We start from the raw sequence: 115,343 nt of genomic DNA on the forward strand, positions 1-115,343 counted from the left end.
CCAATGTAGCCGCCGCCAACGACGCAGACGCGGTCGGCTACTGCCATTTCAGAACGAATTCGATCCACGTCGGTCACCGTACGCAGGTAGTGAATACCGGCAAGCTCCGAACCTGGCGTCTGCATACGGCGCGGCCGCGAGCCCGTGCAAAGCAACAGCTGGTCGTAGCCAATGTGTTCCTGCGCGACCGACAGCGTTTTCTTTGCCGTATCAATCTCATCTACACGAACGCCAGTGCGCACTTCAATGCCCTGCTTCTCGTAGAAGGCCGGTTGTCGCACGTACAGGTGCTGCAGTTCCTCTTTACCCGACAAATAAGCCTTTGACAGCGGCGGGCGCTGATAAGGGATGTAAGGTTCATCTGCGACAATCAGTAGTCGGCCATCATGACCTTTCTGCCGAAGACTGGCCGCTGCTTGCCCGGCGGCATGACCTCCGCCAACAATAACAATTGTTGCCATAAACTCGAATCCTTGCCGCGAAGTGGGCGAATTGCGCCCTTGGGTTACACCAACTGCTTGTCCATCTCGCTCTCTATCGCCGAGCGTATTGAAGACTCCATGAAGCTCAGCGCGAGTCCCAGCTTCAAATCCAGATTGACCCGGTCGTCGCTCACGCACAAGGACCCGTTTAGCCCGCGACCGGATACCCGGAGTTCATCACCCTCCCAGCGAGATTCGAGGTCGAATTGTCCTTTCAAATTGGACGCCAGGCGCTCCACGCGCTTGCGCGCCTCGTCGCGACCGAGTGTGTGTTGACGCTCTATCTGCATCTGACTGTCTGTCCTGTTGCTTTCAGGCAAACCACTTGCCCGTATCGAACTGCAATTGTACCTGTGCATTCGCCCCCTTGCGCCGTCTCACGGCGCTCTGTAGTCGCCCGACTTCAACAAGCGTCCAGGCCGCGCACTGGTCATTGAGCCATCTCGCAGCACCGCGGTTCCTGCCACAAAAACGTATTGCATACCTTCGGCATACTGGTGCGGATCCGAGAATGTGGAATGGTCGATGATCATGGCGGGGTCGAAAACGGCGATATCCGCGATCGCGCCGGCGCTGATACGCCCGCGATCATCAAGCCCCAGCCGATTGGCCGGCAGTCGGGTGATCTTGTGCACAGCGGTATGCAAGGGCAACACGCCCTGATCACGCACGTAATGCCCGAGCACCCGCGCGAAACTGCCGTAGTTCCGTGGATGTGGCACTCGCTCGGACGGACCCTCAACGCCGCCGTCCGAGGCGATCATCGTACGTGAGTGGCGCATGATGTTGCGCACATCAGTTTCGTCTATCGCATGAAAAACTGCGCTGCAGTTGCCCGCCGCAACCAGCTCCATCAGCAATTCAGCCGCCGCATCATTCGATACCGTTATCTCTCTACTTTCCAGAATCTGCGACAAGTTCATGCCATTGAGTGAGCGGTCGAACGAGCAATTGGCAAGCACGACATTGGCCGGGTCGTTGCCGCCACGATCAACCTCGATCCGATAGACAATTTCCTTACGCAGTTCTTCGTGTTGCGCCGGATCGCGAATTCGCTGCAACAAAGCATCACGACCACCGTCAAGACTCCAGCCCGGAAACAGGATCGTGAGGCTGGTTGACGAAGCCGTGTACGGGTACTGATCGATACTCACATCGACTCCCCGTGCAACCGCTTCATCCACAAGTCGCAAGGTCTCAATCGACTTACCCCACATCGGAGCACCCACGATCTTGTGATGCGAGATCTGGGTAGGCAGTTCGCCCTCTTCACCTATGCGTATAGTCTCGGCAACGCTCTTCAGCACATCGAGACCTTCTTCCCGCATGTGGCTGATGTAGATTCCACCGTAGTCAGCCGCAACTTTGGCAAGCTCAACCACTTCTTCAGTCGCCGCAAATCGGCCGGGCGCGTAAATCAGGCCCGAGGAGAGCCCGAACGCGCCATCTTGCATCGCCGTAGCTACCTCTTGCCGCATGGCCTCCAGTTCCTGCGCGGTTGGCGCACGGTCATCCTCACCGACGATCAACTCCCGAACAGAACCATGGCCAACGAAGGTGCCGAAATTGACCGTCGCCGGTCGCGCCCGTAATGCATCAAAAGTTGCGGTGATTGGCAATGGCGAACTGCCGTCGGGGCCACCGATGACTGTCGTAACCCCTTGCCGTATCAAATTTTCCGCATCGGGCCAGCGAAAAACACCGTCATTCGAAGCGCTGCGGACGGCGTGACTGTGTATATCGATAAAACCGGGTGCCACGGCCAAGCCACCAACGTCGATGCGCTGTGTTGCGTTTCGTTCACGAAGATCACCGATAGCAACAATGCGATCCCCCGAAATACCAATATCGGCCAGGACCGGCTCGCTGTCTTCGCCAGTGAATACGAGCCCGCCAGCCAGCACCGTGTCCAGGTCGGGGGCCGCGGCAGGCAGAGGCGCTTTGCTGCACGCCAGCAGAGTACACAGACCCAGAGCAGCCACACTCATCAACGCGCGCATGGCCAGAATCCGACATTGCTTTGCACACTTCACTGATCCAGCTCCGTCGGATACGGCGGTACCTGAAAGGAGTACGGTAAGAAGTCACCGCCCGATCCGGCATTTTGATCAATAAGCATTACCTTAGGCCCGTGTATGGCACCGGCCGGCGTATTGAATACCATGCCGTCGCGGTATTTCCAGCCAACCCCCACCGGAGAAAGGCCGCTGTAACCTGAACCAAAAGCGATATAGGCGAGCTGCGTATCATCGGCATTCAGGACCCCACGGAATACCCGTGCCCCCATTTTCTCTTGACGTAAACCGCCGTCCATTGATGCGTTGCCTGAAACCTCATGCAGTCACCCCAGATCAGGACTGGTACCACTGAAAGTGGCCCGTCGATTGTTGTTCTATATTTGGCCTCGAGTACAAATAGCGAGTCCGGTCCGGCAAGTGCAGCGCCTCCGCGACCCTGTTCACAGGAAGCAAAGCTCTGTCACCTTAAGTAGCTTGACTGGAAACGAATCGGCCCTGCGCGTCATCGGAGTTCACAGACTTGCTGCTAGCCGGCGCAGGCCTCGATCGCATTAGAACAACGTTCAATTGCCGCTAACTCCCGTTCAAGGAGTGCCTACCACCTTGCCTGGATTCAATATATTTCGCGGATCGAGCGTGCGCTTCAGAGCACGCATCGTCGCGATCTCATTACTGGTTCGCGACAATGGCAACCAGCTACGCTTCTCAAGACCTATACCGTGTTCCGCTGAAATTGCACCCGCGTAAGGCTTCAGCAAGTGATAGACGTAGTGCTCGACCACGTCTCGCTCACTGCTGCTGTAGTCACCCACTACTGATATGTGCAGATTGTTGTCTCCCAGATGCCCAAATGCGGCGACGTGCGCAGTAGGCAGCGCGTCACCCAACTCTTGAGTCAGCGATTCAACATAAGGGCCAACATCGGCAATGCGCAAACTAATATCAAAATTTTGCGCCCCACTCACAATCCATTCCACATCGTGACGTACTGCCCATATGGCATCGCGCTCCTGGCCTGATTTCGCCAACACACCGTCGCTGATACAGCCATCGGTCAACAAGGCTTCCATCGTTGCGGCAAAAACATCGCCGTCGAAATCGGGGTTACTTCCCATTGCCTCGATCAGGACGTAGCAATACTGGCCGGGCGCAATCATCGCCGGTTGACGCCCGGCTGGCTGAACGACCTGCTCGTAGAAACTGTTCCACATCACTTCGAAGCCACACAAAGCGGCTCCGAGTCGGGTCCGCACTTCATTTAATACCCGCACAGTATCGTTGTAGTTGTCACAGGCCACCAAGGCGACATTGTGGGTCTGTGGTTTGTTGGCAAGGCGCATAATCACGCGCGTAACGACGCCAAGGACGCCCTCCGTGCCGATAAACAGCTGCTTGAGGTCAAATCCTGAGTTGTTCTTGATATACCGGTTCATCGACGACAGCACCGTCCCGTCCGCGAGCACAGCTTCGATGCCCAGCACCGAGTCGCGCGTCATACCAAAGCGGATAACCTTGGTGCCACCCGCATTGGTTGAAACGTTGCCGCCCAGCGTACAGTTGTCTCGAGCGCCAATATCGATGGGAAAAAAGAGGTCTTCATCAAGGGCTGCTTGCTGCGCGTCGCGCAGGACAAGCCCCGCCTGAGCAGTCATCGTGAGCGCCGTTGTATCGACTTCCTCGATGGCATTCATTCGCGCCAGATCCAGAACAACGTCTTCCGGCGTTGTTGCGCAGCCCTGCACCAGGTTGGTCACGCCGCCGTAGGTCACAACGGACTGGCGGGCGCTGTAGCAAGCTGTCAGGACATCAGCGACTTCGCCGGTACTCGCTGGCAACACAACGGCATGTGCCAGGCACGGCTGGTGCGTATCCCATGCCGGTGTGCGGGCGCGAACGACCTCGCCCGGCAGCAGGTTTTCTGCACCTACAATCGACACAAGTTTATCGCGGAGCTCCTGATCCATCAGGCTGACCACCCTCGGCTAGCCGCGACCGTACCGAATGCCTTTGACCGGTGCCGGGCAGAAAAGGCCCGAGCGGCTGCCTCTGTTGGCTCCAAAGTCTGTCGTGTTGCGCGATGGACGTTCGTCGTACTCATTCCTGGTGCATCTCCGCCGACCCGGCGACCCTAGCGCCGCCCGCGCCCATGCTATAGCTACCTGCCCGCAGTGGCCATGATTTCGGAAAAATCATCGCCTGCGATGAAACCAGCGCAGGTATTGCGATATGATCCGCGGCCTAGAGACTGGAGGTCATTCATGCGCGAAATGCTGCAATTCTATATTGATGGACAATGGGTTGATCCTGTGACTCCGTCGACACTTGACGTAATCAACCCTGCGACCGAAGAAGTATGCGGTCGAATCAGCATGGGCAGCGAGGCCGACGTCGACAAAGCCGTCCAGGCAGCCGTAGCGGCCAGTGCCAGTTTTGCTGCCAGCAGCCGACAAGAACGGCTGGATTTGTTGCAATCAATTCTCGACGTTTTCGCCAAACGGCACGACGAAGTCGCGGAAGCGATCATGGACGAAATGGGCGCGCCCTGGAAACTGGCCAAATACGCTCAGGCTGCCAGCGGCCCGCAACACATCGGCGCCGCACTGAAAGTCTTGCGCGACTACCCGTTTGAGGAAATTCGAGGCACAACGGCTGTGGTGAAAGAAGCCATTGGCCCCTGCGCGCTGATCACGCCGTGGAACTGGCCTATCAACCAGATTGCGGTCAAGGTCGCGCCAGCACTGGCTGCCGGCTGCACCATGGTATTGAAACCCAGCGAGATCGCTCCTTTTGACGCCATCCTGTTTGCCGAAGTCCTGCATGAAGCCGGCGTTCCAGCGGGTGTTTTCAACCTGATCAACGGCGACGGACCGACGGTCGGGGCGCGCATGAGCAGTCACCCCGATATAGCAATGGTCTCCTTCACAGGCTCCACTCGCGCCGGCGTCGCTGTCGCGCAGAATGCCGCGCCCACGGTCAAACGGGTTGCGCAGGAACTGGGCGGCAAATCCGCCAATATCATTCTCGACGACGCCGATTTTGAGCGCGCAGTGAACGGCGGTGTCAGTGACTGTTTCGAAAACACCGGCCAGTCGTGCAACGCCCCAACTCGAATGCTCGTACCGCGCAGCCGGCTCGACGACGTCAACCGAATAGCGGCAGCCAGAGCGGCCGGCGTCGTTGTAGGCAATCCTCGCGAGAAAGGCGTACATGTAGGTCCCGTGGTTTCTGCGGTGCAGTGGCAGAAAATTCAAGACCTGATTCAGGTCGGTATTGACGAAGGTGCCACCCTGTTGTGCGGCGGCACGGGCCGGCCTGACCATTTGGAGCGCGGTTTCTACGTCAAACCAACGATTTTCACCAATGTCAGCAATGACATGACCGTGGCCCGCGAAGAGATCTTCGGTCCCGTATTGTGCATTATCCCGTACGACGATGAGGCAGAAGCAATCAGGGTCGCCAACGATACGCCGTATGGCTTATCCGGGTACGTGAGTTCCGGCAACCTTGATCGAGCACGCAAGGTAGCGGCACAACTGCGTACGGGCATGGTCCACATCAACGGTGCTTCACTCGATGCATTTGCGCCCTTTGGCGGATTCAAGCATTCCGGCAATGGACGGGAATGGGGTTCGCACGGCATCGACGAGTTTCTTGAAGTGAAATCGGTGTTCGGCTACGAGGCCAAGAAGGCCAGCTAGGCCCGATCCCTGGCGCAAATTTACCGGCATGGCAGCAAGTAAATGAAACTCGCTTGCCCATGCCGGGTCCCTTATCAAGCCTACAAAACGAGCATCTGATTCATGACCCCAAGTTACAAGATTGCTGCCCTGATCAGCATCGTCACTCTGACTCTCGCCGGCTGCGCCGAAAGCGCTCGCGAAGAAGCGACCGGTAAAGCGAATATCCGCGGTGTGAATGCAATCGTTGACGCCCCTGCGGTGGTTTTCAAAGTCGAAGAACGCAGCTTGGGTTCGCTGGAGTTTGGTGACGTCACACCACTTCAGAACTACGACGACCTGTCCTACAACTTCAATTTTGACATCACCGAAATCGGGACAGGTGACAGCAGAAGACTCGCCAGCCAGTTTCTTGATGTTATTGCTGACGACGACTACTTGTTCGTGCTCAGCGGCAGCATCAGCAATCCACAAATCACTTTGTGGACTGATGAAGCTCGGCAATGGGAAGGCAATGAAACCGTTTTTGAAATGGGCTTTATGCATCTCGCCCGTAATCTTGGTGCTCTGGATGTTTATTTCGCCATAGCAGGTACCGCGCCAACGGCCGGTGCGGCAATCGGCACGCTGGCCGTCGGTGAGCGACTCGACCCGGCCGAATATGCCACTGGCAGCTATGTCGTAACCTTAACAGCAGCCAATGATCCGCAAGCGATAGTCTATCAATCAGCCAGCCGCACCATGACCGGCGCCACGACCGATAGCATCCTTATATTCGATCAAAACCCATCACGCAATTCGCCTGCTCACGTACGCCACATTACGCAGGCGGGATCAGCTTCAGACCTGGTCGATGCACGGGTAACTCCCACTGCACAATTCCTGCACGCGGCGCCGGCGATCGGCAATGTTGATATTGTAGAAGCCGACGACTTCGCCTCACCGCTGCTAGTGAACCAGCCTTTTGGCAACCTGAGCGACGACGTCACTCTGAGTTCCGGCACGAATGACTACACGTGGACTGACGCCGGCAACATGGGTGCTGTACTGGTTGAGAGCGAGGAAATAATTGCCGCCGATTTCAAGAGAACCCTTGTACTTGCAGGACCTGCCGCTGACCACACGATATTGAATGTGCAGGCAAATAGACGCCCGTTTTCAACCAGCGCGCGCTTGAATATTGTCAATGCTGTTGATAATGCCGAGACCGTTGATATCTATTTTCTGCGTGACGGTGCCGCGATCGCAGACTTCACACCAATATCTGCCGGCATTCCGTTTACCTTCTCGATAGGCATGACCCCGATCATCGCTGGTGACTACGAGATAACGATTACAGAAGCAGGCTCGCAAACGGTTCTGGCTGGACCGCTGGATATCGCGCTGGCGAACAATGACGTCGTCGAAGTCTTTATCATGGATACGACCGATCCGAATGTCATGAGTCTGTTGGTCAATCGAATCGCGCCGTAGCATGTCGCCTCAGGATGCGATGGCGGCATCCACGTAGCTGGCCCGATCGTTTGCCGCGCCTGATCGCAACATGGATTTAACGTTGTACATGGCCTGATCAGCCACGCTCACCAGATGCCAGAGCTCGTCGCCGTGTTTCGGCATCAGAGCAATGCCTACACTAGCTTCGCAATTGATTTCGCGTCCCTGGATAATGTATGCCTCGGACGCGGTTTCAACGAGGCGACTGGCGACGTGCTTCGCATCGTCAACACCCACTCCAGGCAAAACGATGGCGAACTCATCACCGCCGAGCCTCGCCAGAATATCCTCAGGGCGCAAGCAATATTCCAGTCGATGACCAAACGCCTTCAACAGAGCATCACCGGCCTGGTGCCCGAATCGGTCGTTGATTGATTTGAACTGGTCCAGATCGAGGTACAGGACCGCCGCGGTTTCATTCGCCGCGATGCACGCAGTCGCTTCTTTCTCAAAACCTCGTCTGTTCAATATCCCGGTCAAGGGGTCGCGCAGCGCATCCTGAAGAATCTTGTTCTCCGCGTATTTTCGCTGGGTAATGTCAATCAGCGTCACCGAAAAGTCGCGACCAACGGGCTCACCAACAACGCGCAGCCACGCTTCTTTCTCTTCCAGCTCCACCAGCGTTTCGAAGCTAATGCCAGAAGCGCTACGTACTTCGTCGCCGAAGCGTTCCAGTAGTTTGTGTGGTTCAAGGAGGTCCAGCTTTTCCAGTGGCATCCCGACTAACGCAGCACCGCCGGTGCGCAGGAATCGCTCGGCCGCCCGGTTGGCAAAAGTACAACGGAATTTGCGGTCAATATCCCGATCATCACGCGCAAAGCGCAATATCCCATTGGATGAATTTTCGACCAGGGAGCGAATAAGGTGTTCGCTGTCCGAAAGTGCCCGCAAAGCGCGTTTTCGTTGTGTCACATCACGGCACACCAATACCGTACCCTGATCCTGGCCAGACGGTCCTTTCAAAGGGGCGCTATACACTTCGTAGTAGCGATCACGCCGCATACGTACGGTTTGTGCCATATCCGAACCGGTCGCATGCTCGGCCAGCAGGTTCGCTTCAGGCAAATCTTTCCAAAGATTGCGACCAATCAACTCCCGTTCGCTGGCTTCCAGCAGTACTTGTGCCGGCTTGTTGGCGCTAACGATACACTGGTTATCGTCCAGCACTATGATCGGGTCACGAATATGATCCAGCAATGTCTGGTAAGCGACGGGGCTAAAGTCATAAACCCGCAAATGCAGACTGAGCCACCAGTAAACCGGCAATAGCAATGTCACGGTCAGCGACGTGAACGGAAATTCGTAGGGTCCGATTCTCAGGTATGTATTGCCAAAACTGACCGCAAGCGGTAACACCGCACAAACGAGGAAGAGCTTTACTTTTTTCCGGTGAGCGAGTGCGATGTTCGGTAAACGGCTGGTCAGCGCGATGACCGAGTAGGCAAACAACCCGTATCCGAACGGTGCGTGGACTCGACTGAACCAAGTCCCTTCTCTGGCGATAGTGAATTGCAGTCCGTCCGCTGTTGTCGTGTACGTCCAGATCAACTCATGCAACGGGTTGGTTATCGCCAGCAACGTCGTTATTGTCGGAATTGCGCAAAGCAAACCGAACAACCAACGAGGCGGAGGTCCGATGGTGTAATCGCGATACTGATAATAGATCGCGACCGGTATGAAGCCAGCACTGAAATAGGTCAATGCTCGCCCGATTCCGTCGATATCCGGATCCTGCGTATTCAACGAGAACGCCGTACCCAGAACCATCGTGCCAACCAGGAACAGGAAGTAACTGATGGTATTGCTACTCGAATCGCTCGCCGCGCGTTGCACTCGCATCGCCAGCCACAAGTAAATGACACCCGCGAACCCGAAAGTCGTAGGCAACAAGGTCAGCAGGGTGTCTAACACGCTGGCGCTCCCGCAGTTGTAACTGAAGTCGAGACGTACATAACGCAATTCTAAGGAGAAGCGACCATATATGATGCGACTTGTGCCGCATTCCGACACGGCGTTTTGCGCAGCAGATCACTGTCTATGGAGCAGCTGGCCAATTTGCCCTGCTTTGCCGAACGCCGGTCCGCGCCGTTTAGCCGCGTCGGTCGGGCATTCGCGGGACAGATGAAGGCGGTCCGCCCCGGCAGATGCCGGCGGAGCGACAGGACTTAGGCTCAGCTCCGGCGAGGTCTAGAGCCCGCTTCGGGTGTCCTCGATCAGGGCGTCGACAACCGCTCGCAAGCACTCGTCCTGGTCCTTGCCGTCCGCGACTGCCTCCGCATGCACCTGTAGTTGTCGGTGCGCACTGGTTCCGCGCCTGACGATATCTCTCACGTTCGCCACTTCGCTGGTACAGCCCAACGCGTCGGCATCCTCGGCTGTTAGTTCCAGAATTTCCTCAAGCAAATCGTTAAAAGCTACCAATTCCCCTTTTGCGAAATCGATCATGCCTTCATCGTAGCTGTAGCGCATGGCTCGCCAGCGGTTTTCCCGAATCAACATGGGTGTGTACTGACGCCAGCGCTGATTGCCGATACGCAAGCGGTACAACATGCGCAACAGACACAACAACAGTGCGGCCAGGGCAACGGCGTCGTCCAGACGTGTACACACATCCATGATGCGCGTCTCGAGAGTCGGATACCGGCCGCTGGGTCGAAGGTCCCACCAGATTTTGGTCGAGTCTTCGATCATCCCTGCGTTTATCAGGATGTCCACGTGCCGCTGATACTCGGCATAGCTTTGAAAGCGTTCGGGTAAACCCGTTCGCGGTAACGCGTCGAAAATCGTGAGTCGGTAACTCTTTAAGCCGGTATCACGGCCTTCCCAAAACGGTGATGAGCAGGACAAGGCGAGCAGGTGTGGAAGGAAATAGCTCATCTGGTTCATCAGATCAATTCGCTGATCATTGGCGCCGATTCCTACGTGCACATGCATACCGCAGATCACCATGCGCCGTGCGGCGCCCGCCATCTCGTTGGTCAATGCTTCGTAGCGGTCTTTCTCAGTGTGCTTCTGGTCAACCCAGCGGCTGAATGGGTGGGTTGACGCGGCGATCGGCGCCAGACCATATTGATCAGACACGTCAATGATGATCCGACGGAGGCGAGCGAGGTCCTCGCGCGCTTCTTGCACATTGCTGCAGACTTTCGTGCCTACTTCGACCTGCGAACGCAACAATTCGGTCGTTACCTGATCACCGCATTCGGCTTCGCAGTCACTAAGAAAGGAGTCCGGCGGATCTACGACCAGACCACGCGTTTCTTTGTCCACAAGCAGGTATTCTTCTTCTACCCCGATCGTGAACTCCGGTTCTCGCTGAATCATTCCCACCCCCGTGACAGATTCCCGTCGAGCATTTCGTTTAGATGATTGCCGCCGACGTGCCGTTGATCTCGATCTGCTCCGGCAGCTTTTCCAGCAAGCCTTGCAATAGAGCCGCTATACGCTCAACACCAGCCTGGTCATGAATTAAATCCTGACGTATTTCGACGCCGGCGTGCGGTAAGCCGCGCGACTCAGCGTGATGGTCGATCGTAAAGTCCTGCGGGCCTCTGCCTGAATACGGCTCGTTATCACCTACATTGATGCCGGCGCGACGCAGTTCAGCGATGAGGATATCGGGTACCCGCGGGTCTTTGTCCCACAGAATGCCAATTTCCCAAGGTCGCGGCACACTGTCCATGACCGGCGTAAAACTGTGCATTGCCAATATGATCGGCTGACATCCTCCGTCCCGAAGTCGATCCAGTTGCTGGCTGATTGCGCCGTGATACGGCCAGTAAATCTCGCTGGCTCGAGCTTGCCTGTCTGCTTCGCTGAGACCGCGGTTGCCATTGATAACGACGCCATCACCGAACTCGAGAAATGCCTGAGCGTCGAGCAGTTTCCGGTTGCAATCCACAACCAGCCGAGAATAACCCGCGAGCACTGCGGTGGCGCCAAGCGCATCAGCAAGGTATTCCGTTGTAGCGGCCGCGCCGATGTCCCAGGCCAGATGGCTGCGCAAGGCGACAGGATCTAGACCCAGATTGTTCAGCGATGACGGAATGTAGCGGCTGGCGTGATCGCACAGCAGCAAGATTGGACTGACGGCGTTTTCGTTCAGAATCCGGTACGGATGCGGCTCGCCGGGAGCCAATAGTGGTGTTTCAGGCTTTGCAGCCGGTTTACTTTCGTTGCCCATTAAATATCTGTGACGAGAAAAATTCCCGCCCAGTGTACAGGAGGAACCCGGGTACCGGAATCAGGCCATCAATGGAGTCGCAAGGGCCACCGTAGACCACGGCGCAAAAGAGTCCACCGAGGTCGGCCTGGCAATGTAGTAACCCTGTGCGTAAGAAATGCCAAGTTCGGCCAGCTTGTCCAGTACGGCCACGTTCTCAACCCGCTCGGCGATGGTCTTTATACCCATCGCCTGTCCTACCTGATTAATCGCGCGAACCATGCTTTCGTCTACGCTGTTATCTACCACGTTACGAATAAACTGACCGTCGATCTTGATGTAATCAACCGGCAGGTTCTTGAGGTAAGTGAACGACGACAGCCCGCTGCCAAAATCATCCAGCGAAAACATGCAACCCAAAGCTTTTAACGCCTGCATGAAATGCACAACGCGTGACAGGTTCGAGATTGCCGCTGTTTCCGTAATCTCAAAACAAATTGCGCCCTTGGGCAGCTTGTGTTTCTTGAGCTCTTCAACAACGAACTCCAAAAAGCGGTCTTCACTTAGAGAAGTGCCCGACAGGTTGATTGCCAATGTGAACCGCGCAACACCGTTGTCGGTGTTACGATCTGCCAGCGTCTCCAATGACTGCCGAACCACCCACCGGTCAAGTGTCGACATCATGTTGTAGCGTTCAGCGGCCGGAATGAACTGGTCAGGCTGAACCAGCTCGCCATTTTCATCCCGCATACGCAACAAGAGTTCATAGTGACCCGGCGCGTCATCCTGCTGCCCGCCGATCGAGATGATGGGCTGATAAAACAACTCAAGCCGATCATCCTCAACTGCGCTGGTAATTCGAGAAACCCACTTCATCTCTTCATGACGCACCGAAGCGTCACTATCACGATATAAGTGAATCTGGTTGCGACCCATGTCCTTTGCCGTATAACACGCGACATCCGCAGAGCTCATTACGCTGGCAACACTCGGACTTTCGTGCGTAACAACGACAGCCCCAATAGAACAACGAACATTGGTAAATGCTTCTTGCCAGGTGAAGCGATGCTCCTCAATCGCCGAACGAATTGCCTCTGCGACATCCATTGCCCGATCTTCATCACAGCGCTCTAGCAAGACGCCAAACTCATCACCACCCAGTCGAGCGAGAATGTCTGTGGACCGAATGTTGGACTGAATTATTTCTGTTACTTGCGACAACAACTCGTCGCCGGCCGTATGACCGAACGTATCATTGACCACCTTGAACTGATCAAGGTCCACATAGAGTACGCCGTGTGTCAGCTGCGCGTTGCTGGACGTACTCTCGAGGGCCGCGACCAGTTGATTCTCGAACTCTCTGCGGTTGATGAGCCCGGTAATTGCATCGTGCGAGGCCTGGTAGGACAACTGGCGGAATAATCGGGTCTCACGACTGACATCGTGGAACACCATGACCGCGCCGATAATATTACCGATTCGGTCCCGAATAGGGGCAGCCGAATCCTGAATAGGTATCTCCAAACCCTGCTTCGCGATTAGCACCGAATTCTCAGCCAGCGCTATAACACGACCATCTTTCAGGCAACGGGTTACCGGGTTTTCAACCGTTGACCGGGTATGTTCGTTGATAATCGTCAGGATCTTCTCGATAGGCTGACCGCGCGCGGAACGTATATCCCAGCCGCTGAGATCTTGAGCAACGGGGTTGATGTAATCTATGCAACCCGCCGCATCGGTCGTTATAACGCCGTCACCAATCGATTGCAGCGTAACCTGTGCACGCTCTTTCTCTTCGAAGACCCGTGTCTCGGCAACCTTGCGGTCGGTGATATCGGTGATCGTGCCTTCGTGAGCAACAATGACCCCATCCTTGTTATAAACGGCACGTGAATTTTCGAGAACAACAATTTCACGTCCGTCCTTGCGGCGCAGACGGGCCTCGAAGTTCTTGACGAAACCCTGTGCCTCAAGTCGGGCGAAGACCCGTTCCCGATCAATTGGGTTTACGTACAGTTTGGTTGTACGGCCGGCGCCCTTGAGATCATCAGCGTCCTCGTAGCCCAGCATGTCGACCAAGGCCGGGTTAACGGTGACAACTTCGCCTTCCCGCGTGGAGATGTACACGCCGTCGACAACGTTCTCGAACAAACCGCGATACCGACTCTCGCTGCTGCGAAGTTTTTCTTCATCGATTTCGCGCTTGATGGCTATACCAGCGAGTTTCGCCATACGTCCGAGTTTATCCAGCTCGTCGGTTGTCGGTTCACGCGGCTCATCAACGTACGCATCGAGCGTTCCGATTATGTGACCAGCCGTCGCAAATAAGGGGAATGACCAGCAGGCCCGGATTTTGTGTTCCTCGGCACTTGCGTGCAGTCCCTTCCATGCAATCTCGGTGCTGATGTTTCTAACGACTGTTTCTCGACTGCGATGCACGGCCAGACCACAGGCGATAGCGGTTTCGCTAACCCGGGTATGATCGAGCTGAACGCGAAAAGCGTCCGGTAGGCTGGGAGCCTCCTCCACGCTCAACGTCGTCTGCGAAGAGTCCAGTAACATGACTGCTGTGCGCAAGCCGCTGCTGATTTTTTCCGTGCACCGACAGATCGAGCGCATTGTTCGGTCGAATGGCGTGCTGGCAGCTATCATTTCCAGAATCTTGTTCTGTGCGTACGAAATTTCTTCGTTGCGTTTACGCTCGGAGATATCCGTAATACTCACACGCACGAGTCGCTTGTCGCCGGAGGGGAGTCGGCTGAAACGAACTTCGCACGGAAATTCTTTGCCATTGGCGTCTTTGTGCAGCCACTCAAACGTCGGGTGCTCGCCATTCAATGCGCGATCAATATAGCCGCGGCGTACGCCAAATGACGGCGTGCCATCCGGCTGCATTTTCGGGCTGATCGCTTCCGGGCCGGCACTCAACAAACGGCGGCGCGACAAATTGAACAACAAGCACGCATTGTCGTTAGCGTCACTGAACCGATTTTGGTCCACGTCCAGAACCAGGATCGCTTCCGGAGCATTTTCGACCAATGCACGATAACGTTCTTCGTTGTCCCGCAGAACTCGCTCCGCTTCTCGTCGGTCAGTAACGTCCCGCAGACTGATTACATAAATGTCTTCGTCAACCCCGGTCAGCCTGCTGGCGTTAATCTCTGCAACAAACTTCCGGCCGGACCCGGAAACAGCGCCGACTTCGCCACTGTTGAACTCGATGTGGGTATCGTCCAGATCGGACATAAACGGTTCAAGACAACTGGTGAGTGTCTTACCTGCAGCGAATGGAAGTATTCGACCCAGCTCGGAACCAATCAGGTCTTCCTTCGGAAGATCGAAATAGCGACTACACACTCTGTTGCAATTTCGAATAATTCCGGAGGCGCTTACCGACAGCAGCGCATCAGTAACGCTGTCAAAAATAATTTCGATAGGTGTCGACGCAGGCAATGACTGTGCTATCGACCGGCTAACAGTCGTCTGCATTTTGTCATAATGCTGGTTCAGTAGCTCGACCAAGGTATTGAGGTCCAGTTGCCCGGAGTGCCCCTTGTTATTGTCTGGCCGCTGCTCGTTGCTTTCCATTTGCATCTGAGCGTCGTTTCCCCGCAATCTTCCGTGCGCTTTGGCCTGACCTGTCTTCAATGCCAGGAATCAAGGCTTCTCTTTTGACCGGCAGACCGCATTCCGTGGCTGATCTGTGGCAATGTGCCAAGCCAATCTAGACAAAGGAGAGAATGGCGACTGTGATGCGTCTCTCGAATCCGAAACTAAAATGGGAATAAATTCCCGGAAGGCGGCAACCCTTATGGACAAAGGGCCGGGGCGGCGATTCTAGCCTGTTCTGGCGGCCGCGCTGGGCACTACCGGCCGTGCATGACAGTCAATATTTACATAATGGCGCGGTGCGCGGCGGAAACGGCGACCGACTTCCTAATTTTCGCGGGCCGGCATCGATATGACCGTTTCGCCATCGGCGGTCTCCCGCAGTTCACCGTTGAGCACGGGTTCCACAATGCCCTGCCCCACGGCAATGGGTACAGCCATCGTCTTTAGCATCCTGCCTGCTGTCGTTTCCACTTCCGCGGTAACGTTAAGGTACAAACGACCTTCACGTAACGGAATTACCGTGACCTGGCGGGCGGCAAAGCCATCGTCGGCCGGTGCGCTCAACTCTATCGTTTTTGATTGCGAATCCGGGAACCGCATGCTTTCAGCATCGTTAACGTAATAGCTAACCTGTACAGGTGCCTCACTCAACGACGATGATACGAGCACTTCGATCGCCACGGGCTGACCAACCACCGGTGTGCCGAGCACTTTGTAAGCAATAGTAATTGGGGCACCAGGCTTGCCCGGCGACCTGACGGGCAGTTCATTGTTCACTTTGCCAGCCGCACTTGATGTGGTTGCGTCCTTGCCGACAGCTGCTTGATCCGCACTGTTACAACCTGCAATGACAAGCGTTAGCAGCAGTGATAAATACAGTGGTTTGTTGGTCATTCAATTCACCTTGGTCGAAGTGTCGACAGGGTCAGGTTGTAGGCTGAACGGTAACATCAAAACAAACCCGGTTGGGGTAGCCGACGGCCGTTTCCTCATCGGCATAGCGCCAGTCCGTCAGGTCCATCACATAGTTACCCACTGCCAGCACGCCGAAGGAGTCAAAGTCTTCGACGTTCGCGGTTCCGCTGAACCCCTGAGCTACGAGCTGGCCATTCAGAAACACTTCCGAATCCGGGTCGCTTTGATCTGATTCGTTGGCTGGATCATCGGCCGGCAAACTGGCCGCCGTCGCCGCATCGACCTCTACACGGAAAGCGTAGCGGGATGGCGACGCCACCGAGAAACGCAGGAACCGGTGTTGCGACAACTTATTGCCATTCGCTTGCGAATTATCATGCTCGTTGTTGACACAAATATTGAGCGGGATACCTGTCGGGTTTATTGCTGTATAGACCGGCAGCGCGTCTTGAGGAGTAGCACTGTTGGCATCGTTGCTTTCGCCATCGCCGTACACTCCGCTCCCGTTGATATTGTGGTAGCCAAGCAGTTCATCAACGAGTGTTGCACTGGCAGGTAACTCGTCTTTAAGTTCAGTTACGAAGGAAAATATACTGGTATGTGCTGCAGTTACGGATTGACGATTCACCATCGTATCGTAGATGGGTGTGAAGCCTATGCTGCCGCTGTCACCGCGACCCACTTCCACGCTGTCATCCCACAAGTCATAGACCAGCTCCATGACCGAGAACTCGTTGAACCAGCCACGGCGACTTTGCGAAGAGTTTTCTATGTTGATCGAGAAACCGTTCGATTGCGCCGCTGCTGATGTATCACAGTACAATGAGCTGTCGAGCGCCATGCCGGACAATGCCGTAGCCCAGCCTTCGCCGAACGCCAACCGCATATCCAGTTGGTCACCCGGACCATGCGCGCCGCCGATGCTGTCGGACCGCGAAAATGCGTCTTCGAAGTAATGCCCCCATTCATGGACGATGACGTGACTGTCAAACTCCTCAGTATCACTGTCGGCCGCTCCCAGCAGGAACATCTTGTTATCGGAACTGTAATACGAAGTGCCGATACGGCCCGCGGCGACATCCTCGGCTTCACTCGTAGTGCCGTCACCAACTTCCGGGACGTTGTTGACGCTCCAGAATACGTCCAGCGGCTCGAAGGTTGCAGCGTTGTCCGCCTGCATGACGAGTCGCATGCCATCGTAAATGGCGTCGAGCACCGCAAACGGCGCGGCCGCCCGCAGACCCGAATACGCTGTTCCGTTCCAGCCAGTCGTCGCCGTCAAATTGCGCGTCTGGTCAATGCTGCCGGTATTGAAGTCACCCGAATCCAGCGCGTAGATCAATCGTTGCTCCAAAGGCGCGGTCGTGTTGCTGGTGTTGTCGCGCACCTCCACATCCCACGACGGCGTGCCGCTGCGCTTGAGCTCTGCGCGTACACTCAGGAATACGCTAGTCCCAGCCGTCACCGATACTGCATAGTCGCCATTGTCGTCTGTCACCGCGCTGCCCAGCACGGCACTCGTGGACGCATTGACTACTTGCACGGTTGCGGCGCGAATCGGCCGGCTTTCTGTTGCGGTGTAGTTCAGTCCGATGCACGCCGGATTGGCTGGCACGAATTCATAACGCATCGTTCCGGAAATAGTGACGACCGAACCCGCTGGCAATACCGTAACGGTTACGGAATCGATGGCAGACAATCCGGCGTTGTCCGTTACCGTTAGTTGAAAGGTAAGAACACCGGATCCGCCGACGGCAACCGCGGGCGCGGCAAAGCTCGCTCGGGCATTATTCGCGTCGTTTATAGTGACCGCCGTGCCAGCCGTTTGGCTCCACGCGAACGTCAGTGCGTCACCTGAATCGGGGTCTGTGCCCTCGCCGACCAACTGCACCGTCGATAATTCCGGCGCCGTCTGATCAACCCCCGCATTACTGACCGGAGCCCGATTGACCGCGGGTGGAGCCGCACTACCGCCACCCCCACCGCCACCGCAGGCGGCCAGCGCCAGGCAGCACAGTGCCGTTACCAGAGTTCGGTCTGCCCCCCATTTGTAAAACGTACTGGTCATAGTCCCGCAGGCCCTTGTTGGTGGTCGTGCAATGGAATTACAAACGATAGCGCCGATCAGGATACTATAGGCCGCACTTCCGCCAATAGCGCATGGATTGCCGCTCTCCGGTCGGGCAGGACTGGTTTTAGTGCTTTAGTGCGACTCAGGTCCTGCCAATAAATTCAGTATTGTTAGAATTTCAATCTGGAAATAGTTCCTGGTTCACAGTTCAACGCCCTGCTTCAAGGCGGGCTGTGACCACCCCACAATCAGTGCACAGCAGGAAACAGCGCATGAGCCACAAGAGCATACTCGTGACTGGCGGAGCCGGTTATATCGGCAGCCACGTCGTCCGGCAACTCGGCGAACAAGGTGAAGACATCCTCGTACTGGACAATCTGTCGACCGGTTTCAAAGAGGCAGTAACCAGCGGTAAGTTGATAATCGGCGATACCGGTGACGACGCATTGCTCGAAAAAATATTCGCCAACAACGACATTGACACTGTGATGCATTTCGCCGCGCACACGGTTGTGCCTGAGTCGGTCAGCGATCCGCTGAAATATTACCGTAACAATACGGCCAGCAGCCGCACCCTGCTCGAGCACGCCACCAAGGCCGGTGTGAAGCACGTGGTGTTCTCATCAACCGCCGCGGTATACGGCGTGCCGGAGACGGGCAAGGCGTCTGAATCGACTCCAACCCGCCCCATCAATCCGTACGGTACGTCCAAGCTGATGACCGAATGGATGTTGCGAGACCTCGCGCACGCGGGCGGCCCGAGCTACGTCGCTTTGCGTTACTTCAATGTCGCGGGTTGCGAGCCCGGCGGTCGAATCGGTCAATCAACCCCGAAAGCTACTTTGCTGGTTAAAGTTGCCTGCGAAGCTGCGGTTGGTCGCCGACCGCAGGTGTACGTTTACGGCACGGATTACCCAACGCCCGACGGCACCGGATTGCGCGATTACATTCACGTCGAAGACCTTGCGTCAGCCCACGTCGATTCATTGACCTACCTGCGCAGTGGCGGCAAACCCGCAACGCTCAATTGTGGTTACGGCCATGGCTACAGTGTGCGTGAAGTGCTGGAAGCCGTCGCACGGGTCAATGGCAAGCCGCTCAACATCGTCGAAGAGGCTCGACGCCCGGGCGATCCACCAGAACTCGTTGCCGAAGTTACCAAGATTCACAAGGTCCTCGGCTGGCAGCCCAAGTTCGACGACCTCGACACGATTGTGCGCACCAGCCTGGAATGGGAACGAAAAATTGCGGCGGGCGACAAGTCTGCCTATTGGGCGGCGTAAGATGCCCGGCCGGCCCGCAGCCCCTGCGGTTCCGGCCAGGCTCGCCCTGTAACGCCTGACCCAGTCCGCTGGCGTGGCTGCAATTCTCGCTGACAGGCCCTAAACTCCGCCCATGAAATTTCGTCGCCCTCGTTCGCTTAACGGCCTGATCCTTGTTGGATTCGGGCTCGTTGCAGCGCCTTTGCTTCTTGCCATCATCTGGGCGCTCTTCAGCCTGGACCGTCTTGCCGAGCAGAGTGAACAGCTCGTAATGACGGGCGTTTCGGCGGCCGAACAAAACCGACTGCTTTTTGAACAAGTGGGCTCTCTGGAACGCGTCGCACGGCAGCACGTCGTGCTGCAAAGTGACGACAGTCGGGAACTCTTGCGTCAGGATTTCGCCTCGCTGCAAGCTCGTTTGGAAATAATGTCACCCATGATCGCACTGGCGGCTGCTGAGGAACCGGCGGCCAACGTCGGCGCAAGAGCCGAGAGTATAGTGGCCGCCTTGTTGCAGCCTGTTGCTAATCCGGAGCTTAACGTGCAGGCACTGTCTGACTTCGCACCGTTACGCCAGAACGTTACCCGACTCACCGCGCAACTGAGCGACCACACTGAACGTCAGGTTGAGGAGTTGCAGGACAATATCCGCAATGCGCAGCAAATTTCGGCGTGGCAAACCGCTGCCCTTGTACCGGGAACCATCGTTGTTGTGCTTTTTTTCACGTTGTTGGTTGCACGGCCAATTCGCCAGATCGATCAGGCGATCAATCAACTGGGCCAAAGTGGATTCTCCAAGTCCATTCGTATCAATGGTCCGACCGATCTGGAAAAACTCGGTCACCAGCTCGATTGGTTGCGACTGCGTCTCCTCGAACTGGCGCAGGAAAAAAACCGCTTCCTGCGACACATGTCGCACGAGTTGAAGACCCCCCTTGCCAACATTCGCGAGGGCACCGAGTTATTGCTGGATGGCACCGTTGGCGATCTGCAGCCGGCGCAGCGCGAGGTCACGGATATCCTCCGCCTGAACGGCCTCAAGTTGCAGCAGTTGATCGAAAACCTCCTTAGCTTCAGTGCATGGCAGACCAAGAACGAAGTATTGACGCGCAGCGACTTCCCGATACGCGCACTTGCCGTTACTGTTGCCAAAGCACAGCGCCTCGCACTGAAAGCAGGTCAGATTCAACTGAGGCTTGAGGTACAGGATGAAGTTATCAATGCGGACCGCGACAAGATTCGCACCGTCTTGGACAACCTGCTTTCGAACGCTATTAAGTTCACACCGAAAGGCGGTTTGATTACTATTCGAGGCCTACGTGAGGAGCGACATTTTGTGCTTGAGTTTGGTGACACAGGTCCCGGCATTCCAGCGGACGAACAACCACGGATATTTGATGCATTTTTTCAAGGGAAACGCGAGCAAGGCGGCCAGGTAGCTGGAACAGGCATCGGTTTGTCAGTTGTACTTGAATGTATTCAGGCTCATGATGGCACCGTTGAGCTAATCGACTCCGATGAATTTTCCGGTGCGTATTTCCGCATACACATTCCGCAAAGTCAGGCGGCTGCACAACCCAGGATTGCTGCGAATGCCTAGACCACAATTTCGTCCATTGTTAATGCCCGTACTGTCAGTCTGCATGCTGGCAGTCGCGCTGAGTGGCTGTGCGCAGATGGATGAACTTATACGCGGCCAGCGTGCGAGCATCAGTGATGACCCGGCCGCAGTATCCGGTGCACCGGATACCGACAGTTACGTGCAGGAATTGTACGCACTGGCCAACGGTGACCCGGCAACCCAGACCGAGATACTTGCCGATGCTGAAACAACGGCCTCGCTCACTCCGAACCCCTCAAGCCGACTGCGCCTTGCACTGGCTTTAGCCACGCCCGGGCATGTCGAGGCAGACCCGGATCGTGCACAGGACATATTGCGGGATTTGCTCTCGCAAACCGAACTGCTGACGACAGGCGAAATAGCCCTAGCGACAGTACACCTGCGCAGCGTGGAACAACGCCTGATGCTCAGCCAGGAAACGGCACGACTACGAGAGCAATCGTCACGCACCGCTGATACCGAACAACGCGCCGTGGAACAGCAATTGGCCAGGGTCGAAGCCGAGAACCGTGCGCTGCGCAAGTCGCTGGCAGAAGCAGAACAAAAACTCGAGGCCATCACGACCATCGAACGTTCCATTCGTGAACAGACAGAAAACGGCAGCAATCAGCAATAGCGTTACTGTTCGCGAAGCCCGGCAACTGTCACCTATCGGCGACAGTGCAAACCCGGCAGGACAATTCATCGTACACGCGCCATAATAGCGGCCCGGATGTCACACAAAGTAAGTCCATGGCGAGCAAAAACAGCACAACGAAAGGCCGAATTCTTCTGGTTGATGATGACCCAGGACTGCTGCGCTTATTGAGCATTCGACTTCGCGCTGAAGAATACGACGTTGAAGCCGTCGAGAGCGCGGAAAAAGCATTGGCGGTCGTCAATCGCTTCCAGCCGGATCTTGTCATCACCGATCTGCGCATGGACAAGATGGACGGCATAGGCTTGCTAAAAGAATTGCAAAGCCGGTCGCCAGGACTTCGGGTTGTAATCGTAACCGCGCACGGCACTATTCCCGACGCCGTGACTGCTACCCAGAGCGGTGCATTCGGTTTCCTGACCAAACCAATCGATAAAGATGAACTCATGAGCGCGGTAGAACGCGCGATGAAAATATCCGGCTCACCAATGGCGGATATAGAAGACAACTGGTGCGAGGAGATCATTACCCGCAACCCGAAGCTGAAGGAAATACTGGCACAGGCAAAAATGGTTGCCGCAACCGATGCGCGAGTACTCATCAATGGCGAATCGGGTACGGGCAAGGAACTGCTGGCACAGGCAATTCATCGCGCAAGCCCGCGACGCAACAAACCTTTTGTCGCGATTAATTGCAGTGCGATGGCCGAGAACCTGCTCGAATCTGAATTGTTTGGCCACGAGAAAGGTGCTTTCACTGGGGCCACGCGCAGCCACAAGGGCCTGTTTCAATCCGCCGAGGGCGGCACATTGTTGCTGGATGAAATTGGCGACATGCCGATGCGCTTGCAGGTCAAGCTGCTGCGCGTGCTGCAGGAAAATCAGGTTCGCCCCGTCGGCAGCACCGAAGCAATTCAGGTCGATGTACGCATAGTCTCTGCAACCCATCGCGACCTGCAGGACATGATGCGCGAAGGCCGGTTTCGTGAAGACCTTTACTATCGTCTGAATGTAGTCAACATCAACCTTCCTGAACTGGATGCGCGGCGCGAAGATATACCATTACTGGTGTCGCACTTTCTGCAGCAGCTCGCCGCCGACGACGACACTGACCGCAAGGTCTACGCGCCAGAAGCTGTCGAATTACTGGTTACAGCGGAGTGGCCGGGCAACATACGCCAGCTCTACAATGTCGTGCGGCAGAATGTTGCCTTGTCGCGCTCACCCGTGATCAGTGGCGAACTGGTACAGACCTCATTGGGAGAGCACGCTGGCAAACTTGCCTCGTTCAGCGAAGCCCGTGATGAATTTACCCGCAACTACCTGTCGCAGATTCTGCAGATAACCGGTGGCAACGTGAGCCAGGCGGCACGCCTGGCGAAACGAAATCGCACGGATTTCTACAAACTGCTGGCACGGCACGAACTGAATCCGGATGCGTTCAAGGTTCGCTAGTTAGCCCGCGCCGCTATAACCCAGCGGGTCTGTACAACGCCGCACTCAGCGACTGCGGCTACTGAAGACAAGCCATTGCCGTTGTTACTCTTTTGTTTCGTTCGCGCGCTTCGAGTACGCCTCGGCGGACAAGCCGTACTTGCTTAGCAGGTCATACAACGTCGGTCGCGTGACACCCAGCAGTTCCGCCGTGCGCGAAATATTGCCAAAATTTTTCATCAGCGCTTTGCGTATAGCTTTGGATTCCGCGTGCTGTCGCACCTCGCGAAGATTAAGTGTCTCTTCTTCGGCGTCAACGCCCGCCAAGCCAAGATCGGCGGCGGTGACCTGCTTGCCGTCAGCCATAATTACGGCGCTCTTGATTTTGTTCTCCAGCTCCCGAACGTTGCCGGGCCAGGAATACGCTTCTATCGCTTCCGCCGCATCATCCGAGAAACCGCTTATCGCCCGCTTCTGCTGTTCAGCGTATTTGTTCAACAACACCCGGGCCAGAATCAATCGACCCTCTTCGCGGTCACGGAACGGCGGAATGTCGATCGTGATTTCGCACACCCGGTAGTAAAGGTCCTCGCGGAACAGGTCCTGCTTAATCAGTTCGACCGGATTCTGATTGGTAGCGCAGACGACCCGTACATCAACTGGTATTTCTTCGCGGCCACCGACCCTCTCGACTACCCGTTCTTGCAGGAAGCGGAGCATCTTGGCCTGCAGTGACATCGGCATATCACCGATCTCGTCGAGGAACAGCGTGCCGCCATCCGCCATTTCGACCTTGCCTGGTGTTTGCCGGGCGGCTCCCGTGAACGCACCTTTTTCGTAGCCAAACAATTCCGACTCGAGCAGGTTCTCCGGGATGGCCGCGCAGTTAATGGCGACGAATCGCTTATCCCGTCGCGGGCTCAGCCGATGAATTGCACGGGACAACAATTCCTTGCCCGTACCTGACTCGCCCAGCAACAAGGTTGTGACATTGGCTGGCGCGACCTTCTCGATCATCCGGCAAACCTGCAGCATCGCGTCACTGGCTGCAACGATACCTTCCAGCGGCGACTGGGTGTCAACAGCCTGTAATCGCCGGTTTTCGCTTTCCAGTTCCGCAATGTTGAAGGCCCTATCAACGATTAGTTGCAGCGTGTCAGTATCGACCGGCTTCTGGTAGAAGTCGTAGGCGCCAAGCGCGATAGCGCGTAGCGCATTCTGCTGATCACCGTGGCCGGTAACGACAATGACTTTGGTGAACGGCGAAAGCTTCACCGTCTCCTGGAGCGTCGCCAGACCTTCCTCCACACCGTCAGGCTTGGGAGGCAGCCCCAGGTCCTGGAGTACGACCAACGGCTCGTGGCGGCGGAGCTCCGCGATCGCTGAGGTACGGTCACTGGCTGTCACTACGTCGTAGCTTTCGAAGCACCACTTAAGCTGATTCAACAGACCCGGATCATCTTCGACGATCAAAAGCTTGCGGCTCGATTCGCTCAATTTCTCCCCTTCTTTGTTTGGTCTTTCGGCATAGCGACCAGCAATGTTGCCACGTTAACGCCAGCGATGGCATGGCTTACGTCACATCAGTTACTGCCTACCCGGTCCGGCGAAATTCGCATGCCCGAATACGAGCCTCGACTGACCCCAGGAACCGGTTGGTAAGGACGCACGCAAGTCGCAGCATCGGGCAACGACTTAGTACCTGCCACAAGGCAAAGTATGCGCTCGTCGATAGCAGGCAAACCACACAGACATCAGGTCCGGCAACACTGCCGGCCGTCCGGCAGACGTGTCCTGCCTTACCCCCTGCATAACGAAATTGGGCCCGGGACCAAAGACAGAAAGGCGGTAGTTATCACGCCCCACAATAATAAATCACATTACTAAAACCCCTTAACTCATTGTTTTAACTAACACTACATGTCGATGCCACCCATTCAGTAATCTGATTGACAATCATTCTCATTAGCGTTTAAATAAGGCCACGTTGATTGATTGGGAAACCGCGCATGTACGTCTGTATCTGCAACGCCGTAACCGACAAGGAAATTCGTCGCGCTGCCAAGTCCGGTGCCGGCAACCTGTACGAGTTACAAGAGCAGCTCGGCGTTGCTACCCGTTGCGGCAGCTGCGCGGATCAGGCGCGCGAAATACTCAACGAAGTTCATGGACAGCAGCACCGGGCCGCGCCAACTCTTTACGTACCCGTTCACGCTTAGCTCACCAATGACCGGCCTCGCTACGGCTCACGTAGCAGGGATTCCATCTCGTCAACCAGCAGCTCCGGCTGCGTGCCGCGAATCAAAGTCATTCTCACTTTGATTGCCAGTATGGCAACTTGCAGTTGCCCGGGCTGGCACTATCATTGGCCTTCTCTACCTAGCACACGGAGTGCCACATGAAAGGCGACCGCACCGTCATCGAACACCTCAACCGCGTTCTCAAGAACGAACTCACCGCTATTAACCAGTACTTTCTCCATTCGCGAATACTGAAAGACTGGGGCTTCGACAAACTTGGCGACAAGGAGTACGAGGAATCGATCGATGAAATGAAGCACGCGGACCAACTCATCGCGCGCATTCTGTTCCTCGAAGGCCTGCCGAATCTTCAGGAACTGGGCAAACTCAACATAGGCGAAGATGTGCCGGAGATCCTGCACGCGGACCTGAAACTGGAAATGGATGCCCTCCCCGACTTACAGGTAGCCATAGCGTATTGCGAAGCCAATAAGGACTACGTTAGCCGCGAAGTATTCGCCAGCATTCTCGAATCAGAAGAAGAACATGTCGACTGGCTGGAAACCCAGATCAGTCTGCTGGAAAAGATGGGCACGGAAAACTACCTGCAATCACAGGCCTAAAGCGAAGCGCCAGTACACCCGGCCGCCTTTCTATCTAACGGGCAGTTTGGGGAAGCGAAAACCCTCAATGCCCAACGAAAAAGCCCCGTCGATTACGGGGCTTTTTTTGTGCGCTGATCCTGACAATGTTCGGGCATCGCATCCTTTCGCGGCGTCAAGCGTGGCCGCATCAGGCTAACCGGCGCAATGTGACTGATTCTCCCCGAGTGGCTTAAGAGTACCGGTCAGCCAGGAACGGCTGACCGGTACATATCAGAACACTGCCGCGACCTGGCTAGAGCTACGCCAACGCCATGCCACGTGGGCGAATCCCGTCGCTCGTTGATCAGCCAGCAACGGGATTTGCGTGCAGATCGTCATTCGAAATCGAACGACACTCCCTGGGCCAACGGCAGTTCCGTCGAGTAGTTTATGGTGTTGGTCGCGCGACGCATGTACGCCTTCCAGGAGTCCGATCCTGATTCACGGCCACCGCCGGTCTCCTTCTCCCCACCGAACGCACCGCCAATCTCTGCGCCCGACGTACCGATATTGACGTTGGCAATACCGCAATCCGAACCGGATGCGCCGAGGAACAATTCAGACTCGCGTACGCTCAACGTGAAAATTGCAGACGACAAGCCAGCTCCGACCGCATTGTGTGTCTGCAAGGCATCAGCCAGATTGGTGTAACGCACGGCATAGAGTATGGGTGCGAACGTCTCTTCCAACATCGGGCCTGCTTGTTCCTGCATTTCGACGAGCGCGGGTCGGACGTAATAGGCACCCGGAAATTCGTCTTCCAGTACCCGCTCACCGCCCGTCACAGTAGCACCCAGTGCACGCGCATCAGCCAGTGCCTTCTGTATCTGCTCGTAGGCAAACTTGTCGATCAGCGGGCCGACCAGAGAGTCGCTGGTCAACGGATTGCCGACTGTAACCGTCGCGTAGGCTTTCTTGACTTTTGCCACGAACTCATCGTAAATCGTATCGTGTGCCAGCAACCGACGCATTGAAGTACAACGCTGGCCGGTCGTGCCGACCGCGCTGAACACAACTGCTCTCAGCGTTATATCCAAATCCGCTTGCTCGCTGACGATGCCGGCGTTATTGCCGCCCAGCTCAAGTATGGTGCGTCCAAACCGCTCCGCAACACGCGGCCCAACCTGCCGCCCCATCGCTGTTGAACCAGTGGCCGAAACGAGCGGCACCTTGGGGTTCTCAACCAAGGCGGCTCCACCAACCCGGTCCGCCAGAGCAAGTTGGTGCAAGCCCTCAGGAGCATCACCGAATCGTTTCAATGCCCGATCCAGAACGGCGGTACATGCCAATGCCGTGAGAGGCGTCTTTTCTGACGGCTTCCATAACACGCTGTTGCCGCAGACCAGCGCCAACGCCGTGTTCCAGGACCATACAGCGACCGGAAAGTTGAAAGCACTGATGACACCGGTAACACCCAGCGGATGCCAGACCTCAGTCATCTTGTGACCAGGTCGTTCGCTGGCAATCGTCAGTCCGTAGAGCTGCCGGGACAGGCCGACGGCAAAGTCGCAGATATCGATCATTTCCTGAACTTCGCCCAATCCTTCCGAAGGGATCTTTCCAACCTCGATACTGACGAGCCGGCCAAGGTCGTCTTTGGATTTACGAAGTTCTTCGCCCAAAAGGCGAACCAGTTCGCCTCTTCGAGGTGCGGGCACCAGTCGCCACTGCAGAAACGCATCATGCGCTTGCTCAACCTGAGCATTTACCTCTTCGACAGTCGCTTTTCTTACGGAACCAATCTCTTCGCCGGTCAACGGAGTGGTGACTCTTAGTGTGCCGGTATCGCTTTGGAACGCCGGAACACCCAATCGTCCAAGTATCTCTGCTACTTCAGTCTTCATCGTCATCTTACAATCCGCCGTTCGCTTTCAAGTGTCTGAATCCGGCAAGAGCTGTCTCGCAAAGCTGGTCAATTTCCGCCTGCCCCATTGCCGTCGACAACATTCCTGTACCAGTACCAATCAATAGAATTCCATTCGCTGTTATGTAGTCCAGAAAGACCTGCAAGCTCTGATTCTCGGCAGCACTCGCGTACGCACTCCGATAGTTCGATGGAGCCTCGGGCTTCAATAAAATCCTGAACATCGAACCACTTCCCGTTACGCACGCGGAGATCCCGGATACCGCAATAGCTTCAGCAAGTTGCTTGCGGGCAATACTCCCAAGCCGATTGAGCCCGTCAACTGCGTTCTGATCGAACAATCGCATAGCCGTACGGCCGGCGGTCATAGTGACCGGGTTAGCAGAGAACGTGCCGGAGTGAGGGAATAAAACAGGTGACTTCAATGGATCCATTACATCCATTACTTTGGACGAGCCTGCAATAGCACCTACTGGAAAGCCGCCGCCAATCATCTTGCCCATAGCGGTCAAATCAGGACTTACGCCCAATGCTTCCTGCGCGCCACCGAATCCACAGCGAAAGGTAATGACTTCGTCGCAGACCAGGAGGATGTTGTTCTTCTTCGTCCACTGCCTCAGCGCCTGCACACACTCTTTCTGTGCCGGAACTAAACCAATCCGATGTGGGATCAGATCCAGTAAAACGCACGCGAGCTCACCGACGTGCTCTTCGAGAATCTCGATGGACTTGATGGCATCATTGAACGGAATAACCACCACATCATTCAGGGCCGATTGAGGCGTGCCATGTGCAACCGGCACGCTCGCCGGCCTTTCTGCGTCACCCCAGTTGCCAGGGTTCGACGTTTGGCTGACTTCCGCAAAGTCGTACAGGCCATGATAGGCGCCCTCGACTTTCGCAATCTTAGGCCGCCCTGTGTACGCTCGAGCTGCTTTCAGGCAACTCATTACCGCTTCAGTTCCCGAATTTACAAACCGTATCTTTTCGAAAGAGGTGCCACGATCAACCATCTCTTCGGCGTACAGCACTTCCTGTTCTGTCGCTAGTGTAAAAGCCGTCCCGCGTCGCAGCTGCGCACTAACTGCAGCGACGATTTCCTCGTTGGCATGGCCATGAATCAGCGATGCCATATTATTGGCAAAGTCGATTCTTCGATTTCCATCAAGGTCTGTGACATAGCAGCCGCTGCCATAGTCAACGTAGAATGGATGTGGCTTTCGTAAAACGGTGTTTCTGCTACAACCGCCCGGCATGACTTTTTGGGCGCGTTCGTAGAGCAACTCACTCCGAGAGCGTTCGCCACCGGCAACTGACTTGTTATCCGCGATCATCGGGACACTCCCTTTTCAACGTTGTAGTCGGCCGGAATAACAATTGGCGCCCCTGTCTTTTGCTGCAACGTGTCGAGATCAATACCCGGCGCGAGTTCTATGAGTTCAAAGGCGTTATTTCTGATACCGAGTATGGCCAGATCGGTATATACCCGAGAGACCACCCCGCGACCTGTTGCCGGAAGCGTTATCGCGTCCACAAGTTTTGGTACGCCGGATTTCGTGCAATGCTGAGTAGCTATGATGACTTGCCTGGCTCCGGCAACTAAATCCATGGCACCACCAACGGCTGGCGCTGCATCCGATTCGCCCATTGACCAGTTTGCAAGATCACCCGATCGTGAGACCTGCATAGCGCCGAGTATGCATATATCGATATGCCCGCCTCTGATCATTGCGAAGCTATCGGCGTGGTGAAAGTAGGCAGCTCCGGCAATAGCAGTTACGAGCTTCTTACCTGCATTTATCAGCTCAGGATCCTCTTCGCCAGGCGCTGGCGCCGGACCCATGCCGAGCAATCCGTTCTCAGTATGAAAAATGACCTCTCGATCTTCCGGTATGTGATCAACGACACTTTCCGGCATACCGATACCCAGGTTGACGTACGAACCGTCCGGGATATCGAAGGCAATCTTTCGGGCTATGTCCTGCCGACTCCAACCCGTACCGCTCTCAGCACCAGTACTCATGGGTAGTGCACCTGTCTGGCCACCAGCTCAGACTCCTGAAGTGGCGACCTGATCTCGACAACTCTGTCTACATAAATTGCGGGAGTAACGATGGATTCAGGATCCAGCTCGCCTACCCCTACGGTTTCATTGGCCTGGACGATAGTCGTCTTCGCCGCCGTTGCCATGACGGGTGAAAAGTTTCTCGCTGTCTTGCTGTACACGAGATTGCCAAAGCGGTCAGCGCGTCGGCATTTGATCAGTGCGAAATCCGCTTTCAGTGCAGGCTCCAGAACGAACTCGCGCCCGTCGAATTGCCTGACTTCTTTGCCTTTCGCTAGCAAAGTTCCGGCAGATGTCGCCGTGTAGAAGGCAGGGATACCTGCGCCACCCGCACGAATCCTCTCTGCCAGTGTTCCCTGTGGAACCAGCTCAAGTTCAATTTCATTCCTCGAGTACAGATCCGGAAACACTGTCGAATTCGTTGTTCTCGGAAAGGAACAAATCATTTTCGCCACGCGACCGTTCTCAATGAGGGCGGCCAGTCCGACGTGGCCGCTGCCGGTGTTGTTATTCACTACGGTCAGGCCGCGAGCACCTTGATCGATCAGCGCGTGAATAAGCTCGATGGGACTGCCGGCCTCGCCAAAACCACCGATCAATACGGTCGCACCGTCGTGAATATCGGCAACTGCCAAAGCGGCAGATTCTCGGAATTTATTGATCATAAGAGTGAACCGACGTTACTACTCTAGCGCTCGAGGTACTTGAGCTTATCGGAAACCCCACTCCACTTATCGGCATCTGGAAGCCGTTCTTTTTTCTCGGAAATGTTCGGCCAAATATCGGCGAGCTCCGCATTGAGTTCAATGAACGCCTTCTGATCTTCGGGTACATCATCCTCTGCATAAATTGCATCCTCCGGGCAGGCCGGAACGCAATCTTCACAATCGATGCATTCATCTGGATTGATGACCAGAAAGTTCGGGCCTTCATAAAAGCAATCGACAGGGCAAACTTCGACACAATCCGTGTCCTTGCATTGAATGCAGTTTTGACCAACAACAAACGTCATCGCAGTACACCTTTTCCGATCAAGCTTGCTGCAACAGAGGCTTTTGCACCACCTGCTCTTCTGCCTGGGTAAACAGCCCGGCTTCGTCGTAAATCACACGATCTTCGTAGCCACTGAACCAGATCGCCTCTGGGTTCCGGCCAACTATCGCGACTTTGCCTCGATCCGGAGCATCGGCAGCACCACGCAAGAGCTTCAGGATTACAACGCCGTTTTCGGTGCCAGGGACGCCGGCGAGCGGCTCGTTGGTTACCGCAACAACTTCGGTCTTGCCTCTGTAGTGCGTAATCGACAGGCGAGCATGACTTTCAACACCGGACAGTCCCTTCTGAGACTCGTTCAGAATATTCCACACCTCTTCAATCGGAAGGTTGAATGCTCTGTGCCCAATGATGTCCCGCCCACAGAAGAAGTAGTGGTTTTCCACCCTGTTTCGGCGCAGTTCGCGCTGCATGATGCGCAATGCGTCAGCATCACCGTTTATGCCTTTGATAATAGGAGCCTGGTTATCAATACTTAACCATTCGCGCTTACCCAGCTCTTTGATGCTGCGTTTGGTGCTCGGAACCCACTCCAGGCCGCCATCAGGGTCATCGATGTAGTTGCCATCGGCGTCTTTGGCCAGGAACTCATCGGGATGGTTAAAGTGAACCATGAAGCGGATCTGAGTGGACGGGTACGCTGCATGGAACTTGTCGACCATGTCGAAGAACGTCTCGTCGAATCGGTCCGGATAGAAAGCCAGCTCTTTGGTGCCTAGCCGGATGGATTCTATTCCAGCGTCTGCAAGCGCCGACCACCATTCGGCAATATTGTTGTTGCCAAGAACCATAGGATCACCGCCAGACATGAGAATCTCGCGAAGTTTTTCTCTACCAGTCTTTGGGTGACGGCCGCCATTCGCGGCAACCTGTTTGTTGTGCTCTTCAATATACGCCACGATTTCGGGAATCTGCGCGAGTCCTTTCGGAGCAATCGTGCCGTCCGGACGTGCGACTTCTTTCTTGGCTATCAGCTCTTCGCGGTAGCAAAATCGGCAATGCGCAGAGCACGTTGATGCGACATAAATCAAACCAAGCTCATATTTGTGAATCAAGCCTTCAACCGGGCTGTAATCCATCTGTTTGCCTGGGTCTGGTGCGCCCTCAAGGTCGTAAGTTTCTTTTGGACTGGCTTTGACCAGCGTCTGTATAGCCTCACTGTTCTTCGCCAAATCGAAGTAATGCCGGGTAATTTTTACCGGCATACGCGACTCAACGTCGGAACTGGTCCCACGAAGATCTACGAGGGTCTGTAACTCGTTCTTCGAATAGAAACCCTGCATGTCTTCCGGCACTTTCTTGTCAAGGAACTTCGCAAGGCCGGTAATAATCTCGCGCTTGTACTTGCCTTTTTGAACCGTATCCAGGAATGCTTGTGCTTTTTCAGAGGGTTGGAACTTCGCTTGATTAGCCATGACAGTCGCCGATTGGGAATCCGTTAGAGAGACGGTGCCATGCTGCCGCCCGCGAGACTGAACGACAAACGATGATTCGTCACGACTATATGAGCTAATGTAATGCGCAGAAAAGTACCAGCGGATTGCAGAATCGCTCGGCAGAAACACGCGCTCCGATTTTGCACGAGTACCCAACGACTCTACAATGTGGCCGCAAAGTCATACAGGTGAATTTGTGGCTTGGTATACAGGTGTTGGGATATCCATTATCCAGCACAACTAAAAAACGGACTTGACACCTTACTATCAGCGGAAACAGTGATTTGATGCTCTCAACTTCCGCTGCTCGGAGTCTAAGAAACGACAAGGACCCGCAATATTTTGAATAAGAAAAACTTGGTCAACCCTGTATCTATCAAGCTTGGCATTCTTTTGGCTGCGTTATCGTTCGGAAGCACGACCGAGACACTCGCAGATGAGCCACCCTTCCCTGCTACCGGTCAAATTGCAGGCCAATGGGACGGCGTTTTTCAATGTGACGGCTATACCACGAGCTTTGCCGTGCGCTTGCAACTTCCGGCCGGTGATACCGTATCGGGTTCAATCGAACGGCAAATTCTCGGGCCAAACTTCAAAGCCCACAGACAACCCTACGAGAAAACACTGGCCATCAACGGCCAGTACGATGCCCAAACCGGCGCAATAGCTTTTGGCACGGGTACAGGCCGTCAACAAGAGCTCGTCATTCGAGGGATAGTCTCGCCGAACGGTGATCGCATGACCGGGACAGCCCAGTGGGCACTTGGCCGAGGCTGCAGCCCGGTAGTCATGGGCAGGAATTTTGGCGGTGAAGTGAAAAACATACTGTCGCGCGCCAATACAAAGGCCTATCGACCGAAAGTTGATCCGCGCGCTTCATGTGAGGCCAAGGTCGAGAATTGGGTGAGTCAGCCATTGAGCTATGAGCAATACACCTACCAAATGCGCAATGCCGGTGATTATGCCGCTCTGGCACTCTTTGAAGACAGTCGCTTCAAACCATTTTTCGGAAAGTCGTTCTCCAAAATGTCCAGCCGCGATTTGATTGGCCTCGAAAATCAGGTTGCGCGGGCATGTTGGGCGAAAGTGGACTCCATCGGCGGAGACGCCAAAACGGCCAATAGTGTTTTGAGCATTCTGCGACTGCAACGTGGCGGCACGGTTAGTGCACAGATATATCCGTACGCCGCTGCGATTGCCCGCTCGTGGCAAGAACAGGCCGTCGCCAGCACCGGAACGAATAATCCGCAGCAACTCCAACGACTGACCCAGGTCGCTCAGTTATTTACCCAAGTGCTCTGGCCCGAAGGCGGGTTCAATTTCACGGCGCAGGTGGCCAACAGAAAATCCGCCGTTGGTGCAGACCGCATGGTCGCCGCGCTGGCAACGCTGCTTCAGAACGATGCACCCGGTTTTGAACAACTGGAATCGGTCGCCCTTTTTGAACAACGCTTCGTGGTGGGTCATTCCAGCGCTATGGAGTCACCGACTCGAGTGACCCGCCGCTCCAGGCAGGAAGTGGACGCGCGTCGGCAAGCCCAACAAGCCGCACGAGCCGAACAGAGTGCGGAGTTTGTCGTCAGCACTGAAGCAGCTGACGCCGCGCGGCAGGATATCCGTAACTATACGAATGAACATGCCGTACGCGCCGCTCAGTCCTATGCCGAGCAACAGCAAACGCCGGAACAGGTTCAAGTCAATTTATTGCCAGTGGGCCAGCGAGCGAATCAGCACTTACAAACTTATCTGACAGCAGACACCGCGAGACAGGTCGACCGGATATTTGCTGCCCAGCGGGATCGTCAGGCTGTGCAGTTTGCGGCACTGGAAATGCAGGCCTACCCGTCTCGGAAGGCTCAAGCTTCCAACGGCTTAGCTGGTCTGGCTACGCTCAATGCGTACTTCCGGCAACTACAGGGTCGCTACGGCGCGCTCCTTGCGCTGAACGCTTTTGACAAGCTCCGCACTCTGACCGCAAGAGACAGACAATCTCGCCTGCAACAGGCACAACCGCAGTTGCTTGCCCAACTGCATGCCAGCAACACCGTTGCTGGCATGGAAATGTTGATTGCCAATGCTGTATTGGAAGAAGATCAGCAAAGCACGGCTTTCACACCTGTGCGGCTAGCCTTTGCCACAAGACAACGAGAACTGGCCCCGTTCACAGATTATCCCGGTGCCGCGTACTTGAATGCCATTTATGCGGGGGATATGCGAACGGTCGAGACCATAGATAATGAGTATCAGGAACGTTTCAAACAAGCCATGCGGGAAATGGGCGGCGGCGTATTCAATGGCCTGTATGAACTGGCCATTGACCAGATTCGCCTTGTCGAGCCGGCAACCGCGGTATACCTCCTCAACTACCAGAAAAATTCCGCGCGTTGCCTGCGGGCAGATGCCGCCTCATTCACCGTCACGACCACTGTCCCAACGGTAACTACGACAAACCTTCTCGGCGTCGAGATGGCGAGAAGCGAGGGCTATACGATCAATTCCAGCTTCAAGGTTAATAAAGAGTTTGAGGCCACGTTCCGAAAAGTGGGGACGATGAAACCCAACGACTTCCTGGGCTCGATGGTCGATCAGTTTCTCGGCAACGGCGGCATCACGGCGGTAAACCAGGGTGTTCGCAAGATGATGCGAGACCATGCCTGCGACAGCGATGTCATTGAGCGTATGGAAGACAGGATGCGTTCTGTATTCCATCGCTGAACCCGCCAAAACTGCACTACAAAATCACACAACTGATTTGCACTACAGCCTGACCCGCCTAACGGTTGGCGGTAACATGCTGCGAATTTTGAACTGGCCCCCACATGCAAAACATTGGTACTGCCGACGGGTTCCTGGTCGCTTCCAGTGCAGCGGCAATTCTCGAACCCCTGTTCAGCTGGCGAATCCTGTGGATGCTCGGACTACCTACAGGTCTGTTGCTGATCTTTCTTAAGCGTTACATTCCCGAGTCCCCACGCTATCTCACCAGCAAGGGCCTGAACCAGCAGGCGCGAAACGTCTTGCAGCGATTCTGTGGTGACCATGAACACGACGTTTCTGCAGTCGTAGCCGAACCCCTTCCGGACTCGGACACCGGCAATTGGCGCGAACTTTGGTGTGCGCCCTACTACGGCATCACGTTGGGGTTGGTGGCAACCGGACTTGCCTGGGGATTGGTGAATTTCGGTTTCCTGCTGTGGCTGCCAACCAGCTTACGGGCAACCGGGTTGGAGGAGCAGGCGAATGCGATCATTGCCCAATCCGCGCTCGTCGCCCTGCCGGGCGTATTGCTGGTAGTTTGGCTCTATCACTTCTGGAGCAGTATTCGCTCACTGGTGCTTTTTATAGTGTTCACGGTCGTCTCGCTCTGGATGGTATGTCTGGCACGCGGTTCCGTCGACGAGTCGACGACGCTGCTGAGCGCTGCGATCGCCCTTTTGCTGGTGAGTGCGAGCGGCGTCATCGCCATGCTCATCCCGTACGCATCGGAAATTTTTCCGGTCCACTTGCGCGGTACCGGGGCCGGCATTGTTGCGGCCAGCTCCAAGACAGGCGGTATTCTAGGTGCGTTGCTCGGTGTTGCCGGGTTGTTTGACAACCTGATGCTGGCGGCAATGATCATCACCGGTACCATGGCCGGCTCGGCCTGGCTGCTGGCCCGTCACGGCATCGACACCCGTCGCCTGAAGCTCGAAGACATCCACGGCGCCATCCTGCGCCGCGGTGCTTGAACCATGTCACTTTTTGCCAGGTGCGTGGCCAACCGCAGCTAACAGGCGACTCATCCCGGGAGGTGGGATCGGGCGTGATGCGACTCGACGCAACCGTATCAATCGAGAAATAAAAGAACCGTACAAGACGGGCCTTTTTGTTTGTATGGCGTCCCCAAGGGGATTCGAACCCCTGTTACCGCCGTGAAAGGGCGGTGTCCTAGGCCTCTAGACGATGGGGACTCAGGACTTGTTTCCGTAAGGATTTGGTGGAGCTAGGCGGGATCGAACCGCCGACCTCTTGCATGCCATGCAAGCGCTCTCCCAGCTGAGCTATAGCCCCACGGAGGCCGGGACTTTACGTAGCCATGCCTGCGCTGTCAAGGCGGAACCGAAATTCCCTGAGCGTATTGCTATCAACTGGCTGCAGCTCTCTCGCGAATCATTTCGAGTGCTGCATCCAGACGCTGCAAACTACGCTCCCGGCCGATTAATTCCAGCGTGATATCGATAGGCGGAGAAACGCCATTGCCAGTCACCGCAACACGCAGCGGCTGACCCAGTTTCCCCATATTGAGATCAAACGCCGCAGCAGCGGCTTCAATCGTCTCCATGAGCCCGCTTGCCCGCCACTCTGGCAATGCCGCCAATCGTTCGCGCACATCCAGCAAAGGCTCCAGCACAACCGGCCGAAGGTTTTTCTTTGCCGCTTTAGGATCAATCTCGTCAAAGTCGTTGTAGAGGTACTGGCAACTCTCGGCCAGGTCCACCAGTGTCTCGGCGCGTTCGCGGTAGGCGTCTGCAACTGCCGACGGCTCAGGCCCTGAGTCAACAGCCAACCCCGCCCGTTCAAGAAACGGCCGCAGCAGCTCGCCGAGCTCTTCAGCCGGCATCGCCTTGATGTGCTGCTGATTGAGCCAACGCAGCTTTTCCGGATTGAAGGCGGAGGCCGATTGATTGACGTCGGCGATATCGAACAATGCAATCATCTCGTCGACCGAGAAAATTTCCTGATCCGCGTGTGACCAACCCAGCCGGACCAGATAGTTGAGCAACGCGGCAGGCAAATACCCTTGCTGCTGATAGTCACGTATATCGACAGCGCCGTGCCGCTTGGACAGCTTGGCCCCGTCAGGTCCCAATATCATCGGCAGGTGCGCGAAACTCGGCGGAGAGACCCCCAATGCGGCAAACATGTTCATTTGCCGCGGCGTGTTGTTGAGATGATCGTCCCCTCGAATGACGTGCGAAACACCCATGTCGGAATCATCGACAACCACTGTGAAGTTGTAGGTCGGCGCACCATCAGAGCGACAAATAATCAGGTCGTCGAGCTCGCGGTTACTGAATACCACATCACCGCGAACAAGGTCTGCCACCAGCACATCGCCGTCCGCCGGATTACGGAAACGCACAACCGGCTTCACCCCATCAACAGGCACAGCGCCATCACGACAACGACCGTCGTAACGCGTTTTCACGCCAGCGGCCATTTGCTCCTCGCGGAGAGCGGCCAGGCGCTCCCGGCTGCAATAGCAATGGTAGGCCTTACCCTCGTCCAGCCATTGGGCAATCACCTCGCCATACCGGTCGAAACGTCGGGTCTGGTAGACGGGCTGCTGATCCGAGGTAATGCCGAGCCACGACAGTCCTTCGAAAATGGCGGTGACGTTCTCGTCCGTCGAGCGCTCGCGATCAGTGTCCTCAATCCTTACGAGGTATTCTCCGCCGGTGTGGCGCGCGTACAGCCAGCAAAAAAGCGCAGTGCGAATACTGCCAAGGTGGAGGACTCCAGTTGGGCTCGGAGCGAAACGGGTACGAACGGTCATTTCAGGGTCTGTTCCTGCCTGAGAAAAAGGCTGGCAATAGTAGCAGAAAGCCGGTTCAGCCCGGCGACGACCATAAGGTTCGCCGCATGATTCCCGCGATACTGGTCTACCGTCCTTTCGCGCAATCAAAGACTTTGCGCAGAATTTTCAAGCACTTCGGACCTGTCGCTGAACGGCGACGAAACAAAACCGCTGGAATGCTGGGGACTTAGCTGCTGTTACCTAGAAAAGACCTTAAACGGCGTCAGAGAATTGCGACAGAAAATTCGCAAATTGCTAGGATGCGACGCCATAGGGCGAGATCAATTTAGACGTAACTGCTCTGATTCTAAACACATTAGTATTTTTTGGCACAGTACTTGCTCTAATAAAGCTGAAGCCCGGTGTTACGGGGTATTGAGTGCATGCACTTCCTGCCCCGCCGAATATTCGTGCTGCCCTTATATCAGCAGCTAGAGACGATTCGGTCATGTGACATAAGCGGTCTGTGAACTTAAAGCATGATGGACTTCAAAGTTTACAGGTACGGGCCTTGCCTGCAGTCAGTCCAGTGCTATAACTTGGCTGTACTGTAAATGGCAAACCTGTCGAAAGACAGGGACGCAAAGCTTCCGGTCTACGGGTTTTACCTATGACAGCGGGGTTGCCAGAGTCCGAAGTGCGATCGCACTCCCGGACGCTATCTAACGGCACCTGCCAGATTAGCCCCTGACTACCGGAATTCGTGAACCACGGTTGCTCGAACGTTCGCAAGGTTGCATTACCAAAGCACCTGCACCTGCTGACGCTCAAGACATCGAACGAGGTACGGTAATGAAACTAGTTTTGTCCAAGTCGATCGGCACTTTTGCCATCCTGTCGCTGCTGCTGACCTTGAGCGGCTGCCTGACAGCGGGTGGAGAAGTCGATAACGGCGACGGCAACTCGCCGCCCCCCGGTCAGGACGGCAACTCGGCTCCGGTCATTTCCGGCAGCCCTGCATCCGCCATTACGATCGGGCAGACCTACACATTTACACCGAACGCCACCGACCCGGACGGGGACCCGCTGACGTTCTCGATCGAAAACCTTCCAAACTGGGCAACCTTCAACACCACCAATGGACAATTAACAGGGCAACCGCTGCTCGGCAATGAAGGTTCGTACAACAACATAACGATCAGCGTGTCCGATGGTACGGCGACCGTGGTACTTCGCCAGTTCTCGATTGCGGTTACGCAGTCCGGGCTTGGCTCTGTAACGTTGTCACTGGCTGCACCGTCGGTAAATACCGACGGTACACCGTTTACCGATCACGCCGCATTCAAGATCTACTACGGCATGACCCGTGGCCAGTATCCGAATGACGTTTATGTCGACAATCCGGGGCTTTCGTCCTATCAAGTCGAGAATCTGGCTCCCGGCACTTATTACTTTGTCGCTACGGCGGTCAATCAATATGGCATTGAAAGCAGCTTCTCGAACGACGTCATGCGTGTCGTAAATTAAACCTGCGCCGATTTTTCAGGTCAGAAGCATCAACACGCTATGAAACAATGGCACTGAAGATCAACAGACCCGTACCCGAAACCGAACGACAGTGGCAAACCAGACAATGCGATTACACGTCCGATTCCTATTTTTGACGACACTTTTTTTATCAGCGACGGTTGGAGCTCAACAGGACCCAATGACAGGCAACAATGCTCCAGCGGTAATACTGGGAGCCTCGTACGCAGCAGAATGGCCAATCGAGCGGCTGGCTGGTCACAAAGTGGTTAATCGAGGAATAGGCGGTAACGAGTCCTTTGACATGCAAGAGCGATTCAGCCAGGACGTAGTCGCGCTTGACCCTGCCAAGGTCTTAATCTGGGGCTTTATTAACGACATCTTTCGCGCAGAACCCGGAAAGATGGCAGAAACGAAACAACGCATCCAGAGAGGTTACCAATCGATGGTTGCCGCTGCAGAAAAGGAAGGAATTGAAGTAATTCTTGCAACAGAGGTGTCCATTCGCGGCAAAGCGGGCTTTACGAATTGGGCGGCCAGCGTTGTAGGCGACATTCTTGGCAAGACCAGTTATCAAAGCATGATTAATGGGCACGTGAACGAGGTCAACATCTGGCTGAAAGATTTTGCCCGCTCCAAAGGCATAACGGTTCTCGACTTTGAATCGCTCCTCGCGGACTCGGACGGAACACGAAAGAGCGAGTTTGCTGTCGAAGACGGCAGTCACCTTACGGCAGCGGCATACGCAGCCATGAGCAAGTACACACAAGATGCATTACAAGCCGGACAGACGGCTAACGAGGTTAAATAGGAAATGACTACTCGGATATGGACCCGCAAACACGGGGATACAGGACGTATCAAACGCCGCAGCGGCCACGCATTTGCACTGTTTGTTGCAATGATGCTGGGAGCAACCGGCATTCATTCCAAGGAACTCTATGTCGATGGAGCTAATGGCGACGACAGTGTGAGTTACGCACAAAATAGTGCCAACAGTCCTTGGTCGACACTTGGCCGTGCCATGTGGGGAAGCACAAATATTAATAGCCCCAACTCCGGACAAGCCGCGCAAGCGGGTGACACCGTTATAGTTCGAGCTGGCGTCTACTCGACTACGCAGGGCACCGGCGAGCGCTACGAGCCGATCTACAATCCAGTAAATGATGGCCGGCCAGGCGACCCGATTACTATTCGAGCAGAGGGCGTAGTTAGCCTGCAATCGAATACGAATACAATTGGCGAACCGATCATCGGTACTTTGAACCGCCAATACATCGTTTGGGACGGCTTCTATATTGATGAAATCAATGTAGACACCAAAGCAGATACCGGCCCGGTCGTCGTCTGGGGTTCGAGCAACATTACGATTCAGAATCTTACAGTGCGTGGCAAAACAGTTAGCTGGGGCGACAATCACAGCGCCATTCGAATTGAATATTCGACGGACTCGCTGATTCGCAGCAACCACCTGTTTGAGAATCGCGGTGCGTCAAACCAATACAATGGCTCTGCAATCATTCTATATGATTCGAGCGGTATCACCATGGAGCACAATGAGATTCATGACTCTCAGGGCGGCATATTTATCAAAGGCTCTTATGGCGCAACTGCGAACCACAGAATCACCGTTCGCTACAACCTGCTCTATAACCTGGGTGTTGGCATCACTCACGGTATTATCAACGACGCCGGCACAGCGTTCGGTGCTCGCACCTACCAGAACATCGTTCACAACTCCGGCTCTGGTATCGTGTTTATCGGCTATAACGGCTCCAGCCCCGCCAACATCGACGTTACCAACAACACGCTGTACGCGAACAATTTGGGAATTCATGTCAAGCCGGGCACTACTGGTTACCGCGATGTCGTCATCCGTAACAATATAGTTCTGGACAGTTCATACGGCATTCAAGGTGAAGACGTTACTGAAGTAAGTAACATCACCTTCGCGAATAACCTTTATGGGTCTGTCGGTACACTCGCCAGAATCGCTTACGCGAATCACTCGCTGTCCAGCTGGCAAAGCAATTACAATCAGGACCTGGTCGGCAGCATGCAAGCAGATCCAATGCTGGTCAATGCATCCGGCGGAAACTTCCGCCTGAGCGGTGCATCACCTGCACTGAATGCAGGGCTTGACGTACTTAACATGTTCGGCGGTGGCGCGATTAACCTCGGCGCATACGTGGCTGGTGATGAAATCATCGGAGTTACGTCGGAGCTGGCCGATCCCCCAAAAATCCCAATGCCACCGACGCTGCAATGAGTATGGACACGCCGCCCATCTGGGCGGCGTTTCATTTTCGGGCAGGCTGGTAATAGTATCTTCCGGACTTGTTCCACAACGAAGTGCCATTGATTGCAACACGCCCGACGTCCAATGTAGTAAATAGAAAAACTTACGATTCGCTATACCACCAAGACGGCCACCGCTGTATATTGGCGCCGTCCTCGACCCCAGCAATACCCGCAGCAAGAAACAATTAATAATGAACGAGTGGTCACCAAACTTCGCGTGCTGAATTCAGGCACTCAACTCCCCTCCTCGTCCGATCTACCACCTGACCAGGAGCCCGCGCACAGCCAAGCGGATCAACCTCTAGGCATCAGCAGCATTAATCCGACAGAGGTGGGCAGCATTCTTCTGGTGGGCAACTATGCCCCCGATACAGGATTCTCCTGGTGGCTTATGGAGAACTTCTGGCTGCAATTCGGAGAGCTGGCAGAACAGCAAGGACTGCAATCGCTGCTCGCTTACCCCGTAACCGGGCAATTGCCACCTAACCTTCGACAGCCTTCGCTGGTGACTTCGGTGCAGCTTCGCGTGCCAGGCCGGAATCTCCATGAACTCTGGCGTGCCTGCCGCTTTATCCGGAAACAGCGCGTACGCTTGCTTTACTTCAGCGACAGAACATTCAGCAACTGGCAATATGCCGCGCTCCGGCTGGCAGGAGCAAAAATCATTATTAACCATGCCCATTCGGGTGGCGAGAATCGCAATGCGACGGGCATCAGGGCAGTGGTCAAATCCGTTCTCCGGAAGATTCCTCCTTTCAACTGTGACCTGCAGTTTTGTGTTTCACCGTACATGAGTGAAAAAGCGGAACTCAACGCTAGAATCCCGTCGAACAAGCTGGTCACTATTCAGAACGGTGTCGAGCCGATTGAAGTACCACCGGCTAATCCGTATTACGTTCACGATCTCCTTGGACTGGATCGCGCTACACGAATTTGCGTGTCATCGGGACGAGCCGACCCACGCAAGCGCATCGATTTTTTGGTCGAAGTAGCCAATTATTACGTACACGAAATGAAGCGCACAGACGTTGTATTCGTGCATTGTGGAGACGGACCTGATCTACACCGGCTGACAGAACTACTGGAAAGCAACGGCCTTAACGAGTATTTCAGACTCATCGGCAAACGTTCTGATATGGCCGACATATTGCGTTCGAGCACTTTCGCCATTCATGCCTCCATTAGCGAGGCTTTCTCGTTGGCCATCCTGGAGTTCATGAACTCGGGGCTTGCGACGATTGTCCCCAACATTGCCTCGGTCACGCAGGCTATCGATGATGGTCAGAGTGGCTTCTACTACCGGCCGAATGACGTTGCTGACGCGGCAGAGAAGGTCAGGGTTCTCGCTGAAAACCCGGCACTGGCGAAATTTCTGGGTACCCAGGCAAAAACCACTGCCAACTCGAAATACCGTCTGGATTCAATGAACGAAGCTTTCCGTTTGGCGATCAGACAGGTGTTAAACGGCCTCTGATTCCGGCCGCAGAACGGCCGCTCCGACGGCCACTGTGAACTGCGTCAAGACGAGAATTGCGGCCTGTGCACTTGCAGATGCGGTGAGTTCTGCAAGAATTGCTGGCTTTGCAGCAAGCCCCTCTACTACCTTAATAAAATCAATAACATGCAGAATTCTGAACTACCATTCTACTTTGCTGACACCGACGAGCCGCTGTTTGCCGTTCTGCACACGCCGAGTAACGCCTCACCCAAGCAGGGCATCGTCATGTGCCACCCGTTTGGCGAAGAAAAATTGTGGAGCCACCGCGTTTATGTCAACTTTGCTCGCCGTGCAGCCGACCTGGGCGTCGCCGTGCTCCGCTTCGACTTTCGCGGCAATGGCGACAGCGCCGGCCATTCCGAAGACTACAGTGCCGAGAGCTATCTGGAAGACATCCATACAGCTGTAGCTCAATTGCGACAAGATTGTCCTACGCTGGAGAACATAGACCTGCTCGGAATGCGCTTCGGCGCCACACTCGCTTCTGAATATGCTGCCCGCCACGCCGGTATTCGGCACTTGCTTCTGTGGGAACCGATCGTATCTGGCGAGAAGTACATGCAGGAACTACTGCGCATTAACTTGAGTACTCAGCTCGCGGTGTACGGCAAGGTCCGCGACAACCGCGAACAGCTGGTTGAGAAGCTCGCAGCTGGCGAGCATGCCAACGTCGACGGCTACCTTATATCGCATGGTTTTTATGAACAATGCGGAAAAATTAACCTGTTGGCATCAGAAGTTTGCAAGGTGTCTGGTCAGACACTTGTAGTGCAGATAGCACCGAACATTAAGCAAAAAGATCGACCGGAGTTCGTCGAGCTCGCTCAGCAAATTCCGTCGAGTCACTTCCTTAAGGTAGAAGAACCGGCGTTCTGGCGTGAAATTAAGCCTTATACTTCAACCACTACCACCCTAATCCCCGAAACTCTGAGTTGGCTGGAGCAACAGAATGGCAGTTAACGCAGAAGCGATCACCTTTCGTAATCGCGATGGCAAGCTTTTGTTCGGAACCTTGCACACCCCCGTGGGTGAACTTGCAAATCGACCTATGATCGTCTTGCTGTCACCAGGCGTGAAAATGCGCGTCGGCCCGCACCGCCTTTACAACCGCATGACTGATGCCTTCATTAAGCAGGGTTATGCCGTGTTCAAGTTTGACTTCTATGGACTGGGAGACTCAGAAGGTGAACTGGGCAAGGAACTCCTGGCCGAGGTCTATAACGACACCGAAAATGGAGCGTTCGTTAATGACGGCATCGATGCGTTGGACTGGCTGCAGAACGAACGCGGTATCAAGTCATTCATAATTGGCGGCCTGTGTGGCGGTGCGATCAGCAGCATATTGCTGGCCCAAGACGATCAAAGAGTCGTTGGTTTGTTGTCGCTTGGCATGACCGTAACACTTGCTATGGGGGCTGCCGACAGAACTCGCTTCGCCAGTCAGGGAGAGCTTGCTGCATTGCGCAAAGGCTATGTGCAGCGCTTATTCAACCTGAAGTCATGGCTGCGGTTGCTTACATTTCAGAGTGACTTCCGCAGCATTGGAAGATCGCTGGCGCAACTGTTTGCGAAGAAGAAATCAGCATCGCCAACCCCCGCAGCGACTGGCAGCGAACCCGGGAAACAAGCAGAATCCAATGCCAATCCACTGTTTCCCAAAGCCTTTTTCAAGATGGCAAAGAGTGGCCGCCAGATGTTGCTAATTTTCAGCGGCGCTGACCGGCTCTACTGGGAATTCGACGAAAAGTTCGCTCAGCCATACGCAAGTGAATTGAGAGACGTTGCCAACAGCTACGAACTGCACATAGTTGAGAACGCGAACCACGTATTCTCGTTCCGCGAGTGGGAAGAGGAAATGTTGCAAATCTCAGCCAAATGGCTTGAACGACATTTCCAGCAAACAACCACTCATGAAGCAGCCTGATTGCCCCGTCTTCCTACGAATTAAGGGCCCGGTCACATGAATCTAGATCACGTTTGCATCGCCGTCAGGAAAATTGACCCGGCACGCGACAAGCTCTGTCAGATGTTTGGCTACCGCGCGCGCACAGAGAAAGTGACGAATACCCGGCAACAGGTGGTTGTACAGTTCCTTGAAAAAGCAGGCTCGATAAACCTCAAATTAATCGAACCTGTCGACAGGAGCTCTCCCCTTGTCGAATTCGTCAAAAAAGGTGGCGGGCTGCACCATCTGTGTTTTCGCGCCGCCGACGGCTCCGAAGCAATACAACATCTGACAGAATCCGGTGCTCGGCTGATCGCTAAACCGCAACCCGGCGAAGCATTCGACGACAACCCGATTGCGTTTCTTTTTTGCGGGTTCGGGCTGAACATCGAAGTAATCGACACGGATGCGAGACGTGCGGAAATCGGATCAGTGCCATGACCTTTGCCGTAGGCCGTAACGCGCAAGCAACAGTCACGGAAATTTCGTGACCCGGATCACAACGCCGAGACCTCGTGATACCGTCAGCAAGCCTGCAGACGCTATCATTTATCGAACAAACAATAAGATAAGTAGCCTATGGACCAAATAAGTCAGCCTCTTCGCCCGCGCCGCGGCGAATTCCTGACCGTGGTTGCTGTGCTTGCCACCATCCTGTTCAGCGATGTCGCTCTGCGTGCGGTAGAGGACCGGCTGTCCGGCAATATCGCACACATCAATGAGATCGATGAACTGGCGGCCGACTATAAAGCCGGCGACCCGGAATCTATCTTGTTCATGGGCAATTCGCTAACCAACAACGGCGTAAATGCTGAAATTACCCGCAAGCTCCTGAACGAAAACGGACACGCTGTTACCACGATGAACAAGATCGTGCCTGATGCAACGACGATCTGGTCCTGGGCCTGTATCGCTGACAATCAGTTTTTGGACCGTGACGTCCTGCCCGCAACTGTTGTGCTGGGTTTCGGCTGGAACCAGCTCAGCGATCAGTCGCGAATCCTTCCAACGCGCCTCGGCGCATTTTTCTGTTCAACAGGCGACCTGCTGAGTATTGGCGAACACAAGAGACTGACGAGCGCTGAAATCGGCGAGTTCCTGACCGCCCGGACACTCCGCACGTACGCGCACCGAGAGACCGTGCGCAATCGCGTCCTGAGCCTGCTCGTTCCGCACTATCAGCAAATGACTCAAGAGAACAACCGCAGGCTGCGAAATGCGGCAGATTCCGCTGGGCCACAGGTATTCAGTTACACCGTCCTGCAAGACTTGATCGCTGATCTGTCGAAGCAAGGTACGCAATTAGTCATCATGGCAATGCCGGTTCGCGACCTTCCTTATGAAATCGACGCCGGTCTTGCACGTTTGTTGCAAGAGGAGCAGGTTCCGGTTCTTGATTATCGATATCTCAACGGTATCGACGAAGCATCGTTTCTCGACGACATGCACCTGGACCCCAATGGTGCAACAGTTCTCACCACTCGCATGGCACATGATCTGGCCAATCTGATCCCCGCAGCAGAATGACAAAGGGCGAACGTATAAATGCTGTTTAACAGTTTCATATTCTGGGCATTCTTCGCCGTCGTAATCGCGGTCTACTGGCGGCTCGGTCACCGTGGCCAGAACATCCTTCTGCTTGCCGCAAGCTACACGTTCTACGGCTATTGGGACTGGCGATTTCTATCGCTGATACTGCTGTCCACCGCAATCGACTTCGTCGTTGCACAAAAGGTCGATGCTAGTGAAGAACCCGGTCGCCGGAAGCGCTGGTTGCTGCTGTCCATATGCACGAATCTCGGCTTACTTGGATTCTTCAAGTACTTCGGCTTCTTTGTAAACGAATTCGCATTGGTGCTGGAGGCCGCAGGTTTCAACGCCTCAATACCCACACTAAACATCATTCTGCCTGTCGGTATTTCGTTTTATACGTTCCAAACTCTCAGCTATACGATCGATGTATATCGACGCGTAACCCGCCCTACTCGCGGACTGCTGGACTTTGCTGTCTACGTATCGTTTTTCCCGCAGCTCGTCGCCGGCCCGATCGAACGCTCGAAAGATCTGATGCCGCAGATCCTGAAGCCGCGCGTACTGGCCCAGGGTGCATTTGCAGAGGGTCTGTACCACGTTCTGTTTGGCATGTTCAAGAAGGTGGTGATCGCCGATAACCTTGCCCCGCTAGTGGACAGAATATTTTCGACACCAACTGCAGAACTTGCGAACACAGAAATCCTGTTTGGTATCTACGCATTTGCCATACAGATCTACTGCGACTTCTCAGGTTACTCATCGATAGCGCAGGGCATCGCCAAGTGGCTGGGCATCAATCTTTCCTGGAACTTCAAGATGCCGTACTTTTCCAGAACACCCAGCGAGTTCTGGCAACGCTGGCACATTACGTTATCGTCATGGCTCCGGGACTATCTTTATATTCCATTGGGCGGCAACCGCAGCGGTGTTTACGGCACATTCCGCAACCTGATGCTAACCATGGCTCTCGGCGGCCTTTGGCACGGAGCGAACTGGACCTTCATCGTCTGGGGCATCATTCATGGTTCTGTACTGATCGCGTACCATGTCCTGGAAGCGCGTGGCTGGGCATTGACCGCTCTTTCAGGAATAAGGCGACTAATCAGTGTCATCGTCTTTTTTCATATCGTTTGCATTACGTGGATCTATTTCCGGGCCGAATCATTGACGCAGGCCAACGAAATGGTTCTTGGACTGTTCCAAAATGTCGGTATGACGGACTTCTCGGCGTACATCGTTGGCATGCTCGCATTCTTCGCCTTACCCATGATGCTGTTGGAGTACTGGATAGAACGATCAAAGAACCTGCTGCACGTTCTGAGTCTGCCGCGACTGGTCCGGGCCGCTATTTACGCCTATTTCGTCTTCATGTTACTGGTCTTCCCGCCATTAACGCCGCAAGTGTTTGTGTACTTCCAGTTCTAATCGGATGAGGCACTTATTCATCAATAATGAAGGTTTGCCCGCAGATCGCCGGACGGTGCTCGTATGACGGTCGCTACCCGTCATGCTTCGTCGCTGCACAAGCTGCCCGACATACTGAGCCGCGGAGCCGACCGGAATCCTGAGAAAATTGCACTGACGTTCAAGGACGACAGTTATTCATACGCTGAGTTAGCTGCCGTTGTAACGGCGTTTTCCCGGCAATTGGCGAACCGCCAGTCCGAGCCGCAAGCAAGGGTGGCCGTATTGCTGCCCAATTGCCCGGAAGCGGTAATCGCAGCATTCGGCACAATGTTTACCGGTGGCATCTACGTTCCTGTCAATCCGTTGCTCCGGCCTCGTCAAATCGAGCACGTGCTGAGAGATAGCGGCGCGACCATACTGATTAGCACGAGTTACCTGTTTCAATCGATCGCAAGCGTGCTCGATTCGCTGCCAGCTATAAGCACCGTAATACTTACCGACGCAACTGAAACAGCAGCCCAGGAAAATGAGCATTTCGAGATGCTCACCTGGCACGAAGCCCTGACTACCACATGCAGCAATGTCATTGAGTTACCACCAGCCCCCGGTATCGATGATCCGGCATTGATTTTTTACACCTCCGGCAGTACCGGACGAGCAAAGGGTGTGCTGGTTTCTCACAGAAATCTACTCGATGGCGTTCACATCATCTCAGGCTATCTCGAGAACACGGATCAGGACCGAATCCTCGCAACGCTGCCAATGAGTTTCGACTACGGCTTCAGCCAGATCACGACCGCTTTTTATACGAATGCCGAAGTGGTACTGACGAACTACTCGATGCCACAACAGCTGCTCGGAGAGCTGCGCAAGTACCGGATTACCGGCTTGGCGGGTGTACCCACGATGTGGGCGCAACTGGTGAATGTTGTCTGGCCAGAGGATGTCACTGATCACCTGCGGTATATGACCAATTCCGGAGGTCGTATTCCCTCGTCCGTTTTGCAACGGCTGCGTGCACGTGCAGGAGTGACTCGTATTTTTCTGATGTACGGACTCACCGAGGCATTCCGCTCTACCTACCTCGACCCTTCACAGCTTGACGGACGCTCCGACTCCATTGGCAAAGCCATTCCGGGCGTGACTATCGATGTCATCAACGCCAATGGCGAAAGCTGTGCCCCGGGCGAGCCCGGCGAATTGGTGCACAGCGGCGCGCTCGTCAGCATGGGCTATTGGCAGAACAGTGCTGCGACGGCCGAGCGGTTCAAACCATTGCCCGCCGCACTTTGTGGCGATAGCCCACAGCGCCTCGCTGTCTGGTCCGGTGACCTGGTCAGTCGGGACGAGGACGGATATCTGTTTTTCGTCGATCGTACCGATCACATGCTCAAGAGCTCGGGCTATCGGATCAGCCCCTCCGAAGTCGAAGAGGTCATTCATGCCAGTGACCTCGTTGAGCACGTAATAGCCGTTGGCTTGCCAGACGAGCGCGTCGGACAGCGCATTGCCATTGCCGTCGTTCCAAAGTCATTGCATGAGGACAACGATTTCGCTATCCGCCATGTATGCGCCCGCGAACTGCCCCCGTACATGCAACCCGATGAAATTCTGATATTGAAATCACTTCCACTGACGGCTCATGGCAAGCCTGATCGCCCTGCCATCCGCGACCTCTTCGCCACTCCTCCCGCCCGCACCTGAGCCAACGAATGTCTATCGGCAAGAGAGTCGCCAAAAACGTTTTCTCGAATTGGGCGAACCTGGCAGTCAACATCGTCATTTCGTTTTTCCTGGCGCCGTTCATTGTCAAATCGCTTGGGAATACCTGGTACGGTATCTGGGTCATCATGATGCAGTTCACCGGCTATTTGTACTTGCTGGATTTCGGTGTACGGGAATCAGTTATTCGTTACGTGTCAAAATTCCTTGCCAGCAAGGAAGACGACAATCTCGATGAAATACTCAGTGCAAGCCTGCTTTTTTACAGCGGGATAGGCTTCATTGCCCTGGCTGTTTCTACGGCACTCGCCTTCGGCTTCTCCAGTATTTTCAATGTTGACCCTGAAGTTGTTCCAGTCGCGAAGATAGTCATCGTATTGGCCGGCCTGACCATCGGCCAGACTCTGGCATTCAACGTCTATACAGGCGTCGTAATGGGGCTGCAGCGATACGATATCTTCAACAAGATCGGAATCGTCTTTGCTTTCATACGTCTCGCGTTGATACTCGTCTTCCTCAATCTGGGCTACGGAATACTCGCGCTGGCCATCATCCAGTTGGTCATCGGAATCGGCAATAATCTGCTGATCTACCGCGCTTCCAAACGACTACTGGGTGAACACGGCTATCAGCTACGCTATAAGCACCGACCTTTGCGTGAGCAAATACCTGTCTTTCGATCGCTCTACAATTACAGCGTACACGTCGTAGTTAACAATCTTGGCCAAAAAGCCATCTTCTATACCGATGCATTGATCATCGGTGTATTCATGAATGCGGCTTCGGTTACCTTTTACGCCATCGCTGGCAATCTGATTGAATACCTGCGGCGTTTGATACTGATTTCCAATACGGTTTTGAACCCGTTGGTCAGCGAACTGGAAACCAAGAAAGACACGGCAGCCATTCAGACCGTACTCATGCAGGGTGGCAGACTCTCCATGCTCATGGCGCTACCCATTGCTGCGATTTACCTGACTATGGGACGGCAATTCATAGGTCACTGGATGGGCCACGAATACGCAGCACTGTCCGGCGACGTGCTCTTTATTTTGGCGATGTCCGTTGCAATGTCGACACCTCAGAACACCATCAGTAGCATTCTCTACGGAATCAGTCGGCACAAGATCATCGCAAACTTGCGAATCGTTGAGGCCGTCGCGAACCTGGCGCTAAGTATCACTCTCGTGCAGTCCCTCGGAATAATAGGAGTCGCACTCGGTACCGCCATTCCGCAGATCGTTATAATGGCCATCGTGCTGCCCATTTTGGTCTTGCGCTTGCTCGAACTACCCGTCGGCAAGTACGTACAGGAGACTTACGTCAGACCTATCGCCGCCACAGCACCCTTTGCAGCCGCGTGTTACGCGGTCAACATGCACGTTCCGGCTTCATCACTACTGACACTGATGCTGCAATTTGCTCTACTTGGCCCGGTGTATCTTGCCGGTGCCTGGTTCATCGCGTTGCATACACAGGAACGACAACAGTACAGTCTGGTCATCCGGCGATTCCTGCCGAACCAGTCCTGAACCCCGCACAACAGGCAATCAGAAAACAATGAATAAAGTCCGAATCATGTACTGCGAAGGCAATATCGATGGAACCATTGGCGGTTCCTACTACAGCCTGCTGTTCCTTACGGCCGGATTGGATCGTTCGAAATACGAACCTGTCGTCGTTTTTCGTAAAGACAATGAACTTATCGCCCGCTTCAACGCGGCTGATATCCAGACCATGGTGGTTCCACACCCATTGCCGATGAGTTTCAATGTACCTGACGAGAAGTCGTCAACAGCCTATCGTTTGACTTTCCCGGTTCTGCGCATCGTCCAGAAAGCGGTGAATTTTTTCCGGTTCCTGCCCATAGCCGCCTTCAAACTGTCGCGATTGCTGCGCCGCGAGCGTATCGACCTTCTGCACCTGAACAACTCAATCATCCGCAACAATGAATGGATGCTTGGCGCACAGCTTGCCGGCATTCCCGCTATCACGCATGAGCGTGGAATCAACAACAGCTATCCTCGGCTGTCGCGCTACTACGCGCGCCGACTGGCTTGCGTGGTGAGCATTTCCGACGCAGTACGGGACAACCTGCTGGACAAAGGCGTAATCATCCGTCGCGCGGAAACCATCTATAACGGCATTGACCCAGACATCATGAAGGCGACGAGCAACCCCGCAGAAATTCGCGCCACACATCAAGTTGACCCAGATGCGACGGTCATAGGGGTGCTCGGGAATATCAAAGAATGGAAAGGTCAGGAAACGGCAGTCCGGGCAATGCCGTTGATACTTGAAAAGCACCCGAACACGATTTGCATGCTGGTCGGCGATGTTTCTCCCAGCGACAACTACTACTTCGAACGACTACAAAGCCTGATCAAAGACCTCGAACTGGGAGATCGAATTGTATTTACGGGTTACACCAACCGCGTTCCGGAGTATCTCAACGCGCTGGATATCATGCTGCATACCTCAATTGACCCTGAACCTTTTGGCCGTGTACTCATTGAAGCCATGTCACTGCGCAAGCCGCTAATTGGTGCCGCTGCCGGCGCAGTGCCGGAAATCATTAACAACGGCGTATCCGGCTATACGTTCGAACCGGGCAACAATAAAGATTTGGCGGACAAAGTAATTCGTATGCTGGACGACCCCGCCGCAGCTGGCGCCATGGCCAAACGCGGTTACGATCTGTTGCACCAGAAATTCCACATCGACATAAATGTTCAGCGTACCCAGGAACTGTACGCTGACATTCTGGACGACTAGCTTTCGCTACTGGCGTTTCTCAAACACCAGAATATTGGCAAAGGCGGGACCGCCCCAGCGAAACACGCGGAACCATAACCAGTTAAACCAGTGAATTAGCTTTTTCAGTACCGGAGTCGGCACGACCCAGTACAGTTCTGAAAACTGCCCCGCGCGGCGGCTGACCAACTTCAGTCCGTGCCGGTCGAATTCACGGATTAGCCAGGGAATATCCGCCTGCCGTGTCATCAGGCGACCTTCATCCGTCTCTTCCCAGTTTTCAATACCGGCGGGCGTATCAATGACCTCGGCCCGTTCACGATTCAGTACTTTCTTCAGGAAACGCAGAACGACCGATTGCACCGATCGCTTATTGCCTTCACTGATCGCCAGACGTCCACCGGGCGCAAGAATCCGGCTCAATTCCGCAACAGCCGTAGTTACATCCGGAACGTGCATGAGGACCCCCCAGCAAACGATGTACTGCATCGCGCCATCATCCATCGTAATCGCTGTCAGGTTCGCTTGTCGAAGTTCGATAGCCTGCTCGTATTGAGTACCCCGCAAAGCATCGCCGGCCATGTCCAGCGCGTGCTGAGACAGGTCAGTGCCCAGTACCGTCAATCCCTGGTCAACAAGATGCTTGGACTTCGCACAGCTGCCACAACCGGCATCCATAACCTGTGCACCGGCCGGCGCATCAAAGACGTTCGCAATGTGGGCAAACGCCATGCGGTAAAAATGTTCGTTATCAGGCGTGCGATAATTATCTCGCCATTCCTCGTGAATGTCGCGTTTGCTTAGCGTACTTTCAGCTGCTTTTGATCCGTCTTTTTCCACCGTTCTGCTCCGTAAGTGGTTCACGCGCTATAGCTATGCGCTCAGAGTTCGTATTGTTCTTTCCAGGTCAGGAAATTGAGCGTAGTCCACAGAATTTCCGAATGATCTGCTTTGCCACTCCGGTGTTGCGTCAGTCTGTCCTGCAGCACTGACTTGTCCAGGAGCCCGTCGTAGTTGGTATCGTTAATCAGCCGCTCGATTGTCATGCCAAGACCTTCTGATTCGCGGAAATACTGCGCCAATGGTACGCCGAAACCGGATTTTCTACGGTGTACAACGTCTTCGGGCAAATAGCGGCTCGCCACTTTTTTCACTACCTGTTTGGTATCCCAACCGCGGGTCTTGCACGATGACTGCAAGTGATTGGCGAATTCCACCACACGATAGTCGAGAAATGGGACACGCGCTTCGATGCTGGCCCCCATGCTCATTTTGTCTTGCCTGTTAAGTATAGAAACCAGGTAGGTTTTCTGATCATTGACGGACAAGCGCGACATGACATCGCCACCATCGGCAAGCTCATGAGCGATCCCCCGGCGGTAGTCGAGACTGGAAGGTACCGCACTATCAAGTACTGCTCGTACTTCGTCGTCCTGACCACTGGCCGCATTCAGCAATACTCGATCTTCCCGTGATATATCGAGGTAACGGCGCAACTTCGCAAACCTGTGGTCCCGCAGTACGGTAGCCGCCGTCGACAACAACGGCTTACTTAACCAACCGACCCGGTCCAACGTAGCGGCAAACCGCGGCAGATGGTAGCGGGGATAACCGAGGAACAATTCATCTGCGCCCTCGCCGGTCAAGACGACCGTGACGAAATCTTTTGCCAACTTGCTTACCGCATAGATGTGCACGGAATTCGCAAAGTTCAAGGGCTCATCATTCAGATGCACCAACTCTGGAATATAGTCCGCAAAATCTTTACTGCTGACCCGTATTTCATGATGTGTCGTGCCGTACTTGGCCGATACCATTCGAGCGTACTCCGACTCATCGAAGGCCACTTCATCAAAACCCACTGAAAACGTATTAATTGCACTACCGCGCGCACGCGCTGCGAGGGCTGTAACCAAACTAGAGTCGACGCCGCCACTGCAAAATGTCCCGAGCGGCACTTCACTCATCAATCGCACATTGACAGCGTCGGTCAACAACTCGTCGAGTCGATCCACAGCGTCCGCCATGGTGTGTATGCCGGTATCCGTACCGGAATGTTCGTTCCAGTATTGCTGCGTTCTGATGCCCTCGTCGGTAACCAGCATATGATGGCCCGGCAACAACGATTGAACACCATCAAACATGGTTTGTTCACCACAGACCGCACGGAACATGAAGTATTCGTACACAGCCTGTGTGTTGATTCGCGAGTCGTGCAAGCCGCTGGCCAGCACCGACTTTATCTCAGAGGCGAAGACAAACCCCCTGTCTGTATTCGTGTAGTAAAGCGGCTTTATTCCCAGTCGATCCCGCGCGATGAACAACTCACGCTTTCGTTTGTCCCAGACCGCAAAGGCGAACAAACCGTTCATGTGTGTAACGCAATCCGCGCCGTACTCTGCATAGAGGTTAAGAACCACTTCCGTATCCGAATCGGTTCGGAAGGTATAACCCTTGCCCTGCAATGACGCTCTTAACGCCGCATAGTTATAGGTTTCGCCGTTGTAGACGATACAGAGGTTACCCGTAGCGTCGGTCATGGGCTGCTGACCGGTGGTCAAGCCGATGATGCTGAGTCGACGATGTCCCAGCCCGAGATCACCGTCTACATGCACACCTTCTTCATCAGGCCCGCGATGCACCATACAATCGCGCATCGCCAACACTGCGCGCTCATCCACGTTTCTACCGCGATCTCTTAGAAATATTCCGTTAATGCCACACATGTGTTACTTGTCCCTTAGATTCCGAGCGCCACTCGAGAGATCACCCATTTGAATTTTCCGGAGGCCGACCGCTCCAGTTCGTCGACGATCTCAATGCGTATTTCAATACCCGCGCCGAGCCTGTCCTGCAGGCCATGCACCAGTGCTACCGTATGTTCTTCACTGAAACCCTTGCCGGGCACGAGCTTGACGACAACAAGGTCCTGTGACTCCTGAATAATTTGCGATTCCTCAATGGTCGTCAGAGGCTTAAACGGGTGCGTAAGAACCGACGGCGAGATTATCCGACCATCCTTGAGTGTTAACGAGTCTTCCGCTTTGGTCGCCACATCTTCCATCAACGGTAATCCGCGACCGCAGCTGCACTTCTCCGCCTTGAGTGCAGACATGTCATTGGTCACGTAGCGAATCAAGGGCATGGCAATATTGTGTAACGAGGTTGCGACCAGCGTTCCCGTTTCACCTGTAGCGACCGGTTTCCGATCACGGTCCAGAAGTTCGGTAATGCCGTACTCTGCGCACACATGATGGCCCATGTGTTGATCGCATTCTGTAGCAAACAATACCCGCTCGGCAGCGCCGAAATAATCGAAGACCTTGCAAGCAAAACTTTCCTCGATGGTTTCCCGTTGAAAATCATAGAGGGTTTCAGACGATGAAAGAATCGCGTGTAGCGGCAAAGTCTCGCCTCTGTTCTTGAGGTACTTGGCCAGTACATAAAGCGTTGACGGGTAGCCATCGAGGACCCGCGGATTGAACCTGCGTAGTTCGGCAACATAGGCAGGCAAGTTGTCCTGCGACAGATGGAACGATGACAACAACATCTGCCGGTGCAGATAGTTGTAACGCCAGTACGGTGGTTTTTTCTGGTCGAGAGGCACAATGACATTGCCGCGAATAACAGCGACTTTGTCCCCAGAACGACCGAGGCGTGTATCAGCCCAGCGATACTGACGATCCAGCATCGCATAGTTCATACGAATCATGTCTTCGTCGTAGCACACTTCAAGAGGCGAGCCGGTCGTGCCACTGGTGTTTCCGCGTGCAACGGTTTCCAGATCAAATTCGTCTGACAACAGATCTGCAAAGCGGGCCCGTATGATGTCCTTGGTCAACACTGGCAGCTTGTGAAGATCCGCCTTGGTAAGAATATCCGCAGCTGTCAGGCCACGCTCGTCCATTACCTCCCGGTAATACGGTACGTGCTGATAGGCATACTTGATAATTCTCTGCAGTTGCTGGTTCTGATAGGCCTCCAGCTCGGCGTCGTCATACCACTGACTCTTGTCGAGCAACGCCTGAAACTCACGAAAGCGCCCACCGTAACGTTGCCGGTCCAGCAAAATGCTGAACGCAGTCACCGCGATGTTCTGCAACATAGCTGGCAGGCGGTCATACAGTTTTTTGTAGGGCGATTCCATACTCAGCTGTCCTGCTGACCGCGCGGCGTATTGCCGTCGCGGCTGCCAACGTCTTCATAAACCCCGTCCAGTACCTGGCCGATCCCGGCCCAGGAATACCGTTCCACAGCAAGTCGTCGCGCCGACTTGCCCAGTTCGTCGCGCCTGTCGCGACTCTTGAGTAGTTCGATGGTCCGTCGAATAAACCCTTTGCTGTCATCTTCAATGCAAATATCGAGACCGCTGGTTACTTCAATACCTTCACACCCAACCGATGTTGATACGATCGCCTTTCCTTGCGCCAACGCATCGAGCACCTTCAGGCGCGTGCCACCGCCGACCCGAATCGGCACAACGTAGACCGCTGACTTTGCCACGTACGGACGAATGTCATCGACGAAGCCCGTCACGATCACCGACGGGTCCTTCTTGGCAATGTCCAGTATCTCGCGGGTCGGGTCCTGCCCAATGACGTAGAATTTCACGTCAGGGACAGCCGCCTTGATCTCGGCCCACATGTCACGAAGCATGTACATGACAGCGTCTTCATTAGCGAACATATTCATGCCGCCGGTATAGATAATGGCAGGCTCAGTAACCGCCTCTATGGGTTTGAAGTACTCGATATCGACGCCGTTTGGAACAATGGCAGTGCGTACTGTGGGCGCCATCGCCAGCAGATCTTTCTCGTCGGTACTGGACATCATGACATTGACGTCGAAGTTAGGACTTTCGCTGGCTTCGTACTCGCGGAGTAAACGCGCTTGCCGGGCTACATACCATCGGCCAAACGCTGTACGTTCCACCTTTGAACGCCGTTCCATCAAGTTGGATTCGATATTGTGGTGAGTGATTACCGACGGGACATTCGGCGCGAACCGCAAGTATCGTGCGAGGCCGATCGTATCGTAGTGAACTACGTCAAAATCGTGTTCGGCCAGCAAGTCTTGCATACACTTCTTGTACGCCGCCGATGTGTGCGCCAATGCACTGAACGGGCCCGGGTAAACCGTACCGATGCTTAATGCCAGCAGCTTGTGAACTTTGGACTTCTTCGGCCACAGATCAAAGTAATGTACTGATGTGCACATCCGCTCCAGCACCCGCCGGCTTTCATCGATCATCGCCTGGTCTGTAAGGATTTCCGGATGAATAAATGCCAGCAAATGAACATCGTGCTTCTTCGCAATTTCGCGAACGATATTGTAGCCACGCTGTAACACACCACCGTGAGGTGGATACGGAACAATTTGGGAGAGAAATAGAATCTTCATTGTTGTTTTCGGTTCATCGCAACTTCAGCTATTACAGCCGACTTATGAACACACGTCCTCGTATAGTGCTTCGTGTCGCTCGGCAAGCCTTCGCGCCGTAAAGTTATCATGGTAGTGCTGACGGGCTTCAGCACCCATCTGTGCACGCAAGCTGTCATCGCTCAACAGGGCAGCCATCGCCGCCGTCATGCCGTCGATGTCGCGGGGCTGCAAAACGCGTCCATGCCGTCCATCTTGCAGAATTCGCGGCGTTTCGCCGACAGCGGTAGCCACGATCGCACGACCAAGTGCCATCGATTCCAGCAGCACCATCGACATAGCCTCCCACAAAGATGGCTGGAAAAAGATATCGATATGCGGAATAACAGATTGCGGTGCTTGTTTAACCCATCCCAGGAACTCCACCTCGTCCTGCAGCCCGAGCCGTTTAACCTCGTTTTCCAGCTCTTCCTGCAGCGGCCCACCACCAGCCACCAGAAAAACGAACGGCGGTACATCCAGAGTCTTCAATTTGGCAGCAACCTTGATGAGGTCCGGCATGCCCTTTTGTTCGATCAACGTATTGACGCTGCCGATAACAATTCGACCCTGCTGTCGATACTTGCCTATAGTCGGCTCGGCGGGCAATTCCGCTAGCACGTCCACCCCGTTCCAAACGGTCTGGACCCGCTGTGCCGGCATGCCGTATAGCTCGAGGACGCTCTCTCGCTGGTGTTCCGAAACGGAAACAAGGCGGTCCGGGACGCGCCATGTGGCTCGCTCGATTCGCTGGAAATTGGCCGCACGTTCCGGGTAGTTGCCATAGTGAAAGGTATGCACATGCCGAAGGCCCGGCGTAGTTAGCCGGCAAACAGAACCGTCCATCAACGAATGCACGTCGTGCGAATGTATGAGGTCGAACTTCTCTCTGACGATCAGGCGTCGCAGTCGCCACGACGTGAAATAATCGGGCTTGCTGCGATTAGGACGGGCAACTGCGTGCACGGTCGTTCCTTCGCCCTCGATCTTCTCTGCAACTACGCCCTTCTCTTTCAGAAAGCACACATGCACATCGAATCGATCACGGTCGATTCGGCGACAAATATTGGCCGAGACTTCCTCAGCCCCGCCAATGTGCAATGTCGAATGGACCAACAAAATTTTCTTCTTTTCAGGCACCGCGGTTTCTCTCTCCAGGTCTTGCGATCAGAGAAGGATCATCAGCCGCGCTATCGGCGCTGGCATTCGACTGCTGACGAAATTCCTCAATTTTGTTTTCATAGGCAAAGGTTGCCGCAACTATAATGCCCGAGAGCACGAAAATATGCGGGTAGTACGCCACAGAAAGAAAAGCGCCGCCTATACAAAAACTGATCAACGCGGCATTCAGCATCAGGAACAGGCGTTCAAACGACGCAACTTCCGGGTGCGGACTGCCGCGGGCTCTGATGCGCAGGCGGTTCAAACGACGGTAGCCACCGAACAAGAGTGCCATCAGGCAGACAAATCCGGGAATTCCCAATTCACCGATGACGAGAAAATACATGGAATGCGCTGTCAGCCATGGCAGGTTCTGATCACCGAACTCGGGGGGTCGAAACTCTGTACCCAATGCGACCGGAAAATGCCCGCTGCCGACACCGGTCAAGGGATGGGCCGCCGCCATCCGAACACCCGATTTCCAGGCCATGATCCGACCCATCGCAGAGCCTTCTTCTTCGTAGTGCGCAATCGTCTGCATGCGGTTGAAGTACTCCGGCGGTGCGAAAGCCAGTACTACAACACCCACAATAGCGAGCAGTACGACGCCCACAACCTTGTGCTTGCCAGTCCACCACAGGAAACCAAGCGAACCCGCCAACGCCAATGATGCGCCACGCGATTGAGTTCCAATGATTGCAAGAATCAGCAATCCGAGTGCTGCCAACCAAACACCCTTCGCAATCTTCGAACTGGCCTCTAGCAATAGATAGAGGCACATCGGCAGTATGACGCACACGGACAATGAGAAATCGTTACCGTCGCCCAGGAAAAACGCGCCACGCAAATAGGAACGTGTTTCTGGCTGAAGAATAACGTCCGGGTTCAACCCCAGCAGGATTATATGGACAAAAATCAGAACTGCGAACAATCGCTTAAGCTTCGCAACGTCCGTTGCCAGCTTGACAATCATCACGTACCAGAAGATGTAACCCAGTGCGAACTTGAAGACTGTCCAGGAATAAAGCGTAACGTCCGCAATCAACACCGAGAACGCCAACAGGAAGAGGTAAAAAAACAGCCATTTCGAGGTAACGTTGCTGAACATTCGACCGTTGCTGATCGGTTCGGACAAAGAAACTGCAAATATGAAAGTCAACAATGGAACGATAGTGCCAATTTTTATGGCCGCAATAACAGGGATAAAACTGCCTGGAGAAACGTACTCCAGGAAAATAGACAGCAGCAATCCCGAAAACAGCATCAGCCTGTCCGCCCGGACATGAGCGATGAATAGATCGATTCAAATTTCTTAACACGAGAATCATGATTAAACTGGGCTGATATTCTTTGCCGACCGTGGCGGGCCATCGCCAAATGGCGGGCCGGATCAGCCAGAAAACTGCCGACGCCGTCAACGAGGTGTTGCTTCGACTGTGCTGCAATCAGAGTGCCGCTGATTTCGTCTTCGAAAACTTCAGCAGTGCCGCCCACGTCAGTGGCGACAACTGGCGTTTCCATCAACAATGACTCAAGTATGACATTCGGCATACCTTCAGTGAACGAGCTCTGCACAACCAGGTCCGCACTGTTGTACACAGCGAGCATATCGCTCTGATAACCGGCAAATACAACCCGGTCTTCCAGGCCAAGATTCACCACTAATGCCCGCAGTGACTGCTCCTCGGGACCGATTCCAACGAACACCAAACGCGTATTTGAATTTTCTTTACAAATCTCTGCGTACGCTTCGAGCAACAGCGCCTGACCCTTTTCATGGCTCAAACGGCCGATATTCATCAACAATATGCTTTCGTCACTAATGCCCAGCTCCCGCCGAAAACGTCGATCTTCGTGATCGGGATGATAGTCATCGATGATCAATGCATTAACGACTACGTCAACGTTCTGAGCATGAAGCCCTTCCGCCAACAATTGTTGCTTCATTAATTCACTAACGGTAATCACGCGGTCAAACCGCCGCAGCAATCGGATATCTATCGACTTGTAGATTGACCGTTTAAAGTTATTGGCTATCCAACCGTGACACGTTGAGACGATCGGAATTCGTCTCCGCCAGGCGCAATATATGCCGGCGAGATTGGATCGGAAATCGTGGGTGTGCAGCAAATCGATATCGAGTTCGTCGATCGTGGCCATGATCTGTCGAACGACATTAGAATCAAATGCCGCTTTCTCGACAATTGCGCAGGTATTTAGCCCGCGCTTGCTGGCATCGCTCAAGTATATGTTGTCACTAACGTCTTCACCGCAGAAGCCGCCGACAATCAGATTGAAGCGCTCGCGATCCAGACTCTCTGCCGTTTGCAGCACCGTGCGACCCGGGCCATCGACCCACGGCGAATCACGCAAATCGAGAATATTGATCGGACTATGCATACAAGATAGGAAAACTGTCAGCCAGGACGAATCGATAAGTTCTCTCTAAACTCTTGGCCAACATAAACTCCGGCTCATCGCCGTACATGCAGAGAGTGATCGATGGCCGCTGCACGTCAGGTGCGCCTCGACGGTGTCCAGATTTCCTGGCGCACACCGCGCAGATAACGTATCCATGCGATAAGAATAGCGGCGTTGGAAATACTAAAAAACAGCGCAACCTTGCTGAGCGTTGACGGCTCAACCTTGCCTTCACGCTGCCAGGCAACAATCGCAATCCCGTAGAAGACCAATTGACCGACCAGCGCTATCAAGTATAGAGGAGCCGGCAATAACAACGCACTCGCCAGTAGCATGCCGATCAGGAAGAAAGGCACACACCAGCGCAACACTTTATGTGACAGCAGAAACAGCGAAAAGACCGGGTAACGGAACGGGTTCAGCAAAGCCTTGCGTTTGAATATTGCGGTCATACCCCGAATGACAGTCCGCACTTTGCGTTGAAATTCGTCACGGGAATCAGCAACTGCAGTCATGTAACCACGCGCAGCAGAACAGGAAATAGCCCGGTAACCTTGAGTCACTGTGTGCAACACCGACAAAAGATCGGGCGCGATACCGTCCGGAAACTCCGGAACAATCACTCGTCGTTGCGCGTAGAACGAACCACTTGCGCCAACGATTGAGCCGACACGTGACTCCTGATTTCGCAGGTAAAGCTCGTAACGGCCGTAGAGCCCCTCGCCCGCACCGCCTTCGATCATGTCTTCCCCGGACACGCAGCCGATACGCTCGTCGGCAAACGGTCGAATGATTTCGATCAGCGCATCGTCGTCCAGCATAATCGAAGCATCCGAGAATACGACGATGTCACCGCTTGCAGCCGCAATACCCTGATTGAGGGCGTTGCCCTTGCCTTTGCGCTCCGGCAAATCGATGAAGCAAAGTCGCGGATCCGACTCGAATTTCCGGACAATGTCGCCAGTTCCGTCCACTGAGCCATCGGATACAACGACCAATTGCATGGGCCCCGGGTACTGGATCGAGAGAGTGTTCTCGATCTTCGCGCCAATAACTGATGCTTCGTTGTGGGCCGGGATCAGCACCGTGATCGAATAGTCACGCACAGCAGCCGCATCAGCGCCCGCATCATCGGCGCCCCGACGCAGGAAAGCGCCCAGCAGCATGAGGATCAGCGGATAACCGAAATAAGTGTAAAAAACGGCCAGAAAACTGACCCAGAACAAGGCTTCCATAGCGGCTTAAACTATTGATTTAGTGTTGATAATTCTAGGGATTGCTTCACAGTTACGAGCACCGGTACGTGACCACCGGCGCCACTTTAGCGGAATTCCATTTTGCTTTCCGGTTTTCCTCGCCGCAGCGCGGCGCGCGCCGGGATCGGCCGTCGTTTATCACCGTTGGGATCATGCTCAGGTACAATGCCGCCGACCTGAAAAGCGGACAGATTCGAGATGGAATCAGCGTACTGTGACCGCTCACCCACCGAGGTCACGCCAGATGCGGCATATTGGCCACCGGTATTGGCCACTCACAACAAGACCCAGACTCACCTATGACTAAGTTGCCAGAAAACGGCGTTCACCAATTCGACATTAGTGCTGAAAATTGCGACGCCTGGAATCGCTTCGTTGTGGACAACGAATCAGCCGGCTTTTATCACCAGTTTGAATGGCAAAAGATCAATCAAGAAGAGTTTGGGCACCGAACCTGGTACCTCGCATCGCTCAACAATGGGGTGATCGACGGGGTATTCCCGCTGGTCCTGACTGAGAGCCGCATTTTCGGACGCATTCTCTGTTCGATGCCGTTTGTTAACTACGGTGGGCCGGCCGCGACGAACAGCCCTGCGAACGACGCACTGGTCGCCCGCGCGTGCGAAATTGCCCGAGAGCAGAACGCCGACTACCTTGAAATTCGAGGGCTCAGCATCTGTGAGGAGAACCTGCCGCGGTCTGAGCACAAGGTTTCCATGACCATCTCGCTCGCCAGCGATCCGGATGAAGTCTGGAACTCGTACAAATCGAAGCACCGCACCAATATACGCCGCGTCTACAAGGACGGCGTGACCGTGCAATCTGGTGGCATGGACCTGCTCGACACCTTCTACGACATCATGAGCCGTTCCTGGCGTTCACTCGGCACGCCGATATACCGCAAGCAGTACTTTCGATCCATCATTGAAGCATTCGGTGACCAAGTCCGAATTTACGTCGCCAGCCTGAATGGCCAACCCGTGGCGACCGCGTTCAACGGTCAGTTTGACGGCACCGTCGAGGGTATGTGGGCAGGCATGGATCCGGATTACCGCAAGGTCCAGGTGAACTACGTCCTGTATTGGGAAATGATCAAGGACGCCTGCGAAGCGGGTTTTCGCGACTACCACCTGGGGCGTTCAACAGCAGACTCTGGCGGCGAAGTGTTCAAGCAAAAATGGGGTGCTGAAGCCCGCCAGTTGTACTGGCAATACTATTTACCGAACGGCGGTGATCTGCCTGGCCTCAATCCCGACAACCCGAAGTTCGCACTGGCCATCAAAGTATGGCGCAAGCTACCACTGTGGGTGACCCAGCAGGCCGGACCATTGCTGGCACGCAGCATACCGTGAGCCACGGCTACCAGTAGCGCTCGGTTTTACCGCTCAGCCGGTACCAGGCAAGCGCGGCGTATTCATTAATCGCGAGATCCGACACCAGCAAGTGAAACGGGCTGGGCATCAATGACGCCGAGTTGGAGTCCTGTGGCAACTGGTAGTCGGTGGGAGCCGGCACCGGGTGACTGCCCTGCGCCTCGAACACACCCATGGCCCGCGGCATATGCCCGGCCGAGGTAATCAGATAAAAACGCTGTTCACCCAACAGGGCCACAACCCGCCGCGCGCTGTCTGAAGTGTGCACCGCTCCTCCGTCCTCCGTGACCGCCGCCGAGGGAACTCCAGCACTCTCCAGCAGATCCGCCATGATCGCGGTTGCCGTGGCGTCTCCGGAAATGACGATACGGCGGATTCGTCCTTCAGCGAACAGCCGCCCCGCCTCCAGAACACGGTACAGAGCAGAACTGCCCGCCCGGCTGCTCAGCGGCATCCGCGGGTCATCGGCCGCGTAGGCGGTCAGAACCACAGCGGTATCGAGCGCCGGGTGACGGTCGCCATCCAGCACCGGCGGATAGCGGTATTCAAGCGGGCTGATCAGCATCGACGCGACGATGCCATTGGAAAAAATCAGGTATAGCACGGCCGCCAACAAATACGGGTATTTCGCCCACTGCCGTCGTTCCACCTTGAGCAGCAACACGCTGCCAAGCAACAACAGCACGGCGACTACGTGGGACGGCAGCATCATGTCTTTGAGTATTTCGATCATCGCGGTGTTCGTTACTAGGTGGCACCCTCGTTACAGGGCGACGTCCGATGGCGGTAGATACAAGTCCGTGCTGAGCGACACCATGAATGCAGTATGCCTTCTGGACGACCATCTGGCGCAGCTTGCGAAACATAATGCCAATCGCTCTCTGCCCTATGCTACTTACCCGGGTAAACGTCAGGCAGATACCCGCACGGCGAGCCAGCTGCCGCTCAAAGTGTGTTCCTCCTCACGCCAGAGACTGTCTATCTCACTGATAATGAAGATATAATGCATATTTTCGGGCGTGGACTGCCAGTCCCGCCTGTTACGGCCGACCGCATGGCCTTGAGACGTCGACATCCTATGAGAACCCTAGCGCCCAGTGGTAGTCCGATTCGCCTGCGCGAACTGCTGGCCTGTTTGACCGCCGTCGGCAAGCCGTCTGCCGACGACCTGCGCCGGGCATTATGTGCCGAATTGGGCGTCAAGCACGTATTCCTGATGGCAAACGGTCGTGGCGCCATGTCCCTGCTGCTGCGTAACCTGGCCGATCAGCAAACGGACCGCGAACGCCGTTACGTCGTCGTCCCGTCCTACACGTGTTATTCCGTCGCCGCCTCAGCACTAATGGCCGGTCTGGAAGTACTGGTTTGTGACATTGACGAAGACACGCTCTGCTACAACCTTGAGCAACTGGAATCGATAAATTTTAGCCAGGTACTGGCCATCGTCAGCGCCAACCTTTACGGCATTCCGGACCAACTCCCCGAGCTAGAAGCCCTGGCAAAACGACACGGTGTATTTCTGGTCGACGACGCCGCCCAATGTTTGGGCGCCAGCGCTGACGGACGCCCGGTCGGCACCTTCGGCGACGCCGGAATACTCAGCTTCGACAAGGGCAAAATCATTACCTCGATCAATGGCGGCGTTATTGTTACCAATAACGACGCGCTGGCTGAAAGACTGTCCGCGGCGCATGACGAACTACAGCCACTGCCGGTCGCAACGCGCACTATCGAGCTCGTCAAACTGGGCGTCTATTTTGCACTGCTGAACCCATGGCTCTATGGAGTTCCAGCCAACTTGCCGTTCCTGAAGCTGGGCGCTACCCGCTATGAGGACGACTACCCACTACAGCATTACTTCGACGGCCTCGCGCCGTTGGCCCTGGCACAGTTTCAGCGCATGACTGAAATAAACAACAGCCGTCAGGCCTGCGCGGCGATCTATGTAGCACAACTGCCACGTACGCCGATGCTCGCAACTATCAATCCTGTGGCAAACAGTGAACCAGTCTGGTTGCGGTTTCCAATCCGTATCCGCGATGCCGCCGCTCGCGAAGAGTTTCTCAAGAGTAATCGCAACAACGGCTGCAGCGCGTCATACCCGTTGTCAATTGCCGACGTTCCCGAGATTCGGGATCGCATAGTCGTCCAGAACGGAGTCAGTCAGAGCGGTCGAACGATTGCGGGTCAAATTGTCACTCTTCCCACTCATGCCTACGTCAGCGAAAACGACATTGCGCGCATCTGCGACGGCATCGCGAAACTGCCTGCCACCACCGCCTGCATTGCCGGGAGCGGCTGAACTTGCAGTTCGCTATACACAAGCGAATGTCTGACATACCGTTAAGTTCAACGGATTGGGATCAACTGGTTGAGAATTCCGGCAACAATAGCGTGTTTCTCCGACACGCGTGGATACACACATGGTGGCAGCATCTCGCCGGCGACAATGAACTCTACTTCGTAACGATTCGATCCGAAGGAGCTATCGTCGGCTTCGCGCCGCTCATGCTTGATCGCTCCCGAACCCTGCGTTTTATCGCTGACGACAATTCCGATTACCTGGGTTTTGTCATTCGCACCAACGCAACCGGCGTCTTAAACCATCTGCTGGAGTTCCTCGCCGCGCAAGCAACGTGGCGAGTCATGCATTTACGAAATCTTCCGCGTGCCAACGATGACTCCAGGGTTTTCCTGGAGGCGTGCACGAATACCGGCCTGATCCCCTGGCGAAATTATTCGGTTGTCGCCCCGTACCTGGCACTCGGCGAGAACACGGCTAGCGCCGAAAAGCTGCTCAACAAGTACAGCGTGCGCCGGGCCGAACGCCAACTAACCGCTCAAGGACAATTGCGTTACGAAGTATTCTCCGAGACGCAGCGAACCGACGTGTTATGGGACGACTTCGCCAAACAACACATAGAGCGATGTCGCGTTGACGATCGAATCTCACGTTTCGAAAACCCCAATTACGCTGCATTCCTTCAGGCCCTGTCTGTTGCGCCTGGGATGAGTGACATTGTGCACTTCTCGGCAGTCCTGCTCGACGATCGCGCAATCGCCTATCATTTTGGTTTCATCTCGAATCGGCGTTTGCTCTGGTACAAACCCAGCTTCGATACCTCACTGGAGAAAGGCTCACCGGGCATAGTGCTGATACGCCATCTCGCTAATTACGCTCTGCAGAACCAGCTCCTCGAACTGGACTTCACGATTGGCGCGGAACCTTTTAAGGAACGCTTCTCGAACGGCACTCGCTACGTAGACACTTACCGCATCCATCGTACCCAGCTGCGCTACGTGCTCGACACAGGTTACTGGCGTGCGCGCGCCATGGCCAAGAAACTGATCAAAGGGAAAAAGTAATGTCCGCGCAGAACCGATACGACCCTCGGAACCAGGAATGCATGCTGTGAAACTCACAGTAATAATCCCAAGCTATCTACGAGCGCCCATGTTGTGCGAAGCTATCGACAGTGTGCTGTCTCAGGATATCGACAGCATGGAACTAATCGTCATTGATGACGGCTCCACCGACAACACCAGAGAACGAGTGCAACGGTACGGTGACCGGGTTCGGTACGTGTTTCAAGAAAACCAAGGTCTGAGCACCGCCCGCAACAACGGTATAGCCCTGGCAACAGGCGAATACATCGCACTGCTCGATAACGACGACTGGTTCATGCCCGGCAAGCTGCGCCTGCAGCTGGCATTGCTCGACGCCCTCCCGGAGCTGTCCGGTACCTATAGTAACTTTACTATTTACCGGTCTGACGACGACACAACGCCCGACGGAGTTCAAACCTGGTATGACAGCCCGATGGACTGGTCAAAAGTCTTTGCTCGCAAACTGCCGTTGAGAAAAATCGTCGAGGACATCAGTCCAGCGCCAGCCGGCACCATGGCCTATATAGGCTCACTGTACTCTGCTTCGCTAGAACACTATTTTGTCCTGCCGTCGACCGCTGTGTTCAGAAAGTCCATGCTACCGAACGACGGCCTGTTTCCTGTGCACGACCCGATCTGCGGTGACTGGGATTTTTTCGCGCGAATCTCACGAGAAGCTCCGCTTTGTTTCGTCGACACCGAGCTGACCTACAACCGCAGTCATATTGATGAGAGCCGCTTGACGCAAACGCGAATGCGCCAGCAGATCGAACTGCGAATTGACTTTCTGGAACGGGTCTATCGTAAAGATCAAAAATTCTATAAGGACAACAGGGAACGCGTTGACCGCGTTTTCCAGACGCGACTGTCCGAGCTCTGCAAACTGCAACTCCTGGAAGAAGATCAGGATGCTGCCGTAGAAACCTCCGTGCGCCTGAAAATGCTGGACGTGCCACTCGGCCGCCGGGAACGGCTGTTGATCGCCATCTCGGCTATCCCGGGAACCGGGCACTTGCTCAGCCTTGTTCGTGCGCTGAAACGACGCTTGCGACTCTAGCCGTGGCCAGTAAACCATCAGTGAACACTCGCCTGTGCGCGGACCTCGAGTCATTGCAACAATTACGTGACGACTGGCAGGAATTGGCGAACGTTACCCGTTCGCCCCTACTGGACCATGCCTGGTTCGACGCCTGTGCCAGACATCTGCATGCAAGTGACAGACTCCATGTACTGGTTCAACATGACGCCAATGAATCAGTCACGGCGATTGCGCCGCTGGTAAAGGTCGTGCGAGAGCGCCGTACATGGCTGGAGTTTCTGGGCTCCGAGCAACTCTACGAACCATCAGGAATGTTGTATGGGAGCCCGGAGGCACTCCCGGAGCTCTACGAAGCCATCGCCAGCGCCTGCTGGCCCGTGCAATTGCAGCGCTTGCCGGCCGATCCGGCGCACTCGAATTTCGCGCCACAACGTCGCCTTCAGGCAGGCTTGTGGATGCGCGCATCGACTGCGGCCACAGCCGTCCTCGACTTGCAAGATGGTTGGGACGCGTTTTACGCCACGCTATCGTCGCAACGCCGTTATGACCATCGCCGAGCACAAAAACGCGCTACGGCGACCGGCGCAGTGCAGTTCCAACCCTGCACGCCGACAGTGGACGAAACTCCTGGCCTGCTAGATCAAGCATTCGCTATTGAAAATCGCAGCTGGAAAGGCCAGCGAGGATCGTCGATACTCAATCGTCCGCGGCTCGAGTCCTTTTTCCGTAGCTACAGTTTGGCAGCTGCGGCGGAAGGCAGCCTGCGTGTTTTTTTCCTGGTAGTGGACGAGGTCGCAGTGTCTATGGCGCTGTGCGTGGAAAAATATGACGCACTGTGGTTTCTGAAAATTGGTTACGACAAAACTTATGCGAAATGTTCTCCCGGCATCCTGCAGCTTATGTATATCATTGAATATTGCTGCGCCAACGGTATCTCACGAATTGAACATCTGGGATCATTCGAGCCATGGCTCGCCGCCTGGACCAGCCGCTCTCGAGCGCACGCAACATTTGTGCATTACCCACGGAACCTGACGGGAGCAGGCCTCCTGCTTAGCGATGTCGTGCGCGTCGTTCGTGGCCGGCTCACCCCGGAAAACCAAGAAGCTTGAAATAGAATATGCGTAAGATACTGAAAAAAATAAAAATAACATTAGCCCGATGCCTGTTTCACAGCGGCATCTGGGCAGTAATCGCGCGTCAGCGATTGCGTGGGCAGGCAGTTGTACTGACCTATCACCGGGTAATCGACGAGCAGCGGACACCGCGACCAGACTCAAACCCGGGCATTATCGTGTCCGCAAATTCGTTCGATATGCAGATGCACGCGATTCGTAAATACCTCAACCCCATTGCGCTCGCCGATCTGCAGGCGCACATCGAGCACGGTAAACCGCTGCCGCCCAGGAGTTGCCTGGTCACGTTTGATGACGGTTGGCTCGATAACTATGAAGTCGCCTTTCCCATACTGAAGAAGTACGAAATCCCTGCTGTCGTTTTCGTTCCTCTGAATTACATAGAAAACAGCATCATGTTCTGGCAGGAAGAGATGCTGATGTGGCTGACAACGCTCCTGAAGGCCGGCGACGCTGACAGCCTGCAACGCCTTGCAAGCTTGCTGGGCAAGCATGAAACTGCCGGTGAGATAACGATTCATGACATACGCGAGCATGTTGTGACCATGAAAGACGCCAGCGACGATGCAATTACCGCGGCTTTGGAATCCCTGCGCCACGAACTTGGCAAGAATGGCCAACCGGTACATTACAATCGTTACATGAACTGGAACCAGGTCAAGGAAATGCGCGCCGCGGGTATCGACTTCGCATCACACGCACTAAGCCACCGAATCCTCTGCCGAATGTCGGATGAGCGCTGCCGCGAAGAATTGCAGCAGAGTCGGGCGTTGCTGGAGGCCCAGCTGGGTGAACCGGTACGCGCAATTGCCTACCCCAACGGAGATCACGACGAACGGGTCATGCGTAAGACCCGCGAGGCGGGCTACGCTCTGGCATTCGCTACGACCAGCGGCTTGTACAGCACGGATGACGACCCGCTGTCTATTCCGCGCATGAACGTCCATGAAAATAACTCACGCGACAAAGCCTTGTTTCTTTGCGCGACCATTGACCTGTTTTAGTCGGTAACTGAATCCGCCATGAGAATACTTGTTACTGACGGAAACAGCCGCTCAGCGCTCGCTGTCACCCGTTCGCTGGGTAAAGCCGGCCATGAAGTGATCGTCACCAGCAAGGCACCGAAATGCCTGGCTGCCTGCTCGCGTTACTGCCATGAACATCACACGTACCCGGACCCGGCTCTGTCGCGGGCTGAGTTTGTCGATTCGCTGGTATCACTCGTCGAACAGTTGAACATTGATGTGTTACTGCCAATCACCGATGTTTGTGTCTTGCCCGTTGCCGAACAACGTCACCGCTTCGAGGCCCTGTGTCGCTTGCCGCTGCCGGCAGCCGATGCACTCGATAAAGCAGCTGACAAGCAAGGTATAACTGCGCTGGCCGCCGAGCTTGGTGTCGCCACGCCAGTATCCCTTACTGTTACGGAACCAGGTCAGCTTGATGTCGACAGCTTGCAGATCCCCTACCCTATCGTGCTTAAGCCTGCGCGTTCCCGGGTCAGGACCGCCGAAGGCTGGCTGTATACCGGGGTCGACTATGCAGTCTCGGCCAGCTCACTGAAACGGAAGTTAGATAGCATTCCCGCCGCCGCGTATCCGGTGTTGCTGCAGGAAAGAGTCAGCGGGCCGGGTATCGGCTTATTCTACTGTTTCGACAACGGTCGCCCGGTTGCCAGTTTTGCGCACAAGCGGCTTCGCGAAAAGCCGCCATCCGGCGGCGTCAGCGTGCTTCGGGGAAAGTGTCGCATTGAACCCTCTCGCGCACGAGTACAGCTTGAAACTGCTGAGCGCGCTGAATTGGCACGGCGTTGCAATGGTCGAGTTCAAGCTGGATGAACGCGACAACACGCCGAAACTAATGGAGATAAATGGCCGGTTCTGGGGTTCACTGCAGTTGGCTATCGACGCCGGAGTGGACTTCCCGTCCATACTGGTGCGCATCGCCAGTGGCGAAACCGTCGCCCCGGTCGAACAGTACCGCTACGGCGTACGTTCACGATGGCTGTGGGGAGATGTGGATTTGCTCTTGATGTTCTTGCTGAAGTCTCGCGAAGAACTGCAACTTCCGGCCGGTCACTCGAACCGATTGGTTTCGATTCTGAAAGTGCTTTGTCCCTGGGTTCCGGGTCAAAAGCTCGAGATTCTGAGGCTTGGTGACATCAAGCCGTGGTTGCACGAATCGCTTAACTGGTTTCGACGCTAGCGCGCCAACAAAGCAGTGGCAAGCGACTCTGCTGAACAATCAAGTTGCTCGACAATCTGCCGAATGCGTGTGGGAGATCGCCCATAAGGGTCGTCTATGTCCGCTTGCCCTTCGTTGTTAAACGCTCCGGCCCAGATCACCTTTTCATCAGTGGCAACAAATGCGCGCAACGCATCGCGATTAAAGCCATCCATAATCACGATTAAATCAGCCCAGTCGGCAAGCTCCTGATCGATGCGTGCCGAACGGTGCTGCGCCAATTCAACACCGAATTCAGCCGCCATCGCAACGTGGTTAGTGCTGCATGGTCGACCAACCCTGTCGTGAAACCCGGCCGAACGAACCTGCCACGGTGAGTCAACAAGCTGGGTGCGCAGCTTCTGACCAATGTAGGGACTGCGGTAGATATTGCCATAGCACATGACCAGCACGTTATGCCCCGACGACGACGCCAGATTACGCCGGCTTTCCTCCACCGCTTGACGCCGGTAGCACCGATGGCGCCACCGACGTTGTAGCGAACGTGCGATACGAACGATCAACTGGCTAACTCCTGCCCAGCTATTTTACGATCTCCGGGACATTTTCGACGAGTACGCCGGCCGCGTGCAGATAACCTGTCGTTGAGCGCTTGTTCTCAATGTCTTTGTAAACGTGGGCAGCGTGCTGTGCATCAATACCCAGTGCCTTGCCGAGTTCCGCAGCGCTGTACCCGTTGTTCAAGGCATACAATGCCAGATCCATCTGTTGATACGGCAACGCAAAATAGAACTCATCCTGCCCCTGATCCAGACTGTAGGTGTCAGTCGTCGGAGTAGCAGAACAGATTTCTTCTGGCAATCCCATGTGCCGCGCCAACGCATAGACCTGCGTTTTGTACAGGTGTGCAATGGGTTTCACATCAGCAGAACCGTCACCATTCTTGACGAAAAAGCCCTGGTCATACTCAAGTCGATTCGGTGTTCCTACGACAGCGTAGTTCAGGCGGTCCGCATGGAAGTACTCGACTGTCTTGCGAATACGCTGTTTGTAGTTGGTCGCTGCTACAATTTTCAGGTATTCAGTAAGCGGCAAACGCTTCTCGTGCATTTTCCCATCCGGCGAACGCACCACCAGCATGAAGTGATTGACCCGGCCTTCCAGACCGCCGGATATCACGATCTTGTTTGCCCAGCCATCACCGTATTCCGGATAGACGCTTCGAATTGCATCGTCGCGCTGCTGGTAACAGCCGATTGCCGCCAATGTCGGTGCAATATTGAACAACTCGTAATCGATACCCAGATGTTTGGCGAGAATATCGCCGCGAGACGTACTGGAATCGGCCGAATCCTGCTCAGGCAGCAACAAGCCATACACCTTCTTTTTGCCGAGCGCGCGTACACACAGCGCTGCGGATACAGAGCTGTCGATACCGCCGGACATCGCGATGATGAGACCGCGCTTGCGCAAGGTCTTCGCGAGAATTTCGCGTAGTCTTGCCGTGATCTTTTCAATCTCGGCATCCATGTCCATGCTCAGGGACTCGGTCGTTAACGTAGGCTTCTTATCATTCACTGCTTGTTCTCCTCAAATTCCCTGGCAAGAGCGAGCCGCTTTACTTTTCCTGAACTCGTGCGCGGCAGCGCATCAACAAATTTCAAATACTTCGGTACTTTGTACGGTGACAATGCCGCTCTGCAGCGGCGCTGTACTAATTTTGCAGGCAGTTCCGCACCTGATTTGCAAACGATGGCGACGGCAATAGCCTGTCCCAGCGTCATATCCGGAACCGGATAGGCAGCAACCGCCTCTACTTCCTCGAACCCCGCGATGACTTCTTCAATCTCCTGCGGACTGACGCGGTTTGCGCCGGTTTTGATCATCTCTGAGGAGCGACCTGTCAGAAAAAGAAAGCCATCCTCATCCATATAGCCGAGGTCACCGGTCCGCAGCCAACCATCTCTCAGGACAGCTGCCGTTCCGACCGGGTCTTTCCAATAGCCAAGCATGATGTTATCGCCGCGCACATAGACATCGACGGGTGCTTCTGCTGAACCTCGGTTGGTATCGTCGTAACCGAGTCGTACTGTCACGCCAGCAATGGGAGTACCGACCGACCCAATCTTCGTCGATAGAAAGCTCGGAGCCAAACATGTCAGCCTGGCCGTCGCTTCGGTTTGACCGTACATCACGAAAATGTCTACGCCAGGCAGTGTCTCCTGCAAAAAGCGAGTCTGGTCAACGGACATGGGGCCGCCTGCTTGGGCTACGTAGCGCAATGCTGAGAAATCAAAATCCGCCAGGTTGCCTGCGCCGAACAGCAAACTGAATGTTGTAGGCACACCGTAGAAACCGGTTGCACGATGCTCCTGTAACGCGGCCAATACAACCCTCGGAAAGGCGACATTGTCGTGTAGAACGAGGCAGGCACCTGCTGTCATATGCGTATGCAGAACCGAATTGCCGAACGAATAATGAAACGGCAGGATATTAAAGCCACGATCTATCCAGCTAAGGTTCAGATAACCGAGGATGGAAGCTGTGTTCGCAAACTGATTGCGCTGGCTAAGCATCACCCCTTTTGGGTTCCCTGTAGTGCCAGAGGTGTACATGATCGATGCGAGGTCGCTAACCCGCGTATCGACCAGGTACTGCTGGCAATCCGTGGTCGTTGCGCGTCGTATGTCCGCCCAGGTGCTTTGATCGTCTGTGTCAACGTCACCGCGCTGAACAACCACGACCTCAACCCCTCGCTCATGCAGAATCGTCTTCAGCGCTTTGAGATCACGGTAAGTCCGCTGCACGAACAAAACGCGCGCCTCACAGTGCTCCAGCAGATGAGCAATGACACTTGCCGGTTCCTGAAAATTGAGCGGCACCGTCACCCGCCCCGACACCTGTACGCCGTAGAAAACGCCTATGTACTCCGCGCTGTTCTGCATCAACAGTCCAACCCGGTCACCGCGTTCAAGACGGAGCGTCGTCAGGTAGCTCGCAACCGCGCCGGCCAGACCTGCCAGCGCTTCGTAGCTCCAGGTACCGCGAGGAGCTATGACAGCGTCAGACGAGAGTTGCCGTTCGACCGAGCGAAGAAACGATTGTGCAATGCTTTGCGGCATGCGAATTCCGTCGTTATTGCTTACGCGCTACGAATGCGGCGATTCGATTTACTGAATCCAGATTCTCCGGAACCATTTCTTCATCTTCGACCTTTACGCCCAGCTCTTCTTCGATGAACATGATGATCTCAAGCATGCCCGTCGAATCGACGATACCGCGTTCCAGCAGCGAATCGTCTTCACCGATTGCCGATTGATCGTCAGTGAACAAGTAGTTCTCAAGAATGAAGTCTTTAACTTTCTTTTGCAGCTCTGAAGCCATGCTGATTGCCTTCCTGTGGGTTCAAATATAGTGCTTCGCACTAAGGGGTAACTTCTGAAAATTGCGATCCGGCACCTTCAACAAAGAGGTGATGCCAGACCTGGGTGGACAATATGCCGACGAACGCCATGTTATCGCGCTCTCCAAGGCCACTCGACCGACGTGCTTTGTTGAGCAATCGATCGACCTTCCGTGAATCAAAGTAGCCTGACCGACTGACAGCATCGCTGTGCAGAAAATCGAGCATTCCGGAACTGGCTGCCTCAGCGACAAACGCCTCAACATTGGGCGCACGGTATGGTTGCTTGCTGCGCCGTACGATCGACTCTGGCAGATCATCACGCATAGCCTGCTTCAGCAGGTACTTTTCCCGCATAGCGCGCATCTTGAGTTTCGGCGGCAGTTTCTCTGCGAACTCAATCACCCGGTGATCCAGGAACGGGAAGCGGCCTTCAACGGAGTTCGACATCAACATCCGATCACCCTGAGACGACAGTATGTAGCCCGGCAGTATGGTACTGGCCTCGACATACTCCCAGCGGTTAAATCGCTTCCAGTCGCGCCATGGTGCCATGCGCGTTGCAAAGGTCTCACGTACGTCGTCAACCACGCCAGCCCGGAAGTCATCCGAGTAAAACATCTTGATCTGCGATGTCATGTTCCAGCGCGGAATGTGCGAAAACGCCAGCGTATCGATCTGGTCAAAGCTGCCGCCAAAAAATGCCTTCAAGTACGACTCATTCTGGCTGCTACCGAAATCCAGATACGGATACAGACGCTTCAGCAATGCTGGACGCCAGGATGAGTCGGGGTTTCTTGCCCAGAACTCACGAACCTTGGCTTCCTTGAATATGTCGTAACCGCCCAGTACCTCATCAGCACCTTCACCGGTCAGGACAACTTTGAAATCATTCTCGCGGACCAGGCCGGACAACATACCCATCGGCACGGGCGCGGTCCTCAATACAGGCACTTCCGCATGCCACATTGACTGAACGAATCGCTCCGCTATATCGCCTTGTCGGCAGGTTACACTGCTGTGATCGGTCTGCAAGTACGCAGACATCTCATTCTGATGCACACTCTCGTCAAGCAGTTTGCTCTCGAAGCCAATCGAAAACGTGCGCAAGTCTGTCACGTCCTGCTGTTTGATCATGGCGACCAGCGATGATGAGTCCAGCCCGCCCGACAAGTACGCGCCAACCGGCACGTCCGCACGCAGGCGGATACGGGTTGCATCGTCGAGCAACGATCGCAGTTCGGCAGTCAGATCAGCCTCGTCTGCCCGATGGAACTCGTCATTGACCGGGTAATTCCAGTTCCAGTATTGGCGCTGATGCACTTGCCCACTCTGCAGAACCAGCATTTCACCGGGCCGCAACTGATGAACTCCCTCGAACATCGTTCGAGGTGCAACCGGGCACCAAAACGTAAATACCTCGTCGAGTGCAGCCGGGCTAAGCCGAGCATCCAGCAAGCCGCTTTCGAGCATGCCTTTCACTTCGGAACAAAAAAGCAACTGACCGTCTTTGATCGTATAGAACAACGGCAGGATGCCGACCCTGTCGCGCACCAGAATCAAGCGTCGTTTGGTTTCATCCCACAGGGATATCGCAAACTGGCCATTCAGGTGATCGACGAAATTGTCACCGTATTCTTCATACAGGTGAACGATAACCTCGGTATCCGTTTCAGTGTAGAAACTGTGCCCACGTTGCAACAGATCGGCGCGCAGTTCTTTGTAGTTGAAAATTTCGCCGTTATAGCTGACCCACACCGTCTGGTCTTCGTTATGAATTGGCTGCTTACCGCCGTCAACATCAATAATGCTGAGCCGGGCATGGCCAAGACCGATGCCTGACGACAAGTAATAGCCACGGCCGTCCGGCCCGCGGTGCCGAATGGCGGATACCATACGCTCCAGCGGTGCACGCTCCGGAATCGCGCGCCCGTCAACAGGCGCTATGCCAGCAATACCACACATAGGAACTCAGCTTTCCGCGATCACAAAGTAGTTATTATCACCGAATAACAAATCAGGCAGCGTGATCGCTATCACATTGAATTTGCTCTGATTGCAATCCGCTGGCCTGCACCAGTTCGGCCATGGAACCGAATGAGAAATCGTCGAGCATGCGACGCAGCCTCGGTTCAGTCTTCTCGAGGTTGTTGTAATGCCTGAACTTCGAAAGCCCTTTGACGTCCAGCCTCGGCTGCTCCGGGTCCACTTCCCATGGGTGGATATAAAACACCCAGGGCCTGCCAGCCGCATTGACCCGCCGCGCTGCTGCACGGGTAAAAGCATACGGATAGAGACGGAAATAGCCGCCACCGGAGACTGGAATGCGGACACCACCAAAGGGTAATACCGTCATCGGAACTTCCACAATACTCGCGCCATTCGGCAATTCACGCCGGTGCGGCTCCAGCACCGCATCAGCAATGCCGTAGCGGTCGTGGTGCACGGGGAAGATACTCGAGTCGTACTCGAAGCCCGTCTCCTGCAGCACCTCCAGCGCCCACAAGGTGTCTTTCCGAATCGAGAAGCTGGCCGCGCGGTAACCTACTACCGCGGAACCGGTGGCATCTTCCAGCAAGCTCTTGGCCTTGATTGTTTCTTCGCGAAACTCGGCTTGTGACTGATTGTAAATTAGCGCGTGGGAATAACCATGACAGGCCACTTCATGGCCAGCATCCCGAATTCGCCGAATCAATGGGGCGAAACGCTCAACAACCCAGCCCAATACGAAAAAGGTACCGGTGACTCCAGCTTCGTCAAGTACGCCAAGGATACGTTCGGTGTTCTCGCACACCCGGAATTCCAGGTTATCGCGGCCGATACGGCGCACGCCTTCGGCCAATGCCGAAGCATGGAAATAGTCCTCGACATCGACGCTGAACGCATTCAACGGTTGGGCAGGTGTTCTGGTCATCAGTTTTCCGGGGTACTGCAACTGTTGCGGCCGGATGGCGCGAAGCCGCTTAGTTATACAAAAAGAAATTTGTTCTTAAGGCTATCAACGTCCCAATCGCGGACGATAGCGAAACACGAGCTGAACACGATTCTCCGCAACGTCACTGCCCGGGTCACTGCTGTCACGGGTGCTGCGCTCAAAGCGTAAGTCAATATCCAGCGTTTCAAGCTGACGCCAGCCAAAGCTGATGCCGTAGGATTGGTCTTCGTCATCACGATCGAGATTGCTGTAATCTCGTCGGGATATGCGTCCAAAGATGCTGCCGTCCCATCGATTACCGAGACGTCTCGTCACGTTAAAATTCGCGCTCGTCGAGGTGCGATCAAACTGCCCACCATCTTCGTAAGCGTCATCGCTCCAGTCGAGTGCCACATACACATCAGTCCGTGGTCGATCGTACGCAAAGCTCACTGTCGAGAAATTTTCACGAAACGGTGCGCTGATATTGGTCTGATTCTGTACCTGACCCAATTGCGGGCTGTTAGCCTGATTACCGCGGAAATTCTGTGCGGCATCGGACACTCGCGTGCCAGCTTCCAGGGTGAATGTGCTAACTTCGGATACCCGCCGTCGCCATTCGACCACGGCCAAAGGCTCCTCGGTTTCTACGCCGCCCCGATCTGCGCGCGACCAACCCAGATCGACGGCCAGTTCGTTTCGTGCACCTTCCGTTTCAAAGCGTGCAAAGGCGTCGTAACGCTTTATGGGCGGATTTAACAAATCCTGATCGAATTCGGTTCGTTCACCACGCACATTGAATGAAAGCGACCGATTCTCACTCAGCTGCCGGACCAGACCCACTTGTGCTCCGTAGCGACCGTTATCAAATGGTTGCTCTTCATAATTTACATCGGAATACGTTGCCGACAATGTCGCCGCAAACCGCGCACTCAGAGGAATTTGCACCATTGGGCCGGTTGTAAAATAACTTACGTTCTGGCGGTTACCAGGTGTTACCGGCGAAAACGGGTCGATCGACTGTTGGCCGACATTACCCTGAAACTGCCATTGAAGATTGCGCTCGATCAATTGAAAGATCGCGCCAGCATCCAATGCTGGCAAGAATTCACTGTCGAATGAATTGCCGTCGTAGTCAATGTAGTTAAGAGATCCGCGTACGCTGACCTCTGACCGAGCACTCTCATCGGCATACGTAATGTTCAGCCCTGCGTTGTAGACGATCTCGTCCATTTGCGGATCGATGCCGTTGTCCGGCAGACGCCCGATGTTGTCTGAATGCCCGATCCCGGCCTCCAGTTCCAGACCGAATTCCGCGGCAGCGGTGCCACCAACGCAAGTGACTAAGAGCAATACTCCAATTCGCGCGCACACTGTATTTTTCTTGTTCATGGTGAAATCCGGTCCGGGATGTTAACGGTGGTTTGCCTGACTGGCCGATGACGAGCTGGATGACGGTTGGCCATCGTCCGTATAAGTTGAACTGTCGCTGCCATAATAACCGCCATAGTAGCCACGGTTCTTGCCAAATCGGACCTGATTCAAAATCAGGTTTGTCGGCTTGCTGGTATCCAGCGTGGCCAGCGCATCCATGACGGCTTCTCGTGGCGTTACACCAGCCCTGACAACCATGACCGTCTGACCGGCAAATGCAGTAAGTGCCCGTGATTCGGTCGTTTGCAACAATGGCGAGGAATCAATAAGTACTATCTGTCGCGGATTCCGTCGCGACAGATAATCGATCAACTTCTGCATTCGTTTACTGGACAATAACTCCGTTGCGTTCTGGCGAAATTTTCCAGCTGGCAAGAAGGTCAACCCATCGGCGCTCGTCGCGAGCTCCAGCTCCTCCAGCCTAACCGATGTATCATCCAGGAAATCCAACAAACCCGGTTCGTCCTGAGCATCCAACAACGTTGAAATATGCGGTTTCGGTATATCCGCATCAATCAGAATTACCGCGGTGTCTTTCTCCTGCGCCAGGCTGAGTGCAAGGTTCAGGCAGGTGAATGTCTTGCCATCGCCGGACAGCGCGCTGGTCACCAATACTACGTGGCCCTGCTTGATGTCTTGAGCGTTGACGCCGAAAGCGTTCTTGATGATTGGCCGTTTGATAACCCGGTATTCTTCATCGAACTTGCGGGTATCTTCAGCCGGGGGTATCAAACCGGCGTCGCGCATTGCCGCACGGTCGATTTGAACGATTCTCTCAGGCACTGAAACAGCTGCTGCCGAATTCACAGCGTCGTCAGGGAGCAATACCGGTGTATCGACGCTGGTGGCTTCAATACGGCCGATTTTCTGCGGGCGCTCTGCTACTTCCGGCAGGCGACCGCCACGTTCGTCCTGGATCTTGCGTAATGCATCTACGATCTTACTCATTGTCTGCCTCAGCCAACCAGTTGACGAATAAACAGGCCGCCTGGCTCTTGAGCCAGCAAAGCCAAGACGAAGGTCACTACTAACATGCCTCCTGCCACCGCGAACGATGATAATTCCACCTTACGGTGTGCGTGATGACGGTCGAGCCAGGTCATGCTGACTGCACCCAGAACTGGCAATCCAGTTATGTCACGCAAATTTGACACGTCGTGGAATACGGGATTAAGCATGTGCAGCAACCACGCAATACCGCCACCTGTACCCAGCGCAAACACCAAAACGGCAAACAGGAACAGACTGCGTATTGGCGAAACAGGCTCGTTGCCAACGTACGGTGGATCGATCAGCCGAAAATTCACGACGGCTGCTTCCTGTTTACGGGACGCAATTACCTCCTGCTCCAATAGTGTCCGCAACTCGTCATAGGTGCTCTTCACCTGATCGTAATCGCGCGTCAGCTCAGTCAGCTGTGCCTCAATGGCAGGAATGATATCTACCTTGTTGCGTAAATCGGCAATTCGCGCACGGTCCCGCGACAACTGACTGCGCAGGCCCGCCACTTCGACATTAATCTCGTTCAGCGCAATTTGCAGTTGCTGATGCACAGGATTGTTCGCCATCGCACTGGTAGTTGTACCGCCGTTCTGTTGCATTTCCTCGACCCGGGCCGCGCGCCTGCTACGCAACTGATCGATTTGCTCCTGCACCGAGATGACGTCCGGGTGCCGGTCCGTAAACCGCAGCAACAGTTCACTCAGCTGCGCCTCCAGTTCAGCGATCCTCGTATCGAATTCAGTGCGCGGCCCGTTACCAGCCACTCGAGCCGCCCCCGCTGAACTGCCTGTCGCCGTACCGGGCTCGTCTACGAATGGATTTTCTCCGCGTAATTGCGCCTCGAGCGTTGCCTTGCGACTCAGGGCATTCTCCAGTTGGACTTCCAGGCCGCTCAGGTTTGTAAGCTCATCCTGCAGCCGATTAAAGTACCCGCCACTGTCGCTTGGAAGCAGACCGACATTCTGCTGCTTGAAGTCAGCAAGCGCTTTTTCGCGCGACTTCAATTGCTCGGAGTATTTCGATATTTCCTCCCGCAGAAACTCGATTGTTTCTTTAGAACTGTCCTGCCGACCGCGTACCACATCGACCATGAACTCGTTGAGCAGCGCCTCAACAACGGCAAGGCTCATCGCGCGGTCTTTGTCCCGGAATGCGATCGTGTAAATACCATCTGTCGGACGCGGTGCCCGTTCCATACCCGGTGAACCGGTAATAACGATTTTCTGTTGCAACGAGCTGATCAGATCGTTCTTGCCCATCGCTGTGCTGGCACGCAAGTCCAGATCGGTCTCCCGCGCCACTTGCTCCAGTACGGGGCGGCCAAGCATCGCCTGCTTAACCAGGTTGACCTGATCACCCACTTGATCCGGCGTCGTTACCTCCCCGATCACTCTGTCAAGACGGGAACGCGTTTCAACGAAAAACTTTGCGTTCGCTTCATAGACATCCTGCATCGAATAGACAAAGAGCCAGCCAACAACACAAATGCTCCAGGCAACGCCCATAGCCCACCAGCGGTAACGCCACGCGCCAACTATTTCCCGGCGCAGGAATATGATCAGATCGTTCATAGTTACTCTAGAATCTCGACTCGGGCACTATCAGCACATCGCCCGGGTACATGTTGATGTTCTGACTCATGTCACCGTCTTTCAGCAGATTATCCAGACGGACCCGGCACTCAGTAGAACTGTCGTCAATTTGCCTGACGATGTGCGAGCGGTTGCCAGCCGCGAATTCATCCAGTCCACCAACTGCGACGACGACATCCAGAATTCGAATGCCGTCACGATAGGCGATTGACTGTGGCGTTACGACACTGCCAATGACCTGAATCTGATTGGACGAACCTTCCGCTGCAACCAGAATATTTACTTTAGGTATACGCAGGTATTCGGACAAGACCTCTTCCATGTCGCGCGCCAGTTCAGTTGGCGTCTTACCAACAGCAACCATGTCCTCGACCAACGAGATCGAAATCTTGCCATCAGGCCTCACAGGCACGGTGCCGGATAACTCCTGATTGCGCCAAACGAAGATCTCCAGTGTATCGCCTGCACCGATGACGTAGTCCTGAGAACGCGCATCGGGTTGCGGACAAACCGGTGGCACACCGCCACCACTGCTCGCACAACCGCTGATCACAAACACCGCCAGTAACAGCGTTGCCAATGGCAGTCGTGCTGTGATCTCCCGCATACCTTTTCGCATCTTTAATCTCCGCTCGAGCTCGTTCCGAGCAAGTTATTCATTGTCAGCGCCGACTACCAGCTGGTGCCCGGTCGCGTAAGAATTCAGCCAGTCTTGTACTACGTCTCGCGCATCTCCGCAGTCTTCAAGGCAACGCGTTGACACAATCTCGACACCCGCTTCCGGCCGTCCGGCAAACACCGCCAACCCGTAATACAGTTTCGCGTGTAAGTCGCTGGTGAAAAAACGACCACCCACGTTATAGCGAAAATACACCGCGCGCTGTGCGCCATTCCGCGCTACGAGAAACAACTTGCGAAATGGCATGCTGCCTTCCTGGCCGAACGTCAGCTGCTCCAACCCCGACTCGACTGAACGCCAGCTGCCTTCCAGACCTTCAATGTGGTTCTCGTAGCCGATCAGTTCCTTGCCCTGGCTCTGCGCCAGGTAAACATTTGCGTAGACACTGACCTGCTGCCCACCGCGCACGTAGCTGGCCTGCACTTCCGCGCTATTACCGCTGTAAACCGGGTGCCAATCCGTCATTGCGCTGCCTCGAACCCAACCGTTTCGATCACCCGGCAATTGAACATTGGCCTCCGCGTCGTCAATGACCGGCATTTTCGCATAGATAATCGCGGAAGACGCCAATAGAAGAACAGCGACACAGGCAAACATACCGAGCGCCGGTGTGCCGGCACGTCGTGGCGGTGCCTTTACCGAGTTCCCGGCAGTTTCGTCAGACGCCTGCCAATCCATTCTCCGGGAAACCCACAGCAGCGGCAGCATCGCTATGCCGTACAATATCCAGCCGAAAGTGTAGTGATCTTCGGTTACCAGGTAGTGCTGCATATCGGTGACATGGCCCGCCACGATCACCAGGAACACCCGGACCCAGTTTGTCAGCAAGGCAATAAAGACAACTAGACTAACCAGCAATATTGACGGTCCAATACGTTTGACGTAGAGCCACGCGTACAGCAACGCAATGGCAAAACTAATAATCAGGTAGTGCAGCCCGCTGCAGCCACTGGCAATTTCGAACGTCCCTGCCGGCAAGCTCACAAAATTGCCACTGATAAATGCCGGAATCCCGACAACGGCCAGTGCAAATTCGACTGCGTGCACTGTGAAGTACTGGAGTACGAAATTGCCGCTTTCCCAGATCGGCACAGCCAGATACAGGTAGCCAATCGGCAACAACAGTACGCCCGCCAGTCGCCAGCCCAATACAGACAGGGCGGCCAACCACAGGATGGCCGGGAGCAATATCTGGTGGATCGCCTGAATACTGCCGAGGTTGGCAATGGTCCACACAGACAGAAGTACCGCGAGCCCGGCTAATCCGACCAGACTCGGCGAGGCTGCTGCACCGGCGAGTTGAGGCCGCAGGCAAAACACCATATAGGCAATGATGGCGACGATGAGATAGCCGTGCGAATAGCGGGATGATTCGATCCAGAAACCGTGCAGTGACATCCAGGTCGGCCATAGCGCCAGCAAACTGACTGCGAAAATACCCAGCAGCACCGCCCACGGCGTCGGCCACGGGCCAGACCCGTCTCGGGTATTCGTACACTGCTCGCTTGCTGCCAACGTCGAACTCACCGCTCATTCTCCGGATGGCGGGCCATTACAGGCTTGCAGCCAGCTGTTCGGCCGCAGCCCGGCTGGAAAATTCGGTCGTTGATGCCAACAAACGCTCCAGGATCCGCTTGGCCTCAACAGCTTCGCCGGCATCGGCCAGTACACTCGCGAGGTGGTAGGCGATTTCGGCGTTGCCCGGCATTTTGCTTGCAGCTTCGCGCAGCAGTTCAACGGCTCGGTTGGTCTCCCCCTGACCGGCCAGAATCCAGCCCAGAGTGTCGGCAATCTGCGGATTGTCAGGGGCCATCGCATGGGCCTTCTCAGCCAGCTCGACGGCCCGGGAATTGCCTTCCTGCGAGTATTGCCAGGCCAGATTATTCAGGCCGATGGCATTCAATTCACCGCGTTCCATCAGGTTTTCGTACTGCGCCCGCGCCGCAGCACCTTGCCCCGCGGCGGTCAACGTTTGGGCATAGACCAGTCGTACTTCGGAATCATCCGGGTTTTGATCCAACCAGCGAATCAGCGGGTCGGCCGTCTTGCTGCTGCCCGCAACGCGGTACGCATTGGACAATCGCAGTGCCAATGACCGGGACCACCCGGTCGCGGCGGCACGTTCAAAATGTCCGATGGCCTTTTCAGTGTTGCCAGCAGCCAGTTCCAGATCGCCACGCAAACCCTCAACGCCCTGCTGATTTGGGTTCGCTTTAGCAAAGGCGTCGAGACTCGCGCGCGCGCGCTCCGGCACACCCGCCCGAACAGCCGCGTTGACGACCAGTGACACGCCCCGGAAATCGGCAGGTCGCATCGCAATGAAAGCCCGGCCGGTATCGAAGGCTGAAGTGAATTGCTCGCCAGCCATTTGGGCCAGCGCCAGATCGAAACGAAATGCGGCATTGCGAGGATCTGCGGTCACGGCCTGACTCAGCTGCAGCAATGCCTGCTCTGGCTCGTTACGCGCAAGGTGCACAAGACCACGAATGTGGCTCATTTCCGGCGCATCGGCGAATTCTTTATCTGCGCTCTCGACAACGGCGAGTGCTGCATCCGGGCGGCCAAGGGCCAGCTCGGTTCGCGCCAAAATAGTTAGCGGTGCTACCGAGTGTGGGGCCGCCTCTGTCGCACGACGCAGATACGCCGGCATCTCGGCCAACTGATCTTGCGCCTCAAGCACAGCAGCCAGTGACATCAGCGCAGGTACGTGCGATGGGTGTGCCGCAAGCAAATCGACCAGGTACTTCTGCGCGCCGGGAAGATCGCCCGCCGCCTGTTTCAGCCTGCTAAGACTAAACAAGGCTGCAATATTGGTGGGCTCGATACGTAACGCATCTTCGAAATGCTGACGTGCGCCATCCTGATCTTGCAACGAGTAGCGCAATGCGCCAACTGCGACACGCACATCGGCAGAATCCGGGTTTTCACGCAGCAAACGTTCGCCTTCACTAACTGCCTCGTTTACCCGGCCGTCACGCAGCAGCGCGGTAATCAGCAAAGTCTGTCGGCGGAGCTCGCTGTCACCCGTTTCCGGCATTGACTGCAGCAACTCGACAGCACTCTCGTTCCTGCCAGCTGTTATGTAGGTAGTCGCCAGCGCCAATCCAACGAGTGAATTCTCCGGATCCATTTCAACGCTACGTTCGAAATAGCGAATAGCCTCATCGGCGTCGCCTGCCGCCATTTGTGCACGACCAAGCATTGCGAGTGACAACGAATCGCCACCATCAGCCGACTCGAGCAACTGCAGTGCGGCGTCCGGTTCATTGAGGCGTAATTGGGTCTCGGCCAGTAGTCGGCGCATGTTGGCATTGCCCGCATCGCCACGTACCGCCTGCATCAGGTGAAACTCGGCCTGCCGAAGATTGCCGCGCGAAAAGCTGATGATTCCGAGCATCGCGTGGGCGCGTGGGTCCTCAGGGAATTTGCCAGAATACTGCTGCAATATTTCGCGAGCGGTGTCGTAATCGTTACGTGCAAACGCCAGGCGGCCACTCTGATATTCAAGTTGCGGGAGTTGTGGAAAATCGGCGCGGGTTTGTTCCAGCAGTTCGCCAGCTTCGTCGTAACGAGTCGCATCGATGAGTGCAGAGATCAGATTGCCGCGTGCCGCAATTCTATCCGGCGGCGTCGATTCTTCGTTCTCTGCTGATATGGCGTTCTGATAAGAGGTAATCGCCGCGTCAAGCTGGCTTTGCGCTCGTTCGAAGTTGCCTCGTGCGAGCCATGCCAGTGCCGAGTCAGCATTCACCTCTGTAGCCCGGTTGAACGACTCAGCCGCCACGTCCATCTGTCCACGGACAGCGGCTATCATGCCGATGCCGATCAAACCGCGAGGCGATGACTGATCGACAGCCAATGCCTGCAAATAGCGTTCCTCTGCAGAGTCCACATTGCCCAACGAGAAATACAAATCACCCAGAAATGCCTGCATACCCTCATCGGCTGTATCTTCCGGCAAATTGGGAACCACTTTCTCGAAGGCCTCGGTTGCCTTGCCTTGTGCCAGCATGGCTCGACCATAACCGACCCAAATTTCAACACCGCTCCCGCCCGCTCCCAGTGCGCGCGCGAAATGAGTTTCGGCTGTCGGCGCATCACCCAGTTGCCACGAACTGCGGGCCATCAGCAAGCGAGCATCCGCGTTCTCGGGTTCGGTTTGCAGGACGTTGCGCAACTCAATCGTTGCAGCCCTGTAGTTAGCGTCATCGAAATACTGCTGGGCCTGTTGCATTCGCTCTTCCGGCGACGGCTGACAGGCGGCCAGGAAAGCAAAGGTCAGCAGGTAGAGTGCCATCTGGCGGGCGGTGCGATTAGTCATGAATTGTGGCTGCCGGTCAATGAAAAACTGCGGCACGCAATCAAAGACCTGCCATCGCTCGCGGCAGTCCATGCGTGTACAAATTGTTGCTGTCAGCGATACCGCGACGGATCGCGCAAAGTATAGACTTTTTCCATAGAAACAGCGACATAGCCTTTCCCAATAGTGTGAGATGCGTCACAGTCGAGATAGCCTTTGCGTCACAGAACTGCAACTTCGTAGCGCCCGAATTGAGTGTAGCGTGAGGTGTCAGGAAGCGGCGCTGAGCGGCGATATCATGGATCGCGTAGATCCGGCCAATCGACTCAGTTTGACCGTACCAGCGAGAAAACGAAGCTGGAACCCTCATTCGGTACGGATTTAACCGCCACGTCACCGCCAAGGGCACGAATAGTTTCGCGAATCTGGTAAGCCCCGATACCCATGCCGCGCGTACCTTTAGTGCTGTCAAACGGCTTAAACAGGCGTTCGCGAATGAACTGCTCATCCATTCCGCAGCCCGTATCTGTGATCGTGATGATCGCCTGGTCGTCGGTTGATTCAAGAATTGCCGTGATCTCGCCGTCGTCCGCCGTCGCATCCTGAGCGTTCCTGATGGCATGCGTAAGTGCCATAAAGACCCGATCCCTATCACCTGAAATCCACACCGGCAGTTCGCCAACGCGTGCCACCGGGACCGGCTCACGGTCCTCGCAATGCGAGGTGACCTGCATGATTAACTTGCCGAGTTCGATTTTCTCTTTAGGGTTGTCTGCCGATCGCTGATTGAGATGGTCGATTACCTTGCGCATGCGCGTTACGCCACTGGCAATGGTTTCGAAGGCGTCGTTAACAAAGTCCGGGTTGTCCCGGTAGCGTTTCGCGTTCTCAACAATCAGTGACTGTTGGGCGATCAGGTTATTCAGGTCGTGCATGAGAAATGCCGTCAGTCGATTGTAAGCCGCGAACTGCACAGCCTGCACCAGCAAACTGTCCGACTTCTCCTGCGCCAGATGCACACCAATATGACTGCCCACGGTCTTCAACAAGTCGCGATCTTCGTAATTGAGCGTCGGTACGACCTGTGGCTCACACAACATGATCATTCCCAGCAACTGCTGGCGCGACACCAGCGGAACAATCAGCCATGCGCGGCTGTGCGGCTCCAACCACTCTGGCAATTCAAGTCCGGAGTACATTTCAGGAATGCGCTGGAATTCATCGAAGTCAATGAGCCAGCTATCCTTCTTTATGAACTCAACCAACGGGTCATCGACATCGATATCAGCTACCGTCACATCGTAATCAAGACTGGCCGCACGCCGGTAAACTCGTTCATCGTCGTCCAGCATCCACAACACACCGGCTGGGCTGTCAACAATCTGAGCCATGGCTTTGACGACAATCTGCCGTGTCGAACTGTCTTCGAAATTGGCGAGAGTCGAAACGAGGCGCATCCACTCTTCGCGGTAGTCGTATTTATTTCTGTAGAAGTGCTTGTTGAGGATGACTTTCAAGCGAGCGCGCATGGTGCTCGAAAAGAGCAACACAAACAGGACAAGCGCTGCCCCGGCAAAAAACATGACTCGGGCTACACTGCCCCAGGTTCCGCCAAACTGCAGCAACAGGTAGCCGCCGAAACTCATTAACAACAGGTACAGTCCGACGGTAGTGAGCGTTGTCGTATAGAACACTACCTGCCGCGAAACGAATATTTGCAGCCCCCACTCGCGGCTGCGCCGCACAGCCATTGCGATCAGTGGGACAAAGAGCAGGTTGACTGCGCCTCTGGCTATCCAGGTCGCGGTATCGTTGACTGCGAACAGCACACCTTGCGAGTACAGAAACATGTCATAGGCAAATATTCCGCCCACGCCGAGCACCAGCATTTTGAGGTAGTTGCGAGACGCCGGCGTGGCATTGCGAAAGAGTTGCTCGAGCAGGATCAGGCCAACAAGACTGATGGCCAGTCCGCCATAGTTAAGAACGAAACCGATGTTACCAGCGCGACCCAGGGCAACAGACTCTACCCAGATATACAAACCCGCACACAGGACCGCAATCCATACGAGGTGCGCCATTCGGCGCATGGCAGGACTGATACCAGCCTGCCCTGCCAGGTACGACAGAAAGGCCAGCCAGGCCGCGCCACGCGCAACCTCAGCAAGGAACAGCAACATTGGTGCAACCGAGTCACTGGCAAACTGCAGTGCAAGCGAGCTGGCCCACAACGTGCTGACCATGCTGGCAATTGCCAGATAGGCGCCGGCACGGTGTCCTCGCCAATTAGTGAACAGCAGGACAGCCAGCACCAGGTACATAGCGCCAACCAAACCGTAACTTATCGCACCGAATGCAATCATTGAACTGTAGCCTTGATACGCTCTCGTTTAGAATTGTAACGCTTGCCGTCATCTCAGGAACAACTCAGTTCACACCGGTGAACCTGGACCGACCATCAATCACGTGAAGCAATCTGCCACCAAATCACGAGTAGCTTTGATACTCATCGCCGCTGCCTTGCTGCTGACGATACATCTCTATGCGCCACCGACCAACGTGTTGTGGCTGCAAGTTGCTTTCGATACCGGCCACGTGCTGGCATTTGGCTTGATTTCCCTGTGCATCTTTGCCAGCTTGCCTGGCAAACTCAGTCCACTGTTACGTGCCGGACGAGCACTGCTTATATGTATGGTGTTAGGTGCACTTAGCGAGACAGCGCAGATTCCAATCGCTCGCGATGCTTCTTGGCACGACTTGATGTCCGACTGGTTTGGCGCCGCGGCTTTTATCGGCATTGCGGTCGTCGTTACGGCATCGAGCGCATTCACACGAGTTCAGATTGCAGCGATCATAGTGCTGGCGTTGGGAATGTTGACCTGGGCATTGTGGCCGCTTGCCAGAACCTCTCTGGCTTATCTGGAACGATTCCAACAGTTGCCACAGCTGGTGCAGCCTGACTCTACGCTATCGAACGTATTCATACGCCGTCAGTTCGCATCGATTACCCGGGTTCCGCAGCCGGATGGCGCGGCGATACAAGTTGAACTCCTGGACGGCGCATGGCCCGGCATTACCTTTCACGACCTGTGGCCCGACTGGCGGAACTATTCAACTCTTGTGTTGCAAATCGCGATTGACGGCACGACCCCGTTTGATCTGAATGTCCGTATTCATGATCGCCCTCACCAGGCCGGCGAACAGAATTACAGCGACCGCTTTAACAGGCAATACCACCTTACCCCGGGCATGCATGTACTTCGAATTAGCCTGGACGACGTCAAGAAGTCACCGCGTGATCGGGAACTGGAACTTGCTGAGATCGAAGGAATCATCCTCTTTGGCCGCCAACAAGATGCTGGCCGGATATTCCGCGTACAGGACTTGCGTCTGGAACCCTAAGCAGACCGTTAGCGAGCGCCCTTGCCCCAGAGAACCACTTCGACCGTCTGCAAGATGATCACGAGATCGAGCAGAAAGCTCTGGTCTTTGATGTAGTAGAGGTCGTATTGCAATTTCTCGACCGTCTCTTCTTCCGTCGAACCATAGGAATAACGCAATTGTGCCCAGCCGGTTAGTCCGGGTTTGACCGCATGGCGCTCGGAATAATAGGGAATCTTCTCTTGCAACTGCGTGACGAACTCTGGTCTTTCCGGGCGAGGACCAACCAGGCTCATCTCGCCTCGAAGAACGTTAATTATTTGTGGCAGCTCGTCCAGCCGGTACTTGCGCAGTACATTGCCGACCTTCGTAATGCGAGTGTCTTCCTCGGTTGCCCAGACCGCTTTGCCGTCAGTCTCGGCGTCCACACGCATGCTGCGAAACTTCAGTACATCAAACGGGACTGCGCCTTCGCCAAGCCGGCATTGCCGATAGAGTATGGGTGCAGACATACCGTCTTCGAGTTTAATGGCAACTGCCACGATCAGCATTATCGGCCAGCTCACCAGAAACAGAGCGATGCTGACTACGAGGTCCAGCATGCGCTTGTTAAACAAGCGCAATGGTGAAACCCGAAAACCGGAAGAAAAGATCAACCAGCCAGGATTAACCAGGTCGACCCGAATCTTGCCGGTTTCACGCTCGAGAAATTCGAGCAAGTCGATGACTTCGAAGCCCTTCAGGCGGCAATCAAGCAATTCGCGGATCGGTAAATTGCCGCGACGATCATCCATCGCAACTACAATCTCATCAGCATCAAGTTCCTCGGCAATCTGACAAATTGATTTGCCGTTCACCGTTAATGCAGCACCGCTTTCCGACGGTTTATCCCCTGAAGCACGAATCTGACCGACGATACGAAAGCCACGGCGGTCGGCTCGACGGCGCATGTCCCCGATACTGGCCGCGCGTACACCGGCGCCGTACACCAGCACCTTGCGACGAAAGATGTTCTCGTCGACATTACGGCGGAAATACCAGCGTACGACAGCAAGCCCAACAAGGGCGCAAATAGTTGACCAAAGCACAACAAGCCGGGACAGCGTGATCATGGGTACAACGAAGAAAATTGCCCACATGACCAATTCACCGGCGCCGACGCCGGCAATAACCCGCAACAGCGTCTCGCGGTAACTCATGCGTTGATTGAATTGATACAAGCCCATGGAAATCAAACTGGTGAGTATCACCAGCGCCATAATGATTGCTTTGGGCAAAATCGAGCCGCCAATACTGGCTGCCAGTGACAGGTCGCCGTAGACGATGTACGAGCCGGCGTATACCGACGCACACAACAACAAGAACTCCACGCAAGCGAGCAGGAGCAAAGGTGCACGTATGACACTGTTTAATATGCGAATTTGCATTATTTTTATTAGTTAGAATTGCGCCCAAACTGACACGCATTGCCGGACTTTCCGGTCGACCTGCAGCCAACCCCGAATTAACCCCATGTCACCACCCACGAGCGGCAACGTGGCGTATTGTAAAGGTTGTGCAATTACAACGTTGTGATATTCCTCTCACTGACCAAGAAAGTTTGCGCTACTTTGGTGCGCTGCATGCGAAACCAACCATCGAAACAACGGCGTGTGTAAGCTCGCAGAATCAACCGACAATTGACTACGACTTGCTGTGCCGCATTTTGCTGTTTTGTCCTGCTGACTTGATGGTTTCCAAGCAACCAGGCGAATGTTCCTGTTACCGACGGATCCGGTGTAGAACAGAAACAAATCAACGGCACCTGTGAATGAAACCGGCAATCAGCAAGCACAAAAAAAAAGGGGCCCTGAGGCCCCTTTTTCGTTCTGTTCAGCTCGCGCGGTCGCGCGATGCGAATCAGGCTGACGGCTTACGTCGACGCGCTACACCCACACCCAGAAGACCAAGTCCCAATAACGCCAGCGTGCTGGGCTCGGGTACCGATGCCGCGTAGTGACCTACGGTTGCCGAAATGGTGGTACGGCCACCTAAACCGCCGGCGTACACGTCTTCGAACGTGATAACCAGCACTGAACCGTCTTCCAATGCCAGATGTTCCGGCTGATCCCAGGTCAGCGAACCGCCGCTGACGAGACCCAGAAACGTGAAGTAGCTACCGCTTCCGTTTGCCGACGCACTGAACTCCGGTGAATTGAACGCCAGAGTTGCACTAACCGTCGCATCGGACACCAAACCAAGACCGCCGACGATGATGTCAAAGAAGCCGAACGTCCACTCGTCACCGATATCCAATGAATTGGACATGCCGGTGAGATCTCCGGAGATTACGGTGCTTGCCGTACAACGAAGAACGCAATCACTCGAATTGATGGAGACTTCAGCGGAAGAACCTTCCGTCGTTGGATCAACCAGGATCGGATCGGCGTTCGCGGCGCTCGCCAGCAACAATGTCGCAGCAATTGAACCAATGATGGTACGAATCGGGGATTTCATTTTTTTATCTCGCTCCGTGGCTAAAGCGTGTGTGTATATGCCAGTAAACGAAGCAAAGTTGATGCCATATTCTTTTTTTAATTTACTAAACAATAACTTAGCAAGTTTTTTGACATTTTCTCTAGCCAAGAAAAATGCAATCTGTAAAACCCGCCGACATACCTCCCTGGCCGCGCAGGAGGCTCACTCATCCCTGCCGTTCAATTTTGCCCAGAATTTCAGCTGTCTTTTCCTGCATCAGCTCAATGTCGCCGCGACTCTCAACGTTAAGGCGAATTACCGGCTCGGTATTCGACATACGGATGTTGAATCGCCAGTCGGCGAACTCGAAACTGTAGCCGTCAAGGTCATCGACGTCCTGAGCCTCTGAGCCGTAGGCCGCGAGCAGCATGGCCAGCACCGCCGGGGCATCCGCCACCTTTCGATTGATCTCACCACTCGCCGGGTAACGGGCGATGCGCTCGCCGACGAGCGCTGACAACGGCTTGCCACTCTGCGAGACCAGTTCAGCGACCAACAGCCACGGTATCATGCCGCTATCAGCGTAGGAGAACTCGCGGAAATAATGATGGGCGCTCATTTCACCGCCGTAAACGCCATCCACTGCGCGCATCGTTTCTTTGATGAAGGAGTGCCCGGATTTGCTCTGTACAGCAGTACCGCCAGCTTGCTCGACCATATCAAGCGTATTCCAGGTCAGGCGTGGATCGTGCACAACCTTGCCGCCGGGGTGTTTGGCCAGAATGCTTTCCGCGAGCAGCCCGACTATGTAGTAGCCCTCGATGAAACCGCCCTGCTCGTCGAAGAAAAAACAACGGTCGAAATCTCCGTCCCAGGCGATACCGATATCCGCACCGCGATCACGAATGGCCTGGATCGTCGACTCGCGATTCTCCGGCAACAAGGGGTTGGGCACGCCATTGGGGAAAGTGCCGTCCGGTTCGTGATGGACTTTGATCATTTCGAAAGGCAGATGCGACTCGAGACCATCGACCGCAATACTGGCGCAGCCGTTGCCGGAGTTGACGACCAGCTTCAGCGGTTTGAGCACATCGACATCAACGTAACTCAGCATGTGCCGTATGTATTCATCGAACACGTCAACAGCACGACGCTCCCCTTTGGAGGCGGCCAGTGCGCGTTCGTCCTGTTCAGCCAGCTGACGAATATCGACGAGGCCTGTATCGGCACTAATGGGTCGTGCCTGTTCCCGTACCAGCTTCATGCCGTTGTAATCTGCCGGGTTGTGGCTGGCAGTAACCATGATGCCGCCATCTGCACCCAGATGGCCGGTCGCAAAATAAACCATCTCGGTCCCGCACAGCCCGATATCCAGCACGGTCATGCCAGCATCCATGAGACCGCGCGCCACAGCGTCGGCGATTTCCTCGCTGGACAAACGCATATCGCGGCCGAGAACCACATTGCCAGTACCGCCAAGAAAAGCACCGGTTGCGTTACCGATACGGTAGGCGATATCGGTATTCAGCTGACCAGGAATCTGGCCTCGTATGTCATAGGCTTTGAAACATTCTATCGAGATAGGCATAGGTGGTCCGCAAGGTGGGTATTCTGAACGCTGATTATGGGCCAAATTGGCGCACGGATCGACCGCGCAGATTCCTGCATTGAAGCTTAGGACCGAAGGGCTCGACCCCGTTGGAGGGCAGACGCCGCCACTTTCTCAGGTATTTGTGCCTTGGCGCCCGTAGTTGTCTTCGAGCCGGACAATGTCGTCCTCACCGAGGTAATCGCCGCACTGCACTTCGATGATATGCACAGGCTCGGTACCGTTGTTGGCAATACGGTGCACAGCGCCGATCGGGATCTCGATGTGTTCGTTGACACCCATCTCGAAAACTTCGTCATCGCGGGTAACCGTAGCAACACCACGCACGACTACCCAGTGTTCAGCGCGATGCGCATGTTTTTGTAATGACAGGACGGCACCAGGGTTAACGATCAGACGCTTCGCCTGAAAACCTTCGTCGCTGTCGATGCTGTCGTAACTGCCCCACGGCCGGAAAACCTGACGATGCAGGTTCACTTCGTAGCGTTCGTTGCGTTTTAGTTCGTCCACCAGCGCTTTGACATCCTGGCTGCGATCGCGATGCACAACTAGAACGGAATCTTTGTCTTCAACGATCACGATATTGTCGATTCCGACCGCCGTAACCAGCCGGCTTTGGCTGCTGATGTAGCTCGACCGGCACTCGTGTGCAACTACGTCGCCAAACAGTGCGTTGCCATTATCATCTTGTTCACTAACCTCGTGCAGGGCAGCCCATGAGCCCACGTCACTCCAACCTGCATCCAACGGCACCATTGCTGCGCGCGAAGTTTTCTCCATCACAGCGTAGTCGATGGAATCGGCAGGAGACGCTTTAAATGCAATGGCGTCAGGGCGTAGAAACTCCGTATCGTGAACGGCCTTCTCAATACTCTTCGCGACAGGCACTTACCATCTCCGGCGCAAACGACTCGAGTTCATCAAGGTATGTGTCAGCACGAAACAGGAATATTCCACTGTTCCAGTAGTGCCGGCCACCAGCAAGCAAGCGCTCGGCCGTGACTTCGTCCGGTTTTTCAACGAATGACTTAATAGCGGCAGTCTCGGTCCCATCGGTGTCGGCTTCAATGTAGCCGTAACCGGTGTGCGCTGTAGTCGGCACGATACCGAACGTAACGAGCTTTCCTGCCGCTGCCGCCGTCCGTCCTTGATCAACTGCCGAGCGAAAACGTTCGACGTCACGAATGACATGATCTGCCGGCATGACCAGCAGTAAAGGCATGTCCGCCCCGGTCTTTTCCGCCAGTGCGACCAACGCAGCAAGTGCCACTGCAGGCGCGGTATTGCGGCCCTCTGGTTCCAGCACAACACGGGATTTTGCGCCTATCCGTAACATTTGCTCGGCAACCAGAAAACGGTGCGCCTCATTGCAGACGACAAGCGTTTCGTCAGCAACCCCCGCGCCAGCCTCCAGTCGCAAAGCTGTTTGCTGCAACATGGTGTGCTCGCCCGTCAACGACAGGAGCTGTTTTGGGTACATTGCACGGGACGCGGGCCACAGCCGAGTGCCGGCGCCACCGGACAAAATCACGGGTTGAATCAAGGACATAGCCTGTCTCGGTTCCTTGCTGTCTCAAAGGTGTGCCGACTGTACTGCATCAGCTTGAACCGTGCCACGGACCTGGTTCAGGTTTTGTGGACGTGGCTCTATATTCTGGACCTGCCATTCCACGTACACCACCTGATGTCAGGCAAATTCTGAAATGCACAATGCACTGATCACGCGCCCGTAGACCGATAACCTGTCGGCAAAGTATCAATCGCTTCGCTATAGCATTGGAATCTCGCTGATAAATCAGCATTTCGCTCTAGCATTCCATTCAGGCAACTTCGGGTATGTATGGCGCCACGTCCGACAGATTCCGACGGTGCTCGTCAAAATTCCCTCTTGTTGTATTGAGATTTGATCGTTCCGAATATCCCCATGCGATTTACCGGCAACCCGCCAATTGTGTCGACCATTGCCAGCATGGCAACAGCGCAAGAACTGAACATAGCAGGCAATCTTGCTGTCGGTCCATGAAGTAACACCGATCTAGAACGTATCTAGATAACCGTGCAACTGCAGGTAATTAACGATTTCCACGGCGGCTTGCTCTGCTGTGAGCTGCACGGTGTTCACAACAAGTTCCGGCGCTGTGGGGGGCTGGTACTCGGAATCAATGCCAGTAAAATTCTTGATCTCGCCACGCCGCGCCTTCGCGTACAGGCCCTTGACATCACGTTGTTCAGCGACACTAAGCGGTGTATCGACAAACACCTCGATGAACTCGCCCTCGGCCATCGTTTGCCGAGCGATTTGTCGCTCAGCACGGAACGGTGAAATAAACGCACACAGGGTGATCAAGCCACTGTCGGTCATCAGCTTGGCGACTTCGGAGACACGGCGGATATTTTCCACCCGATCAGCATCAGTAAAGCCAAGATCATTGTTCAGACCGTGGCGAATATTATCCCCGTCCAACGTGTAGGTATGGCGGCCAAGGTCGTACAACTTTTTTTCCACCAAATTGGCGATCGTAGACTTGCCGGAGCCGGACAGACCGGTGAACCAGAGCACGCACGGCCGCTGATGTTTCTGCACTGCGCGCTCCGCCTTGCCGACTTGCAGCTCCTGCCAGACGATGTTGGCCGCTCGTCGCAGAGAAAAATCCAACATGCCCGCGCCAACCGTTTCGTTACTTTGCCTGTCGATAACGATGAAACTGCCAAGCCTCCGATTTGAATGGTACGGCACATAAACGATCGGCTTCGCAAGCGCAATATTTACAGCCGCTATTTCATTAAGTTGCAGCGTCTTGCCAGCATGGTGCGCCAGTGTATTGACGTTCACCTTGTATTTCAGTTCAGTCACCGAGCCCAGCAAAGTTAGGTTATCCGTCTTAAACTGGTACTGGCGGCCGGGCAGCATTTCCTTTTCGCTCATCCAGATCAGGTGCGCCACGAACTGATCCGACTGCTCCGCCGGAGCGGCGGCGGAACACAACACGTCGCCACGTGAAACATCGATTTGGTCGGCAAGGGTGAGCGTGACGGCCTGACCCGCAACCGCCTCCGGCAGATCGCCAGACTGACTGACGATGCGGGCTACGGTAGAGCGCTGCCCAGATGGCAGATTGATCAGCGCGTCGCCGGGCTTTACCGCCCCTGAAGCTATTGTTCCGCAGAAGCCGCGAAAATCCAGGTTCGGCCGGTTGACCCACTGCACCGGCAGAGCGAATCCTGACTCAAGTGACTCCGGCTGGATATCGACCTCTTCGAGGAAGCCGAGCAAATGGGGTCCCTTGTACCAAGGCATGCGCCCGGAACCGCGGGTAACGTTGTCGCCATCAAGTGCCGATATCGGAATACAGACGGCCTCCTCGATTTCAAGTGCGGCCGCCAGTTCTTCAACTTCCTGGCGAATGTGGTTGAACCTCGATTCCGAAAACTCCACGAGATCCATTTTGTTGACAGCAATGACTATGCGCTGCACACCGAGCAGCTGCGCAAGATAGGCGTGCCGACGCGTTTGCACCTGCACCGAGTGCCGGGCATCGACCAATAACACAGCGACATCGGCCGTCGATGCACCGGTTGCCATATTGCGTGTGTACTGCTCGTGTCCGGGCGTATCAGCTGCTATGAACTTGCGCTTCTCTGTCGAAAAATAGCGGTAGGCCACATCGATAGTGATGCCTTGTTCTCTTTCCGCAACCAGGCCATCGACCAATAGTGCCAGGTCAATATTGTCGCCTTGAGTACCTGCGGTCTTGGAATCTTTCTGCACCGCGGCAAGCTGATCTTCGTAAATCAGGCTTGAGTCAAAGAGTAATCTCCCGATGAGGGTGGACTTACCGTCGTCAACCGAACCACAGGTGATAAACCGTAACAGTGATTTCTGTTCCTGTTGTTTCAGGTATCTGGCAATGTCCGTAGCTTCCGTCTTGTGACTGTCCATTCAGAAGTAGCCCTCTTGCTTCTTCTGCTCCATCGACGCTCCCGTGTCGCTGTCGATCACACGTCCCTGACGTTCTGAATTTCGCGCCAAAAGCGTTTCGCCGATAATGTCCAACAACGTCGTCGCGGTGCTTTCGACAGCGCCGGTCAATGGATAGCAGCCAAGGGTACGGAAGCGAACCAGCTTTTCGACCGGTACCTCGCCATCCGCCAGCGGCAGACGCGCGTCATCAACTACGATCAACGCCCCGTCTCGTTCGACGACAGGACGACGCGCGGCAAAATACAGCGAAGGTATAGCGATGTCTTCACGATAGATATATTGCCAGACATCCAGCTCGGTCCAGTTGGACATTGGAAACACGCGCATGCTTTCGCCTTTGGCGACCTGCGTGTTGTAAATACTCCAGAGCTCAGGGCGCTGGTTTTTTGGATCCCAGCGGTGTTGCGCCGTGCGGAACGAAAATACCCGCTCCTTGGCACGCGACTTATCTTCATCGCGACGCGCCCCTCCAAACGCCGCATCGAATCCGTACTTATCCAGCGCCTGCTTAAGTCCCTGAGTCTTCATCACGTCGGTATGCACAGCGGAGCCGTGAGAAACCGGTCCGATACCCTCAGCGATGCCGTTTGGGTTGGTGTGTACCAGCAGATCGAGCGCATGTTGCCTGGCCGTGGCGTCACGAAACTTAATCATTTCGCGAAACTTCCAGGTGGTATCGACGTGCAACAGCGGGAACGGCGGCTTGGCCGGGTAAAACGCCTTGAGCGCAAGGTGCAACATCACGGAGCTGTCCTTGCCGACCGAGTACAGCATGACCGGATTGGCGGACTCGGCCACTACCTCGCGCATGATGTGAATGCTTTCGGCTTCGAGGCGGTCAAGATGGGTCAGCGGTAACATCAGCTCTGTTCGTTTCCTCTCCGGGGTGTATTGAATTAGAGCCAATGACGCAGTGGCTGACAAGCTCCAATTGGTTTCAGGGCCATGCTCTGAAGCTATATTGGCCGCCCAGCCCGGTCGAACCGGCCGTACGCCTGGATGTTATCCGCCTACAGTTGCACTGCGGCCAATTGCAAAATAATTTAAACCTTGCGCCACCACTGCATCGGGATCGTAAAGATTGCGGCCGTCGAAGATCACCGGACTGCTAAGTGATTGCCTTATCTTCTGAAAATCGGGACTGCGGAATTCCTGCCATTCGGTGAGAATAGCCAGCGCATCGGCACCATTCAGTGTCTCGGTAGCGTTCTCACACAGTTCAAGGCGGTTCTCATTCGGGTACAGGCGTCGGGTTTCATCCATCGCTTCCGGATCATAAGCCTTCACCGTCGCTCCAGCGGCCCACAGTGCCTCCATCAGGGTGCGACTGGACGCCTCACGCATGTCGTCCGTCTTCGGCTTGAAAGACAAGCCCCAGATTGCAATGGTTCGACCTTCGAGCTTGCCATCAAACCAAGTCGATATCTTTTCGAACAGCCGGGTTTTCTGGCGGTTATTGACATCCTCTACGGCGTTCATCAGTTGCGCCTCGTACCCATTCGCTGCGGCCGATCGTGCCAGAGCCCGTACGTCCTTCGGAAAGCAGGAGCCACCGTAACCCGCACCAGGATAGATAAAGTGGTAACCGATTCGCGGATCAGAGCCAATGCCAATGCGGACCCGCTCAATGTCCGCCCCCACCGTTTCCGCGATATTGGCAAGTTCGTTCATGAAGCTGATTTTCGTCGCCAGCATGGCATTGGCCGCATATTTGGTCAGCTCTGCGGAACGAATATCCATACTGATCAGCCTGTCGTGATTGCGGTTGAACGGTTCGTACAGAGCACGCAGCAATTCCGTGGTGCGCGGATTATCCGTCCCAATGACGATGCGATCCGGCTTCATGAAATCATTGATTGCAGCACCTTCCTTAAGGAACTCCGGATTGGAAACGACATCGAACTCGATCGCTTCGCCTCGCGCGGTCAGGCCTTCCTGTATCGCAACTTTAACTTTGTCTGCTGTGCCAACGGGTACTGTCGATTTATCGATGATGATGCGGTAGTCGTCCATGTATGCACCAATCGATGATGCGACAGTCAAAACGTGTCGCAGATCTGCAGATCCGTCCTCGTCTGGCGGAGTTCCTACCGCGATAAACTGAAACAGCCCGTGATCGACACCTCGTTCGACATCAGAGGTAAATTCAAGGCGTCCTGCTTCACGGTTTCGCTTTATGTAGGCTTCGAGCCCCGGTTCGTAGATCGGGACCTCACCAGCATTCAGTCGGTCGATCTTGGCCTGATCAATATCAACACAAACCACATGATTGCCGGTTTCTGCCATGCAGGCGCCCGTGACTAATCCGACATAGCCCGATCCAAATATTGTCAAACGCATTCAAGCATCCTGCATCGCTCTAAAATCAAACAAGGCGGCGATTATACATAGGGGGCGCTAACTAATCTTGACGTGCGTCCAGAAATGGGCACGAGTCTACGCAGGTTCAGGCACTGCGTGGCTTGAAATCAACGACGGTGTCGCTTCCCCGGATTTCTGCAAGTTTCTGCTTTCGAACCCAAACAACATCCTCGATGCCATTCTGTGGCTTATACCCATAAACTGATTTCATCAGTACATCGCGAGCGCGGTTACGATCGAGTTCGTTGCATGCGCTGTCCAACTCGGCAATCAATTTGTTCAATTCATCGCTCGGGATATAAACCTCTTCAGCACGCATGATGCGCGGATGCTGCGTGCCAGACACGTTGTTGCCAATCAGTAGCTCTTCAAATAGCTTCTCAGCTGGCCGTAATCCTGTGTATCTGATTTCAATATCGCCTTCAGGCTCATCGGCGTCCCTGACTGTCAGACCCATCAAGTTAATCATCCGGATAGCTAAATCACGAATTTTGACCGGATCCCCCATATTCAGCACAAATACGTCACCCCCTTTGGCCATGCCACCGGCTTGAATCACGAGCTGGGCCGCTTCCGGTATGGTCATGAAGTAACGGATGATTTCCGGGTGGGTCACGGTTACCGGTCCACCGTTTCTTATCTGCCGCCGAAACAGCGGAACCACTGAGCCCGATGACTCGAGAACGTTGCCGAAGCGGACCATGCAGAATCGAATTCGGTCGAATTCATCGTTCAGCGCCTGCAGGATGAGTTCTGCAAATCGCTTGGTTGCGCCCATGACGCTGGTGGGGCTTACTGCTTTATCCGTCGAAATCAGGACGAACGTATCTACCCCGCACTCAGCGGCCGCGAGTGCTGTATTTAATGTGCCAAAAATATTGTTGTACACGCCTTCCAGCAAATTGTGTTCAACGACGGGGACATGCTTGTACGCTGCCGCGTGGTAGACAGTATTGACTCTGAAGGACCTCAATATTTCAGCAACACGTCTACGGTGGTTAACTGAACCGAGCAAAGCTATCACTTGGCTCGTACTCTTTAGCTGTGCTGCTCGCTCCCGAATTTCGCGCTCTATATCGTACAGCGCAAATTCCGAACGCTCGAACAGAATCAGCGCTTTCGGATTCAAGGAAATAAGCTGTCGGCAAAGTTCCGAACCTATCGAGCCACCAGCTCCAGTTACCATTACAACCTTGCCGGTAACGGACGCTTTCAATAACGAGTCATCCGGCGGGACAGGATCACGCCCGAGTAAGTCCTCTACTTCGACGTCGCTAATATCGTCAACACGCGATCTTCCCGATATCAGGTCGCCCAAGTCTGGCATTGTCTGGACACGTACTGGAAAGCCCGACAAGCGCTCAAGAATATCCCGGCGCTTTTGCCTACTAGCGCTGGGAATGGCGAGAAGTACACGTGTTGCTTTGTTCTTTCGAATCAATTTTTCGATAGCAGACGGCGAGTAGACCACAAGCCCCTGCACGGTCTTGCCAGTCAAAGAAAAGTCATCATCGACCATCGCAACCGGCGTGAAATCATTGCTTCCAAGCAAACCGATGGCTAACCGTGCGCCCGCTTCACCTGCACCGTAGATAATGACATTGTCACGGTCGCGACGTGACTTCCGTTGTTCAAGGAACTTGCGGGCTAAAAACCGGCTGCCGCAAATGTAAATAAACGACAGAGTCCCGAACGCTACGGCCCAGCGGAGCGGTGTAGACAGGAGATTTGTTGTCCAAATAAGTAAGGCGACGCCCATTGCCGAGCCGAGCGCCGTTTTGCCACCAGCTACAATGAGATCTAGTCCCATGTAACGAACGATTGACTGGTAAAGGCCTTGCCACCAGGCTATCGGCATGGAAACCGCCAAGACCAACCCGCACACGGCTAAGTTCAGTTTGATCGATGAACTTACGCCAATAAGAAGCCATGTCGCGGCGAAGGCACAAGAACTAAAGCCTAGAATATCGAAGACGACTGAAATGAATTGCTTGCCTGCTCGGGGCAGACCTACGAGCCAATGACGAATCTTACGCGCCAAGCTTATATGTTTGATTGTCATACAAATTATTCAATATGAGGCACCCGGAATTAGGCAGCATGATAGCTCAAATATCTGAAATTGGGCAGACTTTCCTATATTTGCGCATAGCGATTTGAGGGGCACGTTGACTGCAATTCCTGAATCACCGGGCCGTGTTCATATGCGCCTCATCCACATCACCTGTTAGCGACGTCGTTAATTAGATGTATTTGATTCCATCGAACAGTACTTTGTCGCCGACTGGCTGCGTATGCTATAAATTGATGGGCACGCAACACGCCGAACCCGCAGCTCTTGCACGGAATGATCACAAGAGGGTCAACCCGATTAGGGTTCCAGAGGGCATAACTCTCCTTAGCTCAGACGGCGTCGAGATACCCCTTATCTTGCAGTAAATCAACCATCGCAGAATTTGATTCCTCGACGAATCGGTTATCCATATTTGGCGTCAACTCCGCATCGTCAGGCGGCTGGAATTCTGAATCAATGCCAACAAAGTTCTTGATCTCGCCGCATCGCCCCTTAGCGTAAAGGACTTTACCGTCTCGCGGCTCTGCCACGTCAAACGGCGTATCGAGAAACTCAACATACTCGCCGCCTTCTCTTGGCTCTGAGTGCAGAAACTGACAATACTTTCTTCAGCCTAATCATCATCGGCCAACGTTAAGGTTCATCGTCTGTCGCTATCAGCGCACCATCGCGACAAACAACCAATCTTGTTGATGCCGAATCTAAGGTAGGAATCTCGTTACGTTCGCGGTAAGCGAATTGCCAGAAATCCGACTCTGGCCAATTGGACAAGGGAAACAAATACATACTCTGGCCTTTGGCAACCGAGTGTTGTAAATACTCCAGAGTTCCGGTCGTTGATTTCCCACCTCCGCGATGCTGTGCCGTTCGAAACGAATAATACTTTCTAACCAACGAACTAGCACAAGACCGGATCCACACTCCTCCGCCGCCTCGCGCATGATGTGGATGTTTTCTGCCTCAAGGCCATCTAAATGGTTACGTTCAGTCATCGACAGCTATCCGTTCTTGGCGTTATAAAGCAGTCGAAGAATTGGTAGGATTCCGCAGCGTGGCACGTGGAAGCCCGCTTATCCACGAGCAGCACTTGTACTACAGCATATGGCGAATTAGGAAAGACCTTCCCCACAACGGTTACGAGGTCATATCGATTGCGGCAACCCAAAAAGATCAAGAACTTGCCGAGCAACCAGCGCTGCCGACGGTTGTTAGCGTCCTCTACGGTGTTCTTGACCCAAGCCCCGTAAACAAAATCCGCTTCACACGTGCACCAATAAGCCGTTGACAGACCTGCCGCAATTTAGCAGTTGTCAAAATCCCGCATACTCATGCCATTATGTGCCACTGGCTTGCCTGACGGTTGCGGTAAGCACATCGCATGATCGTCTGACATCATCCTCACGCAGGCTCGGGTGAACCAGCATTGCCAAGCTATTTTTTCCCAGGTTTCTGGCATTGGACATTGGGCGTGTTGGTTGTAAGCCGCACTGCGCGAATGCTTTCTCCAGATATATTTCCGAACACGATCCCGTCATACACGGCACACCGCAGTCATTAATTGTTGCCGCGACACGGTCTCTCGACCAACCATCGGCGAGATATTCGGAGTTTACGAACGCGTATTGACGATAGTAGGCATGCTTGACTACGGCAGATGGTTTAGGCACTCGAAGAACGGGGTAGCCCGCGACTGCATCCTGCAATGCAGCCGCGTTTTGCGTTCTGCAATCCACCCAAGCGTCCAGCTTCTTGAGCTGTATCCTGCCGATGGCAGCCTGTATTTCCGTCATTCGAAAATTGCTGCCGAATGATTCGTGCAACCATCGAAAGCCTGGCGGATGCTGACGGTGGAATACCGCTTGGTAACTTTTCCCATGATCCTTAATTGACCAAGCTCGATCCCAGATCTCCGCATCATCTGTGACGAACATTCCACCCTCGCCTCCTGTCGTCATGATCTTGTCCTGACAAAAGGAAAACGCACTGATTTGGCCAAAGCTTCCGACCGGACGGCCATCTATCTTGGCCCCATGCGCCTGAGCGCAATCTTCAATCACCAGCAACTGCGCCTCATTCGCAAGATCCATGATTGCCGGCATATCACATGGCCAGCCTGCATGGTGTACGGCAATAATGGCGCGAGTTGCTGGGCTCAAGACCGCTCTGATTGATTCAGGAGTAATATTTTGAGAGTCGAGGCTGACATCCGCAAAAACCGGCTTTGCGCCGCGCCGGATAACGCAGCTTGCCGATGCGATGAATGTCCTCGGCGGTACTACCACCTCATCGCCAGGACCAATGCCGGCAGCCTCAAGTGCAAGCTCTAGAGCCAAAGTGCCATTTGCAACGCTGATCGCATATGCAACACCTAGATACTCCGCAAATTCCTCTTCAAATTTCTTACACTGATCACCGGTCCAATAATTCACTTTGTTCGACCGCAGAACATCAGCAACCGCCGAAATTTCCTCTTCCGAGAATGATGGCCAGGGCGCAAGATTAGTTGTCAGCATTAAGTGCCTCCTAGCGCGGGAAAATTGTTTCGCGTATATGTGCGACATCTTTGGCAAACGTCCAATGCCGAACATAGTCAACATTCAGTTTAACTTTGTCCGGATATATAACTGTCCGATTGTAATGCTCCGGATCCGAACGCGTAGCGAGCAGGTGCTCCTCATTCCTGTACTTGATGGTTGCCGGTCCAGTAATACCGGGGCGTACCGTAAGGATGATACGCTCGTCGCCCTCCAGCATATCTGCGTAGCCTGGGACGTCCGGCCTAGGACCAACAATACTCATTTGCCCAACGAATACGTTGATCAACTGCGGCAACTCATCGATCTTCAACCGACGCAGGATTCGCCCGACCCGCGTTATTCGCGTATCGTCTGCGGTAGTCACTGTTGTCCCCCCACTCTCCGAACTTCTCATCGTACGCAATTTGATTACATGAAATAAGCAGCCATTTCGCCCTACTCTTAGTTGGGTGAAAAAGCCCGACTCCCTAGTATCAATTCTCGCAGCGAATGCTCCTATCAGTATTATCCAACCAAAAGCCACGAGTCCAACCGATGACAACAACAAATCGAAAGCACGCTTTAGCACCGCATCCCGTGTCCGCAATCCTTCCATTCAGGGTTTGTATCCATATCTAGCAAGCGTCTCGCCAATCAACGGAATTATCGCGTCCATCGCTGCCCCATCAAGGTTACTGCGCCCTCTGCCAATGCTTGAGGCGCGAACGCCGGCTGTCGCGTTCGCCACTACCGCCGACGCACTTTCAAGCCCCAAAAATGCCTGCAACTTTTGAAGTTCTTGCGCAGGCGCAGCCACAAACGATTCATAGGAAAGTCGGTAAACACGGTCCTGATCGATACATTCAAGGTCCCGTTCCGCAGCGTCCACACAAGCACGCCACTGCATTGCACAGATTTGTAGCAAAGACAAATCCCTTTTCCACTGATCCATGTTACGAGTCACTGGCCCCCACACACTCAGCCGGTCCTCATGCGACATCAATTTGCTTAAGCGATTCCCCAGGAATCGTGCCGCATAATATGGCAAGTCGAGCGCCGGCACGAAACGAGCTTTCCGCACTAGGTACGGCAGATCCAGAGAGGCTGTCCACCTCTGTTTTGCGGAACCGACTACATCCAAACCATCTCTCACCAGAAAAATATACCGCGCGTCAGGTCCGACTTTCTGAAGAAATGGCACTCGCAATGAGTTAGCGCATGTCTTTTCCAATACAAGTCTCGTGCCTGCACGTCGTGCCTGCCGTTCAAATTGTCGGCGTATATAGCGGATCACCGGTGGCGTCGCTAATTCCGCTGGGATCTCATCTGAAGCGAAACGAACATTCCCATGCCGCCAGATGTAGTTGATCTCGTCACAAGGCCACGTTCCAACTTCTGGCAGTTTAGTTAACGCATCACGAAGCATATTCGTCCCTGACCGCGGCGCCCCAATCAGAAAAACATAACGATCCGTACCAATCATATCTGTCTTCGAGAGCAGCGGATCAATGACGACCACTGCTCCATTACAATCGCTTCGGAATAGAGGCGATCTGCCAGACCGCGGGCGTTCTCCCCCATCACCTTAAGGCGCTCCGGATTGTCCGCCGCCGCAGCAATCGCTGCCGCAAGCGCAACCGCGTCATTGGGCCGAACTGTAAATCCCACATTCTCATCCACAACCATTTTTGCCAATTCACTTTCCTGCTCAATGCTGACCAAAACAGGTCGTCCTGCGCGGAAATACGTCATTGTCTTGCTCGGCAATGCGTATCGAAAAATGTCCTTCGCCAGCAATACAAGTCCGATGTCTGCTTCTTGCATCGCTGCAATAGCGACCGATACCGACTGATGCGGAAAAAACCGGATTCGTGAATCCCCACTGACCGTTACTCGTTGTTGCAAGGCCGATTTCGCTACACCCTCACCAAGGAACAGGCATTCAATGTCATCTCGGCCACGCAAGTGCTCAAACGCGTCCAGCACTATGTCCAGATTTTGAAACCGGCCAATATTACCCGCGAAAATCAACCTAAATCGCTTATCCAACCGCTGTAATTCCGCCGGCAATTCGGTCGGCACATCATCCACTTCGGCGGGCAGATCAAAATTATTAATAATTCGACATTGTAGCCCACGAATATTCGACCGCAATCTCAAGGCAGTTTCCATATCGCGAGAAAGCACGACAACCGGATCCGCACCGCGACAGCTCCAACTGTCAATGCCACGCAACGCGCGATATAGCAGTGGATTACGAAACTCCCCCGATAGCTTCCCAATTTCCGGATGAATATCCATACAATGATAAATAAATCTTGCGCCGGTCAAGCGGGCTGCGAACGCCGCTGCTGCCCCAGCCAGAACCGGCGGAGCGGTCGACACCATAATCACATCGAATGGTCGATGTCGAATTGCATACGCTACGATACCAAGGGCCAAAAGGATGGCATTAACTATACGCCGCCAAGTCCGGCCAACCTCATGCGGTAATTGCAAACGGCGGATCCAAACACCGTTGCAAAGCTCAGACATTGCTTGGCGGTTAGTCGAATCAACGCCTTTGTAGGAGGGTTGCGACGACAAAACATGCATTTCGTGACCGTCAGCAGCCAATCGCTCCACAATACTTTTGAGCATGATTGCGTACGGTGCGCTGTCCGGCCAGAAATAGCGGTGTATCGCCAGAATTTTTAGCGAATCATTCGGAATTGCATTGGCCACGGGATCACCGCCGTTAAACACTGGCATTGCAGTTACGTTCTATCGCCAATTCACCAACGGATTCCATTGCTTGAAGAATACGGGTCGTTATTTCAGTGGGTCCAACGATGATCGTGCGGCCTTATACCATCCCAATCGTTGCTAAGTCGTGCTGTGCCGACGATCAAATTCACTACTCGTTGCGCGACATTGCGCACCTGATAGTCGTCTGGGCACAGCAATGGGGACCCTTCTTTTGCTTGCGATATGACCAAGTCCACAGCACTCTCTATTGTACGTGGATCAAGGCCAGTAAGAATAATACTGCCGGTGTCCATAGCCTCCGGTCTTTCCATAGCATTGCGCAACGTGACCGCACGAAACTGCAGAATTGCAGATTCCTCACTAATTGTTCCGCTATCCGATAAAACACATAGCGAATTTTTCTGAAGACTATTGTAGTCGAAAAACCCGAACGGCTTACTAAGCGTGAGGTGTGATAAATCGGGGTCAATGTTTAGCTCGTCAATGCGCTTACGTGTTCGCGGATGCGTCGACAGAATGACCGGAACATTATACTTCGTACCCAGAGACTGTAGAACGCCTAACAACGATCTCAGATTCTCGCTACTGTCGACATTTTCCTCCCTGTGCACGCTAGCCAGCAAATACCCCTGTTTTTCTAGGTTCAGCGTATCAAGTATCTTCGAATCGGCGATGCCGGATGCGTAATATTCAAGCACTTCACGCATCGGTGATCCGGTTAAATAAATGCGGCGATGAGGCAATCCTTCAGAGAGAAGATGTCGCCTCGCATGTTCAGTATAGACAAGGTTAAAGTCCGCAATACGATCAATAATTCGCCGATTCAGTTCTTCAGGCACGTTCGAATCAAAGCAGCGATTGCCTGCTTCCATGTGGTACACCGGTATATTCCGCCGTTTGGCAATGATGCAGGAAATAGAACTGTTGGTATCGCCAAGTATCAAAACCGCATCCGGCCGTTCTTCGTCCAGGACCTTTTCGGTTTCGATCAATATGTTGCCCAACACTTCCCCTACGGTACCGCCACCTGTGCCTAAATAGTGATCAGCAGGCCTGATTCCCAACTCTCTAAAAAATACTTCGCTTAATTCGAAATCATAGTTCTGACCAGTATGCACAAGACAATGATCAACGCAGCTGTCTAGCTTGGCAATCACTCTGGCCAGACGAATAAGTTCCGGCCGGGTACCGACAATTGTTACAACTTTCAGCAATTGACTCATGATCTCAACTCGTCCCTACACTTGTGCCGCAAAAGTATCCGGAGCGCCCGGATCAAATATCTCGTTTGCCCAGAACAACGTCAGCAGTTCGCCAGCTCCAGTATTTGTGATGTTATGGGTATGCATGGTCGGCATATCGATAAAAACCGGTTCATCACCTGAAACGGAAAACCGCCATACTTTTGCATCGAACAGCCGACGTATCGCAATCTCCGCGTCGCCACGAATTACTGCGAATCTCTCAACCTTTCGGCGATGAAAGTGATTTCCACGGGTAATTCCCGGCCTGGTCGAAGAAAAAAATGCCTGACCGCCATTGTCCGCTTTTACGACCTCAACCAAATGGCCGCGATTGTCTGCATTCAATTTCAATCGGAATGGATACTGTTCCGGGAATAAATATGATCGGTAACTATTGAACAAATCCCTTTGCAGTTCATCGCGAATATCTGGCACGATGCCAGTTCGTCTGTACGTAACGTCGATTTTTTGAACTTGATTCAGCAATTCCGACACAGAAATTGGCTGCCCTACTGGCCGTACCTCCCCGCACAGGTCGCTCGAAAGCAACTCTAGAATAATATCGGCAACACGCTGCGCATGAAGTAAATGAAGTTCCCCATCTTCCTCTACAACCGGTACATGTCCGTTTGCAACCTCGTGACAAAACGTCGCTACCACTGAATTGTAGTGAGGGCGCGCTCGCTCACCAAAGACGTGCGGAAGTACAAGATTAACAAAGCGCCCCCCCAGAGCTGTCGCCCATCCGTTCAGTTTCTCGCCCGCCATACGCTTTGCATGGCCGTAGTTGGTATCACGATCAATATGTATAGACGAGGCATAGATAATTACTGGCTTCGCGCCGGCCGACTCAAGCGCCCGAACAAGGGAGTCCGCGGCCGCAATATTTCCCTGCATTACATCATCGTCGGAGCCGCGATTTACTCCTGCGAGGTGAATTACAAAATCCGCATCGCGGACCAATTCACATAGTTGTTTCTCATCGGCAAATTCACGGCGGCCTGCCACCACTGTCGATATTTCCGCGCAGGCTTCAAGGCAACAGCGGACATGCCAACCGAGAAATCCGGCTCCACCGGTAACTACACCCCTCAATTTACACTCCGTCCGGCACTTATCGAAAAGTCAGTAAGCGCCGTCTTGATTTCCGGCAAAGATAACAACAGGTCCTTTACCTCGGCACGATTTATTCGCTTGGTATTATGAGAATGATAGTCTTCCCGTTCGCCACATTCTTTCTCTCCTTCACTAACAAAAACGGAATAGTTTAGATCTCTCGCATCCATTGGAATTCGAAAGTAGTCTCCCATGTCTTCCGAACGACGCAATTCCTCAGCGGTTGCCAGTGTCTCATAGATTTTCTCGCCGTGCCGAACGCCGATAGAAGCGATTCGGCACTCTGAGTTAAATACATCACAGACACTCTGTGCGAGCGTCTCTACGGTACACGCTGGAGCCTTCTTTACAAAAATGTCGCCCTGCCGCCCATGGCGAAAAGCAAACTCAACCAGCGACACCGCGTCTCGTAGAGGCAATAAAAACCGGGTCATGCCCGGATCTGTAACCGTGAGATCCAGGTTCCGTCGTATTTGATCAACAAACAAAGGAATAACAGAGCCCCTCGAGTACATAACATTGCCATATCTCACACAGCAGATCCGCGTGTCCGACGGCGCCAATCGACGCGCTGTAGCCTGGACTACTTTTTCCATTATTGCCTTGGTCATGCCCATAGTATTGATTGGCATCACCGCTTTGTCCGTACTCAGACAAACCACCGATTGCACGCCACATTCGATTGCGGCTTCGAGCACATTCGTGCTGCCTTGGATATTAGTCTTTACTGCCTCCATCGGAAAAAACTCGCAAGATGGCACTTGCTTTAATGCCGCAGCATGAAAAACGTGGTCAACCCCTTTCATTGCCGCCCTGACACTGGATTGATCACGAATATCACCAATGTGAAATCGCAATCGGGAATCATCGATGAGATTTCGCATAGCCTCCTGCTTCTCCTCGTCGCGGCTAAAAACTCGAATCTCGCTGCATTCCGAATTCATCAGGTACTCCGCCATGGCCTTGCCAAACGAGCCGGTCCCCCCAGTGATTAATACTACTGTTTTTTTAAGCACCAATTAGCTCCCCGAATATGGCCTGACTCACGGTGCGCTATCTCACCTGATGCAGAAGCCCTACTAAATACTTTAATTTTCACGTGCGAACGCCGATCACGCAACGCGAACGCCTTCCGCAGGACGCACTATGCGTGATCCTGCACCAACGTAACATTGATTTGAACCAACCGACATATTGAGAGACGGCCCTGAACGCCCTTTTTTTCACGTCCTACCTGCCGGCGAATTTCCGCGCCGCGATACTTCAGAAAACAAATTTCGATTAGCCTGACACGCCTCCGGGTTATGTAGCCGCCGGGCCGCAAAGGCGATAACTGTTTTTCGCCATTCGGCATGTTCTTCTTGAGACCGGCTTGCCGCTTGTTCAATTGCGCGCACAAAATCCTGTTCGCAATCCAAAGCAATATCCCACCCGACTCCCGCGCTTGCGAGGTCCCGCCACGGCGTTGTATCAGCAATTAGTACCGGCGTGCCAGCGGACAATGCTTCCGCGATCACGTGCCCATAATTTTCGCCACGCGTTGGTAGAAAGAACAAATTATGTTTCGACATTAGCTCAGCAATCGCCTCATGCTCCACGCTACCATTCCACTTCACAGAAATATTCTCGGGCATTTGTTCAGCTAGTGCCCGGCACTCAGCATAGTATGCCTCGTCATCATTTGGCCCAACGATCGTAAAATTCACTTTTCCAGCTACTTTTTGTAGCAGCCGCAGCGCGAAGTCCAAATTCTTTTTCGGAGAAATTCGCGAAACAAACAGAATATTGAGCCCGCTCTCCGTTGATTGAGGGACACTGTTAGGCGCGACCTGTAATGCCCCAGGCAAATTCGATGCGATTCGGATCGACGCCCGGTCGTTGAACTCTCTGCGAATGTCTATCGCTTCGTGCTCGCTAGACGCCTGCCATACCACTTCACGAAACAGCCCGGACGCTCTCATTGCCGCGATATAAGGACGCTTTTTCCAGGTCTTCAGAGCTATAGCTCCGCTGGAAAACTCCCCGCGTGGTGCCACGATTACCGGTCGTCGAGATGCTCGTAACACACGTGCGCAAAATATGGGCAGCCCTGCAAACAACGGGTCAAAAAAACTGTTTAGATAGATGACGTCATGGTCATTCATACTCATGACTTGCCGTACTTTGGCCGGCGTGAACCAACGTGATTCAGCATAGAGTACCGAGCATTTCTCCCGCTTCACCCACTCTCCCGATCGAATACCACAATATGGCTGTTCATCACCGAGATCGCGGTCACGAGTGACTATTTTAAACTCAAATTCGTCACTCAATTCGTTCACCATGTTTGCCACAGAACGTACAGGCCCACCTGATTTGTATCCCGGTAGATAATTCTTGATAAACGTTAAGATGACGGGTTTGCTCAAAACTGCACTCTGCATTTTGCCGTGCTAATAAGGTAGCGAAAAACCACTGGTCGAGATGCCATATTGCAAGAAGGCGCTGATTTTCCGCCGATCGGCATATTGGCTACCAATAGTCAGTACTTGCCTGAAAGCCAAGCTTTAAAGAGTTGAAATATTGGTATCTTTCTCTTCAACACCGCACCCGACTTGCGTTGCTCCGAGTCTACGAATGTTTTAGCGTTATCGCCCCAAGTGAGGCCAACGCTGGAGTCATCTGCATGCTCAACAATAACGTTTTCCAAGAGTACCTGACGGAGTCCGACTTGCAGGCATTGCCACGCTAGCAGATCCTCCTCCCCGAACATAAAGATACTTTCATCCAATCCAGCAAACTTATCGAGATAGTTGCTCGTAAGACACAAAAATGCGCCATGCAGTTTGTACACTTGCGTCACATTGTGATCTGTACTGGTACTGGAATAATTTGCTAGCGTTATCGGCTTACCATCCATTCGCAAGATCTTACGCACAAGCCACCGCAAGCGCCGCCGCATCAAGAGCCCTAACATGCCCCGCTGCACCCACAGCAAATCCAGTAAATATTTGAGATTCAGTTGACCAATGCACGGATTCTGCCGTCCGCGGGACGCAAAGATCTGCGGCGCAATAACGCCAACTTGTTCCCCGCATTCCTGCTGGAGACGCGCAAACAGATCCAACGATATCACCTTGGTGTCACTTGTCGCGATTACAGCATTCGAAATGCCACGGTCGCGCAATACCCTGATTCCAACATTATTGCCGAATGAATACCCGCCATTGCGGCCGGAATCAATGATCGACACTCTCTCGTCGCCGGCAAACTTATCAACTAATTGACGGTAGGAATCATTTGTCGAGTGATTATCTACAACTACAACTGCGCTTGGCAATGGATTGCAACGGAGCAAACTCCCGACACACTCAAAAGTTGAAGTGTAGTCATTGTAATTGAGTACCACTGCACCAAAGTCTTGCAAAGTGTGCATCGCACGAGTGCCGCATTCTGCCACTCCTGGCTGACTGCCCTCATCGCTGATTGTTTCCAGAGCCGCTATTTTCATTAGGCCGTGCCCATAGTCCAATATTCCGGCGATGCGCTTTGCCAAATAGTTGCTATGGAATCTAGCCGCTGAATTGTCCGCCCGATCGTCACGACCATGCTTGTTGCTCCGTCGGATCTGGACGAAGCAATCCCAAAGCAACGCATGTAAACAAAATGAGGTGAAAAAACGATGAAATCGGCGACATCGCGAATCCGCCGTTTGTACCCATATAGAAAAAATAGGAAAGGCCTGCGGACAGAATCACATAGCCGAAAACAGATTTGAATCGAATAAATGCCGCACTCACAGTAGCTAAGTAGCCCAAAAAGTACGCCCCCGCGCCGAATATGCCGAGCTTCATAGCCACCGCAAGAAAGTCCATTTCATACATGAACGGACGCTCATCACTTCGAATTACACTAGCACTCGCGCCGAAGCCGTTCCCAAAAATCGGATGCGCCCGAATCTCTGCAAGCAGGGATTCTATCTGCGCCCCTCGAACCTGGAAACTCGGCGAATTCATTCCGCTAAATCGGTCCAACCAACCCTGAATATCAATGAATAAAGAAAATGCGACCGCGATCAAAAGAATCGATACTACGGCGGGCGCCAGCGTTTTCAATGGTTCAAGCTGCAATAAGCGAAACACAATTGGTGAAACGAGCAATACGAACAACACTATTGATACTATAAGTGCCTTGTGACCATCAAGCAATGCACCGATCAACAACACGCCGATCCATAGCAAGTCTGAAGACTTTCGATATTTGATGTATCGGTAGAACACCAACGCAAGCCCCAGCAAAATGTAATG

Annotated in this window: 91 protein-coding genes, 2 tRNA genes, 1 pseudogene and 1 riboswitch (2 of these 95 only partly in view); of the genes and pseudogenes, 31 read left to right on the plus strand and 63 right to left on the minus strand. The window is 54.3% G+C overall.

Annotation, left to right across the window (positions count from 1 at the left end):
* The 5 genes from AC0L8N_RS02090 to AC0L8N_RS02110 form a co-directional block, all read right to left on the minus strand.
* Positions 1 to 461, minus strand: the 5' portion of a protein-coding gene (locus AC0L8N_RS02090) for an NAD(P)/FAD-dependent oxidoreductase (protein ID WP_473665924.1). 742 nt of this gene lie to the left of the window's left edge; only the first 461 of its 1,203 coding nucleotides appear in the window; its start codon is at positions 459 to 461; the stop codon falls past the left edge of the window.
* Between the two features lie 44 nt (positions 462 to 505).
* The gene (locus tag AC0L8N_RS02095; protein ID WP_473665925.1) at positions 506 to 772 is read right to left on the minus strand and encodes a polyhydroxyalkanoic acid system family protein; all 267 of its coding nucleotides are present in this window, start codon (positions 770 to 772) and stop codon (positions 506 to 508) included.
* 87 nt (positions 773 to 859) lie between these two features.
* Positions 860 to 2,515 carry an N-acyl-D-amino-acid deacylase family protein gene (locus AC0L8N_RS02100; protein WP_473665926.1) on the minus strand — a complete coding sequence of 552 codons (1,656 nt, stop codon included), beginning with the start codon at positions 2,513 to 2,515 and terminating at the stop codon, positions 860 to 862.
* Positions 2,512 to 2,796, minus strand: a complete 285-nt coding sequence (locus tag AC0L8N_RS02105; RefSeq protein ID WP_473670247.1) for a hypothetical protein — start codon at positions 2,794 to 2,796, stop codon at positions 2,512 to 2,514. The genes AC0L8N_RS02100 and AC0L8N_RS02105 overlap by 4 nt, the downstream gene beginning before the upstream one ends.
* A gap of 288 nt (positions 2,797 to 3,084) precedes the next feature.
* Entirely contained in the window at positions 3,085 to 4,464 is a 1,380-nt protein-coding gene (locus AC0L8N_RS02110; RefSeq protein ID WP_473665927.1) for an FAD-binding oxidoreductase, read from the minus strand.
* A gap of 294 nt (positions 4,465 to 4,758) precedes the next feature.
* Here AC0L8N_RS02110 and AC0L8N_RS02115 point away from each other — a divergent pair, with 294 nt between their 5' ends.
* Both AC0L8N_RS02115 and AC0L8N_RS02120 read left to right on the plus strand, forming a co-directional pair.
* Entirely contained in the window at positions 4,759 to 6,198 is a 1,440-nt protein-coding gene (locus AC0L8N_RS02115) for an aldehyde dehydrogenase family protein (protein WP_473665928.1), read from the plus strand.
* 102 nt (positions 6,199 to 6,300) lie between these two features.
* The gene (locus AC0L8N_RS02120) at positions 6,301 to 7,650 is read left to right on the plus strand and encodes a DUF4397 domain-containing protein (protein WP_473665929.1); all 1,350 of its coding nucleotides are present in this window, start codon (positions 6,301 to 6,303) and stop codon (positions 7,648 to 7,650) included.
* A gap of 9 nt (positions 7,651 to 7,659) precedes the next feature.
* On the opposite strand, the gene AC0L8N_RS02125 is transcribed toward AC0L8N_RS02120, so the two are convergent.
* From AC0L8N_RS02125 to AC0L8N_RS02150, 6 genes are all read right to left on the minus strand, one after another.
* Positions 7,660 to 9,582, minus strand: a complete 1,923-nt coding sequence (locus tag AC0L8N_RS02125; RefSeq protein WP_473665930.1) for a diguanylate cyclase domain-containing protein — start codon at positions 9,580 to 9,582, stop codon at positions 7,660 to 7,662.
* A gap of 276 nt (positions 9,583 to 9,858) precedes the next feature.
* Positions 9,859 to 10,995: a carboxylate-amine ligase gene (locus tag AC0L8N_RS02130; RefSeq protein WP_473665931.1), complete on the minus strand. Its 1,137-nt coding sequence runs from the start codon at positions 10,993 to 10,995 to the stop codon at positions 9,859 to 9,861.
* A gap of 37 nt (positions 10,996 to 11,032) precedes the next feature.
* A complete protein-coding gene (locus tag AC0L8N_RS02135; protein WP_473665933.1) occupies positions 11,033 to 11,854 on the minus strand; it encodes an N-formylglutamate amidohydrolase in 822 nt (273 codons plus the stop codon).
* 60 nt (positions 11,855 to 11,914) lie between these two features.
* Positions 11,915 to 15,421 (minus strand): EAL domain-containing protein, encoded by a 3,507-nt coding sequence (locus AC0L8N_RS02140; RefSeq protein WP_473665934.1) that lies wholly within the window; start codon positions 15,419 to 15,421, stop codon positions 11,915 to 11,917.
* A gap of 348 nt (positions 15,422 to 15,769) precedes the next feature.
* Positions 15,770 to 16,339 (minus strand): hypothetical protein, encoded by a 570-nt coding sequence (locus AC0L8N_RS02145; RefSeq protein WP_473665935.1) that lies wholly within the window; start codon positions 16,337 to 16,339, stop codon positions 15,770 to 15,772.
* 31 nt (positions 16,340 to 16,370) lie between these two features.
* Positions 16,371 to 18,428 carry a PKD domain-containing protein gene (locus AC0L8N_RS02150; protein WP_473665936.1) on the minus strand — a complete coding sequence of 686 codons (2,058 nt, stop codon included), beginning with the start codon at positions 18,426 to 18,428 and terminating at the stop codon, positions 16,371 to 16,373.
* A 275-nt stretch (positions 18,429 to 18,703) separates the two neighbouring features.
* Between AC0L8N_RS02150 and galE the strand changes: the two genes are divergently transcribed.
* From galE to AC0L8N_RS02170, 4 genes are all read left to right on the plus strand, one after another.
* Entirely contained in the window at positions 18,704 to 19,714 is a 1,011-nt protein-coding gene (gene galE / locus AC0L8N_RS02155) for a UDP-glucose 4-epimerase GalE (RefSeq protein WP_473665937.1), read from the plus strand.
* A gap of 112 nt (positions 19,715 to 19,826) precedes the next feature.
* On the plus strand, positions 19,827 to 21,293 hold the full coding sequence (locus AC0L8N_RS02160) for a sensor histidine kinase (protein WP_473665938.1): 1,467 nt from the start codon (positions 19,827 to 19,829) through the stop codon (positions 21,291 to 21,293).
* Positions 21,286 to 21,930: a hypothetical protein gene (locus tag AC0L8N_RS02165; protein WP_473665939.1), complete on the plus strand. Its 645-nt coding sequence runs from the start codon at positions 21,286 to 21,288 to the stop codon at positions 21,928 to 21,930. Before AC0L8N_RS02160 ends, AC0L8N_RS02165 begins: the two co-directional genes overlap by 8 nt.
* Positions 21,931 to 22,046: 116 nt before the next feature.
* A complete protein-coding gene (locus AC0L8N_RS02170; protein WP_473665940.1) occupies positions 22,047 to 23,405 on the plus strand; it encodes a sigma 54-interacting transcriptional regulator in 1,359 nt (452 codons plus the stop codon).
* An 84-nt stretch (positions 23,406 to 23,489) separates the two neighbouring features.
* Here the strand turns inward: AC0L8N_RS02170 and prsR are convergent, their stop codons facing one another.
* Positions 23,490 to 24,881: a PEP-CTERM-box response regulator transcription factor gene (prsR, locus tag AC0L8N_RS02175; RefSeq protein WP_473665941.1), complete on the minus strand. Its 1,392-nt coding sequence runs from the start codon at positions 24,879 to 24,881 to the stop codon at positions 23,490 to 23,492.
* A 512-nt stretch (positions 24,882 to 25,393) separates the two neighbouring features.
* Here prsR and AC0L8N_RS02180 point away from each other — a divergent pair.
* The gene (locus tag AC0L8N_RS02180; protein WP_473665942.1) at positions 25,394 to 25,603 is read left to right on the plus strand and encodes a bacterioferritin-associated ferredoxin; all 210 of its coding nucleotides are present in this window, start codon (positions 25,394 to 25,396) and stop codon (positions 25,601 to 25,603) included.
* A 179-nt stretch (positions 25,604 to 25,782) separates the two neighbouring features.
* Positions 25,783 to 26,247, plus strand: a complete 465-nt coding sequence (bfr, locus tag AC0L8N_RS02185; RefSeq protein WP_473665943.1) for a bacterioferritin — start codon at positions 25,783 to 25,785, stop codon at positions 26,245 to 26,247.
* Positions 26,248 to 26,603: 356 nt separating this feature from the next.
* Here the strand turns inward: bfr and amaB are convergent, their stop codons facing one another.
* The 6 genes from amaB to AC0L8N_RS02215 are packed head-to-tail and all read right to left on the minus strand — an operon-like array spanning position 26,604 to position 32,665.
* Positions 26,604 to 28,118: an L-piperidine-6-carboxylate dehydrogenase gene (gene amaB / locus AC0L8N_RS02190; RefSeq protein WP_473665944.1), complete on the minus strand. Its 1,515-nt coding sequence runs from the start codon at positions 28,116 to 28,118 to the stop codon at positions 26,604 to 26,606.
* 1 nt (position 28,119) lies between these two features.
* Positions 28,120 to 29,466, minus strand: coding sequence for an aspartate aminotransferase family protein (locus AC0L8N_RS02195; RefSeq protein ID WP_473665945.1), 1,347 nt, complete (start codon positions 29,464 to 29,466; stop codon positions 28,120 to 28,122).
* Entirely contained in the window at positions 29,463 to 30,155 is a 693-nt protein-coding gene (locus tag AC0L8N_RS02200; protein ID WP_473665946.1) for a 3-oxoacid CoA-transferase subunit B, read from the minus strand. The genes AC0L8N_RS02195 and AC0L8N_RS02200 overlap by 4 nt, the downstream gene beginning before the upstream one ends.
* Positions 30,152 to 30,862 (minus strand): 3-oxoacid CoA-transferase subunit A, encoded by a 711-nt coding sequence (locus AC0L8N_RS02205; RefSeq protein ID WP_473665947.1) that lies wholly within the window; start codon positions 30,860 to 30,862, stop codon positions 30,152 to 30,154. The genes AC0L8N_RS02200 and AC0L8N_RS02205 overlap by 4 nt, the downstream gene beginning before the upstream one ends.
* 23 nt (positions 30,863 to 30,885) lie before the next feature.
* Positions 30,886 to 31,209: a ferredoxin FdxA gene (fdxA, locus tag AC0L8N_RS02210; protein ID WP_473665948.1), complete on the minus strand. Its 324-nt coding sequence runs from the start codon at positions 31,207 to 31,209 to the stop codon at positions 30,886 to 30,888.
* Positions 31,210 to 31,228: 19 nt separating this feature from the next.
* The gene (locus AC0L8N_RS02215) at positions 31,229 to 32,665 is read right to left on the minus strand and encodes a KamA family radical SAM protein (RefSeq protein WP_473665949.1); all 1,437 of its coding nucleotides are present in this window, start codon (positions 32,663 to 32,665) and stop codon (positions 31,229 to 31,231) included.
* A 363-nt stretch (positions 32,666 to 33,028) separates the two neighbouring features.
* Between AC0L8N_RS02215 and AC0L8N_RS02220 the strand changes: the two genes are divergently transcribed.
* A complete protein-coding gene (locus tag AC0L8N_RS02220) occupies positions 33,029 to 35,401 on the plus strand; it encodes a hypothetical protein (RefSeq protein WP_473665950.1) in 2,373 nt (790 codons plus the stop codon).
* A 104-nt stretch (positions 35,402 to 35,505) separates the two neighbouring features.
* Complete coding sequence (locus AC0L8N_RS02225; RefSeq protein WP_473665951.1) at positions 35,506 to 36,414, plus strand: MFS transporter; 909 nt, start codon at positions 35,506 to 35,508, stop codon at positions 36,412 to 36,414.
* A 146-nt stretch (positions 36,415 to 36,560) separates the two neighbouring features.
* On the opposite strand, the gene AC0L8N_RS02230 is transcribed toward AC0L8N_RS02225, so the two are convergent.
* From AC0L8N_RS02230 to gltX, 3 genes are all read right to left on the minus strand, one after another.
* A tRNA-Glu gene (locus tag AC0L8N_RS02230) sits at positions 36,561 to 36,636 on the minus strand.
* A 24-nt stretch (positions 36,637 to 36,660) separates the two neighbouring features.
* Positions 36,661 to 36,736: transfer RNA gene (locus AC0L8N_RS02235), tRNA-Ala, on the minus strand.
* Between the two features lie 73 nt (positions 36,737 to 36,809).
* Positions 36,810 to 38,222: a glutamate--tRNA ligase gene (gene gltX / locus AC0L8N_RS02240; RefSeq protein ID WP_473665952.1), complete on the minus strand. Its 1,413-nt coding sequence runs from the start codon at positions 38,220 to 38,222 to the stop codon at positions 36,810 to 36,812.
* A gap of 567 nt (positions 38,223 to 38,789) precedes the next feature.
* Positions 38,790 to 38,873, plus strand: a riboswitch (cyclic di-GMP riboswitch).
* 162 nt (positions 38,874 to 39,035) lie between these two features.
* Between gltX and AC0L8N_RS02245 the strand changes: the two genes are divergently transcribed.
* The 12 genes from AC0L8N_RS02245 (at position 39,036) to AC0L8N_RS02300 (ending at position 52,891) form a co-directional block, all read left to right on the plus strand.
* Positions 39,036 to 39,710: a putative Ig domain-containing protein gene (locus AC0L8N_RS02245; protein WP_473665953.1), complete on the plus strand. Its 675-nt coding sequence runs from the start codon at positions 39,036 to 39,038 to the stop codon at positions 39,708 to 39,710.
* A gap of 106 nt (positions 39,711 to 39,816) precedes the next feature.
* On the plus strand, positions 39,817 to 40,521 hold the full coding sequence (locus AC0L8N_RS02250) for a GDSL-type esterase/lipase family protein (RefSeq protein WP_473665955.1): 705 nt from the start codon (positions 39,817 to 39,819) through the stop codon (positions 40,519 to 40,521).
* Positions 40,522 to 40,524: 3 nt separating this feature from the next.
* Positions 40,525 to 41,979 (plus strand): right-handed parallel beta-helix repeat-containing protein, encoded by a 1,455-nt coding sequence (locus AC0L8N_RS02255; protein ID WP_473665956.1) that lies wholly within the window; start codon positions 40,525 to 40,527, stop codon positions 41,977 to 41,979.
* 363 nt (positions 41,980 to 42,342) lie between these two features.
* On the plus strand, positions 42,343 to 43,485 hold the full coding sequence (locus AC0L8N_RS02260; protein ID WP_473665957.1) for a glycosyltransferase family 4 protein: 1,143 nt from the start codon (positions 42,343 to 42,345) through the stop codon (positions 43,483 to 43,485).
* 147 nt (positions 43,486 to 43,632) lie between these two features.
* Positions 43,633 to 44,469, plus strand: coding sequence for an alpha/beta fold hydrolase (locus AC0L8N_RS02265; RefSeq protein ID WP_473665958.1), 837 nt, complete (start codon positions 43,633 to 43,635; stop codon positions 44,467 to 44,469).
* The gene (locus AC0L8N_RS02270) at positions 44,459 to 45,433 is read left to right on the plus strand and encodes an alpha/beta hydrolase family protein (RefSeq protein WP_473665959.1); all 975 of its coding nucleotides are present in this window, start codon (positions 44,459 to 44,461) and stop codon (positions 45,431 to 45,433) included. The genes AC0L8N_RS02265 and AC0L8N_RS02270 overlap by 11 nt, the downstream gene beginning before the upstream one ends.
* 36 nt (positions 45,434 to 45,469) lie before the next feature.
* Positions 45,470 to 45,895 carry a VOC family protein gene (locus AC0L8N_RS02275; RefSeq protein WP_473665960.1) on the plus strand — a complete coding sequence of 142 codons (426 nt, stop codon included), beginning with the start codon at positions 45,470 to 45,472 and terminating at the stop codon, positions 45,893 to 45,895.
* A gap of 138 nt (positions 45,896 to 46,033) precedes the next feature.
* The gene (locus AC0L8N_RS02280; protein ID WP_473665961.1) at positions 46,034 to 46,981 is read left to right on the plus strand and encodes a hypothetical protein; all 948 of its coding nucleotides are present in this window, start codon (positions 46,034 to 46,036) and stop codon (positions 46,979 to 46,981) included.
* An 18-nt stretch (positions 46,982 to 46,999) separates the two neighbouring features.
* Positions 47,000 to 48,412, plus strand: coding sequence for an MBOAT family O-acyltransferase (locus AC0L8N_RS02285; protein WP_473665962.1), 1,413 nt, complete (start codon positions 47,000 to 47,002; stop codon positions 48,410 to 48,412).
* A gap of 63 nt (positions 48,413 to 48,475) precedes the next feature.
* On the plus strand, positions 48,476 to 50,098 hold the full coding sequence (locus AC0L8N_RS02290; RefSeq protein WP_473665963.1) for an acyl-CoA ligase (AMP-forming), exosortase A system-associated: 1,623 nt from the start codon (positions 48,476 to 48,478) through the stop codon (positions 50,096 to 50,098).
* 8 nt (positions 50,099 to 50,106) lie between these two features.
* Positions 50,107 to 51,648, plus strand: coding sequence for an oligosaccharide flippase family protein (locus AC0L8N_RS02295; protein ID WP_473665964.1), 1,542 nt, complete (start codon positions 50,107 to 50,109; stop codon positions 51,646 to 51,648).
* Between the two features lie 28 nt (positions 51,649 to 51,676).
* Positions 51,677 to 52,891 carry a glycosyltransferase family 4 protein gene (locus AC0L8N_RS02300; RefSeq protein ID WP_473665965.1) on the plus strand — a complete coding sequence of 405 codons (1,215 nt, stop codon included), beginning with the start codon at positions 51,677 to 51,679 and terminating at the stop codon, positions 52,889 to 52,891.
* Positions 52,892 to 52,897: 6 nt separating this feature from the next.
* Here AC0L8N_RS02300 and AC0L8N_RS02305 read toward each other — a convergent pair whose 3' ends face one another.
* The 9 genes from AC0L8N_RS02305 to AC0L8N_RS02345 form a co-directional block, all read right to left on the minus strand.
* Positions 52,898 to 53,710, minus strand: coding sequence for a class I SAM-dependent methyltransferase (locus tag AC0L8N_RS02305; RefSeq protein WP_473665966.1), 813 nt, complete (start codon positions 53,708 to 53,710; stop codon positions 52,898 to 52,900).
* A gap of 41 nt (positions 53,711 to 53,751) precedes the next feature.
* A complete protein-coding gene (asnB, locus tag AC0L8N_RS02310; RefSeq protein ID WP_473665967.1) occupies positions 53,752 to 55,596 on the minus strand; it encodes an asparagine synthase (glutamine-hydrolyzing) in 1,845 nt (614 codons plus the stop codon).
* A gap of 14 nt (positions 55,597 to 55,610) precedes the next feature.
* Positions 55,611 to 57,017, minus strand: a complete 1,407-nt coding sequence (locus AC0L8N_RS02315) for a phenylacetate--CoA ligase family protein (RefSeq protein WP_473665968.1) — start codon at positions 57,015 to 57,017, stop codon at positions 55,611 to 55,613.
* A 2-nt stretch (positions 57,018 to 57,019) separates the two neighbouring features.
* Entirely contained in the window at positions 57,020 to 58,270 is a 1,251-nt protein-coding gene (locus AC0L8N_RS02320) for a glycosyltransferase family 4 protein (RefSeq protein WP_473665969.1), read from the minus strand.
* Positions 58,271 to 58,312: 42 nt separating this feature from the next.
* The gene (locus AC0L8N_RS02325) at positions 58,313 to 59,428 is read right to left on the minus strand and encodes a glycosyltransferase family 4 protein (RefSeq protein ID WP_473665970.1); all 1,116 of its coding nucleotides are present in this window, start codon (positions 59,426 to 59,428) and stop codon (positions 58,313 to 58,315) included.
* On the minus strand, positions 59,421 to 60,713 hold the full coding sequence (locus tag AC0L8N_RS02330; protein ID WP_473665971.1) for an O-antigen ligase family protein: 1,293 nt from the start codon (positions 60,711 to 60,713) through the stop codon (positions 59,421 to 59,423). Before AC0L8N_RS02330 ends, AC0L8N_RS02325 begins: the two co-directional genes overlap by 8 nt.
* Complete coding sequence (locus AC0L8N_RS02335; RefSeq protein ID WP_473665972.1) at positions 60,713 to 61,849, minus strand: glycosyltransferase family 4 protein; 1,137 nt, start codon at positions 61,847 to 61,849, stop codon at positions 60,713 to 60,715. The genes AC0L8N_RS02330 and AC0L8N_RS02335 overlap by 1 nt, the downstream gene beginning before the upstream one ends.
* 116 nt (positions 61,850 to 61,965) lie before the next feature.
* A complete protein-coding gene (locus AC0L8N_RS02340) occupies positions 61,966 to 63,105 on the minus strand; it encodes a glycosyltransferase family 2 protein (protein ID WP_473665973.1) in 1,140 nt (379 codons plus the stop codon).
* An 86-nt stretch (positions 63,106 to 63,191) separates the two neighbouring features.
* Positions 63,192 to 63,401: a hypothetical protein gene (locus AC0L8N_RS02345; protein WP_473665974.1), complete on the minus strand. Its 210-nt coding sequence runs from the start codon at positions 63,399 to 63,401 to the stop codon at positions 63,192 to 63,194.
* 24 nt (positions 63,402 to 63,425) lie between these two features.
* On the opposite strand from AC0L8N_RS02345, the gene AC0L8N_RS02350 reads away from it, so the two are divergent.
* Positions 63,426 to 64,478 carry a FemAB family XrtA/PEP-CTERM system-associated protein gene (locus AC0L8N_RS02350; protein ID WP_473665975.1) on the plus strand — a complete coding sequence of 351 codons (1,053 nt, stop codon included), beginning with the start codon at positions 63,426 to 63,428 and terminating at the stop codon, positions 64,476 to 64,478.
* A gap of 7 nt (positions 64,479 to 64,485) precedes the next feature.
* Here the strand turns inward: AC0L8N_RS02350 and AC0L8N_RS02355 are convergent, their stop codons facing one another.
* Positions 64,486 to 65,232, minus strand: coding sequence for a YdcF family protein (locus AC0L8N_RS02355; RefSeq protein ID WP_473665976.1), 747 nt, complete (start codon positions 65,230 to 65,232; stop codon positions 64,486 to 64,488).
* 345 nt (positions 65,233 to 65,577) lie between these two features.
* Between AC0L8N_RS02355 and AC0L8N_RS02360 the strand changes: the two genes are divergently transcribed.
* Genes AC0L8N_RS02360 through AC0L8N_RS02390 form a run of 7 tightly spaced genes read left to right on the plus strand, consistent with a single transcriptional unit; the run spans position 65,578 to position 72,266 of the window.
* A complete protein-coding gene (locus AC0L8N_RS02360) occupies positions 65,578 to 66,801 on the plus strand; it encodes a DegT/DnrJ/EryC1/StrS family aminotransferase (protein ID WP_473665977.1) in 1,224 nt (407 codons plus the stop codon).
* Positions 66,802 to 66,827: 26 nt separating this feature from the next.
* Positions 66,828 to 67,865, plus strand: coding sequence for a GNAT family N-acetyltransferase (locus AC0L8N_RS02365; protein ID WP_473665978.1), 1,038 nt, complete (start codon positions 66,828 to 66,830; stop codon positions 67,863 to 67,865).
* Positions 67,866 to 67,911: 46 nt separating this feature from the next.
* Positions 67,912 to 68,943: a glycosyltransferase family A protein gene (locus tag AC0L8N_RS02370; RefSeq protein ID WP_473665979.1), complete on the plus strand. Its 1,032-nt coding sequence runs from the start codon at positions 67,912 to 67,914 to the stop codon at positions 68,941 to 68,943.
* Between the two features lie 2 nt (positions 68,944 to 68,945).
* Complete coding sequence (locus AC0L8N_RS02375; protein WP_473665980.1) at positions 68,946 to 70,037, plus strand: GNAT family N-acetyltransferase; 1,092 nt, start codon at positions 68,946 to 68,948, stop codon at positions 70,035 to 70,037.
* Positions 70,038 to 70,045: 8 nt separating this feature from the next.
* Positions 70,046 to 71,065, plus strand: a complete 1,020-nt coding sequence (locus AC0L8N_RS02380) for a polysaccharide deacetylase family protein (RefSeq protein WP_473665981.1) — start codon at positions 70,046 to 70,048, stop codon at positions 71,063 to 71,065.
* Between the two features lie 18 nt (positions 71,066 to 71,083).
* Positions 71,084 to 71,899: a hypothetical protein gene (locus AC0L8N_RS02385; protein WP_473665982.1), complete on the plus strand. Its 816-nt coding sequence runs from the start codon at positions 71,084 to 71,086 to the stop codon at positions 71,897 to 71,899.
* Positions 71,838 to 72,266, plus strand: a complete 429-nt coding sequence (locus AC0L8N_RS02390) for an ATP-grasp domain-containing protein (RefSeq protein ID WP_473665983.1) — start codon at positions 71,838 to 71,840, stop codon at positions 72,264 to 72,266. Before AC0L8N_RS02385 ends, AC0L8N_RS02390 begins: the two co-directional genes overlap by 62 nt.
* On the opposite strand, the gene AC0L8N_RS02395 is transcribed toward AC0L8N_RS02390, so the two are convergent.
* The 13 genes from AC0L8N_RS02395 to prsK form a co-directional block, all read right to left on the minus strand.
* Positions 72,263 to 72,742, minus strand: coding sequence for an arsenate reductase/protein-tyrosine-phosphatase family protein (locus AC0L8N_RS02395; RefSeq protein ID WP_473665984.1), 480 nt, complete (start codon positions 72,740 to 72,742; stop codon positions 72,263 to 72,265). The genes AC0L8N_RS02390 and AC0L8N_RS02395 overlap by 4 nt on opposite strands.
* 85 nt (positions 72,743 to 72,827) lie before the next feature.
* Complete coding sequence (gene nadE, locus AC0L8N_RS02400) at positions 72,828 to 73,823, minus strand: NAD(+) synthase (RefSeq protein ID WP_473665985.1); 996 nt, start codon at positions 73,821 to 73,823, stop codon at positions 72,828 to 72,830.
* The gene (locus AC0L8N_RS02405) at positions 73,820 to 75,367 is read right to left on the minus strand and encodes a class I adenylate-forming enzyme family protein (RefSeq protein WP_473665986.1); all 1,548 of its coding nucleotides are present in this window, start codon (positions 75,365 to 75,367) and stop codon (positions 73,820 to 73,822) included. Before AC0L8N_RS02405 ends, nadE begins: the two co-directional genes overlap by 4 nt.
* Positions 75,368 to 75,380: 13 nt before the next feature.
* Positions 75,381 to 75,629, minus strand: coding sequence for an acyl carrier protein (locus AC0L8N_RS02410; protein WP_068614557.1), 249 nt, complete (start codon positions 75,627 to 75,629; stop codon positions 75,381 to 75,383).
* A gap of 40 nt (positions 75,630 to 75,669) precedes the next feature.
* On the minus strand, positions 75,670 to 77,613 hold the full coding sequence (gene asnB / locus AC0L8N_RS02415) for an asparagine synthase (glutamine-hydrolyzing) (protein WP_473665987.1): 1,944 nt from the start codon (positions 77,611 to 77,613) through the stop codon (positions 75,670 to 75,672).
* 52 nt (positions 77,614 to 77,665) lie between these two features.
* On the minus strand, positions 77,666 to 78,562 hold the full coding sequence (locus AC0L8N_RS02420) for an XrtA system polysaccharide deacetylase (RefSeq protein ID WP_473665988.1): 897 nt from the start codon (positions 78,560 to 78,562) through the stop codon (positions 77,666 to 77,668).
* 84 nt (positions 78,563 to 78,646) lie between these two features.
* A complete protein-coding gene (locus AC0L8N_RS02425) occupies positions 78,647 to 79,954 on the minus strand; it encodes a hypothetical protein (protein WP_473665989.1) in 1,308 nt (435 codons plus the stop codon).
* 21 nt (positions 79,955 to 79,975) lie between these two features.
* Positions 79,976 to 80,944 (minus strand): P-loop NTPase, encoded by a 969-nt coding sequence (locus AC0L8N_RS02430; protein ID WP_473665990.1) that lies wholly within the window; start codon positions 80,942 to 80,944, stop codon positions 79,976 to 79,978.
* Between the two features lie 8 nt (positions 80,945 to 80,952).
* Positions 80,953 to 82,569 (minus strand): XrtA system polysaccharide chain length determinant, encoded by a 1,617-nt coding sequence (locus AC0L8N_RS02435; protein WP_473665991.1) that lies wholly within the window; start codon positions 82,567 to 82,569, stop codon positions 80,953 to 80,955.
* A gap of 7 nt (positions 82,570 to 82,576) precedes the next feature.
* Positions 82,577 to 83,209 (minus strand): XrtA/PEP-CTERM system exopolysaccharide export protein, encoded by a 633-nt coding sequence (locus AC0L8N_RS02440; protein ID WP_473665992.1) that lies wholly within the window; start codon positions 83,207 to 83,209, stop codon positions 82,577 to 82,579.
* A gap of 33 nt (positions 83,210 to 83,242) precedes the next feature.
* Positions 83,243 to 84,796 (minus strand): exosortase A, encoded by a 1,554-nt coding sequence (gene xrtA, locus AC0L8N_RS02445; protein ID WP_473665993.1) that lies wholly within the window; start codon positions 84,794 to 84,796, stop codon positions 83,243 to 83,245.
* A gap of 25 nt (positions 84,797 to 84,821) precedes the next feature.
* The gene (prsT, locus tag AC0L8N_RS02450; protein WP_473665994.1) at positions 84,822 to 87,590 is read right to left on the minus strand and encodes an XrtA/PEP-CTERM system TPR-repeat protein PrsT; all 2,769 of its coding nucleotides are present in this window, start codon (positions 87,588 to 87,590) and stop codon (positions 84,822 to 84,824) included.
* Positions 87,591 to 87,895: 305 nt separating this feature from the next.
* The gene (gene prsK, locus AC0L8N_RS02455; protein WP_473665995.1) at positions 87,896 to 89,932 is read right to left on the minus strand and encodes an XrtA/PEP-CTERM system histidine kinase PrsK; all 2,037 of its coding nucleotides are present in this window, start codon (positions 89,930 to 89,932) and stop codon (positions 87,896 to 87,898) included.
* A 103-nt stretch (positions 89,933 to 90,035) separates the two neighbouring features.
* On the opposite strand from prsK, the gene AC0L8N_RS02460 reads away from it, so the two are divergent.
* Positions 90,036 to 90,971: a VanZ family protein gene (locus tag AC0L8N_RS02460; RefSeq protein WP_473665996.1), complete on the plus strand. Its 936-nt coding sequence runs from the start codon at positions 90,036 to 90,038 to the stop codon at positions 90,969 to 90,971.
* Between the two features lie 8 nt (positions 90,972 to 90,979).
* Here AC0L8N_RS02460 and AC0L8N_RS02465 read toward each other — a convergent pair whose 3' ends face one another.
* From AC0L8N_RS02465 to AC0L8N_RS02555, 19 genes and pseudogenes are all read right to left on the minus strand, one after another.
* A complete protein-coding gene (locus AC0L8N_RS02465) occupies positions 90,980 to 92,377 on the minus strand; it encodes a TIGR03013 family XrtA/PEP-CTERM system glycosyltransferase (RefSeq protein ID WP_473665997.1) in 1,398 nt (465 codons plus the stop codon).
* Between the two features lie 472 nt (positions 92,378 to 92,849).
* Complete coding sequence (locus AC0L8N_RS02470) at positions 92,850 to 93,446, minus strand: PEP-CTERM sorting domain-containing protein (RefSeq protein WP_473665998.1); 597 nt, start codon at positions 93,444 to 93,446, stop codon at positions 92,850 to 92,852.
* 187 nt (positions 93,447 to 93,633) lie between these two features.
* Positions 93,634 to 94,995, minus strand: a complete 1,362-nt coding sequence (locus tag AC0L8N_RS02475; protein ID WP_473665999.1) for a phosphohexomutase domain-containing protein — start codon at positions 94,993 to 94,995, stop codon at positions 93,634 to 93,636.
* Positions 94,996 to 95,130: 135 nt separating this feature from the next.
* Positions 95,131 to 96,565: pseudogene (locus tag AC0L8N_RS02480) on the minus strand (mannose-1-phosphate guanylyltransferase/mannose-6-phosphate isomerase).
* A gap of 486 nt (positions 96,566 to 97,051) precedes the next feature.
* The gene (cysN, locus tag AC0L8N_RS02485) at positions 97,052 to 98,956 is read right to left on the minus strand and encodes a sulfate adenylyltransferase subunit CysN (RefSeq protein WP_473666000.1); all 1,905 of its coding nucleotides are present in this window, start codon (positions 98,954 to 98,956) and stop codon (positions 97,052 to 97,054) included.
* On the minus strand, positions 98,957 to 99,859 hold the full coding sequence (cysD, locus tag AC0L8N_RS02490; protein ID WP_473666001.1) for a sulfate adenylyltransferase subunit CysD: 903 nt from the start codon (positions 99,857 to 99,859) through the stop codon (positions 98,957 to 98,959). It abuts the gene before it with no gap.
* Positions 99,860 to 100,000: 141 nt separating this feature from the next.
* The gene (locus AC0L8N_RS02495) at positions 100,001 to 101,338 is read right to left on the minus strand and encodes a UDP-glucose dehydrogenase family protein (RefSeq protein WP_473666002.1); all 1,338 of its coding nucleotides are present in this window, start codon (positions 101,336 to 101,338) and stop codon (positions 100,001 to 100,003) included.
* Positions 101,339 to 101,444: 106 nt separating this feature from the next.
* Entirely contained in the window at positions 101,445 to 103,421 is a 1,977-nt protein-coding gene (locus AC0L8N_RS02500; RefSeq protein ID WP_473666003.1) for a polysaccharide biosynthesis protein, read from the minus strand.
* A gap of 341 nt (positions 103,422 to 103,762) precedes the next feature.
* Positions 103,763 to 103,963, minus strand: a complete 201-nt coding sequence (locus tag AC0L8N_RS02505) for an adenylyl-sulfate kinase (protein ID WP_473666004.1) — start codon at positions 103,961 to 103,963, stop codon at positions 103,763 to 103,765.
* An 804-nt stretch (positions 103,964 to 104,767) separates the two neighbouring features.
* Positions 104,768 to 105,946: a DegT/DnrJ/EryC1/StrS family aminotransferase gene (locus AC0L8N_RS02510; RefSeq protein WP_473666005.1), complete on the minus strand. Its 1,179-nt coding sequence runs from the start codon at positions 105,944 to 105,946 to the stop codon at positions 104,768 to 104,770.
* 10 nt (positions 105,947 to 105,956) lie between these two features.
* Positions 105,957 to 106,565, minus strand: a complete 609-nt coding sequence (locus AC0L8N_RS02515) for a sugar transferase (RefSeq protein ID WP_473666006.1) — start codon at positions 106,563 to 106,565, stop codon at positions 105,957 to 105,959.
* Positions 106,566 to 107,432: a sulfotransferase family protein gene (locus tag AC0L8N_RS02520; RefSeq protein ID WP_473666007.1), complete on the minus strand. Its 867-nt coding sequence runs from the start codon at positions 107,430 to 107,432 to the stop codon at positions 106,566 to 106,568.
* Positions 107,429 to 108,700, minus strand: coding sequence for a glycosyltransferase family 4 protein (locus AC0L8N_RS02525; protein ID WP_473666008.1), 1,272 nt, complete (start codon positions 108,698 to 108,700; stop codon positions 107,429 to 107,431). Before AC0L8N_RS02525 ends, AC0L8N_RS02520 begins: the two co-directional genes overlap by 4 nt.
* Positions 108,701 to 108,765: 65 nt before the next feature.
* Entirely contained in the window at positions 108,766 to 109,911 is a 1,146-nt protein-coding gene (gene wecB, locus AC0L8N_RS02530; protein ID WP_473669999.1) for a non-hydrolyzing UDP-N-acetylglucosamine 2-epimerase, read from the minus strand.
* 24 nt (positions 109,912 to 109,935) lie between these two features.
* On the minus strand, positions 109,936 to 111,036 hold the full coding sequence (locus tag AC0L8N_RS02535) for a polysaccharide biosynthesis C-terminal domain-containing protein (protein ID WP_473666009.1): 1,101 nt from the start codon (positions 111,034 to 111,036) through the stop codon (positions 109,936 to 109,938).
* Positions 111,033 to 112,073, minus strand: coding sequence for an SDR family NAD(P)-dependent oxidoreductase (locus tag AC0L8N_RS02540; RefSeq protein ID WP_473666010.1), 1,041 nt, complete (start codon positions 112,071 to 112,073; stop codon positions 111,033 to 111,035). The genes AC0L8N_RS02535 and AC0L8N_RS02540 overlap by 4 nt, the downstream gene beginning before the upstream one ends.
* Before the next feature lie 207 nt (positions 112,074 to 112,280).
* Entirely contained in the window at positions 112,281 to 113,465 is a 1,185-nt protein-coding gene (locus AC0L8N_RS02545) for a glycosyltransferase (protein ID WP_473666011.1), read from the minus strand.
* A gap of 113 nt (positions 113,466 to 113,578) precedes the next feature.
* Positions 113,579 to 114,547: a glycosyltransferase gene (locus AC0L8N_RS02550; protein ID WP_473666012.1), complete on the minus strand. Its 969-nt coding sequence runs from the start codon at positions 114,545 to 114,547 to the stop codon at positions 113,579 to 113,581.
* 88 nt (positions 114,548 to 114,635) lie between these two features.
* Positions 114,636 to 115,343, minus strand: partial view of an O-antigen ligase family protein gene (locus tag AC0L8N_RS02555; protein WP_473666013.1) — the 3' portion only. Its footprint extends 558 nt past the window's final position; the window shows 708 of its 1,266 coding nt (coding positions 559-1,266); its start codon lies off the right edge, out of view; its stop codon occupies positions 114,636 to 114,638.

It is taken from the genome of Woeseia sp. D3-10 (assembly GCF_055809415.1).

Coding starts and splice junctions, on each gene's coding strand:
- AC0L8N_RS02095 (WP_473665925.1), bottom strand. CDS start 772: ATGCAGATAGAGCGTCAACACACACTCGGTCGCGACGAGGCGCGCAAG.
- AC0L8N_RS02105 (WP_473670247.1), bottom strand. CDS start 2,796: ATGGACGGCGGTTTACGTCAAGAGAAAATGGGGGCACGGGTATTCCGT.
- AC0L8N_RS02110 (WP_473665927.1), bottom strand. CDS start 4,464: ATGGATCAGGAGCTCCGCGATAAACTTGTGTCGATTGTAGGTGCAGAA.
- AC0L8N_RS02115 (WP_473665928.1), top strand. CDS start 4,759: ATGCGCGAAATGCTGCAATTCTATATTGATGGACAATGGGTTGATCCT.
- AC0L8N_RS02120 (WP_473665929.1), top strand. CDS start 6,301: ATGACCCCAAGTTACAAGATTGCTGCCCTGATCAGCATCGTCACTCTG.
- AC0L8N_RS02130 (WP_473665931.1), bottom strand. CDS start 10,995: ATGATTCAGCGAGAACCGGAGTTCACGATCGGGGTAGAAGAAGAATAC.
- AC0L8N_RS02135 (WP_473665933.1), bottom strand. CDS start 11,854: ATGGGCAACGAAAGTAAACCGGCTGCAAAGCCTGAAACACCACTATTG.
- AC0L8N_RS02140 (WP_473665934.1), bottom strand. CDS start 15,421: ATGGAAAGCAACGAGCAGCGGCCAGACAATAACAAGGGGCACTCCGGG.
- AC0L8N_RS02145 (WP_473665935.1), bottom strand. CDS start 16,339: ATGACCAACAAACCACTGTATTTATCACTGCTGCTAACGCTTGTCATT.
- AC0L8N_RS02150 (WP_473665936.1), bottom strand. CDS start 18,428: ATGACCAGTACGTTTTACAAATGGGGGGCAGACCGAACTCTGGTAACG.
- galE (WP_473665937.1), top strand. CDS start 18,704: ATGAGCCACAAGAGCATACTCGTGACTGGCGGAGCCGGTTATATCGGC.
- AC0L8N_RS02160 (WP_473665938.1), top strand. CDS start 19,827: ATGAAATTTCGTCGCCCTCGTTCGCTTAACGGCCTGATCCTTGTTGGA.
- AC0L8N_RS02165 (WP_473665939.1), top strand. CDS start 21,286: ATGCCTAGACCACAATTTCGTCCATTGTTAATGCCCGTACTGTCAGTC.
- AC0L8N_RS02170 (WP_473665940.1), top strand. CDS start 22,047: ATGGCGAGCAAAAACAGCACAACGAAAGGCCGAATTCTTCTGGTTGAT.
- AC0L8N_RS02180 (WP_473665942.1), top strand. CDS start 25,394: ATGTACGTCTGTATCTGCAACGCCGTAACCGACAAGGAAATTCGTCGC.
- bfr (WP_473665943.1), top strand. CDS start 25,783: ATGAAAGGCGACCGCACCGTCATCGAACACCTCAACCGCGTTCTCAAG.
- amaB (WP_473665944.1), bottom strand. CDS start 28,118: ATGACGATGAAGACTGAAGTAGCAGAGATACTTGGACGATTGGGTGTT.
- AC0L8N_RS02195 (WP_473665945.1), bottom strand. CDS start 29,466: ATGATCGCGGATAACAAGTCAGTTGCCGGTGGCGAACGCTCTCGGAGT.
- AC0L8N_RS02200 (WP_473665946.1), bottom strand. CDS start 30,155: ATGAGTACTGGTGCTGAGAGCGGTACGGGTTGGAGTCGGCAGGACATA.
- AC0L8N_RS02205 (WP_473665947.1), bottom strand. CDS start 30,862: ATGATCAATAAATTCCGAGAATCTGCCGCTTTGGCAGTTGCCGATATT.
- fdxA (WP_473665948.1), bottom strand. CDS start 31,209: ATGACGTTTGTTGTTGGTCAAAACTGCATTCAATGCAAGGACACGGAT.
- AC0L8N_RS02215 (WP_473665949.1), bottom strand. CDS start 32,665: ATGGCTAATCAAGCGAAGTTCCAACCCTCTGAAAAAGCACAAGCATTC.
- AC0L8N_RS02225 (WP_473665951.1), top strand. CDS start 35,506: ATGCAAAACATTGGTACTGCCGACGGGTTCCTGGTCGCTTCCAGTGCA.
- gltX (WP_473665952.1), bottom strand. CDS start 38,222: ATGACCGTTCGTACCCGTTTCGCTCCGAGCCCAACTGGAGTCCTCCAC.
- AC0L8N_RS02245 (WP_473665953.1), top strand. CDS start 39,036: ATGAAACTAGTTTTGTCCAAGTCGATCGGCACTTTTGCCATCCTGTCG.
- AC0L8N_RS02250 (WP_473665955.1), top strand. CDS start 39,817: ATGCGATTACACGTCCGATTCCTATTTTTGACGACACTTTTTTTATCA.
- AC0L8N_RS02255 (WP_473665956.1), top strand. CDS start 40,525: ATGACTACTCGGATATGGACCCGCAAACACGGGGATACAGGACGTATC.
- AC0L8N_RS02265 (WP_473665958.1), top strand. CDS start 43,633: ATGCAGAATTCTGAACTACCATTCTACTTTGCTGACACCGACGAGCCG.
- AC0L8N_RS02270 (WP_473665959.1), top strand. CDS start 44,459: ATGGCAGTTAACGCAGAAGCGATCACCTTTCGTAATCGCGATGGCAAG.
- AC0L8N_RS02275 (WP_473665960.1), top strand. CDS start 45,470: ATGAATCTAGATCACGTTTGCATCGCCGTCAGGAAAATTGACCCGGCA.
- AC0L8N_RS02280 (WP_473665961.1), top strand. CDS start 46,034: ATGGACCAAATAAGTCAGCCTCTTCGCCCGCGCCGCGGCGAATTCCTG.
- AC0L8N_RS02285 (WP_473665962.1), top strand. CDS start 47,000: ATGCTGTTTAACAGTTTCATATTCTGGGCATTCTTCGCCGTCGTAATC.
- AC0L8N_RS02290 (WP_473665963.1), top strand. CDS start 48,476: ATGACGGTCGCTACCCGTCATGCTTCGTCGCTGCACAAGCTGCCCGAC.
- AC0L8N_RS02295 (WP_473665964.1), top strand. CDS start 50,107: ATGTCTATCGGCAAGAGAGTCGCCAAAAACGTTTTCTCGAATTGGGCG.
- AC0L8N_RS02300 (WP_473665965.1), top strand. CDS start 51,677: ATGAATAAAGTCCGAATCATGTACTGCGAAGGCAATATCGATGGAACC.
- asnB (WP_473665967.1), bottom strand. CDS start 55,596: ATGTGTGGCATTAACGGAATATTTCTAAGAGATCGCGGTAGAAACGTG.
- AC0L8N_RS02315 (WP_473665968.1), bottom strand. CDS start 57,017: ATGGAATCGCCCTACAAAAAACTGTATGACCGCCTGCCAGCTATGTTG.
- AC0L8N_RS02320 (WP_473665969.1), bottom strand. CDS start 58,270: ATGAAGATTCTATTTCTCTCCCAAATTGTTCCGTATCCACCTCACGGT.
- AC0L8N_RS02330 (WP_473665971.1), bottom strand. CDS start 60,713: ATGCTGTTTTCGGGATTGCTGCTGTCTATTTTCCTGGAGTACGTTTCT.
- AC0L8N_RS02335 (WP_473665972.1), bottom strand. CDS start 61,849: ATGCATAGTCCGATCAATATTCTCGATTTGCGTGATTCGCCGTGGGTC.
- AC0L8N_RS02340 (WP_473665973.1), bottom strand. CDS start 63,105: ATGGAAGCCTTGTTCTGGGTCAGTTTTCTGGCCGTTTTTTACACTTAT.
- AC0L8N_RS02350 (WP_473665975.1), top strand. CDS start 63,426: ATGACTAAGTTGCCAGAAAACGGCGTTCACCAATTCGACATTAGTGCT.
- AC0L8N_RS02355 (WP_473665976.1), bottom strand. CDS start 65,232: ATGATCGAAATACTCAAAGACATGATGCTGCCGTCCCACGTAGTCGCC.
- AC0L8N_RS02360 (WP_473665977.1), top strand. CDS start 65,578: ATGAGAACCCTAGCGCCCAGTGGTAGTCCGATTCGCCTGCGCGAACTG.
- AC0L8N_RS02365 (WP_473665978.1), top strand. CDS start 66,828: ATGTCTGACATACCGTTAAGTTCAACGGATTGGGATCAACTGGTTGAG.
- AC0L8N_RS02380 (WP_473665981.1), top strand. CDS start 70,046: ATGCGTAAGATACTGAAAAAAATAAAAATAACATTAGCCCGATGCCTG.
- AC0L8N_RS02385 (WP_473665982.1), top strand. CDS start 71,084: ATGAGAATACTTGTTACTGACGGAAACAGCCGCTCAGCGCTCGCTGTC.
- AC0L8N_RS02405 (WP_473665986.1), bottom strand. CDS start 75,367: ATGCCGCAAAGCATTGCACAATCGTTTCTTCGCTCGGTCGAACGGCAA.
- AC0L8N_RS02410 (WP_068614557.1), bottom strand. CDS start 75,629: ATGGCTTCAGAGCTGCAAAAGAAAGTTAAAGACTTCATTCTTGAGAAC.
- asnB (WP_473665987.1), bottom strand. CDS start 77,613: ATGTGTGGTATTGCTGGCATAGCGCCTGTTGACGGGCGCGCGATTCCG.
- AC0L8N_RS02420 (WP_473665988.1), bottom strand. CDS start 78,562: ATGACCAGAACACCTGCCCAACCGTTGAATGCGTTCAGCGTCGATGTC.
- AC0L8N_RS02425 (WP_473665989.1), bottom strand. CDS start 79,954: ATGAACAAGAAAAATACAGTGTGCGCGCGAATTGGAGTATTGCTCTTA.
- AC0L8N_RS02430 (WP_473665990.1), bottom strand. CDS start 80,944: ATGAGTAAGATCGTAGATGCATTACGCAAGATCCAGGACGAACGTGGC.
- AC0L8N_RS02435 (WP_473665991.1), bottom strand. CDS start 82,569: ATGAACGATCTGATCATATTCCTGCGCCGGGAAATAGTTGGCGCGTGG.
- AC0L8N_RS02440 (WP_473665992.1), bottom strand. CDS start 83,209: ATGCGAAAAGGTATGCGGGAGATCACAGCACGACTGCCATTGGCAACG.
- prsT (WP_473665994.1), bottom strand. CDS start 87,590: ATGACTAATCGCACCGCCCGCCAGATGGCACTCTACCTGCTGACCTTT.
- prsK (WP_473665995.1), bottom strand. CDS start 89,932: ATGATTGCATTCGGTGCGATAAGTTACGGTTTGGTTGGCGCTATGTAC.
- AC0L8N_RS02465 (WP_473665997.1), bottom strand. CDS start 92,377: ATGCAAATTCGCATATTAAACAGTGTCATACGTGCACCTTTGCTCCTG.
- AC0L8N_RS02470 (WP_473665998.1), bottom strand. CDS start 93,446: ATGAAATCCCCGATTCGTACCATCATTGGTTCAATTGCTGCGACATTG.
- AC0L8N_RS02475 (WP_473665999.1), bottom strand. CDS start 94,995: ATGCCTATCTCGATAGAATGTTTCAAAGCCTATGACATACGAGGCCAG.
- cysN (WP_473666000.1), bottom strand. CDS start 98,956: ATGGACAGTCACAAGACGGAAGCTACGGACATTGCCAGATACCTGAAA.
- cysD (WP_473666001.1), bottom strand. CDS start 99,859: ATGTTACCGCTGACCCATCTTGACCGCCTCGAAGCCGAAAGCATTCAC.
- AC0L8N_RS02495 (WP_473666002.1), bottom strand. CDS start 101,338: ATGCGTTTGACAATATTTGGATCGGGCTATGTCGGATTAGTCACGGGC.
- AC0L8N_RS02500 (WP_473666003.1), bottom strand. CDS start 103,421: ATGACAATCAAACATATAAGCTTGGCGCGTAAGATTCGTCATTGGCTC.
- AC0L8N_RS02510 (WP_473666005.1), bottom strand. CDS start 105,946: ATGCTGACAACTAATCTTGCGCCCTGGCCATCATTCTCGGAAGAGGAA.
- AC0L8N_RS02515 (WP_473666006.1), bottom strand. CDS start 106,565: ATGGAAGGATTGCGGACACGGGATGCGGTGCTAAAGCGTGCTTTCGAT.
- AC0L8N_RS02520 (WP_473666007.1), bottom strand. CDS start 107,432: ATGATTGGTACGGATCGTTATGTTTTTCTGATTGGGGCGCCGCGGTCA.
- AC0L8N_RS02525 (WP_473666008.1), bottom strand. CDS start 108,700: ATGCCAGTGTTTAACGGCGGTGATCCCGTGGCCAATGCAATTCCGAAT.
- AC0L8N_RS02550 (WP_473666012.1), bottom strand. CDS start 114,547: ATGAAAATAGCGGCTCTGGAAACAATCAGCGATGAGGGCAGTCAGCCA.